The following is an 82,354-nucleotide window of genomic DNA, read 5'->3' on the forward strand; positions in this document are numbered from 1 at the left end:
CCAATCACGAAGGTCTGGCGGCAGGAGCATCGGGGTGTTGCGGTCAATGTTGACGAATTGGGCGCTCATAATGTCTGGATTCTACCAGCGCGACGCGGCGATGAACAGGGAAAGTCCGACAGTCTCTCTACAACTACGACGGCGACAACAGCGACGGGGCGTACCACGGGGGCGTGGGTACCGCGGGGTCCGAGGGCGGCGCGGATTATCGGGCCGCCGCGGGGCCGGCGCGCACGACCAACGGCGTCATCCACGAGTGCATGCGCGGCAACCCGGACTGGTCCAACAAGCTGGTCTGTTTCAGCAATTCCGTGGCCGTATCCGGCTGGCGATTTCCCAAGGTCAACGTGGTCATGGACAAATTCTGCTGGATCGACCCGTACGCCGATCCGACGAACTACTGCAGCCTGGTCAGCGCGCTGGAATCCCAGTACCCCGAGACGCTCTTCGTCTATCTGACCATGCCGCTGTCCGGGTTGAGCTTCGACGAGAACGACGAGCGGAACTCGTTCAACCGGTATGTGCGGTCGTTTTGCTCGGCGAACGACAAGCACCTCCTGGATGTCGCCGACCTCGAGGCCTGGAACGTGGCCGGCGCGCAGCAGGTCTATCTGTCCGGCGGCGTGACCAACCAGAAGATGTCCTTCGACTACTCGCTGGATACCGGCGGGGACTGGCATCTCAACGCCACCGGCCGGCGGCGGATGGCGCTGGGTTGGTACTCCCTGGCCGTCGCGTTGTTCACAACCGACCGCGATGGCGACGGGATCACCGACGGCGACGAACTGCTGGCCGGCACCCGGCCCGCCGATTCCAATTCCACCTTGAGCCTTCGGATCAGTCCCTCCTCGTTCGCCTCCTCCAACGCGGTATTCACGTGGACGTCCTCTTCGGGCCGGTACTACAGCGTGCAGCGGGCCGCCGGCCTTGTCGCCGACGTCAACTGGTCGAACCGGCTGTCCGACCGGCTGGGCGCCAATGCCTTCACGGACACCGTGGACGCGGCGGCCCAGGGTTTCTATCGCCTCTCGGTCCGGCAGTAAGCCGGCACTCCCCCGGGTCGGTTGCGGAACGAGAAACGCACAACGGATCGAGGGGGCTATCTCCGCTGAAAAAAAGCGGGGATGGTGCGCGGACCTTCAAAACAGCGCTATTCACTTTTCTCCAAATACGCGTGGAATTTCCGCGCGCCGATTCCTTTCTATAGAGTGATGCCAAATCCGGGTGAATGCGGTTAGATTTCGGGCTCGCAGGAGCTCGCCCCTCCATGATTCCTGCCACTGGAGGGCGGAGCTCTGCGACGCCGTTCGTACCGCCTCTCACCCGTACCTGGTATGAGACATACGGATGCCCCACAGAAGAAGGGGAACAAAACGGTGCGATGGCGTAAGGCCGGACCCCCGCCGCGGTCGCGCCGGTGAAACAGGAAAAAAGAAGGGGCCGGGAAGGAGGTGAGCGACCGGAGCACGATCGCAAGTGGACAATGTAATGCGGAATGGGTTTTCCCGCGTTTAGGCTATACCCGAAACGGGACCCCGGCAGGTTTGTCCCGCCGGTGAACGAGGCAGGGGATCTGCGCGTGACGCGGTCTTCCCCGTATTCCGAGGCCGTCGGGCCAGCCGGTCGGGGATCGCCCGTGTACGTTCGGGACACCTGTGCGGGCAGCTCGTTCGGCCGGCCTGTCTTTATCGTTGGGCGCTGACCCTGTAAAAGACCGCGGGGGCGGCGGCCGCGGCGCGCTCCACCGTCGTGGTTGCGGCGACGGACACCAGGTTGGTGGCCTCGCCCCACCCGGAGCCGGTCAGCGAGCCGTTGGTATAGACCGTGTACGTCACGCCGGTCTGCCCGGCCCAGGTCACGGAGTACAGGCCGCTGGAGACGCCCGTCGCGATGAGCTCGGGATGGTACAGCACGAGTTCGGCCACGCCGGGCGGCGAGACCACGTACACGGCGCCGGCGTTGGTGGAGACGACGTTGGTGCCGGGGATGCTGTAATCGAACAGCCGCTCGCCGATCAGCAGTTCGTCGAACGTGTCGCTGTTCATGTCGCTCATCGAGGCCAGCGCCCCGCCCGCCTCCGCGAGGGCCTGCGCGCCCTTCAACCGGAACCCGTTCGTGCCGTTGAGGGCTTCCGGGTCCAGCGCGGGCGGGAATAGGTCGCGCCCGAAGACGGCGAATATCTCGCCCGCGCTGGTGCGCCCGTCCGGCGAGAGGGTGGGTGCGCTGCACAGCAGGTCGCCGTAATCGTCCACGTTCAACCGGGCGGCCCCGGCCAGCGCGGAGCCGAAACCGGACCCCGTGTTGGTATAGGCGATCGCGAAGCCGTTGGTCCCGTTGAGATTGGTCACGGAGAGGCTGGCCGGCGGGTGGGTGCGCCCGAAGACGACGTAGACCTCGTTCAGGTTGTACGCGCTGACCGCCGCGTCGAAGAAACCGTCGCCGTTCAAGTCGGAGGCGGCCACTGCGTACCCGCAGTTGCCGAACAACCCGTCGCCGTCGATCCGGAACCCGTTGGTCCCGTTCAAGGCGGCCAGGGAAAGCGAGGCGGTCCGGTTCGTGCTGCCGAACACCGCGTAGGCGCGGCCGGCGGAGAAGAAGTCGGGCGCCGTGTGCGCGCCGATCAGGATGTCGTCCCGGCCGTCGCCGTTGTAATCGCAGAGGGCCGCGAGGGCGTGCCCGGCGCTGTCGGAGGCGCTTTCGCCGGTCAGGATCATGCCGTTCGTGCCGTCGAGCGCGCCGAGATCCAGCGCGGCCGGAAAATTCGTCGCGCCGAAGACCAGGTACACGCGCCCGATGTTGGTCTGCCCGCCGACCTTGGCCTTCTCGGCCCCGACGAGGAAGTCGGCGCGGCCGTCCCCGTTGAAATCGCCGGCCGGGGCGAGGGCGGACGCGCACTGGAAGCCCGCGGCCTCGCCGGCCAGCGTAAACCCGTTGGTTCCGTTGAGGTCGGCGAGGCTGACGTTCAGGGGAAAGCCCGTGGCGCCGAACACGACGTACACCGCGCCCGCGCCGGCGCGGCCCAGGGGGTCGGCCTGCGGCGCGCCAAAGGCGACGTCCGCGCGCCCGTCCCCGTTGATATCGCCGAGCCCGGCGACGCTGGCGCCGAGCTGGTCGTCCGCGGCCAGGCCCGTGACCTGGAACCCGTTGGTGCCGTTGAGAAACGTCGGCTGCTGGGAGGGCAGGGCGGGGCCCGGCCCGAACAGGACATAGGCGCGGCCCTCGCGGAAGCTCGGCGAGTTGAAGAACGGCGCGCCGACCACGATGTCGCCGTGGCCGTCGGCATTGATGTCCCCGGCTGCCGACAACGCGGTGCCCAGGCGGCTTTCATCCGCCGGGCCGACCAGGCGGAATCCGTTGGCGCCGGTCAGCAGGCCGCTCAAGCCGTCGTAGACCGAAAGCACGACGTGGCTGGCAAAGAAGAAGTAGCCCGGCTCCAGGGCGCGCGCCGGCAGCACCGATCCGGCGATCGCGGCCAGCAGCAACAGGTGGAAAAGAAAGCGAGAAATACCACTTCCTGAATGACACTGCACTGACCTACCCACCCCGGCCCGCAAGCAGGCCGCCCCTCCCGGGAGGGGAAATGTGCTTGTTAATGAAAGGTTCCCTCCCCTCCCTCGGAGGGGGCGGGGGTGGGTAAGAAGCGTGCAAAAACGAACTAAAAAAAATGGCGCAATGTTCATGGGCGGATACTCAACAGCGGCAGGCTGAAAAAAGCAAGGCGGGAGCGCGGTGGAGGACGCGCTCCCGCCTGTGCACTGACTGCCTATTTACGAACTGTTTTCTTCAACGTCCGCTGCACAATCTTTTTCGGCGCCCGACCCGTGGTGATGTTGACGGTATGGTTGTCGTTGCCGGCCAGCGTCAGGCTCCAGGCCTGGCCGTTATTGGTTTCCCAGTGGCCCTTCTTGTGGAAGGCGAAGACGACTTCGGAGACGCCTTCCGGAAGGGTGTACGTGGCCCAGCGGACCTTGTTGGCTGACGCCCGCATCGGGATCTGGACGGTGTTTTTCCAGCCGGGCTGCCCGATGACCAGCTTCCACTGGCCGGAGCGGGGGCTCGTCCATTTCACCGTCAGCGTCCTGGCCGCCGCCGGCGCCACGGTTGTTGTGGCGGCAGCCCCGGCCGCCGTCGCGGCCTTGGCGGTCGAAGGCGCGGCGGAGCCGCCGCCACCGCCGGCCGGCTGAACCGGGATGCGCCAGTTCTGGCCGCCGTTGTTGTCCCACGTCCCGGCGTTGTCGTGGAAGCACACGTTGATTTCCGTGGCGCCCGCGGGCACGGTGATCGTGGCCTGGAACCGGCTGATCCGCCCGTTCAGGCCGAACTGCGCGGTGTCATACACGCCCTGCCAGCCGTTGTGCCCGACGTGCGCGTAGATCGGCTTGCCAAAGAGGGGATTGCCTTCGTTGACGTAGAAGTACGAGAGGTTCAACTGCTCGCCGGGGCTCGGGTAGGCCGGCGACCACAGCAGCTTGATGCCCATCGAATCATTGGGAACCGTCGGGCTCAACCCGAGCACCCACTCGATGATGTTGGCGATGGGGAAGTAGGTCGGCCCGTCGAGGTCCGAGTTATTGTTCGTCGCGCTCTGGCCCAGGTTGCCGAAGTAGTCGAGTTCCCACTGGTCCGGCAGGCCGTCGCTGTCGCTGTCGCCCACGGCGGCGGCGATGGAGAAGTCGAAGTCGTTGCCCGCGCTCTGCGCGTAGCCGGTGCCGGCGGCGTTCTTCGCTTCCATCCAGAACTCGACCGACGTCCCCGCGGGGAACGTGCCGAGATCGAACGAGAAGAAATCGAAGATCGGCTTGTTGCTCAAGCCGGCCGGACTGAAGACGCCCTGCACTGTCTGCGCGTTGCTCCAGTCGCCGGGCGTCGTGGTGTAGTGCAACAGGGCGGTACTGCTGCAGCTGGTTTGGACGAGGTTGCCGTTGCCGTTTTCCACCGGTCGCGCGACGATGGTGACCGCCTGGCCGGCGTCGAACTGGCCGAACGAATTGCTGGATTCCTGCGGCGCTCGGCCGTTGGCGCGGGCCTTGGCGTTGTCGTAGCGGTAGGGGTCGAGACCCCAGAAGATCGGCGTTTGCACCGTCACGGAACTCGCCACGGCGGCCCGGTAATCCTGCCCGCCGTTGTTGTCCCAGCGCGTGGTACCCTGGCCGTCGGTGACGGCCAGGGCGTAGCGGACCGTGGTTCCGGCCGCGAATTTTCCGAGGTTCGCGTGCCACCAGTCGTTCGCGCCCGCGCTGCCGCCGAGCGCCATGGCTTTGTTGGTCCAGTTCACGCCGTCCGTCGAGTAGGCGACGCCGGCCGAGACGGCCGCACCGCGGGGCGTGGATTCGATGTTGATCCAGAGATCGTCCGTGGCATCCAACTCGGCGCCGGAGGGCCAGTGATAGGTGTTGCCAATCCAGGTCACCGCGGGGGCGCCGGCGGACCCGGAGGAGATGACGGTATTGAGGCCGCTGTTGTAATCGATGGCCAGCAGGTGCACGGTATTCCCGTCGCGCACGTCCTTGGATACCCAGGAGTTGCCGCCCGCGATCAGCGCCGGGGCGCTCCAGGTCGCGCCGCCGTCCGTGGAAAGCTCGTAGTAACGCAGCTCGTTGCGCGTGGACACCGCGACCAGGCCGGCGTCGATCTTCGCGATGGAATCCACGGTGCCGCCGCCCGGCCAGAAGAGCGTCCAAGTGCCCCAGGCCGCGCCGATGTCCTTGTGGGCCAGGTTCAGGCCCTCCGGGAGCGAGCCGCCGACCATCGCCATGTACACGTGACCCGCGGCGTCCACGTCCAATTGCCCGTCCGCGTACGACTGGCCAGTCGAGCGGTCCACCCAGGTCTGCCCGCCGTCGGTGCTCTCGTGGCAGAAGGGCGTGGAGAAGCCGCCGTACCAACCGATGAGCGAGGAGCTCACGACCATTTTCTGTCCGCGCACCTCGAAGTCCTTCACGTGCACCGTGGCCTTGTAGCTGCTGCGGTCGAAGATCGTGCGCTCGGCCTCCCACGCCGTCGCGTCCTTGTGGATGCGGCGGAACCGGACGCGGGACGTCTCCGGGGCGGTGAAGTTGTCGTAGGCCAGATACGTGTAGGTGTCGTCCGCGCGAAGTTGACCGTAGCGGCTCAACGGGCCCGCGTAGTCGCTGGCGACGTCGATAGGCGCGCTCCAGGTCGCGCCGCCGTTGGCGCTGTTGATCAGGCGGGTCTGGTTGTTGTCGCCGTACAGGACGTGCACGCCGCGGGAGGAGACCGCGATGCGCGGATACGTCATCCCGCCGTTGACCGAAGCCAGTTGCGAGGGAGCCGTCCAGCCCTCGCCGGCTGCCTTCTTGGAGAACAGGACCGTCTCGGGCTGGTTCCAGTCCGCGCGCTCGGCCCATACGGCATGGATCGTGCCGTTGTAGGCGGCGATGTCCATGTACAGCGCGCCGTTGGCCGGGATCGCGGCGGAGGTTGTCCAGCCGACGCTCCCGGTGCTGCTGCCGGGGACGACGTAGGCGTAGTCCTGGGAGTTGTTGTTGTCGTAGATGTGCCCGCCCCAGTCGTCCCAGCCGTGGAAGTAGTACTTCACCGTCGCGCCGGCGGGGAACGCGGCCGCAGGCGTCACGATCCACTTGGAGTTGCCGTCCACATTCCCGTTGTAGGCCATGCCGTGGGTCGTCCACGTCCCGCCGTTGACCTGTACGCCGACCTCGGCGTGGAGGCCGGCGTAATCCTGGTTCATCAGGATCGTGAACGTGCCGGGATTGGAACCCGAGTGGCGGGTGAACGCGCCGTAGGTGCCGATCCAGGTGGGGAAGGCCATCGCGCTCGTGGCGAAGAGGCACAGGCCCAGGGTGAAGAGGATGGAGCGAGTCAGATGTCGCATGTGCTGTCTCCTTGCATTCTTTTGATACTCAAGATTCCGCTTCCTTCCGCGAAATTGGGCAATACAGATACCCGGCCTCCTTAAACAAGTAAAGCGTTTTACTAACTTTTTATAAACAGGCTGTAAACATTGATTAAAATGCATCATTTTTTTGAGGGCGGCAGGCCCCCGTCGCTCTCCGCGATGGACCCCGGCGGGTTATTTCGAGATCACGTACACGGCCGCCGTGGCGCGCAGGCGGCGCAGGCGGGCGATCGGGCGCTGGCCCGTGAGATAGATCACTTCCCGGATGCGCGCGCCGACCGAGCGCGTGAACTCGTCGAACTGCGGGATGGTGATCGCCCGTTCGCGGGGTTCGCCGGACAGCAGGCTCTGCCCCAGTCCGCCGCCGCGCAGGGCCCGGCAGCGGCAGCGCCAGTGCCCCGCGTTGTCGAAAGAAATGATCGCCGCGCTGCCGACCCGCAGCATCTCCTTTGCGACTGTGGAGGGCGCGTCGAGGTAGGCGAGGGTCTGGCTCAAGATCACGAAGTCGAAGGCGCCGTCCCGGTAGTCCGCGAGGCCCTCCTCGATGTTGCCGTGGCGGACCGAGAGCCCGCGCGCGATACAGGCCCGGACGTTCTCCTCGCTCAACTCGACGCCGCGGACCTGCGCCTTTTTCTCGCGGGACAGGCGCTCGAGGAGGGCGCCGTCGCCGCACCCGAGGTCGAGCACGCGCGCGCCCTCGGGGACTAAGCCCACGATGGTGTCGAAGTCGAGTCTTTTTCCCTGCGGCATGCGGATACCTTCGCGCACGGCGCGATGAAGGTCAAGCCGGGGGAATGCGAGGCGTATCCCGTGAGTAATCCAACTGCGGCGTCGCGGAGCTCCGCCCTCCAAAGCTTTTCCGGTTGGAGGGTCGAGCTCCTGCGAGACCGGTCCGAAGGTTATTTCCCGGCGACCCGCGAGAGGAAATCGCGCGAGAGCCCGGCCAGCCGGTCCGTTTCCAGCAGGAAGCTGTCGTGGCCGTAGTCGCTGCGGATCTCGACGTAGGTGACGTCGATGCCGTTCTGGAGCAGGGCGCGGACCAGTTCCTCCGATTGCTCGGGCGGGTAGAGCCAGTCGGAGGAATAGCTAACGACCAGGAACCGCGCCGTCACTTTTTGGAAGGCGTCCGCGAGCGAGGCGTGCCCGAGGGCGAGGTCGAAGTAGTCGATGGCCTTCGTGATGAACAGGAACGAGTTGGCGTCGAACCGCTGGGTGAAGTGGTCGCCCTGGTGCTTGAGGTAGCTCTCCACGGCGAACTCCGTCGCAAAGTCGAAGCCGTATTTCTGGCGCTCCTGCAGCCGCCGCCCGAACTTCTCCCTCATGGACGTGTCGCTCAAGTATGTGATGTGCCCGACCATCCGGGCGACCGACAGGCCGTCCTTGGGCGCCTCTTCCCTGGTGTATTTCCCGCGCTTCCATTTCGGGTCGGCATAGATCGCCTGGCGCGCGACCTCGTTGAACGCGATGCTCTGCGGCGACACCTGGGCGGTGGCCGCGAGCACGATCGCGCTGCGGACGCGCGCGGGGTACGAAATGGTCCACTGCAGGGCCTGCATCCCCCCCATGCTGCCGCCGACCACCGAGAGCAGCGTTTCGATGCCGAGGCGATCCAGGAGGAGCCGCTGTGCCTCCACCATGTCGGCGACGGTCACCACGGGAAACTCCAGGGCATACGGTTGGCCGGTCTTGGGATTGATCGAGGAGGGGCCGGTGCTCCCCTGGCAGCCGCCGATCACGTTCGAGCAGATGAAGAAGTACTTGTCCGTGTCGAAGGCCCGGCCGGGCCCGACGGCGTTGTCCCACCAGCCGGGCTTCCGGTCAGATGCCGAGTGCCGTCCGGCGACATGGGCGTCCCCGGAGAGCGCGTGCAGGATCAGGACCGCGTTGCTATGGTCCTTGTTCAGGGTGCCGTAGGTTTCATAGGCCAGCGTGAAAGGCGCGTGCAGCGTCGCCCCGCTTTGCAGTTTGAGCGGCTCCTGGAACGTCGCAAACTCCGTTTTAACGATCATCATTTCCTCTCCCGGCCAGTCGGCGAATGCACAAGGTACCAAGATTCATGGCCTGTTGCCAATTGAGAGATAAGCAAAGAATGTCATACGGTTTATTTGACATTCAGTTATCTTGATATAATCTATCGATATAATAGGGAAATTGCTACATAGGGGATTAAGATGAAAGCCTATATTAAGTGGATCGCTGCTTTGGCCGTCCTCCCTGGGGCTATACATGAGGTTGTGGCCACGAATGGGGATAACCTTGAAGGTGTCGGCACGGTTTCGGAGGCACTGGGTGGTACGGGGGTCGCGGCGCCACAGGATGGATTAACGGCGCTCGTGAACAACCCAGCGGGCCTCTCCTTTGTCCCGCGCGATGGGGACAGAGAATTGACGGTTGGCCTGACACTGTTCCATCCGACTGTGGACGCGCGCATTACGACCCCGGAGGGAACGCTGGCCGGGGGGAGCGATGATCCTGTCTCGCTGATTCCGTTCCTGGCCTACAGCCAGCCGCTGAATGACCGATGGAGCGCCGGCGTCGGCGCCTATGGCGTGTCCGGCATGGGCGTGGATTACCGCGGCAAGGGCTGGGACCTGGACGGCAATCCGGCCAACGGATTCGAGGGCGACCTGTTCTCGAAATACAGCAGCTTGAAGGTCGCGCCGGCCGTGTCCTACAAGGTGAGCGAAGCGCTCTCGCTGGGCGCGGCGGTCCACGGCAACTACAGCACGCTCGATCTCGGCCAGGACAAGACGGACGCCTTCAGCGCGGGCGCGGCCGTCGGCGCGGTCTACCGGGTCGGCCCGCTGCAGCTCGGTGCGAGTTACACGACCCCGCAGAAGTCCACGTTTGACGGCGTGTTCAATTTCGATTCCTTCACCGGCGACACCGAGGCGGACTCGCTGGCGCTCGAGCAGCCCGCCGTGTACGCGGGCGGCGTGGCCTGGCTGCCGAACGATCAATGGCTGCTGGAGCTCAATGCCAAATACCTTCCGTGGGGCGATTCCGAAGGGTACGAGGATTTCGACTGGGATAACCAGTGGGTCTTTGCCGCCGGCGCGCAGTTCAAGGCTACGGAAAAGCTGGCGCTGCGCGCGGGCTTCAACTACGCGGAGAACCCCGTGCGAGAGCACGTCGGCTTCGACCCCGCCGGCGGGACGGTCGTGCAGGGCAAGCAGGTCCCGACGCTCGGTTACGAGCTGATCCGGAACATCGGTTTCCCGGCGATCGTGGAGTCGCATCTCACCCTGGGCTTCGGCTACCGGCTGACCGGGCGGCTGACGCTGAACGCGGCGTACGCGCACGTCTTTGAGAAGGATATCCGCAGCGTGTCCGCCGGCGATGCCATCGCGCTGGAATCCACGCTGTCCGAGGATTCGCTGGGCATCGGCCTGGCGTGGGCGTTGGATTAAGCGGCGGGTGCAAAGCGAGGAAGCCATGGCCGAGAAAAACAAGCTTTCGATCATCTGCATGAGCGGCGATTTCGACAAGGCGATCGCCGTCTTCACGCTGGCCTCGGGTGCCGCGGCAGTGAACTACGAGGTCAACGTCTTCTTCACGTTCTGGGGCCTGAACAACATCAAGAAGAAGACCGGGCGGAGTTTCATCGGGAAGGGGCTGCTGGCGCGCGCGTTCAACTTCCTGCTGGGCGGGCGGCGGAACCTGCCGTTGAGCCGGCTGAACTTCGCGGGTGCGAGCCCGCGGCTGATGAACGGCCTGATGAAAAGTCGCAACGTGGCGACCCTGGAGGAGCTGTTCCGGGCCTCGATCGAGCTCGGCGTGAATCTCTACGCCTGCGAAATGGCCATGCAGGTGCTCGGGCTGACGAAAGACGACTTCATTCCCGAGGTCAAGCAGGTGCTCGGCGTCGCCACGTTCCTTGACTTGTCGCGCGGAGGGCAGACCTTGTTCATATGAGCACGTTCACGCTGGATATCACGCGGGACCACTGCCCGATGACCTTCGTTAAGGCGAAACTCCAGTTGGAGCGGATGGCCGTGGGCGATGTGCTGGAGATCCTGTTGAAGGAAGGGGAGCCGCTGCAGAACGTCCCGCGGACCTGCCGGGAACAGGGCTTCAAGGTCCTGGAGGTCGCCCGTGTGCGGGACGACGTGCACAAGGTTGTGGTGAAAAAATAGGAGGCGGGCCATTTCAACCGGATCGCAGCACCTGGATACGCTGCTGGTTCATGGCGGCCTGGAGCCGGGCCCGGCCGGCGCGACGGTTCCGCCCGTCGTGCAATCCGCCGCGTTTGCCCATGGCACGGCGGAGGAATTGGAGGATATCTTCCGCGGCCGCGCCGCGGGCAAGGTCTATACCCGGCTAGCCAATCCGACCACGGAGGCGCTGGAGAAACGGCTGGCCGCGCTGGAAGGCGGCGGCGCGGTTATCGCCGCCGCGTCGGGCATGGCCGCCATCACGACGGCCGTGTTGACCATCCTGCGCGCCGGCGACGAGATCCTGTCATCCTCGTCGCTTTTCGGCGGCACGTTTTCCCTGTTCCGGGACACGCTTTCCCACTACGGCATCACGGCACGCTTCGTGGACCCGTGCGACCCGGACGGTTTCCGCGCGGCGATCCACGAACGGACGCGCCTGCTGTTCGTCGAGACGATCGGCAATCCGAAGCTCGACGTGCCGGATATCCCCGCGCTGGCCGCGATCGCCCATGAAGCGGGGCTTCCGCTGCTGGCCGACACGACGGTCACCACGCCGTACCTCGCCGGCGGCGCGCGGCTCGGAGCCGATATCCTTGTGTGCTCCACCACCAAGTACATCAACGGGACCGGCGCGACCCTGGGCGGCGCGACCCTGGGCGGCGCGATCGTGGACCGCGGGGTCTTCGACTGGAACAACCCGAACTTCCCGCACTTCAACGAGTTTCACCGCAAGTTCCGCGAGTTCGCGTTCACCGCCCGCGCGCGCAAGCTGGTGCACAAGGATCTCGGGGCCTGCCCGGCGCCGTTCAACTCGTTCCTCCTCGCCGAGGGGCTCCAGACGCTTGGGCTGCGCATGGAGCGGCACTGCGCGAACGCGTTGGCGCTGGCCCGGTTTCTCAAGGGCCACCCGCGCGTCGCGCGGGTGAACTATCCGGGGCTGGAGGACTCGCCGCATCACACCGTGGCCTCCCGGCTCTATGGGGGGCGCTACGGTGGACTGGTCACCTTCGGCGTCGGGGACCGGGCCGCGGCCTTCCGGGTGATCAACCGGCTCCGCCTGGCCAGGATCGCCGCCAACATCGGCGACGCCAAGACGCTTGTGCTCCACCCGGCCAGCACGATCTGCGCGGAATACACGGCGGAGGAAAGGGCAAGGCTGGGCGCCGCGGAAGACCTGGTCCGGGTATCGGCCGGCATCGAGGATCCCCGCGACATCATCGAGGACTTCCGAAGCGCCTTGGAAGCGTGATATAAAGGAAAACCCATGACCATCACGGTAAACGGGAAAACGACCGAGGTACCGGACAACCCCGCGCGGACGGTCGATTCGCTGCTGGAGGAGTTGAACGTGACCGACCGGCTGTACGTCAGCGTGGAGTTGAACGGCGATATCCTGGACCGTGCGGCCCACGGGGCCACGCCGGTTCGGGCGGGGGACGCGATCGAGTTCCTGTACTTCATGGGCGGAGGAAGCGCGGCATGCTGACGGAAAGCCAGGTGGAGCGGTATTCCCGGCACATCCTGCTCAAGGACGTGGGCGGGGTGGGGCAGCAGAAGCTGCTGGACGGCCGCGTGCTGATCATCGGCGCGGGCGGCCTGGGTTCGCCCGCGGCGCTCTACCTTGCCGCCGCCGGCGTCGGCACGATCGGGATCACGGACGCGGACGCGGTGGACGTGACGAACCTGCAGCGGCAGGTCATCCACTTCACGCCGGACGTGGGCAAGCCGAAGACGCAGTCCGCGGCGGAGAAAATGCGCGCGATCAACCCGGACGTCACGGTCATCCCCATCCAGGAGTGGATCGGCGCCGCGAACATCGCGCGGCTCGTCGCCGGCTACGATTTTGTGATCGATGCTACGGATAACTTCGCGTCGAAGTTCCTGATCAACGACGCCTGCGTGCTGGGAGGCAAGGCGTATTCCCACGGCGGCGTGCTCCGGTTCGACGGGCAGACCCTCACGGTCAAGCCCCGGGAGTCGGCCTGCTATCGCTGCCTGTTCCCGAAGCCGCCGCCGCGGGACGCCATCCCGACCTGTGCGCAGGCGGGGGTGCTGGGCGTGCTTCCGGGCGTGCTGGGCCTGATCCAGGCGACGGAGGCGATCAAGTTCCTGCTGGGGCTGGGCGACCTGCTGACCGGCCGGCTGCTGACCTACAACGCGCTCGCGATGCGGTTCCGCGAGGTGCCCGTGAAGCGCAACCCGCGCTGCCCGGTCTGCGGCGACGCGCCGACCATCACCGAAGTGCGCGACGAACCCGGCGCCCTGAACGTTTGCGATACGGAGCCGTCCTGATGCTGACCATCCCGCGCGCGATTCATGACGCGATGGTGGCGCATGCCCGACGCGACTTTCCCCTCGAAGCCTGCGGGATTCTCGGCGGGAAGGCCGGGGTGGTGAGCGAGCACTACCCGATGGCCAATACCGACCGGAGCCGGGAGCATTTCATGATGGAGCCCCGGGAGCAGTTTGCCGTGGCCAAGGACCTGCGGGCCAAGGGGAAGGACATGCTCGCGATTTACCATTCCCATCCGGACACCCCGGCCCGGCCGTCCGCGGAGGACATCCGCCTGGCCCTGACGCCCGGCGTTTCGTACGTGATCATTTCCCTGGCCGGTGAGACCCCGGATGTGAAATCGTTTCGCATCGAGCGCGGCTCCGCCGCTGGTGAAGAGATCATTCTCGCCGACTCGTAAGCCCCGCGGCCCCGCAAAGGAGTTGTATTTTCTCGACTTCCCCGGGGGCATTCTTTATGAATTCCCTCTCTTTTCGAAGACGGATGGAAGATCATGGCGGGGACTGCCTGCGGGGTTCCCGGGGAGAGGAGCATCATGGCCGAAGAACTTCAGCATCTGATCGACCGAATCCAGAAGGAGGGCGTGGAGAAGGCCGACGCCCAGGCGGCGAAGATCATCGCGCAGGCCAAGGAAAAGGCCGCCGCCCATGTGCGGGAGGCCGAAGAGAAGGGCAAAACGCTGGTGGCCAAGGGCGAAAAGGACGCCCAGGCCTTCATGGAGCGCAGCATCCGCAGCCTCGAGCAGGCCGCCCGCGATCTCCTGATCACCGTCGGCCAGGGCGTGGAGAACATTTTGAGCGACCTGGTCGCCGAATCCGTGGACAAGGCGCTGACGATCCAGGTCCTCGAGCAGATGCTCGTCAAGATGGCCGAGTCCTACGCCGCCCGCGGCGGCGAGGAGAGCCGGATCGAACTGCTGGTGAACGAAAAGGACCAGCAGGAGATCGTCAAGTTCTTCGGCGACCGCTACAAGGAGCAACTGGTCCGCGGGGTCAAGCTCCACGTGGACAACGACATCTTCAAGGGCTTCAAGGTCTCCTTCGCGGACGGGCGCGTGCAGCACGACTTCACCCGTGAGGCCATCGCCGAGTCGCTGGTCAACTTCCTCCGGCCGCAGTTGGCCGAGATCGTCCACCGCGTGGCGCGGGAAGGCTCGCAAACGGACAAGGGATAAGCCGGCGTGAAGCCCTATTACCTGGTCGCGAGTCTGCCGACGCTGGTCCTGGGGGATCCGCTCCCCCTGGACGCCGAGGCGTTTCGCGCGGCGTGCGCGAACATGCTGGACGACTCGGAAATGGCGGAACTGACCCTGATGCTCGAAGACCGCGTGGACGAGGCCTCGTCCGGCTTCGCGAAGGCGTGGCTCAACGCGGACCGGCAGTTGCGCAATGCGGTCGCCCGCGTGCGGGCCGGGCGCCGCTCGGCCGAGGTGCGGTCCTTCCTCCGCGAGCACGAAGGCTACGACGTGGGGATCGAGAAAGCGGTTACGGACGCTTACACCCGGCCGGATCCTCTGGAGCGGGAACTGTTTCTCGACCGGTACCGCTGGCAGCGTCTGGACGATTTGGCGCGCGAGGAGCCTTTCGGGTTCGCCGCCGTGCTGGCCTATGCCTTGAAGCTGCGCCTGTCCGCGCGCTGGGCGGGCCTGAACGATGAGGCCGGCGCGGCGCGATTGACCGAGCTGTTGAAGGAATTGGATAAAACAGAGCAGAAGACCTGAACACCGAAACCTTTTGCCGCCCGGGTGGCGGAATGGCAGACGCAACGGACTTAAAATCCGTTGGCCTTAGGGCCGTGCGGGTTCGACTCCCGCCCCGGGCACCCGGATCAAGATGAACGTAAGAGAAGATGAACCACGGAGGACACGGAGGAGCACGGAGGGGGGAATAAGCTGTCTGTGTACCTCTGTGCCCTCCGTGGTTAACAACTCCTCGGGGAGATCGCCATGAGCGAGAACATCGGAAAAGTCGTCGGGGTGAACGGCAACCTGCTGACCGTCGAGTTCGACCAGCCGGTCACACAGAACGAGGTGGGCTTCGCCACGCTCGGCGACCTGAAGCTCAAGAGCGAGGTCATCCGCATCCGCGGCCGGCGCGCGGAGCTGCAGGTCTTCGAGGACACCACGGGGCTCAAAGTCGGCGATCCGGTCGAGTTCACCGGCGACCTGCTCGCGGTCGAACTCGGGCCGGGCCTGCTGACCCAGATTTACGACGGCCTCCAGAACCCGTTGCCGGCGCTGGCCGAGAAGTGCGGGTTCTTCCTCCAGCGCGGCACCTATTTGCAGTCGCTCGACCGCCAGCGGAAATGGGCGTTCACTCCGTCGGCGAAGAAGGGCGACACGGTGCAGGCCGGCGACAAGCTCGGCAGCGTGCCGGAGGGCATCTTCGAGCACCGGATCATGGTCCCGTTCGGCGTGCGAGGGAAATGCACGGTGGACGAGGTCGCCGGCGCGGGCGAGTACCGCGTCGAGGACGTCGTGGCGAAGATGAGAAACGAGCGCGGCGACGTGCTCGAGGTCCGGATGATGCAGCGCTGGCCGGTGAAGTTCCCGATCCGTGCCTACGCCGAGCGGCTCCGTCCCGTCGATCCGCTGATCACCAAGGTCCGCATCGTGGACACGTTCTTCCCGGTCGCGCGGGGCGGGACGTACTGCATCCCCGGCCCCTTCGGCGCGGGCAAGACGGTGCTCCAGCAGATCACCAGCCGCTACGCGGACGTGGACGTCGTGATCATCGCGGCGTGCGGCGAGCGCGCGGGCGAGGTGGTGGAGACCCTGCGCGAGTTCCCGGAGCTCACCGATCCGCGCACGGGGAAGAGCCTGATGGAGCGTACGCTGATCATCTGCAACACCAGCTCGATGCCGGTCGCCGCGCGCGAGGCGTCGGTGTACACCGCCGTGACGATCGCGGAGTACTACCGGCAGATGGGCCTGCACGTCCTGCTCCTGGCCGACTCGACCAGCCGGTGGGCGCAGGCGCTGCGCGAGGTCTCCGGCCGCCTGGAGGAGATCCCGGGCGAGGAGGCCTTCCCGGCCTACCTCGAATCGGTCATCGCGGCCTTCTACGAGCGCGGCGGGCTGGTGAAGCTGCGCGACGGCGGGGTGGGCTCGGTGACGATCGGCGGCACGGTCAGCCCGGCCGGCGGCAACTTCGAGGAGCCGGTGACGCAGAGCACGCTGAAGGTCGTGGGCGCGTTCCACGGCCTCTCGCGCGAGCGGTCCGACGCGCGGCGCTATCCCGCGATCCATCCCCTGGAAAGCTGGAGCAAGTACCCGAGCGTGGTGTCCGACGAGGACGTGCGCGAGGCGCGACATATCCTGCGCCAGGGCAACGAGGTCGGGCAGATGATGAAGGTCGTCGGCGAGGAGGGCACCTCGCTGGACGATTTCACGCTCTACCTGAAGGGCGAGTTCGTGGACGCCGTGTACCTCCAACAGGACGCCTACCACGCCGTGGACGCGGCGACGTCGTCCGCGCGCCAGCAGTACGTGTTCGAGCGGCTGGTGAAGATCCTGCGGACGAAGATGGCCTTCGACGATAAGGACGGCGCCCGGAAGTTCTTCCAGCAGCTGACCCAGGCGACGAAGGACTGGAACCGCGCGCCGATGCCCGGCGACGGAAAGAAGGCGGACCCGGAAGGCGAGAAGCAGTTCAAGGACCTGGAGGCCCGCATCGGCAAGATGATCGAGGAGGTCGCGGACTATGCATAAGATCTACCACCGGATCGACAAGATCGCCGGCAACGTCATCACCGTCGAGGCCACCAACGTCAGCTACCGCGAGCTGGCGCAGGTCACGTCGCGGCAGGGCACCTCGCTCGCGCAGGTGATCCGGCTGGACGGCGACCGCGTGTCGCTCCAGGTCTTCACCGGCAGCCGCGGCATCGCCACGGACGCCGAGGTGCGGTTCCTGGGCCACCCGATGCAGACGGCCTTCTCCGAGGCGCTGCTCGGCCGCGTGTTCACGGGCAGCGGCACGCCCCGGGACAAGGGGCCGCCGATCGCGGAGAACATGATCAATATCGGCGGGCCGTCCGTGAACCCGGCCAAGCGCATCATCCCGCGGCACATGGTCCGCACGGGCATCCCGATGATCGACGTGTTCAACACGCTGGTCGAGTCGCAGAAGCTGCCCGTGTTCTCCGTCGCCGGCGAGCCGTATAACCCGCTGCTCGCGCGGATCGCGCTGCAGGCCGAGGTGGACATCATCATCCTCGGCGGCATGGGCCTGAAGCACGACGACTACCTGTTTTTCCGGGACTACCTGGAGGAGCACGGCGCGCTCGCGCGGGCCGTGCTGTTCGTCCACACGGCCGCCGACCCGACGGTGGAATGCCTCATGGTGCCGGACATCAGCCTCGCCGTGGCCGAGCAGTTCGCCCTGCAGAACAAGCGCGTCCTGGTGCTGCTGACGGACATGACCAACTTCGCGGACTCGCTCAAGGAGATCGCGATCACGATGGAGCAGATCCCCTCGAACCGCGGCTACCCGGGCGACCTCTACAGCCAGCTCGCGGCGCGCTACGAGAAGGCCGTGGACTTCGACACCGCCGGCTCGATCACCGTGCTGGCCGTCACCACGATGCCCGGCGACGACGTGACGCACCCGGTGCCGGACAACACGGGCTACATCACCGAGGGCCAGTTCTACCTCCGCAACGGGCGCATCGAGCCGTTCGGCTCGTTGAGCCGCCTGAAGCAGCTCGTCAACAACAAGACCCGCGAGGACCACCGGACGATCATGAACACCATGATCCAGCTCTACGCGGGCTACAAGGAGACCCTCGAGAAGCAGGCCATGGGCTTCCGGATGAGCAACTGGGACCGCAAGCTGCTGAAGTACGGCGAGCGGTTCGAGAAGGAGCTGATGGACTTGAGCGTCAACATCCCGCTCGAAGAGGCGCTCGACCTTGGCTGGCGCATCCTGGCCGACTGCTTCGAACCGGCGGAAACCGGGATCCCGTCCAAGTTCATCGAGAAATTCTGGCCGAAGACGGCGAAGACGCAGGAAGCGGTCGAGACCGCGACGAAATAGCCGTGCCGAGAATCAAACATACCAAGAATGAGCTGAAGGCCCAGCGCGACGCGCTGAAGCGCTTCGAGCGCTATCTGCCGACGCTGCAGCTGAAGAAGCAGCAACTGCAGATGGAGGTGCGCCGGCTCGAGGGGCAGATCGAGCAGAAGAAGGCCGAGGAAGAGAAGCTCCGGGGAAGCCTGAAGACGTGGGTCCGCCTGTTCGCGGACCCGTTCCCGTTCGGCCAGCACCTGAAAGTCGCGGAGGTCCGGGCCAGCGAGGGGAACATCGCCGGCATCGCCATCCCCGTGCTCGAGGACGTGCGCTTCGATCGGAAAGTGCCCGACCTGTTCCTGACGCCCTCGTGGGTGGACGACGGGATGGACACGCTCGATCAACTGCTCCGGTTGAGCATCGAACGGCGCATCCTCGACGAGCAGCACCGGCGGCTGGCCGAGGAACTGCGCGTGACCTCGCAGCGCGTGAACCTGTTTGAAAAGGTGAAGATCCCGGAGTGCGGCGAGAATATCCGCGTGATCCGGATCTTCCTGGGTGACGAGCAGACCGCCGACGTCGTGCGCGGGAAGATCGCGAAGGGGCGCACGGTGGAGACAACATAGGATAAAGACAAATTCGATATTCGGATTTATCAGGCGATATGATCGTTAAAATGTCCAAGGTGACGGTGCTGTGCGTCGCGTCCGCGAAGGACGAGGCGCTGGACGCGCTGCGCGACGTGGGCGCGGTGCACGTCGTGCCGCTCAAGCCGCCGGCGGGCGAACTACTGGACGACGCCCGGGCGCGCCTCCAACACGTTCGCCGCGCATTGGAAATGCTCGATCGCAAGGCGCAAGGAAAGCCTTCCGGCAGGACGGCCGACGAGGTGGTCGAAGGCGTCTGGAAGCTCATCCACCGGATCAAGGAGGACGAGGACGCGCTGGTCCAGCTCCGGCACGAGGAACAGCGTCTTGCGCCGTACGGGTCCTTCGATCCCGCGGACCTGGACCGGCTGAAGGAGCAGGGGATCACGGTCCGGCTCTACCAGGCGCCACGCAGCCAGGCGATCGTCGTGCCCGACGGCGCTGTCCGGGTGCTTTTGAGCGAAGACAAGACCAATACTTTTTTTGCCCTGGTCGGGCGAGGAGATGTCCGGGTCGACGCCCAGGAGCTCAAGCGGCCGGAGCGCTCGCTCAAGGAGGTCCGGGAAGGCCTCCGCTGGTCCGAGGCGCGGCTGGAGGAATCGCGGCGGCGCCTGCAGGAGTACAGCAACGACTACGCCGTCGTGGCCCGCACGGCGGCGAAGGCCGAGGAGATCGTCGATTTTCTCGAGGCGCGCCAGGGCATGGAGGCCGGCGGGCCGGTCGCCTGGCTGCAGGGCTTCTGCCCGGAAGAGCACGTGCCCGACGTCAAGGCCGCGGCGGCGAAAAACGGATGGGGGCTGCTGGTCGGAGCGCCGACGGCCGATGACAAGGCTCCGACCCTGATTCGCAACCCGTTCTGGGTCAAGCCCATCAAGGCGGTGTTCGACTTCATCGGCGTCCTGCCGGGCTACGAGGAAATCGATATCAGTGCGGTCTTTCTTCTGTTCTTGAGCCTGTTCTTCGCCATGCTCGTCGGCGACGCGGGATACGGGCTGATCTTCCTCGGCCTCACATGGTGGGGGCGGCGCAAGTTCCCGAAGGCGCCGGGCTACCCGTTCCACCTGCTCTACATCATGAGCTTCTGCACGGTGATCTGGGGTGCGGTCACCGGGTCGTTCTTCGGCATGGGCGCCCCGCCGGCGGGGCTGGACCGACTGACCGTGGCCTGGCTCAAGGATCCGAAGAATATCATGCTGCTGTGCTTCGGCATCGGCGCCGTGCACCTGACCATTGCGCACCTGTGGAACATCAGCCGGGGCTGGAACAGCCTCAAGGCCTTGGCGCAGTTGGGGTGGATCGGCAGCACGTGGACCATGTATTTCATGGCCCGCAACCTGGTGCTGGGCCACGAGCTGCCGGGCTGGATCGGGTGGCTGTTCGTCGCCAGCGTGGTGCTGATCGTGCTCTTCATGACCGCGCCGCGGGATTTCAAGAACGAGTGGTTCAATCACGTCATGCTGCCGCTGAACCTGGTGAGCAACTTCGTGGACGTGGTCTCGTACATCCGTCTCTTCGCCGTCGGCACGGCGGGCTACGCGGTGGCTTCGTCGTTCAACAAGATGATCCTGGGCGGCGGGGTGGAGGGCGTGGTGGCCGGGCTGATCGCCGCGCTGCTGCTGTTCCTCGGGCACACGCTGAACATCATCTTGAGCGCGATGGGCGTGCTGGTGCACGGCGTGCGCCTGAACACGCTGGAATTTTCGTCGCACATCGGCATGGCCTGGACGGGCGTCCCCTACCGGCCGTTCCGGCGGATTGAATCGGCCAACAAGGAATCGTGAAAGAAAGAAGGAGACCGGAAAATGACACCTGAACTGATGATCGGCTGGGGCAAATTCGGGGCGGCGGCGGCGCTGGCGTTCGGCGCCATGGGCTCGGCGCTCGGCGCGGGCGCGGCGGGTCCGGCTGCGGTCGGCGCGTGGAAGAAGTGTTTTGCGCAGGGCAAGGCCGCGCCGTTCATCCTGGTGACCTTCATCGGGGCGCCGCTGTCGCAGACGATCTACGGCATGATCCTGATGAACAGCATCGCGGAGGCGGTGCAAACCACCCCGACGAACTTTCCCATGATGATCGCCGTGGGCATCTTCGGCGGCATCGCGATCGGGATGTCCGCCTGGTACCAGGGCGTCATCGGCGCCGCGGCCGCGGACGCGCAGGCCGAGACCGGCAAGGGCTTCGGCAACTACCTGATGGGCCTGGGCATCGCGGAAACCGTCGCCCTGCTCGTCATGGTCTTCAGCATGATGGCCATCAAGTAAGTCGCCAGGGGCCGGGGTTCAGGGGTCAGGAAGGAGCTTTCCCCTGAACCCTGAACCCTCCTCCCCACCATGATCGCCATCCTGACGCTGCTCGTGGTGGTGACCTGCTCGATGTTGATCACGCGCGTGGTGACCACGGCGCTGGTGCTGACGGGACTCTCGCACGAATCGGCGCGGTTCCAGGCGCGCTCGGCCTTCTCCGGCGTAGGCTTTACGACGAGCGAATCGGAGGCGATCGTCAGCCATCCCGTGCGCCGGCGGATCATCATGCTGGCGATGCTGTGGGGCAATATCGGGATCGCGTCGGTCCTGGCCACGGCCATCATGTCGTTCATGAGCGCCGCGCGCGCCGAGCACTGGTGGAAGCACGGCGTCCTGCTGGCCGCCGGCCTGGTCCTGCTCTGGTGGCTGGCCTCCAGCCGGCGGGTGGAGCGATGGCTGACCCGGGCCATCAGCAATGGGCTTCGCCGGTGGACCCCAGCTGGACGTCAAGGACTACGTGGCGCTGCTCCAGCTTCAGAACGGCTATGCCGTCTCCGAAATGAAGGTCGAACCGAGCGACTGGCTGGCGGGCCAGGATCTGCAGGGCGCCGCGTTGACCCGGGAGGGCGTGTTGGTCCTGGGCATCCAGAAGCCGGACGGCTCCTTCATCGGTGCCCCGCGCGGTGACAACCGCATCGAGGTGGACGACATCCTGGTCCTGTACGCGCCGATTCGCCGGCTGCAGGAACTGGACCAGCGCCGCGCCGGCCCTCCCGGCGAAGAGGCCCACGAGGAGGCCGTGGAAGAGCATCGCGAGGAGCAGGCCGAGGAAGCCGCCGGCGGTCAGGCCGTCCCGCCGTAGTGGTGGGCCTTCAGCCACGCGACCAGTTGCTTGACGCTGGCGGTGGCCAGGTTGACGCAGGTGTCGGCCCCGCCGTAGTAGATCCGCAGCGTGTCGCCGTCCGGGTCCAAAACCGTGCCGCAGGGGAAGACCACGTCTTCCACGTCCCCGATGCGCTCGTAGTCCTCCCGGGGGCCGAAGACCCACTCGTCGCCGCGGTACAGCACCTTGACGGGATCGACAAGGTCCAGCATGGCCAGGCCGATCCGGTAGAGGCAGCCGGCCGCCGTCTGCCGCACGCCGTGGTAGATCACGAGCCAGCCCTCGGGGGTCTCGATGGGCGGCGGCGAGAGGCCGATCTTGCGCGCGTCCCACCACGCCCCCTCGCGGGCGCGCAGCAGGATCTTGTGGCTGCCCCAGTGCCGCAGGTCGGGTGAAAAGGATATCCAGATATGACCCGTGCCGGCGGAGACGGGCCGGTGGATCATCGCCCAGTGGCCGCCGAACCGCCGGGGGAAAAGCGCCGCGTCCTTGTCGTCGGGCGGCAGGATCATGCCGTAATGCTCGAAGGCCCGGAAGTCCCGGGTGGTCGCCAGCGACACGCCGGGTCCGCCGGCGGAGAAGGACGTGTAGACGACCGCGTACCGCTCCAGTTCGGCGACCCAAGTCAGGCGGGGATCCTCGATGCCCCAGAGGTCCTCCGGCCGTTTCTCGCGGTCCGGCCAGAGCGTCGGATCCGGGTCCATGCGCCACGAGCCGACCCCGTCGGGCGAGCGGGCCGCGCACAGGTGGGAGAGGCCGCGCCGGTCCTCGACCCGGACGAGCAGCAGGGTCTCGCCCGTATCCTGCAGGCGCACGGCGCCGGCGTTGAAGACGGCGTTGACCGGGTACGGCCAGTCGCGGGCGGTCAGCAGCGGGTTCTCCGGGTGCCGCCGGATCAGCGCGTCGTACTCGGGATGTTCGTGCATATGTTCCGGAGTGTGAGTCATGAGGAGGTCTCCGGCCCGCGGTCGGGCTTGGGCTTCAGGTTGAGGAGCTCGTGCAGGTCGTTCATGAGGATCACGCTCAACTGCCAGACCACGGTGGATTCGGCGCCCTGGTTGCGGTTGACGCGGTCCGGGTGCAGGCCGTCGAAGCAGCCGCCGCTGTGGTAGTCGTGGAGCGAGGCCTGCAGATCGTTGCGCCCGAGGAACCAGTCGAAGGCCTTCTGCGCGGAGCGCAGCCAGCGGTCGTCGCGCGTCATGCGATAGGCCGCGAAGCACGCGTCGAGCATCGTGTACGCCTCGATGGGCTGCTGGTCAAAACGGGCCTTCTCGCGGCCGCGTTCGAACCACCCGTTCGTGCCGACCGGCACGAAATGCCCCGGCTCGGCGGTCTGGACCCGGTCCAGCCAGTCCAGCGAGCGCAGGCCCCATTCGCACATCCGGGAGTTCGGCAGCCACTGCCCCGCCTCGATGAGCGCGTGGGGGATCCGGGCATTGGCATACGTGAGCCGGTGCTCCGGCCAGGGCCAGTCGTCCGCGGCGTTCTTCTCGTACAAGTCCAGGAGCCTGGCGGCCAGGTCGTGCCGTTCGCGGCGGAAGGTCGAGGCGCCGCCGTATCGCTGGAGGTACAGTTGGATCGCCAGGATCGTGTTCGCCCAGGCGCGCGGCGAGGTGAAGGACGTGGTCGGCGGGACGGCCTGCTCGAGCAACTGCATCGCCAGGCCCCGATGCCCCTCGTTGGGCGAGTAGGCCACCACGTGCGCCAGCCCCCACAGCGCCCGCGCGTGCACGTCGTCGGTCGCCACCGGCTTGGTCCATTGCCGCTGGTAGGTCATGAAGTTGCCGAAGCGGCTGGTCTCCGTGTCGAAGGCGAACAGGAGGAACGAAAGGTAGCGCGAGGTCAGGAATTCCCAGTCCGCCACCGTGGGCTGGATCACCGACCCGCGCACGGCCACGGCCAGCGCCCGGGCCTGGTCGTCCGTGCTGTAGCCGTGGCTCGGGTCGGGCACCGTGAACTTGGCGTGCTGGAAGATGCCCACGGAGTCCGTCAGGGCCAGCAGGTGCTTCGGGTCCAGCTCGGGCAGGGTGCCGAAGCGGGTCTTGGGCGCCCGGCCGGTGGTGACGGGCCGCGGCAGGCGGCTGCGTTCCGAGCGGACCTCCTCGAAGACCTGCAGGTACTGCGCGGCGACGGCCGGCCAGATCATGGAGCGGCCGAAGGCGTAGGCGCGCTTGCGCATGGCGTGGCGCGCCGTCTCGTTGGTGAGCAGGTCGTTCAGCGTCTCCGCGACGGCGGCGGAATCCCGGAAGGGCACCAGGCGCCCGCGCTCCTCCGCCAGCATGTCCTGCGCGTACCAGTAGGGGGTCGAGACCACCGCCTTGCCCGCGCCCAGGGCATACGCCAGCGTGCCGGAGGTGATCTGCGCCTCGTTCAGGTACGGCGTGATGTAGACGTCCGCCGCGCCCAGGTATTCGCACAGCTCCTGCAGCGAGACGAAACGGTTCACGAACCGGACGTGCGGCTCGAGCCCCAGCTCGCGCACGCGCTGTTCGAGCTGCATCCGGTAGCGCTCCCCCTGGTCCCTCCTCACGTGCGGGTGCGTTGCGCCGAGCACGATGTAGAGGACCTCCGGGTGGCGGGCCACGACCGCCGGGAGCGCCTGGATCATGTACTCGATCCCCTTGCCGGGCGACATCAGCCCGAAGGTCAGCAGCACGTGGCGCCCCGCGGCGTCCATCTCGTCCTTGTAGTAGTTGGGATCGACGAACGGCACGTCCGGGATGCCGTGGTGGATCAGCCGGATCCGGTTTGCCGGTACGCGGTAGATTTCCTTCAGGTACTGCTCGGCCCGCGGGCTCATGACGATCAGCCGGTCGGAAAGCGCGCCCAACTCGTTCAGCACCTCGCGCTCCTCGGGCGAGGGCCGGGTCAGCACCGTGTGGAGCGTCGTGACGATCGGCATGCGCAGCTGCCGCAGCATGGGCAGCAGGTGCGCCCCCGCCCGGCCGCCGAAGATGCCGTACTCGTGCTGCACGCAGACCACGTCGGCCTGGCTGACGTTGATGCAGTCCGCGGCCAGGTCGTACTGTTCCCGCCGGGCCGCCTCGACCTCGAAGCGCACCCGAGGGGGATAGGCGTAGCCCTCGGTCCGGTCGTTCATGGCGACCGCGAAGCACTCGGTCCCGGGCGCCGCCGCCGCCACGGCCTCGCACAGGTCCGTCGTGAACGTCGCAATCCCGCACTTCCGCGGCAGGTAATTGCCCAGGAACGCCACGCCGGCGTTGGCTGTCGCGTTTTGCTCCATGTTGATCGGGCTCGCTGTCATCCATTCATCTATTCGTTTCGAGTTTATCCGTGAAATACCCCCGTGTCGAGTCCTTGTCGATGACGAGGCCGCCGCGAGCCTGTGCATGCGGATGCCCCGGCTTCCCAACGTTGTCCCGAACCTTGAAGTGTTCGGATTCCGGCGTGCAGGCGATAGGACAGGATCCCTCCCGAACTAGGAACCCCGAGCCTGTCTTGTGTCGGGGTGGTGGTCCACTCGACGGCCGGCACGCGGCCTATCGCACCACTGCCGGCCAGGATCCCCCCAGGCAGCCTTCGTGAAAAACGAGTGGCGGACTTCAAGATGCCCCGCCATGGCCAGGACCTTGTTGGTCGCCAGGTCAAACGGGTGCAGCGCCAGGCCGAGGCGGTCGTCTTCGATCAACAGGAACCAAAGACATCGGTCCCGGTAGTCCTTCACGAGCCCGGCCATCTCTTCAACCGCATTCATCATCTTGAAAACTTCCCGCCTGGCATGCGCCCCGACATGAAAACGCGCCTTGTACGCCGGGCGGATCGGCGGCGAGACGTTCGGGCTCGGCACCAAGATCTGCAAGTTCGAGAAGATCAAGCACGCCAAGGCGGCGGCGCCTGCGGACGTCTGCTGAACGATGCGTTGTGCGTCAGAATGATCTTACAAGAAATCCGTGCATTCCCCCGTTGACACGAAGGATTGTTGGGTTTAAAAACAAAAGAAGAAGAGGAGGTTCGTAATGGCTGGCCACGGACAAGGAAGGCGTGGCGCCGGCCGGGGGAACGAAGGTTTGTCTGGTCGCCTGACCCCTGCATTTTCTTCATCAGGCACCCCCCGCCCACGAGCAGGCTTCCGCCCCCCGAGAGTTCTTTTGTTGGTTCTGTGTTGCTTCACTGGATCGCGGCTCGGTACGCCTTCGGCCTCGGCGTTTTCGACGGAGCGGATCGACAGCCTCGCCGTCACCAACGAGTCCGTACTGGACGGGGTCATCATTGCCGCGAACGGCGCCTCGCATAACCGCGACACGTTGGATGTCCGCGTGCAAACTTACTTCAGCCGAAGCGGGTTGGATGCCCCGACCTCCTCCTATGTCGTAGTCGTCAGTCTCATGAATTCGAGCGGCGATCCGCATCCCATATACAACCAGCAGGGCGTATCGAGTAATAACTACGCAGTCTATTTCCCTGTTTCCCTGGCGATGGGGGGCTCCCGCACGGTGACGAACCACATATCGTTGCGGCCGGTCACTCGATTAGATCCCTACGACACATATTATGTAGATGTAGAGCTATACGAATGGGTCGGCAGCCCACACTTTTATACGCGTCGGGACGACGAGCAGACCACGTCGCAGATGTATTTCCACTTCAACAACACGAACCCCAATGATGCGGCGTATAACGTCATAGCGGCGCTGATGGGATGCACCGTGGCCCGCGCATACGCGGTGAAAACCGCTCCCCTGAAAACGGCTTACATCGTGAACGTGCCGTACACCCTTCTGCGATTCGACGCTTTCAGCGCAGGGCCTTCCTCCACGAACATCCCCGTGGACTTCGACGCGGAACTGGTGGATGCCGCTGCTCCGGAGACGCCGATCCCCCTCAAGTCGGTCACTCATTTGTATCCCACGCGCGAGATGTTCGCGTATGACGCGGTAGCCCCTGTCCCGGATCCGTACCAGTCGTTCTTTTTTGACGATTCCCTGTTGATTGAGCCCGCGGATGGCGTGCAACTGGATTCGGTCGCCGCCCAATACGTCGTGAAAGTGCGGATCAAACATCGGGATTCCGCCGCAACGAACTATACCCCCGGGAATCTGAAGTCCACGGTGGCCCAGAATCTGCTGCACTTCAATGGCGCCTTGCGGTTCGGGGCCGTGACCGCCATCATGACCAACATCACGAATCATCCGGCCTGGGAGGGCTTGGTCGGCGGAAGCGTGGCCACCCGGGTCAGCCTGGGAACGGGTGGGGCGTACATTTCCGGTTTTCCCCAGCATGAGGTAAGCAGCAGCGGATCGCTGGACGTTCTCCTCGATACCAATGGCATCGCCACGGTGATCGGCGGGGTCGCCACGGTCGGCGCGCCCGTCCCGGACACCGGCGCGGTAGCAAACGTGCGGTTCAGCAGGACCAACATCGTGCTGAATGCGTCGGGGGCTTCAGCGGAGGTCAAGGTTATCCTTCCCGCCGGCATGGGATGGGCCACGAACGCTTCCAGCAAAACCGCCAATCCGTTTCTAACTTTTCCCGGGATCCCGCTGGACGCGAGCCTGCGGCCCAACGTCAACGCTGTTGTCAATGAGACTCGCTATTACAGTGAAGAAACCAAGCCGCTGTTGTTTGAATCCGCTTGGATGGTTTGGACTCCCTCGACAGGACGCTTTGAGCTGCATAATCCCGTTGCTCATTATGTTCGGACTCAAGAGATTCATCAGGTGGAGCAGAACTTCCCGCCGGTTGTGGACACGCGATCGCGGCTCTCCAACGAGCTCCTTTACCGGTCCGCCGGTGTGAAGGCGGGGACCAAGGTGGTTATTTCACCCCGCGCCAACGGAAGCGCCCAGTTGGAGGCTGAACTAACCCTGGGCGCGTCGGAGTTCGCAGCTCACTTTCCTTTGGGGGGCGTGCGATGGAGTCACGTTGAGGCCAGTGAACTCATCATATCCAATAGCCTGATCAATCCGCAGCGGAGCCTGTTGAAGGGATGCACCAGCGTCGTGGTCTATTGCGAGCAAGGTTGCGGCGCCCAGCAGGACTGTTCGGGCGGCGCGGGGTTTGCCTACTTGAAAGTCAATCCGACGGGAGCGATCCTCCGCTTCACTGCCGATGGGGGCCTTTGGGGCTCCGGCGCGTTCACGCATCACTTGTCCACCAATAAGACGCTGTCGTGGGGCGCCAGCGCGGACGGACAGTTCGCCCACAGCGTTGGGAACTTCACCAATGCCAATTTCTTTATGCCGGGCCATTTTCTGGGCAGCCAGGCCGGCTCTATCCCCATCCCTTCGAGGCCTGCCGCCATGTTGCTCGAAGGGGTCCTGACCAACAACCTGGCCTCCTTCGAACGATACGGATCGGCGGCCTACACCAACGGGTTGGGCGATTATGCCGGGGTCAATTTGCGCATGACCAATCACCCCTTGGCCCGCGCGCGCAGCCGCATCGGGGGCGTCCTGGTTTCGTCCTATCCCCTGACGACCCGTTCAAAGTATTACGCCCGTCAGTCCGGGGTCAACGGGATCCACGAGGACGTTCCCGGGGGATTTCCCGGCGGTCTGACCATTTACGGCTATCCCTTCACGTTCTCGAAGTTCGGGCTTTCCTACCTTTCCGGCGACACGCATGATTCCCGCACGCAGGGGAATGTGGTTCTTCCTTATCCTTCCGGATTCACCCAGGAGTTCTCCAGGCTGAAACTCACCTGTGTGGGCGACTTGAGCAACGCGGAGGTTCCCGCGGGAAGCCCGGACAAGCTTCTGCAGTACTGGAATGCGAAGATCAAGCCGCTGGGACTGCTTTTCAAGCGCAACGACAACGGGAATTGCAATCCCGGCACAGGCAGTCTGGCCATGCCCGTTGTCACGCATGTGGCGCACATCAGCGAGCCCTTGGTCGGCGTCCTCGGCTTCGAACCCGGCGGGGATCTTATCTCGGCGGCCGCCGGCATCGCGGCCTTGGATTCGCGGTTGAGCGCGCCGAATGCGATCCGCCTGGCTGGGCCGACCAACAAGCCGTATTCCTTCACCTGTGTCAGCAAGGCCTACTTCAACGATTACAGTCTTGCTGCCGCCGGGGACAAGGATCCCGGCGAAGGCTATGTGAGCCTCGCCGGCTCGATGGATCTCCCCTTCTTCGATAATGCGCTCGTTCACCTGCACACGAGCGCGGACACCAACAGCATCACGGCGCCGGTCTACCTGGCGGGAGGATGGCCCCAATACGGGTGGAAGGAGGGGGATGACTCGTTTTTCAACTCGGCCACGTTCGATTCAACCAACCGCGGCGCGCCGGCCTCCGCCAGCTTGAACGGCTATCGTGTAGCGGAAGAGCAGTTCCGTCCCCGAGCCAAAAAAGCCTGGATCCCGGGCATCACCTTTGATTTCCCCCTGCGCTGGAACAGCGCCTCGCGCGTGTTCAAGTCGTACGAGCCCACCGCCATGGACTTGGCGGTGGTGGAGGCGCAGGGCCGCGTCGGATTCATGACGCCGACGGACACCAAGATCAGCTTCACCAGCCAGACCAACGAGCCGTCCTGGTATGTCAGCACGATCGACGCCTGTCTTCAGAAGGACATCGCCCATAACGAGGACGAGGCCGCCGATTTCTTCGAGTGTCTGGGCAGCAACGTCGTCAGGGCCATCAACATGGGACGGGAGGACCTGGCCTACGCGCTTTCGGATAATCCGGCCAAGCTGTTCGACCAGGCCTTGTCCGACCTGCTCCGGCCCGTGATGCTAAACCTTGCGGGCCAGTTGCGTAGCCCGGCCAACTACGATGCGGCCAAGTGGAACACCCTGGTCGCCCAGTATGTATCGGGCGGTCCGGGCGCGCCAGCGGCGAATGTGCGCGCCAGGCTTCCTCTCCTGATCAACAATCCCGATCCGGCGACGACGGGCCTGGTGGAACGGTTGGATTGGGTGCTTCGGCGTGTGGGCTGGCTCACGGATGCCATGGCGCGTCAGGTCCGATATGATCCGCTAACCGGGGCCAGCCTAGCGTCGCCGGAAAACGGCATCCTGTACGAAGACCCCCAGGGCGCCATGCTGCTAGCCGACTACTTGCTCCAATTCATGGAGGATTGGGAATGGCTCCATGATTTGTTTGCCCTGGTGGCGCAGGCCGGATTACAGGGCAAGGTCGAAACCCTGCTGGAGGTCAAAGAAATGGCCTTCGCGGGCCTGCGCGGGCATTTCGCCGGCTTGAGCAACCAGGTTGAGCAAACCCGAACTCGGCTGGAGGGGGGCGGAGAAATCAACGAGGAACTGCAAGCCGCCTTACCGTCGGATGTCGTTGCCGCCATAACCGATGCGGCGCGGAATGCGCTTACTGATTACCTGTTGAAGGACGTATATCCGACGTACATGGCGGCGGATTGGACGGATCAGCGCCTGGCCGACGCCATGCTGGCGCATGTGCAAAGAGCCTTCCACGCGTCTTCGGCGGCCGCCGGCATTCAGGCCTCCTTGCGTCGCCATTTCTACGACTTGAATGCCGCGGTGGAGCATGACTGCGGGGCGGTCTTCCAGGAACTCAACGACGTCATCTTTGAAGTGGTCTCCGACCTGCTGGAAATGGCCGACGAGCAACTGAAGAAGTTCCTGGGCGATAAGTCCAGTTACGGTTCTGCCAACCAGTTGAGCGGCTATGCCGACATCAAGGACGACTCCCTGCATGAACTGCGCATTGACGGCCAGTACCAACTCGGGTTGATCAACATCTTCGATCTGAAGTTCAAAGGCTACCTGCTGATCAAGGCGCTGCAATCCGAGGGCGAGCAGGGCGGGACCGCGTGCCCCTATCCCGGCGGCAAAGCCATGGAGGTCACGCTGGTCGCTGAAGACGTCTCCATGCCGTTGCCGGGCAAGGATGTCAAGGCCACGGTGAACACGCATTTCACGTTTGCTCCGGATCCTTTCGAACCCCTCGGCCTGTCCGGGGGATTCAAGCTGACATCCGGCAAGATCCTCTTGCCGCCCATGGAGATCGGCGCCTTGAATGCCTCGCTGGCCTTTGGCCAGGAAGAAAATTATCTGGCAGGTAAATTCGAAGGCAAGACAACCGGGGACGATGTTTCGATCGCAGGCGGGCTGTTTGCGGGCCGTGCCTGCTCGCTTGAGCCGCTGAAGCAAGTGGATGAGGACGTGGCCGCGATAGTAAAAGCGGCGCCTTTCTTTGGAATTTATGCGTACGGTGAGGGCACCTTCCCCGTGATTCCCCTGTATATTGCCGATCTCTACGCCGGATTCGGCTGCGGCTTCCTGTTTCTTGACAACATGTTCGGCCAGACCCTGCTCATGAGGGCCAAGGCGAAGATATTGCGGATTGTTACCGTAACGGGCGAAATCAAGCTGGTGGCCGCCAAGGGGTACACGTTCAGCCTGGATGATGTCTCTTTCCTGGGCCGGGGCAAGATCATAGGGTGCATTGATTTGTGGCTGACGGAGGTTTGCGGGCATCTGGCCATGACGCTTACGTATCTTAACGGCGATTGGGATCTTTCCGATCCGGATATCGGCTATGGGAAATAACGCATCATGAAGATGGCGCGGCATACAAACCGTTTGCTTTCCTTGGCGGTCGCTTTAAGCCTCGGGGTACTGCTGCTGCCGCGCATTGCTGCGATTGGCGCAGACGATATGCTCGGCCCCCTGTTGTTCACCGTTGGCACGACCTGCCGCGATGCAGGGGGGCAGGATTGGGCCTTCGTGGCCTGGAAAGGAACCGAGGCGTCCCTGCTGCGGGACCGCGCGGTAGCTGTCTATGCCAAGCCGGGGGCTGCCGGGGCTGCCGCGCCATATGAACTGGCCGGTATCGCGCAACTGGCCCGCGACACGCACACCATCAACCTGCTGTTGAACCGGGCCGTGGCCCTGGGCGATGACCTGGCCCTTCTGGAGGAACATGTCGATACCTTGTTCGAGAAAATCATTCCGGACGAGTCTCTGTCGCTGGAGGAAAAACTGGCGACGGTCCTGAATGCGGCGGGCGACGACCCGGGGGTTTACGAAACGTTGATGCTTTCAGCCATTCGCCATCCGTCCCTCGCGCTGTGCTTGGGACAGGCTTTTGCCGTGATGATGAGTTTTCCCCAGATGACGTTTGAGGCTCGGGAAACGACCCTGCCCGCGGCGGACCCGGGCGCGGTCCTGGGCCGCGTGACGGTGGAAGCCGGGCAGCCCGTAGTGCTGCCGCCGCCCCAGGCCGTGGTTGAGGTGCCCGATCCATCTCCGCAAGGCCATCTGAACGTACGGTTGCGGTGGTCCATGTCGCCCGACTTGCGACGCCTTGCCCTGCTGCACATGGGGTTCAACGTGTATCGTATGACGCAGGCCTTTGCCGAGGACCCCTTGCGAAGGTACCACATCAACCGGCCTTCGGGACCGGCCTTGAGCGCCTTGGCGGAAGCGGAGCCCGACGTCGTCCTCGCCAACGAGGCCCCCGTGTATCCGCCCGCCGGCGGCTCTCCCGATGAGCCCTGCTTCATTGATGACAACGGCGCGCTGGGCGAGCCATTCCATAACGGCGATGTCTATTACTACTTCGTGACTGCGCGCGATGTGCTTGGACGAGACGGCGCGTGCTGGGACGCCTGCCGCGTCACCATCTGTGACCGTATGCCGCCTCCGGTCCCCGGTGGCGTGGAGGTGAAGAATATCTACACGTATGAAGGCGGCGAGCGCCGGCAGGCCCTGGAGGTGAGCTGGAGTCCCAACGAGAACTTGCCCGGCGACACCACCACCGCCTATGTCGTGTACCGGTGGACCAATTTCGCGGACATTGCCGCGCACGGCGGCAACCCGGCGTACGCGCACGATCCCCCGTCCGATCTGATCCCTCACGACGGCGAGGTGGAGAAACTGGGCTTCGTGGACACGCGCTATACCGACGAGGATGTCAACCGCGCGTTCTGGTACACCGTTCGGGCCGTGGACGACAGTGCCTGTGACGGCGGCAATTACTCCGGCAACAGCACGCCGGTCCGCGGAGTGTATCGCGATTGGATTGGTCCCGCCGCGCCCTCGGGAGGAGTGTTGATCCAATGCGCCGAGCCGCGGGTCAGGACGGCGGGCGTGGAGACCCCGTCGGCGATAGGCGACGCATCCTGGTCCGTGGCGTGCGAACGTCTCGATCCCGGCATCCTCTGGGCGGAGTTCAGTTATGCCGAGGGGCTCGACGCTCCCCGGGAAAACGCCACCAACTTCCTGGGTCGTTACTATTTCCCTGGTGCATCGAACCGGGTCGCTACGGTGGATCTCATATGGCCCGATATAATCAATTATATCACGGTATTCTGCAGGGCTGGGGCTGAAGGCGACCGAGAAAGTTTATACGCTCCGGGCGTCAATCTCGCATCCTCTTCGATGGCCTGGTTTGACAGCCGGGTGACCTTCACCGCGCTGACCTATTACGCCCGCGGCGTGGCGGGGGCCGATTGCGATACACACATGCCCGTCAAGGCGGGACAGGATGAGATCGAGCCGATCGGTGGCTTCATTCAAGGGGGCCCTGACGCCCGTTCGTACCGCCTGTACCGCACCATCAACGGGGGGGAATACCAACTGATCAAGGCGACGAATTTCATTAACTATGCCGAATGGCTAGATGAAACTTGGGGTATTGTTCAGGTCAATGCCTACATCTGTTACTATGCCCAGGTCTTTGACGAGCATGGAAATCCCAGCCCGATGGTGGAACTCGGTTGCTTCTACCATCCCGGAATGGTCAACCTCAACCTGCTCAAGTTCACGCCCAGTCTGCCGACGCCCTTGCTTTTCCCGATCCAGGCGGCGGAGGACAACGGCAAGCCCCAGATGCTGATCAACTGGTTTTGCCCGCCCGCCGGGGTGGAACGTTTTGAAATATCAGCGGCCACCACGCCGGGCGCCGCTCCCCGGTCTCTTTCCCCGCAGGTTTCCAGCAACCTGCTGCCGCCCAATACGATCATGAGCCTACCCGGCCCGTTTGGCAAAGTGTTCACGCTGGGTTTCGGCAAGTATCGGACGCCGACCCTCGGGGTGGGTTTCGGACAACCCGGCGACGCGGCGTACTCTCTCCTCGTGGATGTGATTACCGGCATGACCTACACGATATCCGTAAAAGCCATCGGTCCGTCCGGCCGATTTGAGAGTCTGCCCAGTGCGGCCGAACGCTTCCGATGGAATCCGGTCGCCTCGCCGAACCTCCCCGAGGTGCCCTGGCCCGCCCGCGGCCTGCCGCCCGTGATGACGCCATCTAACGCGTCTTTGGCGCCGGTGTTCTTCTATAAAGGGCATCAGGTTTCGGAGGTGCTGGGGACGGATCAAGTCGGCATTAGAATAGGCTGGGTCACGAATTCAAGTGATGACGCATCTGATACCCTTCCTGGAACAAATCGGCCGCCGGCGGATCATCTATTCCCAGAGATGAGATTGTCGTCGAGCGCATTGGCCCCATTTGTTCTCTATCGCTACCAAGTTACGAACGGGCTATTTCCTCAGGTTTCCGGAGATGTCATCCAAGTCTCTCCTTTGATTAATCAGATTGCTTTTGCCCGGGAAGTTGACCCCTTTCTGGGTCCGATTCTCAGAATCTGCGATCCATTCGTTCGTGTGCTTTTCCACGAGGGGGCTGGAGACCCGGACTACGATATTGTGGCCATGGACACCCAGCCGGTGATCCAGGGGGCGAGTTACCGCTACATCATTCTCCAGTTTGACGAGCAAGGTGAAATTTACCGGTGCTTGCTCACGAGCCAAATCAATGTACCCGAAAATCCATAGGCGCACGGGACTGGTCCTGGCGCTGGCCCTGCTGTTGGCCGCCCTTCCGGCCGAAGGAGCGTTGGTCTATCAGACGCCCAGTGAATTCATGACGGTGGGTGATTTCGACGGCAACGGGTTGCAGGACGTGGCGGTGGTGGACCGCGCCTCGGGCGCGTATCGCCTGGCTTACCAGGCGCCCGCCGGGGTATTGACCTGGGCCGCGGCGCGGGCCGCCGGGCTGGATGACGTGACAGGCGTGACGGTCGGCCGGCTGCTTTCCACCGCCCGCGATGCGCTGGCCTTCACCGCGCCGGCGCTCAACCGCGTCCACATCATGGATGACGCCGAGCCCGGTTCATCCGGCTCACCGTTGCCGGTCAACCCCGCCGGAGTCGCGCCCACCGACGTGCTGGCGCTCGATATCGGCGGGGCCGGCAATACCGCGCTGGATGACCTGATCGTGGCCAGCGAATATGACGCCGCATATTGTCCGCTGGATGAATACCGAAATACCGGCGGCGTCTTTTCCTACCTGTTGAGGGCTTGGGAGCACGGCCTGGTGCACGACATGCAGTCGGTTCTCGTTCGCGCCGGTGAGGCGGAGGCGGCGGTGTTGACCAGCCGCCTTTCCGGCCAGACCTATGTGCGCGCGTACTGCGTGACCAATGGGAATCCTGAACTGATATTGGAGAATGCCCTTGATTTCGAGGATGGCCTGATCCTGTTTGGCCATTTCGGTGCCTCCGCTTTGCCCAAAGGCGTGGCCTACGAGCCCGGGCAGGCGGCTCTTGTCCTCTTCAACTGGATCGAATCTGGGGGCCCTTTGCCGTTCACTCTTGTCCAAATGCAGATCGTACCGATGGGCTCTCCGGTGGCCGGCGTTTTTCTCATCCCCGAGCGCAGCCATGTGTGCGTGCTCTATGAGAACGGCCAGGCGAACATCTATCAGCTGAACGACATTTTTACTTTCACGCTCGTTCAGGCCGTGCCCTCGCCCGGGGCGGGTCTCTATATCACCGGCGTGGTGCCCCTTCCGGGGCAGGACATGATGTTGCTTAGCGGTTCCGAGGCGGGCGGGCCTTCCACACACCACTCCATCCTGCGCTGGAACGGATACAGCTACCAGGCCCTGGGCGGCGGATCGCTGCCCGTTCTTTCCGGCGCCGCGGGCCGGGCCAACGTGTTTCTCTTCCATGAAGAGCCCTTTGTTTCTTCCGATCCTCAAAGCCTCGCGGTCCTGCGCGCCGACGATTGGAGCATCGCCGTGACCCTGTCGCCGTGGCCCGAGCAAGTCTATGCCACGGTGGAACAGGATGCCGGGCCGCCGGATGGCCTGGGCAATCCCATCGTTAAGAACCTGGGCTATGCGCCGGCGGGGGCCGAGTATAGCCTGGTCAACCAGTATCATCCTTCCATCTCTCTCTGGTCCCAGGAGCCGGCGGCCGGGATCGTGGAGGCGACGGTACAGGCTTCGCCGCCCGGCGGCCTCAACAACCAGCCGGTCACGGTTCATTTGTCGGCCGATCCTTCGCATTTCAATGTTTACTACCGTTATGGATCCCGTGAAACCTGGCGCCTGTTTCTTCAAGACCTCGTGTTGTTTGAGGAAACCGACCTTCAATGCTTTGCCCACGAAGTGGCCAGCGGGGCGCGAAGCCCGATCAGGACGTTTGCCTACAGATTCATGGAGACGCCCGGCGCGATGGACTCCGACGGCGACGGGGTTCCGGACTATGTGGAGATTGCCCGCGGCCTCGATCCGATCGCAAGCGGCCCGGATGGGGACGGGGACGGCCTTAGCGACTTGGATGAACTGCTTCTGGACACCGATCCTGCCAAGGTGGATACCGACGGGGATACGTTCTCGGACTATGACGAGATCCGCTATGGAACGGATCCGAAAAATGCCGCGTCCAAACCCCCGCCGGGCGCCACGATTCCTGCGGGCACGGAGCGATATGGACAGCGGTTGGCCTTTGACCTCATTGCCACGCCGCGGCCTTATGATGCCTTCGGCGGCGTTACCAGCCTTGCCGAGACGGGGGCATGGGTCTACGCGCACACCTTGACTGGGCCTTGGTTGGTCCAAAGCCCAGCGCTGATGCTCGGCGGGACCGGCGTAACCAATCCTGCCGCCCGGCTGTCGTTCACCGGCGAAGACCTGTCGCCGGGCTTCGTCGCGGTGGCGACGGAAAATTGCTTCCCGATCAGCACGGCCTACCCCGACAAGAATCTCGGGCGGGAAATAGTCAGGCTCGTGCCCCGGCCGGACCATCGCCCGCCGGACGTCCCTTGTGTCTACGGCGGGGGAAGTCTTGCCGTGGAAGCGTCCAACTGGGTGGCCTCGGCCAGCAATGCCTATGCCGGCTTGCAAACCCCACGAGTGACAACCTCTTTGGGGATTATAGATACCCTCGTCACGCTCCTGATGGAGCGGAAAATCGGCGACATTCTTTTCTCGCGTGGAGAGATGGCGGATCCAAGGATATCGCTCCTTTCGTTCCGTGTGAACGATGCGGATGCGATTGTCCCGACCGTCTCGCAGTTAAGGAATATTGAGAAGGCCACAAATGACGGTCGGCCGGCGTATCGTCTTTCCGCCATGCATGACGCGCTTCACGCGTATGTTTATGGAGCCTCGGATACCGACAAGCTCAATTTGCGGCGCGTCGTTCAACGAGTGTACAGGGCCAGCTCTCTCTCCAACATGCCGCCTCCTGCAGCCACCACTTTGCTTCCCGTAGATGCGATTCGCGCATTCCTGATTAATAGCAACCTGCCGTCGTTCTACTCCAATTCGGCGACCATGTCACCGAGCGCCATGGAGAGCGCCCTGCGCGCGGTTTCCAACGCCTTGGCCGCCGTGCCGGAACGGCCCATGGTAACATTGCTTTTGGAAATACGGGACGACTCGTTTTCCGGCGGCTGCACTGTCCTTTATGATGTTGATTTCGGCGAGGCCTACAGCCTCTTCACCGCGGAGGAAAGGCCCTTCCAGTTTCCCGGCGTACTGGAAATCACCCCGCACAGTGTCGTTCAGGTCCGGGTGTACCTGGATTCCACCGCGACGCCATGCAAAGGCGCGGCCGTCGAGGTGGACCGTATCCTGCTGATGTGGGTGCCGGAGCCGACGGCTGGCGACGCCGACGGCAACCTGCTGCCGGACGACTTTGAACGGCTGGTGTGGGGCGGGACAGGCCAGGATCCTTTTGCCGACGACGATGGCGACGGTTATCCCAACCTGCAGGAAATGTTGGAGGGCACGGACCCGCGCCGTTCCTCTTCCTTCCCGGGGGTTCCTCCGGCCGGCCTCGCCATACCGGAAGTGAGCAGCCAGACCCTGGCGCAGGGAACCTTCTCTTTCGTGTGCCCGTGGCCGACCGAATACCAGTCGGCGTTTGTCTTTGCCCTGGATGCCTCCGGCGATCTACGCGGCGGCTTTAGCCCCAGCGGGATCCCGCCCTCCTATGAGAATGATGCTGTTACATTTAGCGTGCTGGCCTCAACGCCCGGTGATCGCAGGTTCTATCGCATTCGTATGTCGTTGAAATAGCAAGGCGCCTTGTCGGCCTGGAGCGGAGGGAGTTCGACGAAAGAGAAATAGGGCCGCTCGGGAAGGTCGTGCGGGGCGCAGAAAGAAGACCCGACATGAGCAGACATCGCTGCAGGGGACGCGCGGGAAGAAACGCAACAACGGGAATAGTCCTGGCGAGTCTGTTGTGGGGCGCCACAGCGGCGGCGCAAACGATCACCTCGTTTACCAACGGGTACCTGACCTTCGAGAATCCGGATCCCAACCTGTACTACCGCGTAGAATATCGCCCGAATCTCTCGGGAACTGACGAGTGGGACGGGTTGTATCAGCGGCTGCGCAACATCAAAACAACCGACCCCTTCGTTTGCGTGCCGGTGGGCGTCATGTACCGGGTGGCCGGCCGCGCCACGCCGTGGCCCGGGGACGCCGTGGGCAACGCGACCCCGGCGCAAGTGCTCAATGGCGCCACGTTTTCCACGGCGGCCGGCTCCGGCCTGGTCGGCACGATGCCCAACATCGGGGCGCAAAACGTCACGCCGGGCGCGACGGCCAGGTCCATCAGTGCGGGCTATCACAACGGCTCGGGCACGGTGGAGGGGGACCCGGACTTGGTGGCGGGCAACATCCGAACCGGGTTCGTGATCTTCGGAGTTTCGGGATCCTTCAGGGGCATTGCCGGGGGAACAAACGAATATGACGCGGGCGTGCCGAAAACGGGGCAAACCATAGCCTACGCCGCCGGTGACGATGGAGCCTTGGAGCGAGGCGTCCCGTGGCCCAATCCCCGGTTTACCGTGCTGCCCAATACAAACTGCGTGATGGATAACCTCACAGGTTTGACCTGGGCGCGGGATGCAAATCAGTTCAGCCGAATCAGTTGGGGCCTCGCGATCACCAACTGCAACGATCTGTCGTATGGCGGGTATTCCGATTGGCGGCTGCCAACCGTGCGGGAATTGCATAGCCTGGTTGACTTCGGGCAGTTTACCCCGTCGCTGCCCCCGGACCACCCGTTCAACAACGTTCAGATGGACTACTATTGGACCAGCACCACGTGCGCGGACCTGTCCCCCTGGGCCTGGATCGTCCGTTTTGATCTTGGCTACGTGTACGATGACCTCAAAACAATCACCTACTTTGTCTGGCCCGTCCGCGGCGGCCCGTGAGAAACTACTGGATTCGGATAACTCCAGGTTGGGGCCCGCCGCGCCAAGGAGTTCCCCATAGGATTCCAAGACCGGCTGGAAGACCCTTCTGAACGCCTCGCGCCGCAGGCAAGGTGACGCCGGCCTGGCAAATCCTTTTCTCTATTTCCATCGTGCGATTTTCTCGGGAACATGCTATGCGTACCGGCCCGGAACAAAAGGAAACGAAATGGACTTGCAGAAACTGTTCGCCGAGCGCATCGGCGGTGCGCAGTTCGGGCTGGGCACCGAGATCTACAAATTCGAGAAGATCAAGCGCGCCAAGGCCGCCGCGCTGAAGGCGCGGCCGCAGGTCGAGCTGCTGGATTTCGGGGTGGGGGAGCCGGACCAGCTCGCGCCGTTCCCGATCCGTGAGGCGCTGAAGAAGGCCGTGGACGATCCGGCGAACCGCGGCTACGCCGACAACGGCATCCGCGAGTTCCGCGTCGCCGCCTGCCGCTACATGGAGTCGTTCTTCGGCGTCCAGGGCCTGAACCCGGACACCGAGGTGAACCACAGCATCGGCTCCAAGCCGGCGCTGGCCATGCTGCCGCTCTGCTTCGTTAATCCCGGCGACGTCGTGCTGACCACCGTGCCCGGCTATCCCGTCATGGCCACGCACGCGAAGTACCTCGGCGCGGAGATCGTCAAGCTGCCCCTCGAGCGGGCCAACGGCTTCTTCCCGGACCTCAAGAAGATCAAGCCGACGACGCTGAAGAAGGCCAAGCTGCTCTACGTCAACTATCCCAACAACCCGACGGGCGCGGCGGCCACGGAGGCGTTCTTCGACGAGTTGATCGCGTTTGCCGCGAAGCACCACGTCCTCGTCGTCCAGGACGCCGCCTACGCGACGCTCATCTACGGGCGGCCGCGGCTCTCGATCCTCGGCCGGCCGGGCGGCAAGGACGTCGCGATCGAGCTGCACTCGATGAGCAAGAGCTACAACATGACCGGCTGGCGGTTGGGCTTCGTCGCGGGCGCCGCCGGCGCGGTGAAGGCCTTCGCCGAGGTCAAGGACAACACCGACTCGGGCCAATTCAAGGCCATCCAGCACGCCGCCTGCGCCGGGGTCGTCGACCGGCAGCTCTCCGAGGCGATCCGCGGCCATTACGAGAAGCGGCTGAAGCTGCTTGTCGCCGCGCTGCGGCGGGCGGGTTTCGATGCGGAGATGCCGGGCGGGACGTTCTACCTCTACGTCCCCGCGCCGAAGGCCGGCGGGAAGACGGCCTTCAAGACCGCCGAGGACGCGTCCCAGTACCTGCTGCGGGAGCATTCCGTGTCCACCGTGCCGTGGGACGATGTCGGGGCGTTCCTGCGCTTCTCCGCCACGTTCGAGTCGCGCGGCGACGCGGACGACCAGCGCGTGATCGCCGAACTGGAAAAACGGCTGGCCGCGGCGGATTGGAAGTTCTGAAAGGATTCCGATGAGTTCCTCCATCGTGCATAGCGTGCGCAAGGCCCGGCAGATCGCGGTGTTCATCGACGACGTCCCCGGGACGCTCTCGGAGGTGACGTCGCTGTTGAGCCGGCAGGGCCTGAACATCTACGCGCTGTCGCTGGCCGAGGGCATCGGCCACGGGTACGTGCGGATGGTCGTGGATAATCCGGACGAGGCCATCCGGGTCCTGCGCGAGGCCGAGGAACTGGTGATCGAGCGCGAGGTGCTGCTGGTGGATCTCGTGAACGTGCGCGGCGCGCTCGGGGACATGACGCGGCAGCTGGCGGAGGCCGGGATCAACCTGGAGTACGCCTACTGCGCCGGCGGGCCGAGCGTGGAGAAGGGGCTGGTGATCGTGCGGGTGGACCAGACCGAGAAGGCCCTCGCCGTGCTGGGCGGGGAGGGTCGTTGATGAACGCCCCGGAACGCCGCCCCGCGTGGCGGCGCGCGCTGGCCCTGGTCTGTTTCCTGGTCGCGGCGTGCGCCCTCGGGCTCGTGGCCCTGATTGCCTGGAAGGGCGGGCGCTGGACCGGCGCGATCGGCGGGCTGACGGTCTCCGCGGGCAATCCCTGCAGCCGGTTGTGGCTGGCTGCCGCCGCGCTCCTGGCCGGCCGCCTGCTCTGGTCCGGGCTCCCGCGGGATCGCGGCGCGTGGGCCCGCCTGGCGGGCCGGCTCCTTCTGCTCGCGGTCAGCCTGTGGGGATCGTGGCGGCTCGGTGAGTGGGCGCTTCGCCGCGCGCTGCGCGCGAACGAAAGCTCGGGCGACCTCCGTGAACTGGAGGCCTTCAACGAAGGGGAGGACATCGCGGTCAAGGCCGCCCATGCCCTGGCCGCCATCACCCGGGTCAGCCCGAACAAGGGGTTGGCCTACGAGCTCAAGCCGAACCTCGACATGGATTTCGGGCATCGCAGCCTGAAGACCAACTCCGACGGCATGCGGGAGAGCCGGGAGTACTCGAAGGAGAAGCCGGCCGATACTTTGCGGATCATCGGGATCGGCGACTCCGGGATGTTCGGCTGGGCCTGTCACCAGGGGGAGAATTACCTCGATGCCCTGGAGAATCGCCTGGCGGATCGCCCGGGCCCCCTGAAGTACGAGGTCTTGAACCTCGCGGTGCCCGGGTACAACACCTACCAGGAAGTCGAACTGCTCCGGTACAAGGGGCTGGCCTACTCGCCGGATATCGTGATCGTCGGGTGGTGCGAGAACGACCTGCTGCCGCCGTTCTTCCTGATGAAGCAGCGGGCGTACGACGAAAGGGGCGTGTCCTACCTTTATCTCCTCCTGTTCAGCCGGGAGGAGTTCCGGCGCCGGACGCAGCCGGAGGTGATGCGGCTGGACGAGGTGGACCCGCGGTACGTCGCCCCGGAAATCCTGGAGAATTCCGGCCCGGAGGGCGTCCTGAAATCGCTGCGGGAACTGAAGCGTCTTTCGGAGGAGCGCGGGTTCCGGGTGCTGGTCTTCGGTCCCATGGTGCCGGAGATCGTGACCGCCTGCCGGCGGGAGGGCCTCGAGTGCTGGTCCAGCTTCACGCTGCGGCAGGAGGACTATCCCGACGCGAATATCCACGGCATGCATCCGCGGCCGAAGGCCAACCTGATCCTTGCAGAGCACCTGGAAAAGGAACTTGACCGCCTTGGTTGGCTGGGCGGCGCGTCCGCCGCGCTCCCGGCGGCGGCGGCCGACGAGGGGCCCTCCCGTCTGCAGCCGATGGTCGAACGATATCGCGGCCAGAAGCTGGCCGTGTTGTGCGCGCAGCAGCGGGAGGAGGGGCCGGTCTATTTCCCGGAAATGACGTCCATCCTGGTCTCCGAATTCCGCCGGGCGGGCCTGGAGTGCATGGACCTCGGATTCGAGCTGCCGTCGTTCGACCTCCAGAAGTTTTTCGAGGCCGGCGAGACGGAGCCGGCCCTGGACGCGGCCGCCGGGGGGCGGGCCGGGGTCATCGTGGCCGCGCTGGTGGAGCCGGGGCCGGGCGGCCTGCGCATCCGTTTTTCCGTGAACTCGGTGGTCCGGCGTAGCACCGTCTGGAGCGGTCAGTTCCGGGAGAGCCTGGCGGAGGATGGCGCGCCGCTGGCCCAGCAGGCGGCGGCCGCCTGGATCGCACAACTGCGGGCGGCCGCCCCCGAAGTGAAATAGCCGCGCCCGTACCGCGCAGATCATCGCCGCGGAACGTACGCCGTTGAAGCGGGGTGGCGTCTAGCGCGCGGCTACACCTTGCAGGTCATGTCCTCGCCGCAACAAAGGGGGGACTTGATTTTCCCGTGACCGTTCGGGCACTTTGAAACCTGCACCTTCGCGCCGTTCTCCAGCGTCAGGGTGTCGTTCACAAGCGGGGCTCCGCATTTTCCGCAGGTCGCGTTGACGGTCATGCCGCATTTTTCGCATTCGTATGTTGCCATGATTTTCCCTTCCATTCTTGCGTTCCTCCCAGTATACTCCGGGCGGGGCCCGGCGCAACCCGGCCCGATAAAAAAACCGGTTTGCAACTGGCGCGAGCGGCCCGCATGCGTTATGCTGTCTAAACACGGAATCCATAACCCAACCGGAGGAAAAGATGATCAGCAGCAAGATGGCGAAGGCGATCAACGGGCAGATCAACAAGGAATTGTATTCGTCGTACCTGTACCTGGCGATGTCGGCGCAGGCGGAGGACCTGGGGCTGAAGGGCTTTGCCAACTGGTTCAGGGTCCAGGCCGCCGAGGAAAACGGGCACGCGATGAAGTTTTTCCACTACCTGGGCGAACAAGGCGCGCGCGTCAAACTGGCCGCCATCGACCAGCCGCCTGTGGAATTCAAGTCCGCGAAGGCCATGTTCGAGGAAACCCTCAAGCACGAGAAATACGTCACGGCCAGTATCCATGCCCTCGTGGACCTCGCGCTCGCGGAGAAGGATCACGCGACGGGCAGTTTCCTGAAGTGGTTCGTGGACGAGCAGGTCGAGGAGGAGGCCAACGCCCAGGAGATCGTGGACTGGCTGAAGTTGGCCGGCGACGCCGGCAACGCCCTGTTGTTCCTCGATTCCAAGCTGGGCGCCCGCAAGGCGGACTAGGTCCGCGGCGCTCTGCCCCGGGAGTTTATCTACGGCTTGCACTCCGCCGGAGCGGAGTGCTAGTCTCTTTCAGCTTTTTTAAAGGAAAGAGGGGCGAGGCATGAAGAAAATCCGATTCGTGGCGATGTTCGTTCTGGCGGCGGTCCTGGCCGGTCCGGCGTATCCGGCCGCGACGCCGACCCCGCGGCAGTTGACTCTCCTGGTGGTCCCGGCCCGTTATAACGTGCTGCAGGTGGCCTTCGATGCCGCCTCGCTGGCGCCCGTGGTGCTGGTGTCCTACCAGGGCGACGCCACGACGGAGAACCCGCTGCTGCACGCCTGGAACGGCTCGGAGTGGGTCTACGTGTCCACGGACGATTTCCGCGATGCCCAGTTCCTTCAGGTCTCTCCGTCCCAGGCCATCCTCGTCGGCGACGAGAAGCTGCTGCCCCCCGTCCTCGTGACCTCCGTGGGTGCCTGGTGCCCGAAGACGCTGACCGTCCCGGCCACGGATCCCGCGGGGCTGGTCAACGCCCTCGGCGCGCACCTGGATTTTTCCAGCCGGGACTGGAAGTGGATGGCCTCGCGCTACAACATGAATCTGCAGGATCTCAACCGCGAGCGGCGTCAGGAAAGCTGGTATGACCAGAAAGGCTACCAGGACGGGATGACCCCGAAGCTGGAGGCCATCCCGCGGCATCGGCGCGGCCGCCCGGCGGCCGGGTACCAGTCGGCCGCGTCGGCGCCCGTTTCTGTTCCGCCGGCCAAGGTCGTGACGGAGGTCGAGGCGCAGGAGGTGCCGGCGGTGCAGGTGCCCGATGAGGCGAAGCCCGAGGAACCCGCCCCGGTCGCGGAGCCGCGGCTCTCCATCCCGGCGCCCGACGCGCCGGCGGACGCCGAGGAGCCCAAGAAGGGCCGCAGGAGCCGCAAGGCGGACAAGGACGCCAAGGACGAAGCCGGGACACCTCCCGAGGGCTGGGAGGAGAAGGCTTCCACCGCCGACCCTCTGCCGGTCAAATGACGCCCGGCCGGCGAGTCCTGTGCGCCGCGGCCCTCGGGGCCGCCGTCATGGTGGGCGGGTGCGTCAGCGAACAGGTGGGGGGAGAACCCCTGGACCAGGTGACCCTGACCGTCGTGCGGTCCGAGGACCGCGTCCTGTTGACCTGGGAAGCCAAGGCGGGGCAGAAGTACACCGTGCTCTACAGCGCCACCCGGCGGCCGAACGATCCCTGGCAACCGCTGCCCCAGGCCCTCAACCTGTCCGGCGCGGGCCAACCCATCACGGTGGAGGATCGGATACCGGCGGGGCGGACCCGCTACTATCGCCTGCACCGGGGGGATTTCCCGCCGGCCCCGCCGGCGGGCACTCGCGCGCGATGAACACGCCGAGCAGCGGCCGGTGATCCGAGGCCAGGCCGCCCAGCGGATGCCGCACCACCCGGGTCCGATCGTGGACCATCTCCGGCCACATGCCGGCGCTCATCATCATGTAGTCGATGCGGTTGTAGCCGTCGTCTCCCGGCGAGAAGTGCGTCCACACATCCCCGACCTCGTCGGCCGGCCGGGCGTCGCGGACGTACTGCTGCTCGCTGCCCATCAGTTCCCGCAGCGCGGCCGAGGACCACGAATCGTTCATGTCGCCCACGACGAGCAGGTTGATGTCCGGCTGCTCCTTGAGGTAGTTGCGGATGTGCTTGTTCAGCAGGCGGGCCTCGTTGCGCCGCATCTCGGTCTGCCCCAGCGCATGGAAGACCTTGGCCTTGAGATGGGCGACCAGGAGTCGGAACCGGTAGTCCGGCCGGACATCGATCTCGATGTCGAGGAACCCGCGGAGCACCATGATTTCCGCCTGGCCCAGCGTATAGCGGTCGTCCACGTGGGGGCGCCGGTCCGTGATGGGGAAGCGGCTGAACACGGCCAGGTTGAGCTCGGATTGCCCGCGCTGCAGATATTCCACGTGCGGGTACTCCAGCCCCGCCCGGGCGAGGGCCTCGTGGAACTCCTCGCGTACGCTCGGATTGCCGAGTTCCTGGACGGCCAGGATGTCGGGCCGCTCGCGCGCGATGATGGCCACCGCGGCGCGGCGCTCGGCCTCGGGCTTGGGATCGAGGCGGCCCGTTCCCGTGCGGTCCGCCGGGCCGTACAGGTGCAGGTTGAAGCTCATGACCGAGAATGCGTCCGGCGCGCTCGCCTCGGCCGGCGGGGGAGGCGTCGGCGGCGGGACCACGGTGTCGCGCCCGCACGAGGCGGCCCCGAGCAGCACGGCCAGGAGCCCTGTCCGGGCCGCATGGCGGGCGAGCTTCCAGACCTGGCTTGCGATGGTCATGAAACGGCCGCGATCCGCCCCGGGCGCGGGCGCGGCGAACTCACTTGGCGTAGGCCTTCTCGATCTTCGCGGCCACGTCGCGGTACCCGATGTCGACCGAATAAATTTCCTTGTAGTGCTTGGCCGCCTCTTCGCGGCGGCCCATCTGCTCGGCCACGGTGCCCATCTCGTACAGGATGTCCTTCTTGGTGTCGTCCATGAGGCTCAATTCCGAGGCGGCCTTCTGGAGTTGCTCCATGGCGATGTCGAGCTGGCTCTTCTGCTTGAAGCACATGGCCAGGTAGTAGAGCGAGCGGATGCGCCGCTGCGGGTTGCGCTGCGCGAGCTGGAACTCCTGGATGGCCTCGTTCAGCCGGTCGCGCTCGAACAGGATCACGCCCAGGTCGTAACGGTACTGCAGGTCGTTCGGGTAGCGCTTGACGCGGTCGACCGCGTCGTCGAGCACGAACGTGTCCCGCTGCTTCGCCTTCTGCTCGGCGCCCGCCGCGTCGCCGGCCTTCTGCAGGCCCTCGATCTGGAAGTCGAAGTAGCGCAACTGCAGCGCGCTCAAGGCCCGGTCGATCTGGGGGTCGGTCTTCCCGGAGGCCTCGTGGGCCTCGGTCAGGATGGCCAGGGCCTCCTCGTACCGGTCGGCGCGGGCCAGCAGGTCGGCCAGGTGGCGCTTGTAATTCACGTTCTCCGGTTCGCGCTCGACCTTGGCCTGCATCTCCACGATCAGCGCGCTGATGTCCTTCTCGGACTTCACGGCCTTGGATTCCTGCTCGAGGATCACCGCCTCCTTGGCGTCCTTCATCACGTCGCGGTACGAGCTCGCTTCGGACCAGCCGCCCTTCTTCATCGTGTCCAATGCGGCGGTATCCTTCAGCGCCTTGACGATCAGCGGGTCGTTCGGCCGCAGCTCGTTGAGCGTCTCGTAGGTGATGCGCGCCTCGTGGGTCTGGTTGGTTTCGATGTAGAGCCGGCCCAACTCCTTCAGAAGGTCCGTGTTTTTCGGGTAGTGGTCCCGCGCGATCTCCAGCGTTTGGATCGCGACTTCCGGCATCTCGGCGGCGGTGGCCGCCTGGGCGAGGAGGTTGACGAACGTCAGGTTCAGCGGATCCTTGCGGATGAGCTTTTCCGCGCTCTTCAGCGCCTCGGCGGGCTTCTTGGCCAGCTGCGCCTTCACCGCGAGCAACTGCGGCAGCCCCGTCAGCGAACTGATCGCGTGGGTCACCGCGCCGCCCTTCGCGTCCTTGAACTTCTTCACGGCCGCCGCGCGCAGGAACTTCCGCGCCCGGAGCAGCCGCGGCTCGATCTCGAGCGCGGAGGTGAACATGTCCATCGCGTAGTCCAGGTTGCCGCGCTCCATGGCGGCCATGGCCTTTTCGTACAGTTCGCGGGCCTTGCGGGGTGCGGCGTCGAGCAAGATTTCTGCCATAGCGGGTCGCTCCTTCTTCTGAACAAGCCGCAGTCCAGCCTACTCGCGCCGCGCCGAAAGTCGAACCAAAAAAGATCGCCCGGTCCGCGAAAAACAGGCTGGCGCCGCTCCGCGCCGATCCCTAGTATCCGCGCAACGCCATGAACATGCGGTGCATCAGCGGCCGGTGCGCGCTCGCCGCCGGGCTGGCTCTCGCCGGGCTGGCCGCGGCGCCGTCGGTCCGCGCCGAGCCCGCCGCGCTGCGGGTGATCACCGTGGGCCGCGAGCGCTACGTCACCCTTCGCGACTTTGCCGCCGCCTGGGGCTTCTCCCTCCACGGCCCGAGCGGCCGGATGATCGAACTCGGCAGCCAGTGGACCCGGATCCGCTTCCAGACCGACAGCCGCGAGGCCTGGTTCAACGGGCTCCATATCTGGCTGCACGCCCCCGTCGTGACGGTCCAGAAGCGCTGGGCCATCACGGAGGCGGACGCGAAGAAGGTGATCGAGCCGCTCCTCCGCAAAAACGCGCTGCTCCGCGCGCAGCGCGCCCGGGTGGTCGTCCTCGATCCCGGGCACGGGGGCAAGGACGCGGGCGCCCGCGGCCGGCGCGGCGCGGAAGAAAAGAGCATGGTCCTGGACATCGCCAAGCGCGCGCGCACCCACCTCGCCAACGCGGGGCTGAAGGTGTACCTGACCCGCGACACGGATCGCTTCCTGGAACTCGAGGATCGCGCTGCCCGCGCGGCCGCGTGGGGTGCCGATCTCTTCGTCAGCATCCATCTCAATGCGGCGACCGCGTCCTCCGCCAAGGGCATTGAGACCTACGTCCTGGCGGCCCCGGGCTATCCCCCGACCGCGGCCACCGCGGGCTCCGCCGTCCCGCGCCTGGTCTTTCCCGGCAACCGGAACGATTCGGTGAACATGATTCTCGGCTACTACCTTCACAAGGCGCTGATCGACAAGACCCGCGCGCCTGACCGGGGCCTGCGGCGGGCGCGGTTCGTGGTGTTGAAGAACTGCACGAAACCGGCGGTGCTCCTCGAGTGCGGATTCCTGTCCAACAGCGGCGAGGAATCCCTCCTGCTGACCACCGCGCACCGCGAGGCGCTGGCCCTGGCCATCGCCAAGGGTATCCTCGACTACTCCAGCGCCGTCCGCGCGGCCCAGGTCGTGCCCTGAAGGGCGCGTCGCCGGGGAATCCGCGTTTCAAGCCGCAGAGTCTCCAGGATCCCACGCTAGGCCATACTTTGCAAAGTATGGCCTAGCGGTAACAAGCGCCATGCTTTCGCTATATATTGGGGATCAGCATGTAGTATTTATTAAATGGCATCATCAAATGACTCCAACCCCTAGGTCATACTTTGCAAAGTATGGCCTGGAGTACGAGTTTCAGTTCAGGCGTCGATCGCGGACCCTTGCTCCTGCGCGTATAATGCCTGCGCGGTTTCGACCGCTTGCGCCGCGGCGCCGGCCTCGTACGGGATGTCCACGACCTCCAGCCCGTCGCGCCGCAGCGCCAGCACGGAGGCTTCGACCGCCTCCGCCGGGAGCCCGTCGCGCCGCGCGACCGCGAGGCGATACAGGTTCAATTGAAGCCCGTACCGGGCCGCTAGCGCGGCGGGCGGCTCGTCGCTGAACTTGTAGTCCACCACCCGGCGCCGGGCGCCTCGCGCCAGCACGAGGTCCGCCGTGCCGTCCACGATGAGCGTGACGCCGCCGTGCTCCAACCGGATGGCAAACGGCCATTCGGCGGCCAGGTCCCAGCCCCGGGCCTCGCCGGCCAGATGGCGCGCGGCACGCTCGGTGCGCTGCCGAAGATCCTGCTTCGCGGTATCGCCCAGCGCCGCGGCGGCGGGCCCGTCGAACAGGTTCTTTGCGCCGGCCGGCCAGCCGGAAAGGGCGGCTTGCTCGAGGGCCTCGTGCCCCGCCGTGCCGAACGCCGCGGCATCGTCGTCGTCCTCGCGCTCCGCCGCCGGCGCCGGGCGGAAGGCGGCCGGGTCGTGCCGGTAGGCCGAGAGAAGGGTCGCCGGGTACCTTAGCACCGGAAGGGGCCCGGCGCGGGGTGTGCAGGCGGCCTCCACGGAGCCAAACAGCCCCGCCGGGGCCGGCAGGTTCTTCGGCCACGGCCGCGCGCGGCCGGCCGTCCGGGCCGCGAGGCCCGCTTCGCGGAGGGCCCGGCTGACCTCCGGATACGTGCGCCGGAGCAACAGGTCCGGCGCCTCGCCCAGGTAGACGTGCAGGTCGGCCAGCCACTTGGAGCGGCCTTTGGAGCTGGGGGCGCCGGTGAGGATCACCAGGTCGCGCGCGCGCGTCAGGGCCACGTAGAAAAGATTCTTGGCCTCCTCGTCGCGGACCGTCTTGACCCGCTTGCACGCCGCGTCGTAACCGGGCGTGCGGATTTCGGAGCCGTCCACGATCTCGCTCCTGATGTGCAGCGCGCCCGTGCGCTCGTCGGGCCCGTCCGCCAGCAGCGCCCACGAGGTTCCGCCCCGGGGCGGCGAGCCCAGTTCGGGCACCACGACCACGCCGGCGGTCAGCCCCTTGGCCCCGTGAATCGTCATCAGCGTGACGACGTTCTGGTCCGGGTCGAGCAGGGCGGCCTCGGCCTGATCGGGCGGTTCGCCGACGAGGCGCTCCATCTCGGCGGCGGTTTCCGACGCCAGCCGGGTTCGCCCGGCCTGCTCGAGCCAGGCCAGCAGCTTGTCGAGGTTGGCCAGGCGCTGCTCGCCGCGGAAGGTGGCCGCGAGAACGGCGTCGAAGCCGGTCTCCCGGATCGCGTCGCGGGCGATGGCCGCCAGGGGACGCCGGTCCGCCTGCCCGGCGTATTTCCGGATCAGCTCGCGCGCAGCCGCCAGGCGCCCGAGTTCTTCCGCGCCCCCGGGCAACTCCGGCAGGTCCGCCGCGTTGCGGCCGTCGAGAACCCGCGCGCGGAAAGCGGGTTCGTCGAAACCCTTCGGCGTCCAGCCCAGTTGCAGCAGGGTTTCGTCGGACAGCGCCGCCCAGGGCGAGCGCAGGAATCCCAGCAGCGCCAGCGTGTCGCACGGATGGATCAGGACCTTGAGCAGCAGCAGGAGGTCCGTCGCTTCCTGCCGGGCGAAAAGACCGCGGCCGCGCCCGCCGACGCGGTAGGGGATGCCGTGGCGGTGCAGCGCCTGCTCGAGCAGCGGCTGGCGCGTGGTGCTGCGCAGGAGGACCAGGATGTCGGCGTAGCGGAAACGGTTCCCTCCGCTGACCGGCTCGAAGCGGTCCGGACCTTCCTGGAAGCGGAACTTCGGCCGCCAGGCGTCCGGCCCGTCCACGAGCAGGCGCAGACGCTCCGCGACGGCGTTCATCTCGGCGCGCGCGCGCGCCTCGCGGTCCGATCCTTCCGCCTCCCCGGCCGGCTCGATGAGCTCGAAGCCGGGCCCTTCGCCGAGGGCCCGGGTTCCGGCGCCGCGCTCCGGCGCCGGGGCCAGCCGGTCCTCCTCCGTGTAGGCCTCTCCGTAGACGCCGGCGAACAGCGGGTTGATCGCGTCGAGAATCACGTCCTTGCTGCGGAAGCTCGTGCGCAGGGCGATGGAGCGGAACGACTTCGTCGCGCGCTGCGCGGCCTCCAGGTCCGGCATGATCCGCGGGTCGGCGTGGCGCCAGGTATAGATGGACTGTTTGGTGTCGCCGCACAGGACCAGGTGGTTGAGCGCAGGGTCCCAGAGGCGGCGCAGGATTTCGCACTGGATGCGCGACGTGTCCTGCGCCTCGTCGACAAGGATATAGTCGTAGCGCCGGGCGGCGGCGCGGTCCGCCGCCAGCAGATCCCGCGCCTGGATGAGCAGGTCGTCGAAATCCACGCCCCGCAGGGCGCGCTTGCGCGCGGCGTAGGACGCCGCCACGGCCGCGGCATAGCGGGCGAAGGCCCGGATCGCCCCGGCATGCCGCTTGTATGCCGCCGTGTTCCGCACGGAGGTCAGGGCCGCCTTAAGCCGGGCGGCGAGGTCTTCCAGGCCCTTGCCGGTAAACATCCTGGGATGATCCCGGCCCAGGGCGGCGGCGAAATCCTCGAGAGCCTCCTCTTTCCAATCATTGGAAAAATTTTCCGGATTTTTTCCAATGATTGGAAAAATCTTCAGATTTCTTTCCAATGATTGGAAAAACTGCTCGGCGACGGGCGGCAGGCTGCCCCGCTCCGCCCGGGCCTTGCGCAGGCCCTCACAGATGCTCGCAAAATCGCCCGGCGTGACGGCCTGGTGGGGCGGGGGCAGCCAGGATTCTGCGGCGGCGAGATCGAGCCCTTTGCCGGCGGCCTGGTGCAGGAGCGCCTGGGCCGCGGCGAGCACGGCTGTACCGCTTACGGCGCCGAGGACGCGCATGCCGCGGCAGAAGGCCGCGAAGTCCGCGTCATGGTGAGCGGACGACCGGTTGAGCCGCTCGAGCAGCGCCTCGCGGGCGGCCTCGTCCAGCAGGGCTCCGGCGGATTCCTCGTCCAGGATGCCGAAGGCGGGCGAGAGCCCGGCCTGGAGTGCGCGTTCGCGGAGGCGGTCGGCGCAGAAGGAGTGGATGGTGCAGATGGGCGCACCGGGCAGCGAGCGCAGGACGCGGGCGGCGAGTTCGGCCTCGGCCGGCCGGTTCTGTTCGGCCGCCTTCTGCCGTGCGTCGAGCACGCGGGCCGTCACGCGGAGGCGCAGCTCCGCGGCGGCGTTGTCGGTGAAGGTCATCAGGACAATCCGGTCCGGGGGGATGGGCTCGGGCCGGCCGGCGCGCCGCGCCGGCCGGTCGGGGGCCTTCATGGCCTCGCACGGCTGGCCCAGGACGAGCGCCGTGTAGAGGCTGGAGACCTGCCATGTTTTTCCCGTGCCGGCGGAGGCTCGAAACAGGATGTTCATGGTGGAGCGCGGCGCCGCGGCCGGCCCGCGCCGACCGGGTCAGGCGCCGGGCGCCCCGAGGAATTCCTTCTCCAGCGCCTCGTAGCGGCGGATGACCTGGCGGACATAGGCCCGCTTGGCGCTGTAGCTGCCGGGGAAGAAGCTGCCCTTGAACCCCGCGATCACCAGGTTGCGGAACTGGTGGCGCGTCATGGGGATGTGGTCCGCGGCGAGTTTGAGTTCGCGGGTCATCGTCGTGTTCGAGACGAGGCGGTTGTCCGTGTTGAGGCAGACCGACAGGCCGTGCTCGATCATCTTGCGCAGCGGGTGCTCGCCCACGGCCTCGATGGACGGCGTGGTCTGGAGGTTGCTCGTGAGGCAGACCTCCAGCGTGATGCGCTGGCTCGCGATGTAGTCCGCCAGGTGGCGCACGTACGCCTCGGCGTCCTCGATGTCGGGGTCGCGGATCATGTCCGCGGCGAACAGGAACGTGCCGTGCCCGATGCGGTTGGCGTGGCATTCCGTGATGGCCTGGAAGATGGACTCCGGGCCGTAGGCCTCGCCCGCGTGCACGGTCTTCTTGAGAAAGTGGCTGTGCGCGAACTGGTAGGCCTGCCGGTGGGCGACCGCCGGGTACCCTGCCTCCTCGCCGGCCAGGTCGAACCCGACCACGGGAAGGCCCTCGTGGTGGGCGAGATCGACCGCCGCCCGGACCAGTTCGAGCGACGCCGTGGCGAAGACTTCCTTGCGCGGCGCGTAGGACATGACGTTGAGGAGTTGCGCGTAGTAGGGCGACATGTGCTCGTTGAACGACCGCATCGCGCAGGCGATCAGGCCGTACTCGAACGGGAGGTCCTCCCCGCGTTGCACCTCGGGCCGGCTGTTATGCGCCTTCTTCGCGCGGTCGAGCCCGGCGCACACGGCCCGGACAATTTGCGGGAGGGTGAACCCGGGCCGGCAGTGAAGCTGCGGGGCATAGCGGACCTCGATGTAGCGCACGCCCTCGGCCAGGTTGTCCTCGGCCAGCTCGCAGGCCACGCGTTCGAGGTTCTCGGCGTTCTGCAGGACGGCCACGGTGTACGCGAAGCCCTGGAGGTACTCGGGCAGGTCCGCGTAGTTTTCCTTGAACACCAGCTCCTTGAGCCCGGCCTCCTCGTAGGAGGGCAGCTTCACGCCGTTCCTCTTCGCCAACTCGATCAGCGTCGGGATGCGCAGCGACCCGTCCAGGTGCAGGTGCAGGTCGGTCTTCGGGATGCGGCGGATGAACTCCTCGCTGATGTGCATGCTCATGGGCGTCTCCCCGGCCCGCGCCGGGCGCGGCCGTTAACGGTTTTCATATGACCAGCAACATACTCCAGCCGCACCGGGCGCTCAACCGGAAAGACTTTCGCGCGGTACGCGCGGCGAAAGGGGGCCTGACGCAGCTGTTCTCCTTCTGGGCAGAACAGCAGGCTCATAGCGCCTGCTGTACCGGGGAGGTCTGTTGAAAGTGCAGCGGGGCTACGAACCCGCTGTGATTCGGGCGCCGAAAAGCGCCAAAATAAGAATGGCTGGCCCTGTCGCGCCGCGGCTTGACAGTCCGCCGGTCTGCCGACAGAGTACGGATTCGGCGTCCCGGGAGAACATGATGATAGCCCGCTTTTTCCGGCTTTCAGAGAACAGGACGACGGTCCGGACCGAGGTGGTCGCCGGGCTCACGACGTTCCTGACCATGGCCTACATCATCTTCGTGCAGCCGGCGGTCCTCTCCGGCGCGATGTTCGGGTTCAGCACGGGCCTGGATTTCGGCGCGGTCACCTTCGCCACCTGCATCGCCGCGGCGCTGGCCACTGCGATCATGGCCCTGTATGCCCGCTACCCGATCGCCCAGGCGCCCGGCATGGGCGAGAATTTCTTCTTTGTCTTCTCCGTCCTGCCCGCGGCCGCGGCGGCCGGCTTCGCCCGCCCCTGGCAGGTCGGTTTGGGCGTCGTGCTGATCTCGGGTATCCTGTTCGTGGGGCTTTCGCTGGTCGGCTTCCGCGAGTCGCTGGTGGACGCCATCAGCCCGAGCATGAAGAACGGCATCGCGGTCGGCATCGGGCTGTTCATCGCGTTCATCGGCCTGCAGAACACCGGCCTCATCGTCACCGCGGCGTCCATTATTCCCGGCGACCCGCCGGTCCTCGCGCCCGCGACGCTGGTGAGGCTGAACACGCGTTTCGCCTCGCCGGACATCCTGGTCTTCTTCTTCGGGTTGGTCCTGACGGCCGTCCTCCACACGCGCCGGGTGCGCGGCTCGATCCTGTGGGGCCTCCTTGGCGCGGCGGCGGTCTCGGTGGCGGCGCGGCTCCTGCTGCCGCGCCTGGCCCCCGGGCTCTGGGCCCTGCCGGAGGTGCAGACCTCCCGGCTCGCCACGCTGCTGCGCCTGCCGGACAGCGGCGTGCCGGCCTGGCAGTGGTTGGTCTCGAGGCCGCCCTCTCCCGCGCCCGCGGCGTTCAAGATGGACCTGGCCGGGGCGGTTTCGCTCGCCATGTGGCCGTTCATTCTCATCTTCCTGTTCATGGACGTCTTCGACACGATCGGCACGCTGGTCGGCGTGTGCGAGCAGGCGAATTTCATGGTGGACAACAAGCTCCCGCGCGCGAACCGCGCCCTGCTCTCCGACGCGGCGGGCACGGTGATCGGCGCGTGCCTGGGCACGAGCACGGTCACGAGTTTCATCGAGAGCGCCGCCGGCGTGGAACAGGGCGGCCGCACCGGGCTGACCAGCCTGACCACGGCCCTGCTGTTCCTGCTGGCCCTCTTCTTCAGCCCGCTGATCGCGCTGGTCGGCAGCTACCCGCCCATCACTGCGCCCGCGCTGGTCGTCGTCGGCGCGATGATGATGCAGAACGTCCGCAAGATCGACTGGGCCGACTACAGCGAGGCCATCCCGGCGTTCCTGACGCTGCTGGGCATCCCGTTGAGCTACTCCATCGCCGACGGCCTCGCCCTCGGGTTCATCAGCTACCCGGTGGTGAAATTCCTGGCCGGCCGCGGCCGGGACGTGCGCTGGCTGATGTACGCGCTCGCGGTCGTCCTCGCCCTCTACTTCGTTTTCGTCCGGGCCCGGCTGTAGCGGCGGGGAGGCGAAAAACAAATTGACCCCTGGCGCGCGAGAGAAGGCGCGCCCCGCCCGCCCCGCTCGGTGGGCATTTCAAGTTCCAGCCTGTTGACCATGCAGCCAGTGTTCCTCTCGCCTATAGCCGTCGAACGGGTTGCGTATCCATCAATTCCATCAGCTTCGATAAAGGGCCTATCCAGACCCCTAGGTTATCGAGCCTGATGATGGCGAACCGGCGATTCGGATCCGTCGTCAGAAGACCGCCCCGGGTACTGGTCTTCAGCGAAAGTTCCTTGGTCTCGCTGGGAGCCGCCAGTCCGGTCCATGCCAATGTTCCGCCCGCATCGAGAAACAGGATGTCCTGGCCTTGACGATCAAAAAGCAGTCCTTCTATGGCCAACTCCGCCGGACGTTGGAGGGAGAGCAGTTCGTCGCCGGAGCTTGTCACCCATACTTTCACTCGGCCATTGCTGCCGCCGGCGGCCAACCGTTGTCCGTCGTCCGAGAGGGCGACACAGGCTATCGTGTAGCTATCGAGCGTCCATTCCCGCGCATGCTTTCCCTCCTCGATGGACCATAATCCGATCCTACATCCGGCCTTTGGGTCCTTCACGGCGGGATTGCGGCGGTCGCCAAAGGCCAGCCATTTTCCGTCCGCGCTGAAGGCTATGGGTGTCTTGACGGAAGCGTAGGGGTCGCGCGCGTGCAGAGAAATATCGAATTCGCGCTCGCCGGAAACCGTCGACCAAAGTGTGAGCGTGTCCCCCATGATTGTAACGACCCGCATCCCGTCAGGACTCCAATGAAGCGCCAGCTCTTCGTCGAGTCGGTCGCAGCTTGCGAACTTGTGCTCCATAGCGCCGGTGTCCAAGCGAGCGATTTCTGCCCCGCAAGAGTCATCCCTCCGGGTGAAATAGGCGAGAAACTCCCCGTTGGGTGAAAGGCGGGGAGCTATGACAAAGCGGTCCTTACGAAGCGGCCATAGGGCATCTGTTTCCTCTCCCCCGGGCAATGCATACGACTGGTTGGCATTGAGGCCTCGCGTCGGCCAAGCGAAAAGTCGCGTGCCGTCGGGGGTTATGTCGAAGGTTGTCCCCGGGTCCGGATGGAAGGATCCGCTAGCGGCGAGGAACGCCTTGAGCATCGTACCGTTTTCAACAAATTCGTTCATCTCCGCTTCGCGCCGGGCAATGGAATCCTTGTCACATGGCGCGGTACCGTGATGACGGCTGAACTCATCAGGTAGGCAGGCCAGCAGGCGCACCGAAGCGAGCCGGCGCTCTTCGTCGAAGTCCACGCGGATGCGACCATATGAAACGAAAGGTTGCGCGGCGGCATTATAGGCCGGGTCTTCGCAGTACTGCGTCAAGGCGAGCGGATTCAGTTCCTTCAACGCGGGGGATTCTGGCACGAGCACCAGTTCTCCTGCGCGCGCGTCAGGAAGAGACACGGGGGTCCACCCCTCGGCGGTTGCGGCATAGTAAACGCCCCGGTTCTTTGGCGTTTCCTCCCAGAGACGCCCCAGGCCCACTCGTTCGAAACAACGGCGCTCGACGTCGCTGCCCAAGTACGTGTGGAAGTCCGGGAAATGCATGAACACGTTGGTATCGACGATCACAGGGACCTCTTGGGCGCTCGCTGGAATGGACAGCGTGTTGGACAAGCGGCGCTCGTTGTTGACATCGTAGAGGGTGAAGGAAACAGTGCCTGTTCCTTGCAGGTTGCTTAGGATGTGAAGCCATGCCAAGCCCAGATCGGGGCTTGTCCGACGCCTGTTTGCCAGGCACACCAAGGGAAGTCGCGCGGAATAGTCCTGCCCCCGCGAACGGGCTATTTGTATTCCGAAATCAACATGCGGCGAGGCCCCCGCTATGACCGCTTGTTTGTCCAGGCGTTCCACCACGATTGGAGGCATTTCGCATAACGAAAAGGGCCCGTGGACATAAGCCGGTAGCGAAATGAGGAGCGGGGCTGTTTCGCCGGAACGTTCCGGCCCTTTGGCCGCCGCGAGATGCGTCAAGAGGATGATCCCCATCAACAGGACCCTGCATTCTTTATCTCGTCTCATGGCCGAAGTCCTTGGTATCCGGCTTGTGGTAAAGAGGAAGTCCTCTGTGCTCACTCCGCCGTAAGAATGAATGCCACAAAGACCCTGGCACCTCAAGCGTAGATGGCGCAGGTGGGATCTTCCGGCAGTCGAGTTGAAAGGAACTGCGCCATCTGCGCGATTGTGCGCGGCACTCCAATCCGTTATGGTGGCGCGGCACGGAACGGAACCGGAGCGTGAACATGGCGGCGGCGGATACGGTCGAACTGCTCAAACAACTGATCGCGATTCCCAGCGTGAATCCCGAGCACACGGCGGACGCGCGGGTCGCCGGCGAGGAGCGCCTGGCGTGCTTTCTCGCCGGCTACCTGGAGGAGCAGGGCTTCGCGGTGTCCTGGCAGGACCGGGACACCGGGCGGCCCAACCTGCTGGCCTCGTTCGGGCCGGAGGACGCCTCCGCCACGCTCCTGTTCGAGGCGCACATGGACACGGTGGGCGTGGAGGGCATGGCCGACCCGTTCCGGGCCCGGGTCGAGAATGGCCGCGTGCACGGCCGCGGCGCCTGCGATTGCAAGGGGCCCATGGCCGCGGGCCTGGCCGCCCTGACCCCGGCGAACCTCGACGCGCTGGCCGGCAAGGGTTACCGCGTCCTGTACGCCGCCGTGATGGGCGAGGAGACCGGCAACGCGGGGGCGATCCGGCTGGCGCAGCAGGGCCTGCGCGCGGATCGCGCGATCGTCCTCGAACCGACGGAACTCGCCATCGTCCATGCGCACAAGGGCGCCCTGTGGTTCGACGTCGAAGTGAGAGGCCTTTCCGCCCACGGCTCGAATCCCGAGCGGGGCGTGAACGCGATCCTCGGCATGGCGCGCCTGCTGGAGAGAATCCAACAGCGTCATGAGTTGGACCGGGCGCGGCTGACCCACGAGCGGCTCGGTCCGCCCACGCTGTCCGTCGGGCAGATCCGCGGAGGGATCGCGGTGAACGTGGTGCCGGAGCACTGCGTCGCGCGCCTGGATCGCCGGACGTTGCCGGAGGAAAAGAGCGCCGACATCCTGGCCGGCGTCCAGGCCGAGTTGGACGGGCTGGTTCGGGAGGGGCTGCTGCTGGGCGGCGAGGTGAAGGTCATCAAGGACAACCCGCCGTTTCACACGGACGAGGACTCGGAGCTGGTGCGCGCGCTGGACCGCGCCTGCCGGAAGGCCGGCGCGCCGGGCCGGCACGCCGGCACGGGCTGGTACAGCGACGCCGGGCCGCTTTCCACGGGCTGCCCGGAAGTGGTAGTCTTCGGGCCGGGCAGCATCGGCCAGGCGCACACGGCCGACGAGTACATCGAGCTGGAAAGCCTGCGGGCGGGCGTGGCGGCGCTGGCGGAGTTGTGCCGCGAGTTGCCGCCGGCGGGTGCGGGGCGAAAGGCGGAGTGACGTGATCCGGATTTCATGGAAGCTGGGGTTGGGGCTGGGCGTGCTGCTCCTGTACGTCGCGCTCGCCGCCTGCAACCTGGTCCTCGGCGACCTCAACCAGGACGAGGGCTGGTACCTGTACGCCGCCGGCCTGGTCCGCGACGGGCACGTGCCGTACCGCGATTTCGCCTTCACGCAGGGGCCGGTGCTGCCGTACGCGTACGCGTGGGCGTACCGGTGGGTGGACCGGTGGGGCGTGGCCGGGGGGCGGCTGCTGACGGCGGTCTTCGGCGGGCTGGCCGCGCTGGGCGCGGCCTGGCTTGCGGGCCGCGCCGCGCCGAAGGGCTGGCGCGCGGCGGCCGGCCTGCTGGCCCTCGCCCTGATCGCCGGCAACGTGTACCAGAGCTATTTCACGACGGTGGTGAAGACCTACGCGCTCTGCTCCCTGTTCCTCGTCGGCGGGATGATCGCCTTGAGCTACACGGCGGGCCGCGTCCGGGCCGCCGCCGCGTTCGCCGCGGGCGTGCTGCTGGCCCTGGCCGCCGGGACACGGCTGTCCGCCGGCATCGCGCTGCCGGTGGCGGGCTTCTACCTGCTGCTCCGGCGCCGGGCGCTGGGGCCCTGGCCGTGGCTGATGTTCGGGATCGGCGGCGTCCTCGCGCTGGCCGGGCTGGCCGGGCCGTTCCTGTGGAGCGCGCCGGAGGGATTCCGGTTCGGCCTCTTCGAGTACCACTCCGCCCGCGCGCCGGGCACGCTGCTGCAGCTCCTTGTCTTCAAGGCCGGGTTCGTCTCCCGGACGGTGCAGGCCTACTTCCTGCCCCTGTTGCTCGGGCTGGGACTGGCCGGCCTGCGCTGGATCACGCCCGCGGAGAAAGCGGATTCCTCGCGCGGCGGGTTCCCCGCGGCGATATGGATGACGGTGGCGCTGGTCACGCTGGTGCACCTGGCCGCGCCGTTCCCGTACGACGACTACCAGGCGATGATCTTCCCCGTCTTCGCCGCCGTGCTCTCCGCGGCTCTGGTCCGCTACCTGGCCGAGGTGCGGGCCCGGCGCACGGAGGCCGCGGGGAGCGACGACCCCTGGCTGGCCTGGCTGCTGGTGCTCGTCTTCGTCGGCTCGCTGGCCGCGTCCTTCTCGTCCCCGATCAACCAGGACTGGTTCGTGCTCGGCCGCGACCGCATCTGGTGGCGGCTCAAGCAGGATTCCTCGATCCGCAAGGTCCGCGACATCGGGAACTGGCTCGGCAAGAAGAGCCGGATCGGCGACGTGCTGCTGACGCAGGACACCTACCTCGCCGTCGAGGCCCGCCTGCCCGTGCCGATGGGCATGGAGATGGGGCCCTTCAGTTATTTCCCGGACATGCCCACCGGGCGGGCCCGCGCGCTGCGCGTGCTCAACCGCGAGCTGATGGAGGAGCAACTCGCGGGCGCCCCGGCCAGCTTCGCGGCGTTCAGCGGCTACGGCCTGGCCATCCGCTCCCCGGAAGTGTCCCCGCTGACCGCGGAAGAGCAGGCCGGACTGTGGAAGCTCGTGAAGCGGCGCTACGCGGAATTCTGCCAGGTGCCCGATTTTGGCCAGGCCCACACGACGCTGCGCCTCTTCCGCCGGCGGCCGGAGGACGCCCCGTGAAGCTCTCCATCGTCGTGCCCGCCTTCAACGAGGAAGCCCGGCTGCGACCGATGCTCGATGTGTACGCCGATTATTTTGCCCCGCGCTACGGCGCCGACTTCGAGCTGGTGGTGGTGGTCAACGGCTCGACCGACCGCACGGAGCAAATCGCGGCGGACGAGGCGGCGCGGTTCCCGCAGGTGCGCGTCCTCGTCGAGCCCCGCGCCGTGGGCAAGGGCGGCGCGCTGCTGCTGGGCTTCGGCGCCGCCCGCGGGGAACTGGTCGGGTTCGTGGACGCCGACACGTCCACGCCGCCGGAGGCCTTCCAGGATCTCGTGGACCATATCGGCGACGCCGGGGCGATCATCGCCTCGCGCTGGCTGCCGGGCTCGCAGGTCAGCCCGCGCCAGCCCTTGAAGCGCCGGATCGCCTCGCGGATTTTCAACCGGCTGGTCCGCCTTCTGTTCGGCCTGCGGATCACGGATACGCAGTGCGGGGCCAAGCTGATGAAGGGCGACGCCCTGCGGGAAGTGATGCCGCGGCTCGGGATCACGCGCTGGGCGTTCGACGTGGATTTGCTGTTCCAGCTCAAGCGGGCCGGCTACGCGATCGTCGAGTGGCCGACCGTCTGGCACGACGCCGGCGGTTCGCGGCTGAAGGTCGGCCGCGCCTCGCTGGAGATGTTCATCGCGATCTGCCGGCTGCGGCTGCTGTTCTCCCCGCTCCGCTGGGTCGTGGCGCTGTACGACCGCACGCTGGGGCGGTTCATCCGGATCAAGGCATGAGCGGCGGCGGACAGGACACGATGATCCGCCACGGGACGATCCTGCTGGCCGCGACGCAACTGGCCAACGCCTCCAATCTCCTGTTCCAGGTCGTCATGGGGCGCACGCTGTCGGCCGAGCAGTTCGTCGTGCTGGCCACGATGCTGAACATCGTCCTCGTCCTGGCCACGCCGATGGACGCGGTGCGCACGGCCATGGCGCATTTCGCGTCGCGCTTGAGCGGGGAGGGCCGGGCCGGGGAGATCCGCGGGCTGCTTGGGCGCAGCTTCGCGATGATGACCTGGGCGGCGGTCCCGGTCGTGCTGGCCGCGCTGGCGTTCGGGCCCGCGCTGGCGGCCTGGTTCAAGCTGGCCTCGGCCTGGCCGGTGGTCCTGACCGGCCTGATCGTGGCGGGCTCGTTCTACATGCCGGTTTTCATCGGCGCGTTGCAGGGCGTGCAGCGCTTCGGGTGGATGGTCGCCGCGCAACACAGCTGGAGCGTGGTCCGGCTGGCGCTTGGCTGGCTGCTGGTGGCCGCGGTCGCGCCGCTGGCGGTCTGGGGCCTGGCGGGGCAGCTGGCGGGCGTGGCCGCCAGCGTCGCGTGCGGCGGGCTCGGCTGGCTCGCGGTTTCCCGCGGGGAACCGGGCGATGCGCGCGCCCGGCCCGCGGGCGTGTTCCGGTACTTCGGGTTTTCGCTCCTGATCCTCGGCGGCTTCGCCGTGCTCATGAACGCCGATCTCATCCTGGTCCGCGGCCTGTTCACGCCGGAGGCGGCGCAGCCGTTCGCGCGGGCGGCGACGATCGGCCGGTCCGTCGTGTTCGTCTCGATCCCGATCGCCCTGGCGATGTTCCCGAAAGTGACCTCGGCGGGCGAGGTGGCGGCGGGGAGCCGCGGGACGCTGGGCCGGGCCTTCGCGTTCGCGTCGCTGGTGATCCTGCTGGCCGTCGGGGCGGTGTCCTTCTGGCCCGCCCTGCCGCTGCGGATCCTGTTCAAGGTGGCCGACCCGGACGCGGAGCTGGTCCGGCTGGTGCGGACCGTGACGTGGGCGATGAGCCCGCTGGGGCTGGCCTACCTGGCCATGCATTTCGAGTTGGCCCAGCACCGTTTCCGGCCGGCCCTGCCGCTGCTGGCCTGCGCCGCCGCTTACGTGCTGGCCGTCGCCCTGCGCCACGGGGAAGTGGGGCACGTGGTCCAGGCGCTGGCGGCCAGTTCCTGGCTGGCGGTGATCTGGTTGCTCGCCGGCCTGCCGTGGCGGCGTCGCGGGAGCTCCGCCCTCCAAGACATCTCCCCTTTGAATTCAGTTGGAGGGTCGAGCTCCCGCGAGACCGCGCAGGCGAAAGATCGTCCGGTGCCCGGACCGGGACGCCCCTGCGTTTTTTTCGATCGCGACGGCATCGTGAACCGGTCGCCCGGCCCCGGCTACGTCGAGCGCGTGGAGGATTTTTACCTGCTCCCGGAATTCGTCGAGGCCCTCCGCGTCGTCCGCGCTCGCGGTTACGAAGCGGTGATCGTGACGAACCAGCGCGGCGTGGCGCTGGGCCGGATGACCGCGGAGACGGTGCAGGCCATGCACGACGAGCTGGCCCGGCGGCTGCGCGCCGAGGGGCTGGACCTGCTGGACATCCGGGTCTGCACGGCGAACGACAACAGCCACCCCGACCGCAAGCCGAACCCGGGCATGATCCTGACCGCTGCCCGCCGGCACGGGCTCGACCTGTCGCGGTCCTGGATGGTCGGCGATCACGAGCGGGACATGGAGGCGGGTCGCCGGGCGGGTTGCCGGACGGTCCTGGTGGGAGGGGAGGGCGAGCCCCAGCCTGCCTCGACGGACTTCCGGATCCGCGACATGGCGGACTTGCCGGCCTTCCTCGAAGCGCATTTGTGATTCACGCGGGCCGGCTTATCCCTTGCCGACGGCCGGATCGCGGATTATAGTGCCCGCGCAATCGGAGTGCGATCATGGCCATCGAGCGATCGGAACAGTACCTTGAAATTGTCATCCGCGCGGCGCGGCGGGTGGATTTGCGGACCGTGGAGCGGTTCATCGACCTGCTGGAGGCCGCGTACCGGGACGGGCGCGCCGTCTACTTCATCGGCAACGGCGGCAGCGCGGCCAACGCCTCGCACTTCGCCGAGGATCTCTCCATGGGCGCCATGCCCGACCTCGAGGGGAAGCGCTTCCGCGTGTTGAGCCTCACCGACAACACCTCCTACATCACCGCGCTGGCCAACGACAAGGGCTTCGACCGCGTGTTCGAGCTCCAGCTCCGGCAGTTCGGGCAGAAGGGCGACCTGCTCGTGGTCATCAGCGGCTCCGGCAACAGCCCCAACGTCGTGCGGGCGGCGGAGTACGCGAAGTCCATCGGGATGATCGTGGTGGCGCTCACCGGCTTTGACGGCGGGAAGATGAGGGCGCTGGCCGATCTCAACGTCCACGTGCCGCACCCGAACATGTGCCAGTCCGAGGCGGTGCATTCGATCCTGCAGCATCTGGTAGCCGACCTGCTCAAGGAACGGCTGTCCGCCCCGGCCCCGCGTCCCGCGGCGAGAGGCCGCCAGCGATAAGGCCGCAGATGGGCTCCCGGACCCAGCCTGCGGCCGTCCCGTCCCGGTTTTCCCCCGGCCTGATCCTGGCGGCCGCGCTCCTCCTGTCGGCGTTCGTGCTGCGGTTCGCGCGGCTGGGTCACACCCCGATGTGGATCGACGAGCTGGACGTCTTCTGGAACTCCCGGTCGGAGCGCGGCCCGCTGGACGTGATCCTGTACACGCTGGGGAATTGCTTCGAGATCAACACGAACGAGCAGATGCCTTTCCAGTATGCCTGGCTGAAGCTGTTCCTGGGCCTGTATCGGCTTCTGGGCATCACCGAACCGGGCGCGGCGCTGATCCGCCTGCCCATGGCCCTGCTGGGCTGGCTGGCCGTGGGGCTGCTCTATCCCGTCGCGCGCCGCCTGTACGGGCGCGCCACCGGGTTGTGGGCGCTGGGGCTGGGCGCCGTGTCTTTCTTCCAGGTCTATCAGAGCCGCGACGCAACGGCCTACAATCCGCTGATGTTCTTCCTGGCGCTGCACCTGCTGGGCGCGACCGGCTGGCTGCGCGCGGAGCCGCCGCGCCTCGGGGACCGCCTCGCCTTTGTCGCCGGCGCGGCGGGCCTGCTGCTGTCGCACCTATCGGCGTGGTTTTTCCTGGGGGCCGAGGGCCTGCTCTGGGCGGGCCGGGCGGCGTGGCGGCGCTGGCGCGGCGCGGAGAAGCGGACTTGGAGCGCCGAGTGGCGGGGCGGGGCGTTCGAGCCGGCGGGCTGGCTGCTCCTGTGCGCGCTGCCGTTCCTGATCGTGCCGTGGCGCGCGATCACAGCCTACCAGCCGCCGGGCCTCAAGGAGGAGGTGGAGATCAGCACGCTGTCGTGGCCCTTTCTCCGCTACCAGTTGGCGCATTTCGGGTGGGGCCTCGGCGCCGGGCGCCTGGCCGGATTCGCGCTGGCCCTGGCGGGCGGCGCGGCGGCCTTGTTCAGCGTCCGGTCAACCCGCGCCCGCGGCGCGGCCCACCTGTTCATGCTGGCGGCGCCGGTGCTGCTGCTGTTCGCCGTGCCGCACTCGCTGGTGTTCCCGCGCTACCTTACGATCGTCTATTTCCCGCTGCTGATCCTGGCCGCGCGGGGTCTGGCCTGGTGGACGGAGCAGGCGGGCCGCGCGTTGCGGCTCCCGGCGCGCTGGGCGTTCCTTCCCGCCGCCGCCGTCGCCGCGCTGGTCGCGGCCTGGCACGTCCGCCCGATGGCTCAACTCTTCGCGCTCCGCACGAAGCTGATGCCCGTGCCCCAGCTGATCGAGTGGCTGGAGTCCCGGCTTCCGGAGAACGGCCTGTACGTCTGGGAATCCGGCTACAACCTGCGTGACGTGCCCGGGGCCTACCCGGTCCGCGGCCGGCAGGCGGCGTTCATGACCATGCACTCCGGGACCATCCGCGCGCCGGGCGTCGCGGAGCGCCTGGCGCCGATGGGCCGCGACCTGTTCCAGCGGTTCCCCCTCGCCGCGCTGCTGGCCACGGGATTCCCCGAGCCGCCGGCCGAAGGGCCCTGGGCGTGGATCGCCACGGACTTCGCCCGCCGGGAAGTCATCCGCAACGAAGGCCTGGAAGCCCTGCACCGCTACGGGTTCAGCCCTCACGGCGTCGTGTACCCGGCCAACCTGAATATTGTCTGCTACTTCAACCGGCCGGAGGATCTGTCGGCGCGGCAGGCCGCCGACGGTTCTCCGTTCTTGGCCTATCCGGACGGGCCGGGCTGGCGCTATCTCCAGACCCGCGAGGGCCTGCTGTTCGCGTGCCCGGAGCCGGCCGGCGCGTTGCGCGTGCGCAACCCGTCCGGCGAAACGCGGGCCGCGCGGGTGCGGCTCGAGGGCGCAGTCCAGGCGGCCGGCAGTTTGCGGGTGACCGGCCCGGACGGGCAGGTCTTGACGCGAACCCTTCAACCCGGTAATCAGGTGAGGCAGGAGTTCGGCCCGTTCTCTTTCCCGCCCGGCGATCACGAGGTGCGGATGGAGTTCTGGCCGTCCGGCCGGAATGCCCTGCTGGTCTACGCCTTCCAGGTGATTCCGGGAGACGCCGAACCATAAAGGAGCCGGGCATGCCGGAAGCGAAAATACTGGATTTGGACAGGCTGGCGGAAGTGGTGGCGAAGGCCCGGGCCCAGGGCCGGGTCGTGGTGCACTGTCACGGCGTCTTCGACCTGCTGCACATCGGCCACATCCGCTACTTCGAGCAGGCCAGGCGGATGGGGGATCTCCTGATCGTGACCCTGACGCCCGACCGGTACGTGGACAAGGGGCCGCACCGCCCGGCCTTCACGCAGGACCTGCGCGCGGAGTCCATCGCCTCGCTCTCGTGCGTGGACTACGTGGCCATCAACCGCTGGCCGACCGCCGAGGAGACCCTGCGGCTCCTTCGGCCCGACCTCTACGTCAAGGGGTCCGAGTTCAAGGAAATCACCAGCGACATGACCGGCAAGATCGGCCGCGAGGAAAAGGTCGTCCGCGAAGTCGGCGCCCGCCTGGCCTTCACCGAGGACATCGTGTTCAGTTCCAGCAACCTCATCAACACCCACATGTCCCTGTTCCCGGTCGAGGTGAAGGAGTACCTGAACCTCTTCAAGACGCGGTACTCGCTGGACCAGGTCCAGGAGGCGCTCGGCCGGCTCTCGAAGCTCAAGGTGCTCGTCATCGGCGACACGATCATCGACACCTACGTGTACTGCGAGGCCATCGGCAAGTCGTCCAAGGATCCCGTGCTCGCCCTGCGGCACCAGTCCGAGGACAGCTTCGCGGGCGGGGTGCTGGCCGTGGCCAACCACGTGGCGAACTTCGCGGGCCGCGTGGAGCTGTTCACCGTGCTGGGCACGGTGAACACGCGGCAGGAGTTCATCACCTCGAGCCTGGCCTCCAACGTCACGCCGCATTTCTTCCTGCGGCCCGGCGCGCCGACGATCGTGAAGCAGCGCTTCCTCGAGGGCTACTCGCTGTCCAAGCTGCTGGAGATCTATTACATGGACCAGTCCGACATCCCGGACGAGACGGTCCGCGAGGTGAAGGCGGCCTTGGAGGAGAAGCTGGAGGAGTGCGACCTCGTGGTGGTGGCGGACTACGGGCACGGGATGATGGCCAAGCCCATCCGGCACCTGCTGTGCGAGAAGGCGAAGTTCCTGGCGGTGAACACGCAGGCCAACGCGGGCAACCGCGGCTTCAACACGATCACCCGCTACCCGCGGGTGGACTTCGGCTGCATCGCCGAGCACGAGATGCGCCTGGAGATGCGCGATGCCGAGGGCGAGTTGCGCCCGATGATCGAGAAGCTCGCACCCCATCTGAAGAGCAGGCTCTTCGTGGTGACCCGCGGGAAGAAGGGCGCGCTGATCTGGACCGCCGACGGCGAGTTCGTGATCGTGCCGGCCTTCGCCATGAAGGTCGTCGATCGCGTCGGGGCGGGGGATGCCTTCCTGTCCGTCACGGCGCTGGCCGCCGCGACGGGCGTCCCGCCGGAGATGCTGGGCTTCGTCGGCAACGTGGCCGGGGCGCAGGCCGTCGAGATCATCGGCAACCAGAAGGCCATCGACAAGCTCAAGCTCCAGAAGACCATCGTCTCCATGCTCAAGTGATCCATGCACGCCGAACCGCCCCAGCGCCCGCCCGCCGACCTGTTTGACCGGGGCCGGCTGCAGATCAAGCCGCTGGCCGATCGGAAGCACGACCTCGGGTTGGGCAGCATCAAGCCGCTGGAATCCGTCCTGTGCATCGAGCCCGCGCTCCGTGCGGTCGCCGCGCACATCCTGGCGGCCCGGGATGCCGGCGCGGCCGTTGTGCTGATGATGGGCGCGCACGTGCTGCGCGAGGGGATGCAGCGGTACCTCGTGGACCTCATGAAGCGGCGGCTGGTCACCCAGGTGGCGCTGAACGGCGCCGGGCTGATCCATGATTTCGAGCTGGCGCTGATCGGCCAGACGACCGAGAGCGTGGCGCGGTACATAGCCGAGGGGCAGTTCGGGCTCTGGCAGGAAACGGGCCGGATCAACGACCTGGTGGCCGCCGCCGCCCGCAACGGGCTGGGCCTGGGCGAGGCCGTGGGCGCGGCGATCGCCGAGGGCGCCTTCCCGCACAAGGACATCAGCCTGCTGGCGCACGCCTGGCGGCTCGGCGTCCCGGTGACCGTCCACGTCGGCATCGGGTACGACATCGTCTATGAGCATCCCAACTGCGACGGCGCGGCGTGGGGCGCGGCGAGCTACACGGACTTCCTGCGGTTCACGAAGGGGCTGGAGCGGCTCGAGGGCGGGGTGGTGATGAACTTCGGCAGCGCGATCATGGCGCCGGAGATTTACCTGAAGGCGCTGGCCATGGTCCGCAACGCGGCGCGGCCGGAGGGCCGGACCATCGCGCACTTCGCCACCCTGGTCTGCGACCTGCACGACCTGCCGACGGACTTCCACGCCGAGGCCCCGCGCGGCACGGCGGGGTACTACTACCGCCCCTGGAAGACCATGCTCGTCCGCACCGTCGCCGACGGCGGCGAGAGTTTCTACGTGCGCGGCCGCCATGCCCAAACCATCCCGGAGCTGTGGAGCGCCGTGAACGAGGTCGAAGCCGCGCGCGCCAGGACCAGGCCGGCGTAGCCCCGGCACCCCGTCGCAGAACGCCCTTGCCCCGGGCCGGAGGGCGGTCCTATACTTGGTCCGGGAAGGGGGTGTCGTATCCAGTGAAAAGCCTGCCCATCCGCACGTCCTATGCGGTCGTTTCCCTCGCGTGGTTCTCGTCGATTGGCGTTTGGGGCGCGGACTGGTCCACACCGGCCGGCGCCGAACAGGAGATCGCGAGCGTGGTGCGGGGGATCGCGGCCCAGGTGGAGCACTCCGTCGCCCGGCTTTCCCCGTCCGCGCCGGTCCCGACGTCGGAGTTCCAGGCGCTGGAACAATATGTCGACGAGTACCTCCGCCGCCATGGCGAGAAGGTCTCCGTCGCCAACCCGGTGTGGGTCCTGACCAACGCCTGCAATCCGGAGGCCGTGCAGCGCGACTACGAACGGATCCTGCCGGTCGGCAAGCAGCGCAACGCCTACGTCGAGGTCAACAACAAGCTGAAGGAGAAGTACGACAAGCTGCTCCAGCTGTCGGCCTACGACGTGCTGGCCCAGGGCATCGGGCTGATCCTTTTTCCGCCGGAGAGCGGGATGGATATTTTCCAGGAACTCGGGTTGCAGGTGATCGAAGACTACATGACGCCGAAGTACAGGCCGCTGGGCGCCGATCGCCTGCGATCCACCGCAATGCCGAAACTGGCCTCGGAACTGAAGCCCGACCAGGAAAAACTGCTGGCCGTCCTGCGAGAAGCTCCGGCCAACAAGAACGACGTGCCCCGGATTTGCCGGGAAGCCCAGCGCCTGGCGGCATCGTGCGAAGAGAAGTCCTCGCGGATTTACGCGGAACTGCTGCGAGAGCACGAAGAGTTCAAAAAGCGGGCGCCCGGGGTGCTGGCGTATGTCGCTTCCATCGCGACCGAGGTGGACCGAATCCTTCAGCGGCGGGCGCATCTTGTGCTCTGCGAGGTCTCCCCGAGCCCGCTGGCCTTGCCCGGCGTCAGCGCGTATTACCCGCTGACCCTTCACCTAGTCTACGACAGCGGGCTCCGGCGGCAGGCGCTGTACAACGACGTGGTATTCGAGCAGGACGAGCCGCCGGTGGTCCGGTTGTATCCCAACGCGGGAACCGGTCATGCCATCGTGGAGGGTGTGGCGGAGGGTACGGGCGAAGTGCGCATCCGGTCGAAGGCCGACGGCAAGTTGCTGGGCTCGTTCCGCGTTGAGGTTGCGCGTCGCTCGGCCCCGGCCTCCCTGGCCCCGCAAGGCCCCCCGCCCCCGATCAATCCGCCGCCGTCCGCGGGTTTTCCCGCGGTGGACTTCACGGCCTCGCCGGACAAGCGGGTGTACTCGGTCGGCGAACCGATCCGGTTCACGCAAATCGCTGTGTCCAATGTGAATGACTGGACGTTCACCTGGTACGTGACCGGCGACGAGAAGACCGGGGTGGAGATCGACCATGCCTTTTCCAGCCGCGGGCTGCATACCGTCCGGTTGGTCGTGAGGTCCAAGGCCACGGGGGAGGAAGACGCGCTGGCCCGTACCATCACCGTGGGGGATGCCGAAGGGGAGGAGGAGCCGCCGCCCCCGGGAGAAAGCGGCGCGGGCACGGTCGCGCCGCCGGTCGGCCCGATCGGCCAGGTCAACGACTTTGTCACCGAAACGCTTCGCGACCGGGGCGTGGTCGGCGTGGCCGTCCGCTTCTACCGGGGAGGTTCAGGCGACTGGTCCGAGCCCGTTTCGTTCGTGAATACCGAAGGCGCCCAGGATGTGAGCCTGCAAACGGGGGAGCAGGCCGACGGATACAATACCGGCTGGCTGCTGTATGCCGGCAACGGCAAGCCGCGCTTCAAGCTGCTGGGTTGCGATTTCGGGCGGCGGACGGGCCGGGTGGTGTACGAAGGCGCCCTCGACCTCCAGGGGCAGGACTACAAACCGGGCTCGCTCAAGTTCAAGACCGTGCACGCCCGGTGCGCCAAGGTCACCTGGGAGGCTGCCAACGGCAGCCTGTACGGGGCCACCATCTGGAAATCCCCGACACCCGCCGTGCCGAATCCCAACAGCTTCGTGAAGACCGGCGTGGAGTATGAGAACCCGATCGAATTCAGAGAGCCAACGGAGTCCGGCCAGGTTAATGCGCCGGGCGAACTCACGATCGGCGGAAGCGGCACGAACCTGTTCGTCAACGTGCCGCCCGGCATGGCCAACGTCACGGCCTCGATGGAACTCTCCTCGGGGGTCAAGGCCGTCGGAGCCGTCGCGGCCGATGGCGTCTTTGTCCGCCTGGAAGACATGCCCCGCGAGACGGGGCGGGAGTTCGTTTTTGCCTTGAGTCCCGGTCGCCACCTTCTGCCCTGCCCGGACACGCGGAAGCTCCCGGCCGACGCGCGCGCGGTGGATGTGAAGCTGTTCGACAATACCACCAAGGCGCTGCTACGCCGTCACCTGGCGCCACTGGCCAGGTCGGAGACGGCCGTGCCGCTGCGGAAGGACGAGAAGCCGGGCCCCGTCCTGTCCGAGTTCCGCTACGGTTCCGGCGTCTGGCCGGTCCGGCTGCAGGACGGCGTGCTGGAGGTGCGGGGCAACGGGCGGTGGGCGTGGGGCGATCAATGGAAGCTCGTGGACCGGTATGTGAAAGAGTTCAACGGCGTCGGCACCGACCAGGGGCCGGGCCTGGCGTATACGAGGGACGGCCGGATGTGGGACGTGATATTGCTGAACTACCAGAACGGCGACCGGGTGCCCGTCAATTCCTACAGCGAGAAGGTCGAGGTGTATTACGGCGGCCAGTACGGCTTCTCGTACCGCGTGGGCGGCCACAGCTTCAGCTACAACCATGGACTGCTCAAGGAAATCGATCCGGCTACGGGGAACTTCCTGTCGCCGTAACAAGAGGCGAGCGTGCATTATGAGAATCAACCTGTGGATGGCGTTCGGGTTGGCATGGTTCCTGACCTCCTGTTCCGGGGAGAAGGGCCCCTTCCGTGAAATCCGCGCCTGGGACTTCAAAGAAATGCAATACGCCATGGTCTTCTGTGCCGCGGCGACCAACCAGGACGAAGCCGCGGTCCGCCGGGAAGCGGATCGGATGGCCGGGGAACGGCTGCGGAGCCGGGAGAAGGTGGACGTGGTCATCCTGTACGATGCCGCTCGCGCCAAGGAAGTCTCTTCCGAGAAGGCCATGGAGAACATGATGCAGGGGGGCGGAGGCAGCGTTCAGGTCTTTCTGTACGGCGGGCAGATGGAGGGTGGGGGGTACCTTTCCGCGACGCGGGATGATCCCGAACCCCGGTGGATCTACGTCCCGTTCCGGGACACCCAGGCGTCGGCCCGCGACCGGGCGTTTTCGAAATAGGTGGACAGCAAAGGAGTCGCATGAAAACGAATCGGTTTTGCCGTGGCGTGGTCCTGGTGGCGGCCATCGGCCTGGTGGGCGCACCGGGATGGGCCGGCGCCGGTGCGGCGCAGGCCGACCTGGATGAGGCGCTGGGTTGGGCTTCCGACCCATCGTTGTGGGCCGGGCTCAAGGGCGCCCGTTACATAAGCGGCATCTCGATCAAGGCGGGCATGGCCGACGGATCGAGTGCCCCGGTTGAAAAGGCGCTGGAGCCGCCGGCCGCGGGTGACGGCCCGGCCTCGCCGGAGATCGAAGACGTAGTGGATTGGATCCAGTATGACCTCTCCATCCTTGTCTATGCCTCGGCGGAAGCCGCCCGCGAGGGGCTGGGCGGCCTCATGGCTGGCGAACGGCGTGTTCTGGCCGTTGGCGACGAGGGATACGTCGGCGGGGGAGACGGCGTGCTGTTCCCCGAGGGCGGCGAGGCGTTGAGCCAGGGGCAGCGGACGGCCGCCTTCCGGGTAGGCCGGTTCAACATGCTGGTCCAGCAGGACTGGCTGGGCCGGCGGGAACTGCCCGAGGGGCCGAATCCTGTCCAGGCCTTGCTGGACTATGACTTCGCGTCGCTGTCTGCGGCATTGGCGCAGTTCGCGGCCGGCGCGGCTGTCGCGCCGGAGTACAGCGCGCTGTTCGACCGGCTCCTCGCCCTCGAGGCGGAAGGGAATACGGTCGAGGCCATTCGCCTGGTTCCGGCCCTCTACGCGTGCGACATCCCGGTCGATGCGTTCTATTCAACACTGGAGGACGCGCGGGCAAGGTTGCTGAACCGCCTGGTGGAGCAAAAGCAGGTGGTCGTGGGCGGATGGGTCATGAATCTGGCCGTGGCACGGGATCTGTTCGTCACGCAGGAACTCACAAAACCCGATAGGCTTTATCGGCGCGTGCAGACGCACGGGGATCTGCCGGCGGACCGATACCTGTACTTCATGGTGGTGGCGGGCCGGGAGCCGGCGGCGTCCCCGGCCGCACCGCTCAGTTCACCGGCGTTGCCCGATTTCGATCCGGGGCCCGCGGTGACCAACCCGGATCCCTGGCTGGTTTCCGCGGCGCTCTTCCTGGCGCGAAAAGGATATGGGGCCGTGCCGGTTCGGCCGGTGCTGGATCGCTGGGCTTCGCGGCGCGACCTGTGGGACGATATCTGCACCGAACAGGCCCTTCTTTTCCTCGCAGCGCAGCCCGGTGGGCCGGAAACGGTGGAGAACGAGAACGTGACGGATGTATTGCGCAGGCTGACGCCCGTGGCGGAGGATCGCGCGGAGGCGCAGGCGCTGTTTGTCGATTACGTCTCGCTGCAGCCGGTGCCGCCGCGCGGCGTCCGCCTGGAAAGCATGAAGCCCGGCGCGACGGAAGGATCGTTCGAGCCGGCGGACGTCAAGCCGGTCTCCGGATCGGAAGCCTTCATGCCGCTGGCGCCGGGCTATCACCGGTTCCGCTATCTCGACGGCGCCGTGCACGGCACCAGCCGGGTCTTTGAAGCCATGCCTGGCTCCCTGGTCCGCGTGTGCACGGCGGTGCTCGGCGGTCCCTGATGCCCGGATTCCGGCCGGCCGACGGTTCCGAAATGACCTTGTTCCGGGGCGTCGTCGCCGTTATCGTATCTTCGGGTTGACACACCGCCCATGAGCACCGGCCAGTACATGTCGCAGACGCAGCAGCAGCGGCTGCAGATGGTGCTGGCGCCGCAACTGCGCCAGTCGCTGGCCCTGCTCCAGGTGCCCATCCTCGAGCTGCGGACGCTCGTCCAGGAGGAGATGCAGCAGAATCCCACCCTGGAGGAGAAGGCGACGCGGGACACGCCCGTGGAGATCGAGCCGGGCACGAACGAGCCGGAGAAGGACAAGGCCCTGGATTTCAAGGAGGAGTTCGAGGTCCTGGCCCGCCTGGACGACGAGTGGCGGGAGTACTTTCACCAGAACCAGGCCGCCAACCCCTACACGGCCGAGGACGCCGCGCGCCGCCAGCACTTCTTCGACTCGCTGACCCAGACCGAGTCGCTCCAGGAACACCTGCGGAACCAGTTAATCCTGACCGAGCTGTCCGAGGAGGACCGCCGCGTCGCGGAAATGCTGGTGGGCAGCATCAACGACGACGGCTACCTCGTCACGCCCCTGGCGGACCTGGCCCAGGGCACCGGCTTCGACCTGGCCCGGCTGGAAGAGCTGCTTCATCTCATCCAGGAATTCGATCCCATCGGCGTGGGCGCGCGGGACCTGAAGGAATGCCTCCTCCTGCAGTTGAACCGGCTCGGTAAAGGCGACTCCACCGCGGCGGCGATCGTACGCGACCACCTCGACGACCTGGGCGCGCGGCGCTATCCGCAGCTGGCCAAAGCACTGGGCCTTCCGCCCGAGGAGGTCCAGGAGGCCGCGCGCTTCGTCTCCACGCTCGAACCCCGCCCCGGCCGCCTGTTCAGCGCCGAGTCCGCGAACTACGTCCTCCCCGAGGTCTCCGTGCAGAAGTCCGGCGACGACTACACGATCGCGCTGGATCGGGATTCGGTGCCCCACCTCTTCATCAGCAAGCAGTACCGCCAGTTAATGGAAAACCCGGAGACGACCGCCGAGGTCAAGGAGTACATCCGCGACAAGATCCGCGCGGGGACGTTCCTGATCAAGAGCATCTACCAGCGGCAGCAGACCATCTACCGGATCGCCCGCGAGATCGTCGCGGTCCAGCGGGATTTCCTGGAGCGCGGCGTCTCGCACCTGAAGCCCCTGACGATGGCGGAGATCGCCGGCAAGCTGGGCATCCACGAGACCACGGTCAGCCGGGCGATCGCCAACAAGTACATGCAGACCCCGCGCGGCGTGTTCGAGATGAAGTACTTTTTCACGCCCGGGTTCACCACGCAGGACGGCCAGGAGATCTCGAACAAGACCATCAAGGATTCCATCGCCCAGTTCGTCGCGAAGGAGGATCCGGCCGCGCCGCTGTCCGACCAGGCCATGGTGGCCCTGCTCAAGGAGAAGGGGATCACCGTGGCGCGCCGGACCATCGCCAAGTACCGGGACGAGCTCAAGATCCTTCCTTCGCACCTGCGCCGGGCAGGCTGACGGCGGCCGCCGGGACCGCGGGGACCGGCTTATCCGTCGGTGTTGCCGAGTATGATCTGGAAGCCCGGCAGGGCGCCGATGAAGGCCAGCACGTTCTGCGGCTGCAGGGGCTTGATCACGTAGTGCTGCACGCCCATCTTCCGCCCGAGCTCGATGTCCTTTTCGTAATCGGACGTGCTAAGCACAATCAGGGGAATCGCGCGCAGGCCGGCGTCGCCCTGGATCCGGGTGATCAGTTCGCGCCCGTCCATGCCCGGCAGGTTGAGGTCGATGAGCACGAAGAGCGGAGGCGGGTATTTCTCCCTGTCGGCATAGGCGCCCTGGTGGTTCAGGTAGTCCCACGCCTCCTGCCCGGACCGGACCACGTCGATGGCGTTCCAGACGTTGGCCTTGTGGAAGGCGCGCTGCGCCAGGACGGCGTCGTCATGGTCATCCTCGACCATCAGGATTCTCGAGGTTCGAACCGTTATATTCGGCATGGCTGCCTCCTCATGTGGTTTGCAGGCAGGGTGTGACATCGCCGGCCTGCGCAGTCGCCGGCTCTTTAGGCAGGCGAATCCAGAACGTGCATCCCCGGCCCGGCTCCGCGTCGAGGTCGATCGAACCGCCATGCTGGCGGACGATCTTGCGGCAGAGCGCGAGCCCGATGCCGGTGCCTTCGTACCGGTCGCTCGCGTGCAGCCGCTTGAACGGCACGAAGAGGCGGCCGGCGTCCTCGCGGGTCATCCCGATGCCGTTGTCCCGCACGTAGATTTTCCAGGCGTCCGGCTCCTCCACGGCGCCGACCTCCACGCGGGGCTCCGGCTTGTCGTTGAATTTCAGGGCGTTGCCGATCAGGTTCTGGAAAAGCTGGACCAGGCGGGTCTCGTCCCCCTGGACCACGGGCAGCGCCTCCGTCCGGATCACGGCGTTGCGCTCGACCAGGCGGTGGGAGAGCTGGTCCTTGACGATGTCGAGGATGTCCTGCAGGGGGAGGGAGCGCACGGCGAGTCCGTCCGAGTCCAGCTTGGCCAGGGCCAGCACGTCCTTGATCAGGCGGCGCATCCGCCCGGCCGACTTCTGGATCACCGAGAGGTAGTAGCGGCCGGTGTCGTCCACCCGGTCGGCGTAGTCCTCCAGGAGCAGCTGGGCGAAGCTCTCGATCTTCTGCAGCGGGGCCTGCAGGTCGTGGGAGGCCACGTTGGCGTATTCCTCCAGTGCCGCGTTGGACTCCCGCAGGCGCTGCTCCGTGTGCCAGAAATCCATGAAGTGCCCGATCCGGTCGCCGACGGCCATCATCAGGTCCCGCTCGGTCTCGGTCAGCGTCCGCGCCCCGGGTTCGTCCCGGAAGCGGATCTCGAGGGTGCCGATGGCCTTGCCGCGCTCCCGGATCTCGAACGACTCGACGCGGCCGGACTCGAAGAGGTTGGCCGACCCGTACTCCTCCTTACCGAGCCGGATCACCGCGCAGCAGCGGTCGCCCGCGTCGGGCAGCAGGATGTTGGCCGCCGCGCTCAAGGCCACCCGCGGCGAGCCCTCCACGCTGTCGAAGAGCTTCTCCAGGGCATACAGGCAGCCCAGCTCGGACATGCGCTGGCGCAGGGTCTCCACGTGCGCCCGCTGCTCCTCCTCCTGCGCGAAACGTTCGATCGCCCGCCGCGTCTTCTCCAGCAGCGTCTCGCTGAAACGGGGATCGGCCTGCTTGGTCACGTAGTCGGTGGCGCCCATGTGCAGCGCCTGGACCGCCAGTTCCTCGCTGCCGTGCCCGGAAAGGAAGATCACCGGGAACGGCGGCCCGATGGCGCGCAGCCGCTCCAGGACCTCCAGGCCGGAAAGGCCCGGCATCTTCTGGTCCAGGATCATGACGTCGAAGGACTGCTCCTCCACCCGGCGGAGCGCGTCGGCGCCGTTCGGGGCCTCTTCCGCCGCGTAGCCCCGCGCGGAGAACAACTCGGTCAGGTAGCGCCGCACCGCGTCGTCATCCTCCACGATGATCACGCGCTTCCTGTCGTTCTGGCCGGACGGGGTCATGGTGCTGAAGGATCAGCGGAAGCTTACCATCCGCGCCTCCGCTGTCACGTCGCGGTTGATGCCTCGAAAGCCTGTGATCTCGCCCTTCTTGTTGCGGACGGGGCCGGCCGTGCACTCGTGGACGGCCACGCGCCCGTCCGCCGTCAGCAGCGTGATCCGGCGATGGAACACCGTGGACGTGTCGGTGGAGAGGATTTTTTTCCGCTCGCCGACCTTTTCCTTCTCGGCGCTGCTCAAGAGTTCGAAAATCGGCTTCCCGATCAGTTCCCTGGGCGGCCAGCCCAGCAGTTTCTTCAGCGCCGCGTTGGAATAGGTGAACCGCTCCTCGTGGTCCGTCTCCCAGATCCAGTCGCCCGAGCACGACGCGATGTGCTCGAAGCGCTCGATGCTGGACTCCAGGGAGCGCTGGGCCTCCTTGCGCTCCTCGACCTCCTCGCCGAGCGCCCGGTTGAGCGAGGTGACGTAGGAGAGGATCAGGGCCAGGATCACGAACAGCGCCCCGGCGCCGATGAACCAATAGATATACTGGCGCAGCACGGTGCCGAACGACAGCCGCCCGTAGTCCTCGTACGGCGGCCGCTGCAGTTCCCGCAGCAACTGGCGCACCTCCTCGCGCGGATCCGGGACGGTCCAGCCCGTGTCCATGGCGCCGTCCGGGTCCAGGTCGCCGGGTCCGGCAGTGAGGAGCAGCGCCGCGACCTGGTCCGCGAGATCGGAATCCGTCCCGGGCAGCGCGACCAGCAGGCGGTCGGGATAGAGCCGGGTGCTGACCCGGAACGGATAGTCGGCCGGCGGTGGGCCTCCGAGGGCGAGGACCCGGATGCCGTTCAGGTCCAAGCGCCCTGCCGCGGCCATCTGTTCCAGGACGCCCGCCGTCACGATGCCGGCATCGGCCTGTCCCGCCAGCACCACCTCCACGACGGCCTGGTCGTTGGGGTTCATGATCAGCTTGCCGAAGGCTTCGCGGCTGTCGGTTCCCTGCGCCTTGAGTTCGCGCAGGACGGACAGCGAGGAGGCCAAGGGATCGCCGTCGACGGCCGCCACGGTGGCGCGCTGCAGGTCGCCGGTCTGCTGCACGGCGGAGTCTTTCAGGGTGAAGACTACGCCGCCCGTCTGCCGGGCGCGCCGGGTCTGCGCGAACCGCTCCAGCGCGGCCAGGGGCCGGAGTTGCACGCGGGACTCCAGTTGAATGAACTGAACGGGGTCCACGAACACAAGCCCGGGGCCGGTCTTGTCCACCTGGTTGACCCAGTTGACCCCGGCCCGGTTCACAATGAACTCGTGCCCCGGCAGTTGCCGGGATAGGTACGCGGCCGTCTTCTCCAGGAACGGCGCGTTGCGCAGGTCCTCCCCCTGGGTCGGCAGGACGATGGGAATCGGACGCGCTCCGCAGGCCACGGCCGTCATAATCAGAAGGCCGGCCGCGACATGCATCCGTGCTCCGCGCAGAGGCGTCTCCCTGCCTCCGCTTCGTCCCCGGCTTGCGCAGGTTATTGTATGCATGAGCCCTCCTTCGTCTGCTTGACGATGCCCGCTTCCGTTCTTCTGATAAGCCCCCAACTCCGTGGAAGCGAGCAAATAAAGTCCGCGTAGGGGTAATCCGACGGAAAAAAGCCGGCGCGTGCCGTGAAAACAGGAACGATAGGGCAGAGCGGCCGGTCCGGCGCGGCGGTTGACCGTTCCGCGTCCATCCGGTAGCGTCTGGGAAGATGAGTGACGCCCTCCGTTCGTTCATGCTGGGCGACGAGGACAAGCGACACCTGGCGGATGCTTTCCGATCGGGAGGGCCGTGCTCTGTCCAGGGCCTGCCGGTTTCCGCGCAGGCTTTCCTGTCGCTGGCGCTGCGGCGGACCGGGCCGCGGCCCGTGGTCTGGGTCGGCGACAGCGCCCGCACCCTGGACCAGTTTCACCAGGACGCGCTCGTTCTCTCCGGCGAGCGCGAGGAGGGCCTGGCCTGTTTCCCGGCCCGAGAGGAGGGCGCCGGCCGGGCCGCGCACCTCGACCGCATGGGCGACCGGCTGCAGACGCTCCGGGCCTGCCTGCAAACCGATCATCCCCTGCTGATCGCGACCTGCGTCCAGGCCCTGTTCCAGGATACGCCCGCGCCCGCCGCGCTGGAACGCGCCCGCCGCCGGCTGGCCGTCGGCGATTCGGCGGATCCCGAGGAACTGGCAGCCGGCCTAGGGCGGCAGGGTTATGTGTTCGAGGTCGAGGTCGTGCAGAAGGGCCAGGCCGCCCGCCGCGGCGGCATCCTCGACCTGTGGCCGCCGACCGAGGACTGGCCCGTGCGCCTGGAGTTCTTCGGCAGCACGCTGGAATCCATACGCGCCTTCGACCCCGTCGGGCAGCGCTCGCTGGAGAAGAAGACCGCGCTGGACCTCGCGCCCGCCGGCGAAGCCCTCGAATCGCCGGAGGCCGCCGCCGATCTCCTGGCCTATCTGCCGCCGGATACGCTCTGGATCTGGAACGAGCCGCAGAGCATCTTTCATCACGCCGAGATGTACCGCGCGATGCTCCCCGAAGACTCGCCCGCCCGCGCGGCGGCGGATTTTGAACGGTTCCGCCTCCGGGTCCAGCACCGATTCCGGGGCGGCCAGCTCGTCATCGGGCCGGACGTCGTGGAAACCGCGCCGCCCCGCGAGCTGGGTCTGCGGCCCTGTGCGGGCCTGCCCGGCCTGGAAGGCGAGGGGGCCTTCCGGCCGGACCTGCTGGACGAGGCACGGCGCCGGTTCCTGGACGACCTGTCCGCCCGGTCTCGCCAGGGCGAGCACGTGGTCTTCTTCTTCGACACCGAGGGCGCCCGCGAGCGGTTCCTGGAACTGCGCGGGACGAGGACCGGCTTTGACGTCCGGCTGGGCGCGCTGTCGGAGGGGTTCGAGGTTCCGTCCGCGAGGCTGGTCGTGGTGGCCGAGTCGGACCTGTACGGCTTCCGCAAGCGGCTTCCCGGCCGGTACGATCTGCACGGCCGCCGCCGAGGGGCGCGGGCCGACGCGGGCGCGCGGCTCGCGGAATGGATGGACATCCAGCCCGGCGAGCTGGTCGTGCACCTGGATCACGGCATCGGGAAGTATCTCGGCCTGTACGAGGTCGAGTTCGACGGCCGGGAGCAGGAGGTCATGGCGGTCGAGTATGCCGGCCAGGCCAAGCTGTACGTGCCGGTCTCGCAGGCCCACCTGTTGAGCCGCTACGTCGGGCTCGGGCGGCGCCGGCCGGACCTGCACGCCCTCGGCGGCAAGCGCTGGACGCGCGAGAAGGTCGCGGCGGAGGGCGCCGTGCGCGACCTGGCCGCCTCGCTGATCGAGACGCAGGCCCGGCGCGACCTGCTGGAGGGCCACGCGTTTCCGCCCGACACGCCGTGGCAGCACGAGTTCGAGGCGGCCTTCCCGTTCCGCGAGACCCCGGACCAGCACCGCGCGATCCTGGACGTGAAGAAGGATATGCAAAGCCGCCGGCCGATGGACCGGCTCGTGTGCGGCGACGTGGGCTACGGCAAGACCGAGGTCGCGATGCGCGCGGCCTTCAAGTGCGTCCAGGACGGCCGCCAGGTCGCCGTCCTCGTGCCGACCACCGTCCTCGCGCAGCAGCATTTCGACACGTTCGGCGAGCGCCTCGCGGCCTACCCGGTGACCATCGAAATGTTGAGCCGGTTCCGGTCCCGCGCGGCGCAGCGCGACACGGCGCGGCGGCTGGCGGAGGGCGCGGTGGACATCGTGATCGGCACGCACCGCCTGCTCCAGCCGGACATCCGGTTCAAGGACCTCGGCCTCGTGGTCATCGACGAGGAGCAGCGCTTCGGCGTGGACCACAAGGAGCACTTCAAGCGCCTGCGCGCGCTGGTGGACGTCCTCACGCTGACGGCGACGCCGATCCCCCGCACGCTCTACTTCAGCCTGACCGGCGCCCGCGACATGAGCACGATCGAGACCCCGCCCCAGGACCGGCTGCCCATCGAGACGCTCGTGGCTCAGGACTCCGACGAACTGGTCCGCGCCGCGATCCTGCGCGAGCTCAACCGCGGCGGGCAGGTCTTCTACCTCCACAACCGTGTTACGACCATAGACATCGTGCGCAACCGCCTGAAGACGCTCGTCCCCGAGGCCCGGGTCGAGGTAGGCCACGGCCAGATGCACGAGAAGGATCTGGCCGAGGTCATGCACCGCTTCGTGCGCGGCGAGTTCGACGTCCTGCTCTGCACGACCATCATCGAGAGCGGGGTGGACATCCCGAACGTCAACACCATCCTGATCGACCGCGCCGACCGGTTCGGCCTGGCCGACCTGTACCAGTTGCGCGGGCGGGTAGGGCGGTACAAGCACCAGGCCTACGCCTACTTCCTCCTGCCGCGCCACGGGCGGCTGTTCGACAACGCGCGGCGCCGCATCGGCGCGATCCGGCGCTACTCGGGGCTCGGCGCGGGCTTCAAGCTGGCCCTGCGCGACCTGGAGATCCGCGGCGCGGGCAACCTGCTCGGCGCCGAGCAGAGCGGGCACATCACCGCCGTCGGCTTCGACCTCTACTGCCAGCTGCTCAAGCGCACCGTCGCGCGGCTCAAGGGCGAGCCCGCGCCGCCGATCGTCGACGTGATGCTCAAGCTGGATTTCCTGGACCTGTCCCTGGCCCCGGAATGCGAGGACCGCTCCGCCGTGCTGCCGTCGGCGTACATCGAGGACGAGAACTTGCGGCTCGGTCTGTACCGCAAGCTGGCCTCCGCGAGCAGCGAGCCCGAGGTGGACGCCCTGGCCGTGGAACTGCGCGACCGGTTCGGCCCGCTGCCCGCGCCGGCCGCGCGGTTGCTGCAAGTGGCCCGGCTGCGGATCCGGGCCGCCGCTCTCGGCATCCGCTCCATCGAGGTCCGCGAGGACAAGGCCATGATGATGAAAGGGGAGTCCTACATCATGCCCAACGGCCGCTTCCCGCGCCTGAAAAGCGCGGACCCGGATCGGCGGCTGGAGGAACTGCTCGCGCTCGCCGCCGGCTGATATTCTCCACGGTCTCATGCCAAATCCGGGTGAATGCGGGTAGATTTCGGGCTCGCAGGAGCTCGCTCCTCCATGATTCCTGCCACTGGAGGGCGGAGCTCTGCGACGCCGCTCGTACCGCCTCTCACCCGTACCTGGTATCACTTCGTGCTGGGGCATCGCCTAGGGGCGTCGCTGGCCGGCGGCCGCGGGCGTCGCAAGCGACGCCCCCTCGTGTTTGGCCCTTTTCTTATCCTGTCAGTGCGTACAGGACGGCAGATTCGAGTCGAGGGAGGGGTTTTTTGGACTTCTGGGTAGGGGGTGATGTGTGCACGAAGTCACATAAACCCGGTCGAA

58 protein-coding genes and 1 tRNA gene are annotated in these 82,354 nt (G+C 66.4%); 42 read left to right on the forward strand and 17 right to left on the reverse strand.

Annotation, left to right across the window (positions count from 1 at the left end; translation table 11 throughout):
* The first annotated feature begins 173 nt into the window (after window positions 1-173).
* Window positions 174-1,043, forward strand: coding sequence for a hypothetical protein (locus KA248_06710; GenBank protein ID MBP7829592.1), 870 nt, complete (start codon window positions 174-176; stop codon window positions 1,041-1,043).
* Between the two features lie 642 nt (window positions 1,044-1,685).
* Here the strand turns inward: KA248_06710 and KA248_06715 are convergent.
* From KA248_06715 to KA248_06730, 4 genes are all read right to left on the reverse strand, one after another.
* Complete coding sequence (locus tag KA248_06715; GenBank protein MBP7829593.1) at window positions 1,686-3,530, reverse strand: FG-GAP repeat protein; 1,845 nt, start codon at window positions 3,528-3,530, stop codon at window positions 1,686-1,688.
* A 233-nt stretch (window positions 3,531-3,763) separates the two neighbouring features.
* Entirely contained in the window at window positions 3,764-6,856 is a 3,093-nt protein-coding gene (locus KA248_06720) for a hypothetical protein (GenBank protein MBP7829594.1), read from the reverse strand.
* A 198-nt stretch (window positions 6,857-7,054) separates the two neighbouring features.
* Window positions 7,055-7,630, reverse strand: coding sequence for a methyltransferase domain-containing protein (locus KA248_06725; GenBank protein MBP7829595.1), 576 nt, complete (start codon window positions 7,628-7,630; stop codon window positions 7,055-7,057).
* Between the two features lie 149 nt (window positions 7,631-7,779).
* Window positions 7,780-8,892, reverse strand: a complete 1,113-nt coding sequence (locus KA248_06730) for a homoserine O-acetyltransferase (GenBank protein ID MBP7829596.1) — start codon at window positions 8,890-8,892, stop codon at window positions 7,780-7,782.
* A gap of 222 nt (window positions 8,893-9,114) precedes the next feature.
* On the opposite strand from KA248_06730, the gene KA248_06735 reads away from it, so the two are divergent.
* From KA248_06735 to KA248_06805, 15 genes are all read left to right on the forward strand, one after another.
* Window positions 9,115-10,290, forward strand: coding sequence for an outer membrane protein transport protein (locus tag KA248_06735; protein MBP7829597.1), 1,176 nt, complete (start codon window positions 9,115-9,117; stop codon window positions 10,288-10,290).
* Between the two features lie 25 nt (window positions 10,291-10,315).
* Window positions 10,316-10,795, forward strand: a complete 480-nt coding sequence (locus tag KA248_06740; GenBank protein MBP7829598.1) for a DsrE/DsrF/DrsH-like family protein — start codon at window positions 10,316-10,318, stop codon at window positions 10,793-10,795.
* Window positions 10,792-11,016: a sulfurtransferase TusA family protein gene (locus tag KA248_06745; protein MBP7829599.1), complete on the forward strand. Its 225-nt coding sequence runs from the start codon at window positions 10,792-10,794 to the stop codon at window positions 11,014-11,016. Before KA248_06740 ends, KA248_06745 begins: the two co-directional genes overlap by 4 nt.
* 10 nt (window positions 11,017-11,026) lie before the next feature.
* Complete coding sequence (locus KA248_06750; GenBank protein ID MBP7829600.1) at window positions 11,027-12,286, forward strand: O-acetylhomoserine aminocarboxypropyltransferase/cysteine synthase; 1,260 nt, start codon at window positions 11,027-11,029, stop codon at window positions 12,284-12,286.
* Window positions 12,287-12,301: 15 nt separating this feature from the next.
* Complete coding sequence (thiS, locus tag KA248_06755; protein ID MBP7829601.1) at window positions 12,302-12,523, forward strand: sulfur carrier protein ThiS; 222 nt, start codon at window positions 12,302-12,304, stop codon at window positions 12,521-12,523.
* On the forward strand, window positions 12,517-13,329 hold the full coding sequence (moeB, locus tag KA248_06760; protein MBP7829602.1) for a molybdopterin-synthase adenylyltransferase MoeB: 813 nt from the start codon (window positions 12,517-12,519) through the stop codon (window positions 13,327-13,329). Before thiS ends, moeB begins: the two co-directional genes overlap by 7 nt.
* Window positions 13,329-13,730: a M67 family metallopeptidase gene (locus KA248_06765; protein MBP7829603.1), complete on the forward strand. Its 402-nt coding sequence runs from the start codon at window positions 13,329-13,331 to the stop codon at window positions 13,728-13,730. Before moeB ends, KA248_06765 begins: the two co-directional genes overlap by 1 nt.
* 135 nt (window positions 13,731-13,865) lie before the next feature.
* Entirely contained in the window at window positions 13,866-14,504 is a 639-nt protein-coding gene (locus KA248_06770) for an ATPase (protein ID MBP7829604.1), read from the forward strand.
* A 6-nt stretch (window positions 14,505-14,510) separates the two neighbouring features.
* A complete protein-coding gene (locus KA248_06775; GenBank protein MBP7829605.1) occupies window positions 14,511-15,050 on the forward strand; it encodes a DUF2764 family protein in 540 nt (179 codons plus the stop codon).
* Between the two features lie 18 nt (window positions 15,051-15,068).
* Window positions 15,069-15,151, forward strand: a tRNA-Leu gene (locus KA248_06780).
* A 124-nt stretch (window positions 15,152-15,275) separates the two neighbouring features.
* On the forward strand, window positions 15,276-17,039 hold the full coding sequence (locus KA248_06785; GenBank protein ID MBP7829606.1) for a V-type ATP synthase subunit A: 1,764 nt from the start codon (window positions 15,276-15,278) through the stop codon (window positions 17,037-17,039).
* Window positions 17,032-18,363: a V-type ATP synthase subunit B gene (locus KA248_06790; GenBank protein ID MBP7829607.1), complete on the forward strand. Its 1,332-nt coding sequence runs from the start codon at window positions 17,032-17,034 to the stop codon at window positions 18,361-18,363. The genes KA248_06785 and KA248_06790 overlap by 8 nt, the downstream gene beginning before the upstream one ends.
* 2 nt (window positions 18,364-18,365) lie before the next feature.
* Window positions 18,366-18,962: a V-type ATP synthase subunit D gene (locus KA248_06795; protein ID MBP7829608.1), complete on the forward strand. Its 597-nt coding sequence runs from the start codon at window positions 18,366-18,368 to the stop codon at window positions 18,960-18,962.
* A 50-nt stretch (window positions 18,963-19,012) separates the two neighbouring features.
* Window positions 19,013-20,764, forward strand: a complete 1,752-nt coding sequence (locus KA248_06800; protein ID MBP7829609.1) for a hypothetical protein — start codon at window positions 19,013-19,015, stop codon at window positions 20,762-20,764.
* Window positions 20,765-20,785: 21 nt separating this feature from the next.
* The gene (locus tag KA248_06805) at window positions 20,786-21,241 is read left to right on the forward strand and encodes a V-type ATP synthase subunit K (GenBank protein MBP7829610.1); all 456 of its coding nucleotides are present in this window, start codon (window positions 20,786-20,788) and stop codon (window positions 21,239-21,241) included.
* On the opposite strand, the gene KA248_06810 is transcribed toward KA248_06805, so the two are convergent.
* Window positions 21,166-21,576, reverse strand: a complete 411-nt coding sequence (locus tag KA248_06810; GenBank protein MBP7829611.1) for a hypothetical protein — start codon at window positions 21,574-21,576, stop codon at window positions 21,166-21,168. The two genes, KA248_06805 and KA248_06810, sit on opposite strands and share 76 nt — an antisense overlap.
* 122 nt (window positions 21,577-21,698) lie before the next feature.
* Between KA248_06810 and KA248_06815 the strand changes: the two genes are divergently transcribed.
* Window positions 21,699-22,085, forward strand: coding sequence for a TrkA C-terminal domain-containing protein (locus tag KA248_06815; protein ID MBP7829612.1), 387 nt, complete (start codon window positions 21,699-21,701; stop codon window positions 22,083-22,085).
* Here the strand turns inward: KA248_06815 and KA248_06820 are convergent.
* The 3 genes from KA248_06820 to KA248_06830 all read right to left on the reverse strand — a co-directional run bounded on the left by KA248_06820 (window position 22,067) and on the right by KA248_06830 (window position 25,950).
* Window positions 22,067-23,032: a glycosidase gene (locus tag KA248_06820; protein ID MBP7829613.1), complete on the reverse strand. Its 966-nt coding sequence runs from the start codon at window positions 23,030-23,032 to the stop codon at window positions 22,067-22,069. The two genes, KA248_06815 and KA248_06820, sit on opposite strands and share 19 nt — an antisense overlap.
* Window positions 23,033-23,049: 17 nt before the next feature.
* Window positions 23,050-25,350 (reverse strand): glycosyltransferase family 4 protein, encoded by a 2,301-nt coding sequence (locus KA248_06825; protein MBP7829614.1) that lies wholly within the window; start codon window positions 25,348-25,350, stop codon window positions 23,050-23,052.
* 195 nt (window positions 25,351-25,545) lie between these two features.
* Window positions 25,546-25,950: a hypothetical protein gene (locus tag KA248_06830; protein MBP7829615.1), complete on the reverse strand. Its 405-nt coding sequence runs from the start codon at window positions 25,948-25,950 to the stop codon at window positions 25,546-25,548.
* Window positions 25,951-26,215: 265 nt separating this feature from the next.
* Here KA248_06830 and KA248_06835 point away from each other — a divergent pair, with 265 nt between their 5' ends.
* The 7 genes from KA248_06835 (at window position 26,216) to KA248_06865 (ending at window position 43,103) form a co-directional block, all read left to right on the forward strand.
* Window positions 26,216-31,594: a hypothetical protein gene (locus tag KA248_06835; GenBank protein ID MBP7829616.1), complete on the forward strand. Its 5,379-nt coding sequence runs from the start codon at window positions 26,216-26,218 to the stop codon at window positions 31,592-31,594.
* Window positions 31,595-31,600: 6 nt separating this feature from the next.
* Complete coding sequence (locus KA248_06840; protein MBP7829617.1) at window positions 31,601-34,825, forward strand: hypothetical protein; 3,225 nt, start codon at window positions 31,601-31,603, stop codon at window positions 34,823-34,825.
* Window positions 34,806-38,360, forward strand: a complete 3,555-nt coding sequence (locus tag KA248_06845; GenBank protein ID MBP7829618.1) for a hypothetical protein — start codon at window positions 34,806-34,808, stop codon at window positions 38,358-38,360. The genes KA248_06840 and KA248_06845 overlap by 20 nt, the downstream gene beginning before the upstream one ends.
* A gap of 95 nt (window positions 38,361-38,455) precedes the next feature.
* A complete protein-coding gene (locus KA248_06850) occupies window positions 38,456-39,508 on the forward strand; it encodes a DUF1566 domain-containing protein (protein ID MBP7829619.1) in 1,053 nt (350 codons plus the stop codon).
* Between the two features lie 208 nt (window positions 39,509-39,716).
* Complete coding sequence (locus KA248_06855) at window positions 39,717-40,940, forward strand: LL-diaminopimelate aminotransferase (protein ID MBP7829620.1); 1,224 nt, start codon at window positions 39,717-39,719, stop codon at window positions 40,938-40,940.
* A gap of 10 nt (window positions 40,941-40,950) precedes the next feature.
* Complete coding sequence (locus KA248_06860; protein ID MBP7829621.1) at window positions 40,951-41,376, forward strand: amino acid-binding protein; 426 nt, start codon at window positions 40,951-40,953, stop codon at window positions 41,374-41,376.
* The gene (locus tag KA248_06865) at window positions 41,376-43,103 is read left to right on the forward strand and encodes an SGNH/GDSL hydrolase family protein (protein ID MBP7829622.1); all 1,728 of its coding nucleotides are present in this window, start codon (window positions 41,376-41,378) and stop codon (window positions 43,101-43,103) included. Before KA248_06860 ends, KA248_06865 begins: the two co-directional genes overlap by 1 nt.
* A gap of 71 nt (window positions 43,104-43,174) precedes the next feature.
* Here KA248_06865 and KA248_06870 read toward each other — a convergent pair whose 3' ends face one another.
* A complete protein-coding gene (locus KA248_06870) occupies window positions 43,175-43,366 on the reverse strand; it encodes a hypothetical protein (protein MBP7829623.1) in 192 nt (63 codons plus the stop codon).
* A gap of 155 nt (window positions 43,367-43,521) precedes the next feature.
* On the opposite strand from KA248_06870, the gene KA248_06875 reads away from it, so the two are divergent.
* From KA248_06875 to KA248_06885, 3 genes are all read left to right on the forward strand, one after another.
* Window positions 43,522-44,016: a ferritin gene (locus tag KA248_06875; protein ID MBP7829624.1), complete on the forward strand. Its 495-nt coding sequence runs from the start codon at window positions 43,522-43,524 to the stop codon at window positions 44,014-44,016.
* 100 nt (window positions 44,017-44,116) lie between these two features.
* Window positions 44,117-45,016, forward strand: a complete 900-nt coding sequence (locus KA248_06880; GenBank protein ID MBP7829625.1) for a hypothetical protein — start codon at window positions 44,117-44,119, stop codon at window positions 45,014-45,016.
* On the forward strand, window positions 45,013-45,375 hold the full coding sequence (locus KA248_06885; protein ID MBP7829626.1) for a hypothetical protein: 363 nt from the start codon (window positions 45,013-45,015) through the stop codon (window positions 45,373-45,375). The genes KA248_06880 and KA248_06885 overlap by 4 nt, the downstream gene beginning before the upstream one ends.
* Here KA248_06885 and KA248_06890 read toward each other — a convergent pair.
* Together KA248_06890 and KA248_06895 are read right to left on the reverse strand one after the other, a co-directional pair.
* On the reverse strand, window positions 45,275-46,321 hold the full coding sequence (locus KA248_06890) for an endonuclease/exonuclease/phosphatase family protein (GenBank protein ID MBP7829627.1): 1,047 nt from the start codon (window positions 46,319-46,321) through the stop codon (window positions 45,275-45,277). The two genes, KA248_06885 and KA248_06890, sit on opposite strands and share 101 nt — an antisense overlap.
* Window positions 46,322-46,361: 40 nt before the next feature.
* Window positions 46,362-47,738: a tetratricopeptide repeat protein gene (locus tag KA248_06895; GenBank protein MBP7829628.1), complete on the reverse strand. Its 1,377-nt coding sequence runs from the start codon at window positions 47,736-47,738 to the stop codon at window positions 46,362-46,364.
* Between the two features lie 140 nt (window positions 47,739-47,878).
* Here KA248_06895 and KA248_06900 point away from each other — a divergent pair, with 140 nt between their 5' ends.
* The gene (locus tag KA248_06900) at window positions 47,879-48,898 is read left to right on the forward strand and encodes an N-acetylmuramoyl-L-alanine amidase (GenBank protein ID MBP7829629.1); all 1,020 of its coding nucleotides are present in this window, start codon (window positions 47,879-47,881) and stop codon (window positions 48,896-48,898) included.
* A 215-nt stretch (window positions 48,899-49,113) separates the two neighbouring features.
* Here the strand turns inward: KA248_06900 and KA248_06905 are convergent, their stop codons facing one another.
* Together KA248_06905 and KA248_06910 are read right to left on the reverse strand one after the other, a co-directional pair.
* The gene (locus tag KA248_06905; GenBank protein ID MBP7829630.1) at window positions 49,114-52,578 is read right to left on the reverse strand and encodes a UvrD-helicase domain-containing protein; all 3,465 of its coding nucleotides are present in this window, start codon (window positions 52,576-52,578) and stop codon (window positions 49,114-49,116) included.
* Between the two features lie 39 nt (window positions 52,579-52,617).
* Window positions 52,618-53,841, reverse strand: coding sequence for an adenosine deaminase family protein (locus KA248_06910; protein MBP7829631.1), 1,224 nt, complete (start codon window positions 53,839-53,841; stop codon window positions 52,618-52,620).
* A gap of 340 nt (window positions 53,842-54,181) precedes the next feature.
* Between KA248_06910 and KA248_06915 the strand changes: the two genes are divergently transcribed.
* Window positions 54,182-55,654 carry an NCS2 family permease gene (locus tag KA248_06915; GenBank protein MBP7829632.1) on the forward strand — a complete coding sequence of 491 codons (1,473 nt, stop codon included), beginning with the start codon at window positions 54,182-54,184 and terminating at the stop codon, window positions 55,652-55,654.
* 121 nt (window positions 55,655-55,775) lie between these two features.
* On the opposite strand, the gene KA248_06920 is transcribed toward KA248_06915, so the two are convergent.
* On the reverse strand, window positions 55,776-57,707 hold the full coding sequence (locus KA248_06920; GenBank protein MBP7829633.1) for a hypothetical protein: 1,932 nt from the start codon (window positions 57,705-57,707) through the stop codon (window positions 55,776-55,778).
* Between the two features lie 221 nt (window positions 57,708-57,928).
* Between KA248_06920 and KA248_06925 the strand changes: the two genes are divergently transcribed.
* The 12 genes from KA248_06925 to rpoN all read left to right on the forward strand — a co-directional run bounded on the left by KA248_06925 (window position 57,929) and on the right by rpoN (window position 75,029).
* The gene (locus KA248_06925) at window positions 57,929-59,110 is read left to right on the forward strand and encodes an ArgE/DapE family deacylase (GenBank protein ID MBP7829634.1); all 1,182 of its coding nucleotides are present in this window, start codon (window positions 57,929-57,931) and stop codon (window positions 59,108-59,110) included.
* A gap of 1 nt (window position 59,111) precedes the next feature.
* Window positions 59,112-60,719, forward strand: a complete 1,608-nt coding sequence (locus KA248_06930; protein ID MBP7829635.1) for a hypothetical protein — start codon at window positions 59,112-59,114, stop codon at window positions 60,717-60,719.
* Window positions 60,716-61,483: a glycosyltransferase family 2 protein gene (locus KA248_06935; GenBank protein MBP7829636.1), complete on the forward strand. Its 768-nt coding sequence runs from the start codon at window positions 60,716-60,718 to the stop codon at window positions 61,481-61,483. The genes KA248_06930 and KA248_06935 overlap by 4 nt, the downstream gene beginning before the upstream one ends.
* On the forward strand, window positions 61,480-63,348 hold the full coding sequence (locus KA248_06940; GenBank protein ID MBP7829637.1) for an HAD-IIIA family hydrolase: 1,869 nt from the start codon (window positions 61,480-61,482) through the stop codon (window positions 63,346-63,348). Before KA248_06935 ends, KA248_06940 begins: the two co-directional genes overlap by 4 nt.
* A 74-nt stretch (window positions 63,349-63,422) precedes the next feature.
* Window positions 63,423-64,028 (forward strand): SIS domain-containing protein, encoded by a 606-nt coding sequence (locus tag KA248_06945; GenBank protein MBP7829638.1) that lies wholly within the window; start codon window positions 63,423-63,425, stop codon window positions 64,026-64,028.
* 8 nt (window positions 64,029-64,036) lie between these two features.
* Complete coding sequence (locus tag KA248_06950; protein ID MBP7829639.1) at window positions 64,037-66,073, forward strand: glycosyltransferase family 39 protein; 2,037 nt, start codon at window positions 64,037-64,039, stop codon at window positions 66,071-66,073.
* 11 nt (window positions 66,074-66,084) lie between these two features.
* Window positions 66,085-67,608: an adenylyltransferase/cytidyltransferase family protein gene (locus KA248_06955; GenBank protein MBP7829640.1), complete on the forward strand. Its 1,524-nt coding sequence runs from the start codon at window positions 66,085-66,087 to the stop codon at window positions 67,606-67,608.
* 3 nt (window positions 67,609-67,611) lie between these two features.
* The gene (locus KA248_06960; GenBank protein MBP7829641.1) at window positions 67,612-68,619 is read left to right on the forward strand and encodes a hypothetical protein; all 1,008 of its coding nucleotides are present in this window, start codon (window positions 67,612-67,614) and stop codon (window positions 68,617-68,619) included.
* A gap of 83 nt (window positions 68,620-68,702) precedes the next feature.
* Window positions 68,703-71,468 (forward strand): hypothetical protein, encoded by a 2,766-nt coding sequence (locus KA248_06965; GenBank protein MBP7829642.1) that lies wholly within the window; start codon window positions 68,703-68,705, stop codon window positions 71,466-71,468.
* Window positions 71,469-71,487: 19 nt separating this feature from the next.
* Complete coding sequence (locus KA248_06970) at window positions 71,488-71,934, forward strand: hypothetical protein (GenBank protein MBP7829643.1); 447 nt, start codon at window positions 71,488-71,490, stop codon at window positions 71,932-71,934.
* A 20-nt stretch (window positions 71,935-71,954) separates the two neighbouring features.
* On the forward strand, window positions 71,955-73,505 hold the full coding sequence (locus KA248_06975) for a hypothetical protein (protein MBP7829644.1): 1,551 nt from the start codon (window positions 71,955-71,957) through the stop codon (window positions 73,503-73,505).
* 90 nt (window positions 73,506-73,595) lie between these two features.
* Entirely contained in the window at window positions 73,596-75,029 is a 1,434-nt protein-coding gene (gene rpoN, locus KA248_06980) for an RNA polymerase factor sigma-54 (GenBank protein MBP7829645.1), read from the forward strand.
* Between the two features lie 29 nt (window positions 75,030-75,058).
* Here the strand turns inward: rpoN and KA248_06985 are convergent, their stop codons facing one another.
* From KA248_06985 to KA248_06995, 3 genes are read right to left on the reverse strand one after another with little or no spacing between them, the layout of a single operon-like run.
* Window positions 75,059-75,508 (reverse strand): response regulator, encoded by a 450-nt coding sequence (locus KA248_06985; protein ID MBP7829646.1) that lies wholly within the window; start codon window positions 75,506-75,508, stop codon window positions 75,059-75,061.
* Window positions 75,509-75,518: 10 nt separating this feature from the next.
* Entirely contained in the window at window positions 75,519-77,039 is a 1,521-nt protein-coding gene (locus KA248_06990; GenBank protein MBP7829647.1) for a response regulator, read from the reverse strand.
* A gap of 12 nt (window positions 77,040-77,051) precedes the next feature.
* Window positions 77,052-78,473 (reverse strand): PhnD/SsuA/transferrin family substrate-binding protein, encoded by a 1,422-nt coding sequence (locus tag KA248_06995; protein MBP7829648.1) that lies wholly within the window; start codon window positions 78,471-78,473, stop codon window positions 77,052-77,054.
* A 275-nt stretch (window positions 78,474-78,748) separates the two neighbouring features.
* On the opposite strand from KA248_06995, the gene mfd reads away from it, so the two are divergent.
* A complete protein-coding gene (gene mfd, locus KA248_07000) occupies window positions 78,749-82,018 on the forward strand; it encodes a transcription-repair coupling factor (protein MBP7829649.1) in 3,270 nt (1,089 codons plus the stop codon).
* Window positions 82,019-82,354 lie beyond the last annotated feature (336 nt).

This window comes from Kiritimatiellia bacterium (genome assembly GCA_018001225.1).
GTDB lineage: Bacteria > Verrucomicrobiota > Kiritimatiellia > CAIQIC01 > JAGNIJ01 > JAGNIJ01.

Bases quoted from the DNA above. Each gene is read 5' to 3' on its own strand.
- KA248_06890 (MBP7829627.1), bottom strand. From the start codon at position 46,321: ATGACCATCGCAAGCCAGGTCTGGAAGCTCGCCCGCCATGCGGCCCGG.
- KA248_06860 (MBP7829621.1), top strand. From the start codon at position 40,951: ATGAGTTCCTCCATCGTGCATAGCGTGCGCAAGGCCCGGCAGATCGCG.
- KA248_06845 (MBP7829618.1), top strand. From the start codon at position 34,806: ATGTACCCGAAAATCCATAGGCGCACGGGACTGGTCCTGGCGCTGGCC.
- KA248_06805 (MBP7829610.1), top strand. From the start codon at position 20,786: ATGACACCTGAACTGATGATCGGCTGGGGCAAATTCGGGGCGGCGGCG.
- KA248_06995 (MBP7829648.1), bottom strand. From the start codon at position 78,473: ATGCATGTCGCGGCCGGCCTTCTGATTATGACGGCCGTGGCCTGCGGA.
- KA248_06875 (MBP7829624.1), top strand. From the start codon at position 43,522: ATGATCAGCAGCAAGATGGCGAAGGCGATCAACGGGCAGATCAACAAG.
- KA248_06810 (MBP7829611.1), bottom strand. From the start codon at position 21,576: ATGAACGACATGATGGCCGTGGCCAGGACCGACGCGATCCCGATATTG.
- KA248_06820 (MBP7829613.1), bottom strand. From the start codon at position 23,032: ATGCACGAACATCCCGAGTACGACGCGCTGATCCGGCGGCACCCGGAG.
- KA248_06850 (MBP7829619.1), top strand. From the start codon at position 38,456: ATGAGCAGACATCGCTGCAGGGGACGCGCGGGAAGAAACGCAACAACG.
- KA248_06925 (MBP7829634.1), top strand. From the start codon at position 57,929: ATGGCGGCGGCGGATACGGTCGAACTGCTCAAACAACTGATCGCGATT.
- KA248_06855 (MBP7829620.1), top strand. From the start codon at position 39,717: ATGGACTTGCAGAAACTGTTCGCCGAGCGCATCGGCGGTGCGCAGTTC.
- KA248_06815 (MBP7829612.1), top strand. From the start codon at position 21,699: ATGGGCTTCGCCGGTGGACCCCAGCTGGACGTCAAGGACTACGTGGCG.
- KA248_06740 (MBP7829598.1), top strand. From the start codon at position 10,316: ATGGCCGAGAAAAACAAGCTTTCGATCATCTGCATGAGCGGCGATTTC.
- KA248_06880 (MBP7829625.1), top strand. From the start codon at position 44,117: ATGAAGAAAATCCGATTCGTGGCGATGTTCGTTCTGGCGGCGGTCCTG.
- KA248_06840 (MBP7829617.1), top strand. From the start codon at position 31,601: ATGAAGATGGCGCGGCATACAAACCGTTTGCTTTCCTTGGCGGTCGCT.
- KA248_06790 (MBP7829607.1), top strand. From the start codon at position 17,032: ATGCATAAGATCTACCACCGGATCGACAAGATCGCCGGCAACGTCATC.
- KA248_06785 (MBP7829606.1), top strand. From the start codon at position 15,276: ATGAGCGAGAACATCGGAAAAGTCGTCGGGGTGAACGGCAACCTGCTG.
- KA248_06920 (MBP7829633.1), bottom strand. From the start codon at position 57,707: ATGAGACGAGATAAAGAATGCAGGGTCCTGTTGATGGGGATCATCCTC.
- KA248_06765 (MBP7829603.1), top strand. From the start codon at position 13,329: ATGCTGACCATCCCGCGCGCGATTCATGACGCGATGGTGGCGCATGCC.
- KA248_06800 (MBP7829609.1), top strand. From the start codon at position 19,013: ATGTCCAAGGTGACGGTGCTGTGCGTCGCGTCCGCGAAGGACGAGGCG.
- KA248_06960 (MBP7829641.1), top strand. From the start codon at position 67,612: ATGCACGCCGAACCGCCCCAGCGCCCGCCCGCCGACCTGTTTGACCGG.
- KA248_06910 (MBP7829631.1), bottom strand. From the start codon at position 53,841: ATGCACATCAGCGAGGAGTTCATCCGCCGCATCCCGAAGACCGACCTG.
- KA248_06770 (MBP7829604.1), top strand. From the start codon at position 13,866: ATGGCCGAAGAACTTCAGCATCTGATCGACCGAATCCAGAAGGAGGGC.
- KA248_06870 (MBP7829623.1), bottom strand. From the start codon at position 43,366: ATGGCAACATACGAATGCGAAAAATGCGGCATGACCGTCAACGCGACC.
- KA248_06975 (MBP7829644.1), top strand. From the start codon at position 71,955: ATGAAAACGAATCGGTTTTGCCGTGGCGTGGTCCTGGTGGCGGCCATC.
- KA248_06990 (MBP7829647.1), bottom strand. From the start codon at position 77,039: ATGACCCCGTCCGGCCAGAACGACAGGAAGCGCGTGATCATCGTGGAG.
- KA248_06940 (MBP7829637.1), top strand. From the start codon at position 61,480: ATGAGCGGCGGCGGACAGGACACGATGATCCGCCACGGGACGATCCTG.
- KA248_06730 (MBP7829596.1), bottom strand. From the start codon at position 8,892: ATGATGATCGTTAAAACGGAGTTTGCGACGTTCCAGGAGCCGCTCAAA.
- KA248_06865 (MBP7829622.1), top strand. From the start codon at position 41,376: ATGAACGCCCCGGAACGCCGCCCCGCGTGGCGGCGCGCGCTGGCCCTG.
- KA248_06970 (MBP7829643.1), top strand. From the start codon at position 71,488: ATGAGAATCAACCTGTGGATGGCGTTCGGGTTGGCATGGTTCCTGACC.
- KA248_06955 (MBP7829640.1), top strand. From the start codon at position 66,085: ATGCCGGAAGCGAAAATACTGGATTTGGACAGGCTGGCGGAAGTGGTG.
- KA248_06905 (MBP7829630.1), bottom strand. From the start codon at position 52,578: ATGAACATCCTGTTTCGAGCCTCCGCCGGCACGGGAAAAACATGGCAG.
- KA248_06915 (MBP7829632.1), top strand. From the start codon at position 54,182: ATGATGATAGCCCGCTTTTTCCGGCTTTCAGAGAACAGGACGACGGTC.
- moeB (MBP7829602.1), top strand. From the start codon at position 12,517: ATGCTGACGGAAAGCCAGGTGGAGCGGTATTCCCGGCACATCCTGCTC.
- KA248_06895 (MBP7829628.1), bottom strand. From the start codon at position 47,738: ATGGCAGAAATCTTGCTCGACGCCGCACCCCGCAAGGCCCGCGAACTG.
- rpoN (MBP7829645.1), top strand. From the start codon at position 73,596: ATGAGCACCGGCCAGTACATGTCGCAGACGCAGCAGCAGCGGCTGCAG.
- mfd (MBP7829649.1), top strand. From the start codon at position 78,749: ATGAGTGACGCCCTCCGTTCGTTCATGCTGGGCGACGAGGACAAGCGA.
- KA248_06985 (MBP7829646.1), bottom strand. From the start codon at position 75,508: ATGCCGAATATAACGGTTCGAACCTCGAGAATCCTGATGGTCGAGGAT.
- KA248_06885 (MBP7829626.1), top strand. From the start codon at position 45,013: ATGACGCCCGGCCGGCGAGTCCTGTGCGCCGCGGCCCTCGGGGCCGCC.
- thiS (MBP7829601.1), top strand. From the start codon at position 12,302: ATGACCATCACGGTAAACGGGAAAACGACCGAGGTACCGGACAACCCC.
- KA248_06745 (MBP7829599.1), top strand. From the start codon at position 10,792: ATGAGCACGTTCACGCTGGATATCACGCGGGACCACTGCCCGATGACC.
- KA248_06900 (MBP7829629.1), top strand. From the start codon at position 47,879: ATGAACATGCGGTGCATCAGCGGCCGGTGCGCGCTCGCCGCCGGGCTG.
- KA248_06950 (MBP7829639.1), top strand. From the start codon at position 64,037: ATGGGCTCCCGGACCCAGCCTGCGGCCGTCCCGTCCCGGTTTTCCCCC.
- KA248_06720 (MBP7829594.1), bottom strand. From the start codon at position 6,856: ATGCGACATCTGACTCGCTCCATCCTCTTCACCCTGGGCCTGTGCCTC.
- KA248_06825 (MBP7829614.1), bottom strand. From the start codon at position 25,350: ATGGAGCAAAACGCGACAGCCAACGCCGGCGTGGCGTTCCTGGGCAAT.
- KA248_06725 (MBP7829595.1), bottom strand. From the start codon at position 7,630: ATGCCGCAGGGAAAAAGACTCGACTTCGACACCATCGTGGGCTTAGTC.
- KA248_06945 (MBP7829638.1), top strand. From the start codon at position 63,423: ATGGCCATCGAGCGATCGGAACAGTACCTTGAAATTGTCATCCGCGCG.